Source organism: Pseudomonas sp. JL23 (genome assembly GCF_056933585.1).
In genome coordinates this window covers 2619810-2731673 of record NZ_CM167795.1, presented here as the reverse complement: position 1 = coordinate 2731673, position 111864 = coordinate 2619810, and the positions used below count along the sequence as shown (strand labels likewise).

Annotated in this window: 111 protein-coding genes and 2 pseudogenes (2 of these 113 running past the window's edge); 41 read left to right on the top strand and 72 right to left on the bottom strand. The window is 61.5% G+C overall.

What is annotated here, in order from left to right:
• Positions 1 to 73 carry the 3' portion of a methyl-accepting chemotaxis protein gene (locus AC1Z24_RS12830; protein WP_483746606.1) on the top strand. It extends 791 nt beyond the left edge of the window, so only the last 73 of its 864 coding nucleotides appear in the window; its start codon lies off the left edge, out of view; its stop codon occupies positions 71 to 73.
• 103 nt (positions 74 to 176) lie between these two features.
• On the opposite strand, the gene nhaA is transcribed toward AC1Z24_RS12830, so the two are convergent.
• Complete coding sequence (gene nhaA / locus AC1Z24_RS12825) at positions 177 to 1514, bottom strand: Na+/H+ antiporter NhaA (RefSeq protein WP_483745955.1); 1338 nt, start codon at positions 1512 to 1514, stop codon at positions 177 to 179.
• Between the two features lie 205 nt (positions 1515 to 1719).
• On the opposite strand from nhaA, the gene AC1Z24_RS12820 reads away from it, so the two are divergent.
• The gene (locus AC1Z24_RS12820; protein ID WP_483745954.1) at positions 1720 to 2184 is read left to right on the top strand and encodes a hypothetical protein; all 465 of its coding nucleotides are present in this window, start codon (positions 1720 to 1722) and stop codon (positions 2182 to 2184) included.
• Here the strand turns inward: AC1Z24_RS12820 and AC1Z24_RS12815 are convergent.
• Entirely contained in the window at positions 2170 to 2790 is a 621-nt protein-coding gene (locus AC1Z24_RS12815; RefSeq protein ID WP_483745953.1) for a GNAT family N-acetyltransferase, read from the bottom strand. The two genes, AC1Z24_RS12820 and AC1Z24_RS12815, sit on opposite strands and share 15 nt — an antisense overlap.
• A 132-nt stretch (positions 2791 to 2922) precedes the next feature.
• On the opposite strand from AC1Z24_RS12815, the gene AC1Z24_RS12810 reads away from it, so the two are divergent.
• Positions 2923 to 3666: an MBL fold metallo-hydrolase gene (locus AC1Z24_RS12810; RefSeq protein ID WP_483745952.1), complete on the top strand. Its 744-nt coding sequence runs from the start codon at positions 2923 to 2925 to the stop codon at positions 3664 to 3666.
• Between the two features lie 118 nt (positions 3667 to 3784).
• Here the strand turns inward: AC1Z24_RS12810 and AC1Z24_RS12805 are convergent, their stop codons facing one another.
• The 3 genes from AC1Z24_RS12805 to tauA form a co-directional block, all read right to left on the bottom strand.
• Positions 3785 to 4321 carry a BRO-N domain-containing protein gene (locus tag AC1Z24_RS12805; RefSeq protein ID WP_483745951.1) on the bottom strand — a complete coding sequence of 179 codons (537 nt, stop codon included), beginning with the start codon at positions 4319 to 4321 and terminating at the stop codon, positions 3785 to 3787.
• A gap of 472 nt (positions 4322 to 4793) precedes the next feature.
• The gene (gene tauD / locus AC1Z24_RS12800) at positions 4794 to 5642 is read right to left on the bottom strand and encodes a taurine dioxygenase (RefSeq protein WP_483745950.1); all 849 of its coding nucleotides are present in this window, start codon (positions 5640 to 5642) and stop codon (positions 4794 to 4796) included.
• A 2-nt stretch (positions 5643 to 5644) separates the two neighbouring features.
• Positions 5645 to 6631: a taurine ABC transporter substrate-binding protein gene (tauA, locus tag AC1Z24_RS12795; RefSeq protein WP_483745949.1), complete on the bottom strand. Its 987-nt coding sequence runs from the start codon at positions 6629 to 6631 to the stop codon at positions 5645 to 5647.
• A 275-nt stretch (positions 6632 to 6906) separates the two neighbouring features.
• On the opposite strand from tauA, the gene yghU reads away from it, so the two are divergent.
• Complete coding sequence (yghU, locus tag AC1Z24_RS12790; protein WP_483745948.1) at positions 6907 to 7746, top strand: glutathione-dependent disulfide-bond oxidoreductase; 840 nt, start codon at positions 6907 to 6909, stop codon at positions 7744 to 7746.
• Positions 7747 to 7872: 126 nt separating this feature from the next.
• Here yghU and AC1Z24_RS12785 read toward each other — a convergent pair whose 3' ends face one another.
• On the bottom strand, positions 7873 to 8772 hold the full coding sequence (locus AC1Z24_RS12785) for a polysaccharide deacetylase family protein (protein ID WP_483745947.1): 900 nt from the start codon (positions 8770 to 8772) through the stop codon (positions 7873 to 7875).
• 423 nt (positions 8773 to 9195) lie between these two features.
• Here AC1Z24_RS12785 and AC1Z24_RS12780 point away from each other — a divergent pair, with 423 nt between their 5' ends.
• Positions 9196 to 10899, top strand: coding sequence for an amidase (locus AC1Z24_RS12780; RefSeq protein ID WP_483745946.1), 1704 nt, complete (start codon positions 9196 to 9198; stop codon positions 10897 to 10899).
• 136 nt (positions 10900 to 11035) lie between these two features.
• Here the strand turns inward: AC1Z24_RS12780 and AC1Z24_RS12775 are convergent, their stop codons facing one another.
• Positions 11036 to 11899 (bottom strand): aldo/keto reductase family oxidoreductase, encoded by an 864-nt coding sequence (locus tag AC1Z24_RS12775; RefSeq protein ID WP_483745945.1) that lies wholly within the window; start codon positions 11897 to 11899, stop codon positions 11036 to 11038.
• Between the two features lie 100 nt (positions 11900 to 11999).
• Between AC1Z24_RS12775 and AC1Z24_RS12770 the strand changes: the two genes are divergently transcribed.
• Positions 12000 to 12911 (top strand): LysR family transcriptional regulator, encoded by a 912-nt coding sequence (locus AC1Z24_RS12770; protein WP_483745944.1) that lies wholly within the window; start codon positions 12000 to 12002, stop codon positions 12909 to 12911.
• A 133-nt stretch (positions 12912 to 13044) separates the two neighbouring features.
• On the opposite strand, the gene AC1Z24_RS12765 is transcribed toward AC1Z24_RS12770, so the two are convergent.
• Entirely contained in the window at positions 13045 to 13962 is a 918-nt protein-coding gene (locus AC1Z24_RS12765; RefSeq protein ID WP_483745943.1) for a LysR family transcriptional regulator, read from the bottom strand.
• A gap of 131 nt (positions 13963 to 14093) precedes the next feature.
• On the opposite strand from AC1Z24_RS12765, the gene AC1Z24_RS12760 reads away from it, so the two are divergent.
• Complete coding sequence (locus AC1Z24_RS12760; protein WP_483745942.1) at positions 14094 to 14498, top strand: RidA family protein; 405 nt, start codon at positions 14094 to 14096, stop codon at positions 14496 to 14498.
• 3 nt (positions 14499 to 14501) lie between these two features.
• Here AC1Z24_RS12760 and AC1Z24_RS12755 read toward each other — a convergent pair whose 3' ends face one another.
• Positions 14502 to 15395, bottom strand: coding sequence for a LysR family transcriptional regulator (locus AC1Z24_RS12755; protein ID WP_483745941.1), 894 nt, complete (start codon positions 15393 to 15395; stop codon positions 14502 to 14504).
• Between the two features lie 100 nt (positions 15396 to 15495).
• Here AC1Z24_RS12755 and AC1Z24_RS12750 point away from each other — a divergent pair, with 100 nt between their 5' ends.
• A complete protein-coding gene (locus AC1Z24_RS12750) occupies positions 15496 to 15936 on the top strand; it encodes a GFA family protein (protein WP_483745940.1) in 441 nt (146 codons plus the stop codon).
• Positions 15937 to 15959: 23 nt separating this feature from the next.
• Positions 15960 to 16412 (top strand): GFA family protein, encoded by a 453-nt coding sequence (locus AC1Z24_RS12745; RefSeq protein WP_483745939.1) that lies wholly within the window; start codon positions 15960 to 15962, stop codon positions 16410 to 16412.
• On the opposite strand, the gene AC1Z24_RS12740 is transcribed toward AC1Z24_RS12745, so the two are convergent.
• Together AC1Z24_RS12740 and AC1Z24_RS12735 are read right to left on the bottom strand one after the other, a co-directional pair.
• Positions 16404 to 16712, bottom strand: coding sequence for a DUF7693 family protein (locus AC1Z24_RS12740; RefSeq protein ID WP_483745938.1), 309 nt, complete (start codon positions 16710 to 16712; stop codon positions 16404 to 16406). The two genes, AC1Z24_RS12745 and AC1Z24_RS12740, sit on opposite strands and share 9 nt — an antisense overlap.
• Before the next feature lie 117 nt (positions 16713 to 16829).
• The gene (locus tag AC1Z24_RS12735) at positions 16830 to 17270 is read right to left on the bottom strand and encodes a hotdog fold domain-containing protein (protein ID WP_483745937.1); all 441 of its coding nucleotides are present in this window, start codon (positions 17268 to 17270) and stop codon (positions 16830 to 16832) included.
• 144 nt (positions 17271 to 17414) lie between these two features.
• Here AC1Z24_RS12735 and AC1Z24_RS12730 point away from each other — a divergent pair, with 144 nt between their 5' ends.
• Positions 17415 to 18032, top strand: a complete 618-nt coding sequence (locus AC1Z24_RS12730; protein ID WP_483745936.1) for a TetR/AcrR family transcriptional regulator — start codon at positions 17415 to 17417, stop codon at positions 18030 to 18032.
• Between the two features lie 29 nt (positions 18033 to 18061).
• On the opposite strand, the gene AC1Z24_RS12725 is transcribed toward AC1Z24_RS12730, so the two are convergent.
• The 7 genes from AC1Z24_RS12725 to AC1Z24_RS12695 form a co-directional block, all read right to left on the bottom strand.
• Positions 18062 to 19381, bottom strand: a complete 1320-nt coding sequence (locus AC1Z24_RS12725) for an OprD family porin (protein ID WP_483746605.1) — start codon at positions 19379 to 19381, stop codon at positions 18062 to 18064.
• A gap of 192 nt (positions 19382 to 19573) precedes the next feature.
• A complete protein-coding gene (locus tag AC1Z24_RS12720) occupies positions 19574 to 20407 on the bottom strand; it encodes a phosphodiesterase (RefSeq protein ID WP_483745935.1) in 834 nt (277 codons plus the stop codon).
• 25 nt (positions 20408 to 20432) lie between these two features.
• Positions 20433 to 21464: an ABC transporter ATP-binding protein gene (locus AC1Z24_RS12715; RefSeq protein WP_483745934.1), complete on the bottom strand. Its 1032-nt coding sequence runs from the start codon at positions 21462 to 21464 to the stop codon at positions 20433 to 20435.
• Positions 21461 to 22255 carry an ABC transporter permease gene (locus AC1Z24_RS12710; RefSeq protein ID WP_483745933.1) on the bottom strand — a complete coding sequence of 265 codons (795 nt, stop codon included), beginning with the start codon at positions 22253 to 22255 and terminating at the stop codon, positions 21461 to 21463. Before AC1Z24_RS12710 ends, AC1Z24_RS12715 begins: the two co-directional genes overlap by 4 nt.
• Positions 22252 to 23121, bottom strand: a complete 870-nt coding sequence (locus AC1Z24_RS12705) for an ABC transporter permease (RefSeq protein WP_483745932.1) — start codon at positions 23119 to 23121, stop codon at positions 22252 to 22254. Before AC1Z24_RS12705 ends, AC1Z24_RS12710 begins: the two co-directional genes overlap by 4 nt.
• Entirely contained in the window at positions 23122 to 24126 is a 1005-nt protein-coding gene (locus AC1Z24_RS12700; protein WP_483745931.1) for an ABC transporter substrate-binding protein, read from the bottom strand. It abuts the gene before it with no gap.
• Complete coding sequence (locus AC1Z24_RS12695; RefSeq protein ID WP_483745930.1) at positions 24110 to 25129, bottom strand: LacI family DNA-binding transcriptional regulator; 1020 nt, start codon at positions 25127 to 25129, stop codon at positions 24110 to 24112. Before AC1Z24_RS12695 ends, AC1Z24_RS12700 begins: the two co-directional genes overlap by 17 nt.
• A gap of 248 nt (positions 25130 to 25377) precedes the next feature.
• On the opposite strand from AC1Z24_RS12695, the gene AC1Z24_RS12690 reads away from it, so the two are divergent.
• The gene (locus AC1Z24_RS12690) at positions 25378 to 25860 is read left to right on the top strand and encodes an N-acetyltransferase family protein (protein WP_483745929.1); all 483 of its coding nucleotides are present in this window, start codon (positions 25378 to 25380) and stop codon (positions 25858 to 25860) included.
• A gap of 230 nt (positions 25861 to 26090) precedes the next feature.
• On the opposite strand, the gene AC1Z24_RS12685 is transcribed toward AC1Z24_RS12690, so the two are convergent.
• The 5 genes and pseudogenes from AC1Z24_RS12685 to AC1Z24_RS12665 all read right to left on the bottom strand — a co-directional run.
• Positions 26091 to 27164, bottom strand: coding sequence for an ArsO family NAD(P)H-dependent flavin-containing monooxygenase (locus AC1Z24_RS12685; RefSeq protein ID WP_483745928.1), 1074 nt, complete (start codon positions 27162 to 27164; stop codon positions 26091 to 26093).
• 35 nt (positions 27165 to 27199) lie between these two features.
• Positions 27200 to 27622, bottom strand: coding sequence for an arsenate reductase (glutaredoxin) (gene arsC / locus AC1Z24_RS12680; protein WP_483745927.1), 423 nt, complete (start codon positions 27620 to 27622; stop codon positions 27200 to 27202).
• A 27-nt stretch (positions 27623 to 27649) separates the two neighbouring features.
• Positions 27650 to 28363: an arsenical resistance protein ArsH gene (arsH, locus tag AC1Z24_RS12675; RefSeq protein ID WP_483745926.1), complete on the bottom strand. Its 714-nt coding sequence runs from the start codon at positions 28361 to 28363 to the stop codon at positions 27650 to 27652.
• 46 nt (positions 28364 to 28409) lie between these two features.
• The gene (locus AC1Z24_RS12670) at positions 28410 to 28880 is read right to left on the bottom strand and encodes an arsenate reductase ArsC (RefSeq protein WP_483745925.1); all 471 of its coding nucleotides are present in this window, start codon (positions 28878 to 28880) and stop codon (positions 28410 to 28412) included.
• A gap of 33 nt (positions 28881 to 28913) precedes the next feature.
• Positions 28914 to 29063: pseudogene (locus tag AC1Z24_RS12665) on the bottom strand (MFS transporter); the annotation flags it as partial.
• Between the two features lie 136 nt (positions 29064 to 29199).
• Here AC1Z24_RS12665 and AC1Z24_RS12660 point away from each other — a divergent pair.
• On the top strand, positions 29200 to 29697 hold the full coding sequence (locus tag AC1Z24_RS12660) for a MarR family winged helix-turn-helix transcriptional regulator (RefSeq protein WP_483745924.1): 498 nt from the start codon (positions 29200 to 29202) through the stop codon (positions 29695 to 29697).
• A gap of 49 nt (positions 29698 to 29746) precedes the next feature.
• Positions 29747 to 30304 carry an arsinothricin resistance N-acetyltransferase ArsN1 family A gene (locus AC1Z24_RS12655; RefSeq protein ID WP_483745923.1) on the top strand — a complete coding sequence of 186 codons (558 nt, stop codon included), beginning with the start codon at positions 29747 to 29749 and terminating at the stop codon, positions 30302 to 30304.
• Positions 30305 to 30605: 301 nt separating this feature from the next.
• Here the strand turns inward: AC1Z24_RS12655 and AC1Z24_RS12650 are convergent, their stop codons facing one another.
• Positions 30606 to 32042, bottom strand: coding sequence for an amidase (locus AC1Z24_RS12650; protein WP_483745922.1), 1437 nt, complete (start codon positions 32040 to 32042; stop codon positions 30606 to 30608).
• Between the two features lie 101 nt (positions 32043 to 32143).
• Between AC1Z24_RS12650 and AC1Z24_RS12645 the strand changes: the two genes are divergently transcribed.
• Positions 32144 to 32722 carry a TetR/AcrR family transcriptional regulator gene (locus tag AC1Z24_RS12645; protein WP_483745921.1) on the top strand — a complete coding sequence of 193 codons (579 nt, stop codon included), beginning with the start codon at positions 32144 to 32146 and terminating at the stop codon, positions 32720 to 32722.
• Positions 32723 to 32725: 3 nt separating this feature from the next.
• Here AC1Z24_RS12645 and AC1Z24_RS12640 read toward each other — a convergent pair whose 3' ends face one another.
• From AC1Z24_RS12640 to urtA, 11 genes are all read right to left on the bottom strand, one after another.
• The gene (locus tag AC1Z24_RS12640; protein ID WP_483745920.1) at positions 32726 to 33589 is read right to left on the bottom strand and encodes an urease accessory protein UreD; all 864 of its coding nucleotides are present in this window, start codon (positions 33587 to 33589) and stop codon (positions 32726 to 32728) included.
• Positions 33586 to 34239 (bottom strand): urease accessory protein UreG, encoded by a 654-nt coding sequence (gene ureG / locus AC1Z24_RS12635; RefSeq protein ID WP_483745919.1) that lies wholly within the window; start codon positions 34237 to 34239, stop codon positions 33586 to 33588. The genes AC1Z24_RS12640 and ureG overlap by 4 nt, the downstream gene beginning before the upstream one ends.
• A 24-nt stretch (positions 34240 to 34263) precedes the next feature.
• Positions 34264 to 35967 (bottom strand): urease subunit alpha, encoded by a 1704-nt coding sequence (gene ureC / locus AC1Z24_RS12630; protein ID WP_483745918.1) that lies wholly within the window; start codon positions 35965 to 35967, stop codon positions 34264 to 34266.
• A gap of 2 nt (positions 35968 to 35969) precedes the next feature.
• Positions 35970 to 36665, bottom strand: a complete 696-nt coding sequence (locus tag AC1Z24_RS12625) for an urease subunit beta (protein WP_483745917.1) — start codon at positions 36663 to 36665, stop codon at positions 35970 to 35972.
• 30 nt (positions 36666 to 36695) lie between these two features.
• Positions 36696 to 37421 (bottom strand): urease accessory protein UreF, encoded by a 726-nt coding sequence (locus tag AC1Z24_RS12620; RefSeq protein ID WP_483746604.1) that lies wholly within the window; start codon positions 37419 to 37421, stop codon positions 36696 to 36698.
• Positions 37415 to 37861: an urease accessory protein UreE gene (gene ureE / locus AC1Z24_RS12615; protein WP_483745916.1), complete on the bottom strand. Its 447-nt coding sequence runs from the start codon at positions 37859 to 37861 to the stop codon at positions 37415 to 37417. Before ureE ends, AC1Z24_RS12620 begins: the two co-directional genes overlap by 7 nt.
• A 10-nt stretch (positions 37862 to 37871) precedes the next feature.
• Positions 37872 to 38561, bottom strand: coding sequence for an urea ABC transporter ATP-binding subunit UrtE (gene urtE / locus AC1Z24_RS12610; protein WP_259108987.1), 690 nt, complete (start codon positions 38559 to 38561; stop codon positions 37872 to 37874).
• Between the two features lie 2 nt (positions 38562 to 38563).
• Positions 38564 to 39301, bottom strand: a complete 738-nt coding sequence (gene urtD / locus AC1Z24_RS12605; protein ID WP_483745915.1) for an urea ABC transporter ATP-binding protein UrtD — start codon at positions 39299 to 39301, stop codon at positions 38564 to 38566.
• On the bottom strand, positions 39298 to 40431 hold the full coding sequence (urtC, locus tag AC1Z24_RS12600; protein WP_483745914.1) for an urea ABC transporter permease subunit UrtC: 1134 nt from the start codon (positions 40429 to 40431) through the stop codon (positions 39298 to 39300). Before urtC ends, urtD begins: the two co-directional genes overlap by 4 nt.
• A 1-nt stretch (position 40432) precedes the next feature.
• Positions 40433 to 41335 (bottom strand): urea ABC transporter permease subunit UrtB, encoded by a 903-nt coding sequence (gene urtB / locus AC1Z24_RS12595; protein ID WP_483745913.1) that lies wholly within the window; start codon positions 41333 to 41335, stop codon positions 40433 to 40435.
• Between the two features lie 69 nt (positions 41336 to 41404).
• The gene (urtA, locus tag AC1Z24_RS12590; protein WP_259109000.1) at positions 41405 to 42583 is read right to left on the bottom strand and encodes an urea ABC transporter substrate-binding protein; all 1179 of its coding nucleotides are present in this window, start codon (positions 42581 to 42583) and stop codon (positions 41405 to 41407) included.
• A gap of 898 nt (positions 42584 to 43481) precedes the next feature.
• On the opposite strand from urtA, the gene AC1Z24_RS12585 reads away from it, so the two are divergent.
• The 4 genes from AC1Z24_RS12585 (at position 43482) to AC1Z24_RS12570 (ending at position 47614) form a co-directional block, all read left to right on the top strand.
• Positions 43482 to 44627 (top strand): transporter substrate-binding domain-containing protein, encoded by a 1146-nt coding sequence (locus AC1Z24_RS12585; RefSeq protein WP_483745912.1) that lies wholly within the window; start codon positions 43482 to 43484, stop codon positions 44625 to 44627.
• Complete coding sequence (locus AC1Z24_RS12580) at positions 44624 to 45253, top strand: ANTAR domain-containing response regulator (protein WP_483745911.1); 630 nt, start codon at positions 44624 to 44626, stop codon at positions 45251 to 45253. Before AC1Z24_RS12585 ends, AC1Z24_RS12580 begins: the two co-directional genes overlap by 4 nt.
• 183 nt (positions 45254 to 45436) lie before the next feature.
• A complete protein-coding gene (locus tag AC1Z24_RS12575; protein WP_483745910.1) occupies positions 45437 to 46975 on the top strand; it encodes an amidase in 1539 nt (512 codons plus the stop codon).
• A gap of 60 nt (positions 46976 to 47035) precedes the next feature.
• Positions 47036 to 47614 carry a HupE/UreJ family protein gene (locus AC1Z24_RS12570; protein WP_483745909.1) on the top strand — a complete coding sequence of 193 codons (579 nt, stop codon included), beginning with the start codon at positions 47036 to 47038 and terminating at the stop codon, positions 47612 to 47614.
• 137 nt (positions 47615 to 47751) lie between these two features.
• Here AC1Z24_RS12570 and AC1Z24_RS12565 read toward each other — a convergent pair whose 3' ends face one another.
• A complete protein-coding gene (locus AC1Z24_RS12565; RefSeq protein WP_483745908.1) occupies positions 47752 to 48447 on the bottom strand; it encodes a DUF4214 domain-containing protein in 696 nt (231 codons plus the stop codon).
• 185 nt (positions 48448 to 48632) lie between these two features.
• Here AC1Z24_RS12565 and AC1Z24_RS12560 point away from each other — a divergent pair, with 185 nt between their 5' ends.
• Positions 48633 to 49064, top strand: coding sequence for a GFA family protein (locus AC1Z24_RS12560; protein WP_483745907.1), 432 nt, complete (start codon positions 48633 to 48635; stop codon positions 49062 to 49064).
• 50 nt (positions 49065 to 49114) lie between these two features.
• A complete protein-coding gene (locus AC1Z24_RS12555; RefSeq protein ID WP_483745906.1) occupies positions 49115 to 49543 on the top strand; it encodes a DUF4214 domain-containing protein in 429 nt (142 codons plus the stop codon).
• Positions 49544 to 49597: 54 nt separating this feature from the next.
• Here the strand turns inward: AC1Z24_RS12555 and AC1Z24_RS12550 are convergent, their stop codons facing one another.
• Positions 49598 to 50461: a LysR family transcriptional regulator gene (locus AC1Z24_RS12550; protein ID WP_483745905.1), complete on the bottom strand. Its 864-nt coding sequence runs from the start codon at positions 50459 to 50461 to the stop codon at positions 49598 to 49600.
• A gap of 152 nt (positions 50462 to 50613) precedes the next feature.
• On the opposite strand from AC1Z24_RS12550, the gene AC1Z24_RS12545 reads away from it, so the two are divergent.
• Both AC1Z24_RS12545 and AC1Z24_RS12540 read left to right on the top strand, forming a co-directional pair.
• On the top strand, positions 50614 to 51609 hold the full coding sequence (locus AC1Z24_RS12545; protein WP_483745904.1) for a quinone oxidoreductase family protein: 996 nt from the start codon (positions 50614 to 50616) through the stop codon (positions 51607 to 51609).
• 289 nt (positions 51610 to 51898) lie between these two features.
• Complete coding sequence (locus AC1Z24_RS12540; RefSeq protein WP_483745903.1) at positions 51899 to 53278, top strand: NAD-dependent succinate-semialdehyde dehydrogenase; 1380 nt, start codon at positions 51899 to 51901, stop codon at positions 53276 to 53278.
• A gap of 12 nt (positions 53279 to 53290) precedes the next feature.
• Here AC1Z24_RS12540 and AC1Z24_RS12535 read toward each other — a convergent pair whose 3' ends face one another.
• Positions 53291 to 54196 carry a LysR family transcriptional regulator gene (locus AC1Z24_RS12535; RefSeq protein WP_483746603.1) on the bottom strand — a complete coding sequence of 302 codons (906 nt, stop codon included), beginning with the start codon at positions 54194 to 54196 and terminating at the stop codon, positions 53291 to 53293.
• Positions 54197 to 54726: 530 nt separating this feature from the next.
• Here AC1Z24_RS12535 and AC1Z24_RS12530 point away from each other — a divergent pair.
• From AC1Z24_RS12530 to AC1Z24_RS12515, 4 genes are all read left to right on the top strand, one after another.
• Entirely contained in the window at positions 54727 to 55728 is a 1002-nt protein-coding gene (locus AC1Z24_RS12530; RefSeq protein ID WP_483745902.1) for an aliphatic sulfonate ABC transporter substrate-binding protein, read from the top strand.
• Between the two features lie 5 nt (positions 55729 to 55733).
• On the top strand, positions 55734 to 56567 hold the full coding sequence (locus AC1Z24_RS12525; RefSeq protein WP_259109035.1) for an ABC transporter permease: 834 nt from the start codon (positions 55734 to 55736) through the stop codon (positions 56565 to 56567).
• Complete coding sequence (locus AC1Z24_RS12520) at positions 56564 to 57277, top strand: ABC transporter ATP-binding protein (RefSeq protein ID WP_483745901.1); 714 nt, start codon at positions 56564 to 56566, stop codon at positions 57275 to 57277. The genes AC1Z24_RS12525 and AC1Z24_RS12520 overlap by 4 nt, the downstream gene beginning before the upstream one ends.
• Before the next feature lie 357 nt (positions 57278 to 57634).
• A complete protein-coding gene (locus AC1Z24_RS12515) occupies positions 57635 to 57868 on the top strand; it encodes a DUF6124 family protein (protein WP_483745900.1) in 234 nt (77 codons plus the stop codon).
• Between the two features lie 111 nt (positions 57869 to 57979).
• On the opposite strand, the gene AC1Z24_RS12510 is transcribed toward AC1Z24_RS12515, so the two are convergent.
• The 6 genes from AC1Z24_RS12510 to AC1Z24_RS12485 all read right to left on the bottom strand — a co-directional run bounded on the left by AC1Z24_RS12510 (position 57980) and on the right by AC1Z24_RS12485 (position 65229).
• Positions 57980 to 58684, bottom strand: a complete 705-nt coding sequence (locus tag AC1Z24_RS12510; protein WP_483745899.1) for an alpha/beta fold hydrolase — start codon at positions 58682 to 58684, stop codon at positions 57980 to 57982.
• A gap of 198 nt (positions 58685 to 58882) precedes the next feature.
• Positions 58883 to 59503: a response regulator transcription factor gene (locus tag AC1Z24_RS12505; protein ID WP_483745898.1), complete on the bottom strand. Its 621-nt coding sequence runs from the start codon at positions 59501 to 59503 to the stop codon at positions 58883 to 58885.
• Entirely contained in the window at positions 59500 to 60567 is a 1068-nt protein-coding gene (locus AC1Z24_RS12500; protein ID WP_483746602.1) for a sensor histidine kinase, read from the bottom strand. Before AC1Z24_RS12500 ends, AC1Z24_RS12505 begins: the two co-directional genes overlap by 4 nt.
• Before the next feature lie 196 nt (positions 60568 to 60763).
• A complete protein-coding gene (locus AC1Z24_RS12495) occupies positions 60764 to 62068 on the bottom strand; it encodes an ABC transporter ATP-binding protein (RefSeq protein WP_483745897.1) in 1305 nt (434 codons plus the stop codon).
• A 24-nt stretch (positions 62069 to 62092) separates the two neighbouring features.
• Positions 62093 to 63694, bottom strand: coding sequence for an ABC transporter permease (locus AC1Z24_RS12490; protein WP_483746601.1), 1602 nt, complete (start codon positions 63692 to 63694; stop codon positions 62093 to 62095).
• A gap of 440 nt (positions 63695 to 64134) precedes the next feature.
• A complete protein-coding gene (locus AC1Z24_RS12485; RefSeq protein ID WP_483745896.1) occupies positions 64135 to 65229 on the bottom strand; it encodes a DUF1615 domain-containing protein in 1095 nt (364 codons plus the stop codon).
• A 531-nt stretch (positions 65230 to 65760) separates the two neighbouring features.
• Between AC1Z24_RS12485 and AC1Z24_RS12480 the strand changes: the two genes are divergently transcribed.
• The gene (locus tag AC1Z24_RS12480; protein WP_483745895.1) at positions 65761 to 66573 is read left to right on the top strand and encodes a formate/nitrite transporter family protein; all 813 of its coding nucleotides are present in this window, start codon (positions 65761 to 65763) and stop codon (positions 66571 to 66573) included.
• 21 nt (positions 66574 to 66594) lie between these two features.
• Positions 66595 to 67593: a GTP 3',8-cyclase MoaA gene (gene moaA, locus AC1Z24_RS12475; protein ID WP_483745894.1), complete on the top strand. Its 999-nt coding sequence runs from the start codon at positions 66595 to 66597 to the stop codon at positions 67591 to 67593.
• Positions 67594 to 67788: 195 nt separating this feature from the next.
• Here moaA and AC1Z24_RS12470 read toward each other — a convergent pair whose 3' ends face one another.
• Entirely contained in the window at positions 67789 to 69159 is a 1371-nt protein-coding gene (locus AC1Z24_RS12470; RefSeq protein WP_483745893.1) for an ATP-binding response regulator, read from the bottom strand.
• Positions 69143 to 70294 carry an alcohol dehydrogenase-like regulatory protein ErcA gene (ercA, locus tag AC1Z24_RS12465; RefSeq protein ID WP_483745892.1) on the bottom strand — a complete coding sequence of 384 codons (1152 nt, stop codon included), beginning with the start codon at positions 70292 to 70294 and terminating at the stop codon, positions 69143 to 69145. Before ercA ends, AC1Z24_RS12470 begins: the two co-directional genes overlap by 17 nt.
• 181 nt (positions 70295 to 70475) lie before the next feature.
• Here ercA and AC1Z24_RS12460 point away from each other — a divergent pair, with 181 nt between their 5' ends.
• Positions 70476 to 71141, top strand: a complete 666-nt coding sequence (locus tag AC1Z24_RS12460) for a response regulator (RefSeq protein WP_483745891.1) — start codon at positions 70476 to 70478, stop codon at positions 71139 to 71141.
• A 133-nt stretch (positions 71142 to 71274) separates the two neighbouring features.
• Here the strand turns inward: AC1Z24_RS12460 and AC1Z24_RS12455 are convergent, their stop codons facing one another.
• On the bottom strand, positions 71275 to 71616 hold the full coding sequence (locus AC1Z24_RS12455) for a thioredoxin family protein (RefSeq protein ID WP_483745890.1): 342 nt from the start codon (positions 71614 to 71616) through the stop codon (positions 71275 to 71277).
• 147 nt (positions 71617 to 71763) lie between these two features.
• Here AC1Z24_RS12455 and AC1Z24_RS12450 point away from each other — a divergent pair, with 147 nt between their 5' ends.
• The 4 genes from AC1Z24_RS12450 (at position 71764) to AC1Z24_RS12435 (ending at position 76623) form a co-directional block, all read left to right on the top strand.
• A complete protein-coding gene (locus tag AC1Z24_RS12450) occupies positions 71764 to 72312 on the top strand; it encodes a winged helix-turn-helix transcriptional regulator (protein WP_483745889.1) in 549 nt (182 codons plus the stop codon).
• Positions 72312 to 73454, top strand: a complete 1143-nt coding sequence (locus AC1Z24_RS12445) for an HlyD family secretion protein (RefSeq protein ID WP_483745888.1) — start codon at positions 72312 to 72314, stop codon at positions 73452 to 73454. The genes AC1Z24_RS12450 and AC1Z24_RS12445 overlap by 1 nt, the downstream gene beginning before the upstream one ends.
• A complete protein-coding gene (locus AC1Z24_RS12440) occupies positions 73451 to 75055 on the top strand; it encodes a DHA2 family efflux MFS transporter permease subunit (RefSeq protein ID WP_483745887.1) in 1605 nt (534 codons plus the stop codon). The genes AC1Z24_RS12445 and AC1Z24_RS12440 overlap by 4 nt, the downstream gene beginning before the upstream one ends.
• Before the next feature lie 107 nt (positions 75056 to 75162).
• Positions 75163 to 76623: an efflux transporter outer membrane subunit gene (locus AC1Z24_RS12435; RefSeq protein ID WP_483745886.1), complete on the top strand. Its 1461-nt coding sequence runs from the start codon at positions 75163 to 75165 to the stop codon at positions 76621 to 76623.
• Positions 76624 to 76722: 99 nt separating this feature from the next.
• On the opposite strand, the gene AC1Z24_RS12430 is transcribed toward AC1Z24_RS12435, so the two are convergent.
• On the bottom strand, positions 76723 to 77544 hold the full coding sequence (locus tag AC1Z24_RS12430; RefSeq protein WP_483745885.1) for an alpha/beta fold hydrolase: 822 nt from the start codon (positions 77542 to 77544) through the stop codon (positions 76723 to 76725).
• A 277-nt stretch (positions 77545 to 77821) separates the two neighbouring features.
• On the opposite strand from AC1Z24_RS12430, the gene AC1Z24_RS12425 reads away from it, so the two are divergent.
• The gene (locus AC1Z24_RS12425) at positions 77822 to 78388 is read left to right on the top strand and encodes a DUF4865 family protein (RefSeq protein WP_483745884.1); all 567 of its coding nucleotides are present in this window, start codon (positions 77822 to 77824) and stop codon (positions 78386 to 78388) included.
• Between the two features lie 84 nt (positions 78389 to 78472).
• On the opposite strand, the gene AC1Z24_RS12420 is transcribed toward AC1Z24_RS12425, so the two are convergent.
• The 6 genes from AC1Z24_RS12420 to AC1Z24_RS12395 all read right to left on the bottom strand — a co-directional run bounded on the left by AC1Z24_RS12420 (position 78473) and on the right by AC1Z24_RS12395 (position 83224).
• Complete coding sequence (locus AC1Z24_RS12420) at positions 78473 to 79324, bottom strand: LysR family transcriptional regulator (RefSeq protein WP_483745883.1); 852 nt, start codon at positions 79322 to 79324, stop codon at positions 78473 to 78475.
• Between the two features lie 63 nt (positions 79325 to 79387).
• Entirely contained in the window at positions 79388 to 80296 is a 909-nt protein-coding gene (glsB, locus tag AC1Z24_RS12415) for a glutaminase B (RefSeq protein WP_483745882.1), read from the bottom strand.
• Positions 80297 to 80444: 148 nt separating this feature from the next.
• Positions 80445 to 80933 (bottom strand): Lrp/AsnC family transcriptional regulator, encoded by a 489-nt coding sequence (locus AC1Z24_RS12410; protein ID WP_259109110.1) that lies wholly within the window; start codon positions 80931 to 80933, stop codon positions 80445 to 80447.
• Positions 80934 to 80985: 52 nt separating this feature from the next.
• Complete coding sequence (locus AC1Z24_RS12405; RefSeq protein WP_483745881.1) at positions 80986 to 81642, bottom strand: HAD family hydrolase; 657 nt, start codon at positions 81640 to 81642, stop codon at positions 80986 to 80988.
• Positions 81643 to 81717: 75 nt separating this feature from the next.
• A complete protein-coding gene (gene gabT / locus AC1Z24_RS12400) occupies positions 81718 to 83013 on the bottom strand; it encodes a 4-aminobutyrate--2-oxoglutarate transaminase (protein ID WP_483745880.1) in 1296 nt (431 codons plus the stop codon).
• Between the two features lie 64 nt (positions 83014 to 83077).
• Positions 83078 to 83224, bottom strand: coding sequence for a hypothetical protein (locus AC1Z24_RS12395; RefSeq protein ID WP_483745879.1), 147 nt, complete (start codon positions 83222 to 83224; stop codon positions 83078 to 83080).
• On the opposite strand from AC1Z24_RS12395, the gene AC1Z24_RS12390 reads away from it, so the two are divergent.
• A complete protein-coding gene (locus tag AC1Z24_RS12390) occupies positions 83223 to 84149 on the top strand; it encodes a 2-hydroxyacid dehydrogenase (protein WP_483745878.1) in 927 nt (308 codons plus the stop codon). The genes AC1Z24_RS12395 and AC1Z24_RS12390 overlap by 2 nt on opposite strands.
• A gap of 105 nt (positions 84150 to 84254) precedes the next feature.
• Here the strand turns inward: AC1Z24_RS12390 and AC1Z24_RS12385 are convergent.
• From AC1Z24_RS12385 to AC1Z24_RS12325, 13 genes and pseudogenes are all read right to left on the bottom strand, one after another.
• Positions 84255 to 85333 (bottom strand): annotated as a pseudogene (locus AC1Z24_RS12385) (tartrate dehydrogenase).
• A 29-nt stretch (positions 85334 to 85362) separates the two neighbouring features.
• Positions 85363 to 86820 carry an NAD-dependent succinate-semialdehyde dehydrogenase gene (locus AC1Z24_RS12380; protein WP_483745877.1) on the bottom strand — a complete coding sequence of 486 codons (1458 nt, stop codon included), beginning with the start codon at positions 86818 to 86820 and terminating at the stop codon, positions 85363 to 85365.
• 121 nt (positions 86821 to 86941) lie between these two features.
• Positions 86942 to 88099 (bottom strand): acetylornithine deacetylase, encoded by a 1158-nt coding sequence (gene argE, locus AC1Z24_RS12375; protein WP_483745876.1) that lies wholly within the window; start codon positions 88097 to 88099, stop codon positions 86942 to 86944.
• A complete protein-coding gene (locus tag AC1Z24_RS12370; protein WP_483745875.1) occupies positions 88096 to 89280 on the bottom strand; it encodes an NAD(P)/FAD-dependent oxidoreductase in 1185 nt (394 codons plus the stop codon). Before AC1Z24_RS12370 ends, argE begins: the two co-directional genes overlap by 4 nt.
• Complete coding sequence (locus AC1Z24_RS12365) at positions 89277 to 90653, bottom strand: FAD/NAD(P)-dependent oxidoreductase (RefSeq protein WP_483745874.1); 1377 nt, start codon at positions 90651 to 90653, stop codon at positions 89277 to 89279. The genes AC1Z24_RS12370 and AC1Z24_RS12365 overlap by 4 nt, the downstream gene beginning before the upstream one ends.
• Entirely contained in the window at positions 90635 to 90943 is a 309-nt protein-coding gene (locus tag AC1Z24_RS12360; protein ID WP_483745873.1) for a (2Fe-2S)-binding protein, read from the bottom strand. The genes AC1Z24_RS12365 and AC1Z24_RS12360 overlap by 19 nt, the downstream gene beginning before the upstream one ends.
• On the bottom strand, positions 90940 to 92781 hold the full coding sequence (locus AC1Z24_RS12355) for an ABC transporter ATP-binding protein (RefSeq protein WP_483745872.1): 1842 nt from the start codon (positions 92779 to 92781) through the stop codon (positions 90940 to 90942). Before AC1Z24_RS12355 ends, AC1Z24_RS12360 begins: the two co-directional genes overlap by 4 nt.
• A 1-nt stretch (position 92782) precedes the next feature.
• Positions 92783 to 93658, bottom strand: a complete 876-nt coding sequence (locus AC1Z24_RS12350) for an ABC transporter permease (protein WP_483745871.1) — start codon at positions 93656 to 93658, stop codon at positions 92783 to 92785.
• On the bottom strand, positions 93655 to 94611 hold the full coding sequence (locus tag AC1Z24_RS12345; RefSeq protein WP_259109129.1) for an ABC transporter permease: 957 nt from the start codon (positions 94609 to 94611) through the stop codon (positions 93655 to 93657). The genes AC1Z24_RS12350 and AC1Z24_RS12345 overlap by 4 nt, the downstream gene beginning before the upstream one ends.
• 34 nt (positions 94612 to 94645) lie before the next feature.
• On the bottom strand, positions 94646 to 96283 hold the full coding sequence (locus AC1Z24_RS12340; protein WP_483745870.1) for an ABC transporter substrate-binding protein: 1638 nt from the start codon (positions 96281 to 96283) through the stop codon (positions 94646 to 94648).
• Positions 96284 to 96365: 82 nt separating this feature from the next.
• Entirely contained in the window at positions 96366 to 97640 is a 1275-nt protein-coding gene (locus tag AC1Z24_RS12335) for an NAD(P)/FAD-dependent oxidoreductase (protein WP_483745869.1), read from the bottom strand.
• Positions 97641 to 97695: 55 nt separating this feature from the next.
• Positions 97696 to 98364 carry a haloacid dehalogenase type II gene (locus AC1Z24_RS12330; protein ID WP_483745868.1) on the bottom strand — a complete coding sequence of 223 codons (669 nt, stop codon included), beginning with the start codon at positions 98362 to 98364 and terminating at the stop codon, positions 97696 to 97698.
• 440 nt (positions 98365 to 98804) lie between these two features.
• Positions 98805 to 100277, bottom strand: coding sequence for an aldehyde dehydrogenase family protein (locus AC1Z24_RS12325; RefSeq protein WP_483745867.1), 1473 nt, complete (start codon positions 100275 to 100277; stop codon positions 98805 to 98807).
• Between the two features lie 228 nt (positions 100278 to 100505).
• Here AC1Z24_RS12325 and AC1Z24_RS12320 point away from each other — a divergent pair, with 228 nt between their 5' ends.
• Together AC1Z24_RS12320 and AC1Z24_RS12315 are read left to right on the top strand one after the other, a co-directional pair.
• Positions 100506 to 101363: a GNAT family N-acetyltransferase gene (locus AC1Z24_RS12320; RefSeq protein WP_483745866.1), complete on the top strand. Its 858-nt coding sequence runs from the start codon at positions 100506 to 100508 to the stop codon at positions 101361 to 101363.
• A 24-nt stretch (positions 101364 to 101387) separates the two neighbouring features.
• Positions 101388 to 102101, top strand: a complete 714-nt coding sequence (locus tag AC1Z24_RS12315) for a cupin domain-containing protein (protein ID WP_483745865.1) — start codon at positions 101388 to 101390, stop codon at positions 102099 to 102101.
• Positions 102102 to 102371: 270 nt separating this feature from the next.
• Here AC1Z24_RS12315 and AC1Z24_RS12310 read toward each other — a convergent pair whose 3' ends face one another.
• Positions 102372 to 103883, bottom strand: coding sequence for a sensor histidine kinase (locus AC1Z24_RS12310; protein ID WP_483745864.1), 1512 nt, complete (start codon positions 103881 to 103883; stop codon positions 102372 to 102374).
• Positions 103880 to 104596 carry a response regulator transcription factor gene (locus AC1Z24_RS12305; RefSeq protein ID WP_483745863.1) on the bottom strand — a complete coding sequence of 239 codons (717 nt, stop codon included), beginning with the start codon at positions 104594 to 104596 and terminating at the stop codon, positions 103880 to 103882. The genes AC1Z24_RS12310 and AC1Z24_RS12305 overlap by 4 nt, the downstream gene beginning before the upstream one ends.
• A 295-nt stretch (positions 104597 to 104891) precedes the next feature.
• On the opposite strand from AC1Z24_RS12305, the gene msrB reads away from it, so the two are divergent.
• Genes msrB through msrA form a run of 3 tightly spaced genes read left to right on the top strand, consistent with a single transcriptional unit; the run spans position 104892 to position 108069 of the window.
• Positions 104892 to 105407: a peptide-methionine (R)-S-oxide reductase MsrB gene (msrB, locus tag AC1Z24_RS12300; RefSeq protein ID WP_483745862.1), complete on the top strand. Its 516-nt coding sequence runs from the start codon at positions 104892 to 104894 to the stop codon at positions 105405 to 105407.
• Between the two features lie 37 nt (positions 105408 to 105444).
• Positions 105445 to 107283 (top strand): cytochrome c biogenesis protein DipZ, encoded by a 1839-nt coding sequence (locus AC1Z24_RS12295; protein WP_483745861.1) that lies wholly within the window; start codon positions 105445 to 105447, stop codon positions 107281 to 107283.
• Between the two features lie 60 nt (positions 107284 to 107343).
• Complete coding sequence (gene msrA, locus AC1Z24_RS12290) at positions 107344 to 108069, top strand: peptide-methionine (S)-S-oxide reductase MsrA (RefSeq protein WP_483745860.1); 726 nt, start codon at positions 107344 to 107346, stop codon at positions 108067 to 108069.
• 113 nt (positions 108070 to 108182) lie between these two features.
• Here msrA and AC1Z24_RS12285 read toward each other — a convergent pair whose 3' ends face one another.
• Together AC1Z24_RS12285 and AC1Z24_RS12280 are read right to left on the bottom strand one after the other, a co-directional pair.
• Entirely contained in the window at positions 108183 to 108482 is a 300-nt protein-coding gene (locus AC1Z24_RS12285; protein WP_483745859.1) for a hypothetical protein, read from the bottom strand.
• Between the two features lie 156 nt (positions 108483 to 108638).
• Positions 108639 to 109895 carry an Nramp family divalent metal transporter gene (locus AC1Z24_RS12280; RefSeq protein WP_483746600.1) on the bottom strand — a complete coding sequence of 419 codons (1257 nt, stop codon included), beginning with the start codon at positions 109893 to 109895 and terminating at the stop codon, positions 108639 to 108641.
• A gap of 473 nt (positions 109896 to 110368) precedes the next feature.
• Here AC1Z24_RS12280 and AC1Z24_RS12275 point away from each other — a divergent pair, with 473 nt between their 5' ends.
• On the top strand, positions 110369 to 111781 hold the full coding sequence (locus AC1Z24_RS12275; RefSeq protein WP_483745858.1) for an MFS transporter: 1413 nt from the start codon (positions 110369 to 110371) through the stop codon (positions 111779 to 111781).
• A gap of 3 nt (positions 111782 to 111784) precedes the next feature.
• Here the strand turns inward: AC1Z24_RS12275 and AC1Z24_RS12270 are convergent, their stop codons facing one another.
• Positions 111785 to 111864, bottom strand: partial view of a DUF6555 family protein gene (locus AC1Z24_RS12270; RefSeq protein WP_259109169.1) — the 3' end only. The gene runs 145 nt beyond the window's last position; only the last 80 of its 225 coding nucleotides appear in the window; its start codon lies off the right edge, out of view — the gene reads right to left on this strand; its stop codon occupies positions 111785 to 111787.

Below are 111864 nucleotides of genomic sequence, written 5' to 3'. Positions count from 1 at the left end.
CAACGCCTCGACCCAGGAGCTGTCTGGGCTGGCAGTGTCGTTCAATACTCTGGTGGCGCGGTTCAAGCTGTAGCAGTCATTTTTTGCAGAGTAAACAGAACCCTGTGGGAGCCGCAGTTGCTATCGCGAGCGCTTCGCACTCGATCGCCAGCGAGCCGGCTCCCACGATGTTGCGGCTATGCAGCCTTGCCAAACTTGATCTTGCCCCACGTCAACCCGATCACCGCCGCAATGGTCGAGGCCACCAGCACGCTGAGCTTGGCCGCTGCCAATAGCGCCGGGTCGGTGAACGCCAGGTTGGCAATGAAGATCGACATGGTAAAACCGATCCCGGCCAGCAGCCCGACCAGGCTCACGCCGGTCCAGGTCACACCGTCGGGCAACTGGCAAATATTGAGTTTGACCAGGGTCACGCTGGCCAGCATCACCCCCAGAGGCTTGCCGACGATCAGCGCCAGCATCACCCCCAGCATCACATGTTGGGACAATCCGTCGCCCAGGCTGACCCCATGCAGATTGACACCGGCATTGGCCAGGGCAAACAGCGGCATGATGCCGTAGGCCACCCACGGGTGCAGCGCCGCCTGCACGCGCTTGACCGGGGGCAGCATGTCACGTTGGGCATGGCGCAACTGCTTGAGGGGTTTGCTGACATCGTCAGCCTGGGAGAAGCGCTCCATCAGCTCATGAAACGTACGGCCAATGGTATCTAGCGGCCGCTCACGGGCGGGGCGTGAGGTTACTGGCGTCATCAGCCCGAGAATTACCCCGGCCAGGGTTGGGTGTACACCGGTTTTCAGCAGACCGAACCAGACAATTGCCCCCGGCAGAATAAAGGTCCAGGCCTTGCCGATGCCCATGCGCTGGAAAACCAGCACCAGTAACAAACCCATCGCAGCAATCACCAGCCCCAGATAATCCAGGCTGGCCGTGTAGCACACCGCAATGATCAGGATGGCGACGATATCGTCAATGATTGCCAAGGCCAGCAGCAGAATGCGTACACCGCCAGGAATCGACTTGCCCAACAGCGCCAGCACGCCGACGGCAAAGGCTATGTCCGTGGCGGTCGGCACGGCCCAGCCACTACCCGCCACGGTGCCATGATTGAAGAGGGTGTAAATGATCGCAGGCATCATTACCCCCCCTAACGCGGCGCCGAGGGGCAAGGTTGCCAGCTTGAGACTGGCCAGGGCACCGTCCTTGATCTCCTGACGAATCTCGGCCCCTACGACGAGGAAGAAGATCGTCATCAAGCCATCGTTGACCAGAAAATGCAGCGAACGGGACACACTGAAATCGCCAAGGCCGACAGTCACCTGGGTGTTCCAGAAGTGTTCGTAAGAATCCGCCGACGGGCTATTGGCCCAGGTCAGCGCAATCACGGCGGCAATCAGCAGGACAATGCCACTGACCGCTTCGATATGGGTGAACCGCTCCAGGGCGGCCAAAGCCTTCTCGGTCAGGACCTGCGGGCGGGGAACAGACGGGGACGCCGGGGTTTTCTCAGGCACAGTCGATCTCCGTTGGCGGCCCGACCAACGCTGAGATTTAACCTGCCCTGTTACAGATGTAACAACGCACCCGCTGCGATCATAAGGAGCGAGCGGGTGAGATGCAAATGGCCATCTAAATGCCGTACTGCTGGATTCCAGGTTACGCAGTTAAAGCTTTTTCAAAATGTGTCGATCCAGATACAAAGCCAATGGATTGAAAGTCATGATTAGCCTGCTGACCCAGAACGTCCCCCTCTCTGCCACTATCGCTATTGCGCCTTCGCTGAACAAAAGCGAAGCGTCCGCAGCCGATGCTGCGCCCGCGCCTGTCCCTAAAAGCCTGGAAGTCAGCCTCTCGCCGGAAGCGACGAAAAAAGCCGCCGACGAGAAAAAACGCAACGCTGATATCGATGCCTCCCCCCTTCCCGATGGCATCAAGGATTCGTTGAAAGCGATTCGCGAAATCCAGCAAAAAATCTCCGAAAAACTCGAGGAGCTGACCAAGTTGATGGCTGACAAGAGTCTGAATGCCGAGACCAGGGAAAAGCGCGCCAAGCAGCTACAGATCGAGATCGGCTCCCTGACCAGCGCCTTGTCGACCGCAGAATCGGCGCTCAATAAAGCCATGAGCGCGCAGAATCTTTCCGCCGATGATCGCAAACTGGCTCATGGACTAATCGGCAAATAACGACGCAGCTTTTGCCGTCAATTTGCTCTCCAGCTCTGCTTTCACCCGTGCCCATTCGTCATCGATGATGCTGAAACGCACCGAGTTGCGCTTGCGCCCGTCCGGCATGATGCGTTCATGACGAACGATGCCCTCTTGAGTGGCGCCGATACGCAGGATCGCCGCCCGGGATTTTTCGTTCAGTTCATCGGTGGTGAATTGCACGCGCACACAGTTCATCACTTCAAAGGCATAGGTCAGCAACAGCAGCTTGGCTTCGGTGTTGACCCCGGAACGTTGCGCCGACCTGGCCAGCCAGGTATGGCCGATTTCCAGCTTGCGGTTGACCCGGTCGATTTTCCAGAAACGGGTACTGCCCAGAGGCGTGCCGGTTTCGCGATGAATGATGACAAAGGGCATGACCGTACCGGCCTGGGCACCTTGCAGGGCGGTGGCCAGGTACTTGTCCACCGTAGTTGGCCCGGGAATCACCGTGACCGTCATGTCCCACAACTGGCCGTCAGCAGCGGCTGCCAGCAGCACCAGAGCGTCATCCGCGCGCAGAGGGCGCAATTCGATGGTCGGCCCGATCAGAGTCGGGGCGTCGAGGGGGGCTTTGTCTTGCATGATTCGTGGGTCCGGCAGAGGGGAAATCAGGTTAGAGCTGCCACCCTCGCACGGCAAGAGCCAATCCACCGATAAACTGGCCTGAATCACGCATGCCCTTGTCATCACAGACAGAGCCAATCAAGGTGCGCCATGCCCGCCATTCAACTGCCCTGGTACGAACAACGCGACGTCGGCGACGGCATCACGCAGTTTTCGCAGCCGTATATTCATCGCTACTTCGCCGCCAACTTCTTCCATCTGCGCGGGCGTGATGCGGACCTGATCATCGATTTCGGCATGGGCTTGCAGCCACTGCGGCCATTGCTCGATGTGCCGCCGGGCAAGCCCTTGATCGCCGTGGCCACGCATATCCATGCCGACCATATCGGCGCCTTTCATGAATTCGAAACCCGTCTTGGTCACCCCTTGGAAGCCGATGCCTTTGCCCGTATGAGCGACGAGGAAACCCTCGCGCAGGTCTTCCGTGAGCTGCCCAACGCGATAACCCAACCGCCCTGCCCCGGCTGGACGCCCGAGCACTACCGGATCACGCCCGCGCCCCTGACCCGGCAAGTGGGCGAAGGTGATGTGATTGACCTGGGGGATCGGCAACTGCACGTGCTGCATCTGCCCGGCCACTCCCATGGCTCCATCGCCCTGCTGGAGCAAGCGCGCGGCATTCTGTTCAGCGGTGACGTGATCTATCGCGGCGGGCTGGTGGACGACCTGGCGTGCTCGGACAAAGAGGTTTATCGCCGGTCCATGGAGCGCCTGTTGCGCCTGGAAATCCGCGTGGGCCATGGCGGGCATGGGCCGAGTATGGATCAGGCGCAGATGCGCGAGATTGCCCGGGGGTATCTGGAAGGCACGGTCGCGATGGCCTCCGCCGGGTAGTCCACACCAGTCCGTAGGAGCTGCCGAAGGCTGCGAATGGGTTACCTGATGCATCGTTTTCGCAGCCTCCCGCAGAACCTCATTCCAGATCAAATAATGGGGTTGGGTCCAACCGAATCTATATCAGCAAAAACCGCGAAGCCCGCTTCCACCACGGCCGCTGCCGTTCCAGGCTTTGGCGCGTCTCGTGCAGCAGCACATTAGGCATATCGCGCAGGCGGATCCAGGGTTCGTTCTGCCAGTGGAGCAGGTTCAGGGAGTCGCCAGCCCAGTCCAGCAGCCCCTGGGTCGGGCGTTCGCTATGGCCCAGGTGGTTGGCGTCGCGCAGGGTGGGTGCGACGTTCTGCGTCAGCCATTCACGCACCTGCCGGGTATGGGCACCGGCGTGATAGACCAGCAACGCATAGGCGCCGGATTCGCTGACCATCAGGCTGTCGCCCAGCTTTTGCAAGCGCACGACGCGGTGTTGGTCCGGGTCGAGCTTGCGCAGGCCGCGCTCGTCGAGGGGGTAGCCCATCAACCGGCCCAGATCACAGGCGCGCAGCCAGACGTCGTTTTCCAGCAAGAGGGCGTAAAGGCGGCGGTGGTTGTGGGTGAATACGGTGGGGGTATGGCAAGGATCGTCAGTGAATTGAGTAGTTATTTTCTTATTCATGAGTGAAACCAATCGGGGTGGATTTCAGCCATTCACTTGTCGCCAAACAAATAAGGTGGCAGCTATGCACAGGTTGGCGAACCGGTAACCCCGAACCCGGCAGACCCGAAGGTCTCCCGCGCATAGCTGCCATAAAAACGGGTAGTACATAATTATGCACCCGTTCGATATGGTCAGCATTGCGGGGTTACTGGATCGCCAAATCCAGAGCTGAATATTCAGCAGGCCGGGAGGTTAATGGTCGATTTTTCATGAGGCAAGCCAGGAAATGTAACCTTATGACTCGGTTGAAACAGGGCCTGATGGGGAGGACCTTTTTGCGGGCAAGCCTCGCTCCAACGAGACCACACGAACCCGTTGGAGCGAGGCTTGCCCGCGAATCCTATAGGTCGGGCGCAGGAGATGTAGCGGCAGTAATCAATTCTTCCCGGCTAAAGCCGGTCCCACATCAGGCGCGCAGCATAGTGCCTGTTCAGGCCGTTGCGTCGTACACCGGCACATCCCCAAGAATCGTTGCCCGATGCATCACCCGCCGCTGCGGTCGATAGTCATCCACCGCATAGTGCTGGGTAATGCGGTTATCCCAGAACGCCACATCGTTGGCCTGCCACTGCCAGCGGATGGTGAATTCAGGGCGGCTGATATGGTTGAACAGCAGCGCCAGGATCGTGTCGCTTTCCCGTGGGCTCAGTTCGTTGATGCGGGTGGTGAAGCCCTCGTTGACGAACAGGCCCTTGCGCCCGCTGACCGGATGGGTACGGATCACCGGATGGGACAGCGGCGGATGATCGGCCTTGGCCTTTTCATAGCGCAGTACCTCTTGCGGGGTGCTGGCGAAGCGGTCGATGGGGAACGACTTGACCAGCTCATGGGTCGCCGTCAGCCCTTGCAGCAGATTCTGCATGGCCGGGGACAAGGCCTCGAAAGCCGCCGAACTGCTCGACCACAAGGTATCGCCGCCATAGGCCGGCACCACTTTCGCCGCCAGAATGCTGCCCATGGCCGGGGCCGCGAGGAAGGTCACGTCAGTGTGCCAGATGGCGTTGTCGCGCAGGTCGGTCAGGGCCGTATCGATCAGCAGCAGATCCGGCGTCTCCTCGACACTCGGGTAGATCGGATGCCGGTGCAGGCCACCGAAGCGCGAGGCAAAGCCTACGTGCTCGGCCGGGGTCAGGTTCTGGTTACGGAAGAACAGCACCTGATGGGCCAGCAAGGCCTGTTCGATCGTCTGCTGATCGTGATCGATCAAAGGCTGGGTCAAGTCGATGCCGGTAATCTGTGCACCGAGCGCCGGGCTGACCGGCAAGACGTTGACAGTCATGCTTACTCCCCGATGAACTTGTCGCTGACGTAGGACGAATAATCCGGCAGGACGCTTTCGATCTTGCCCTGTTCCTTGAGGAATTCGCTGGTGTTGGCAATGGCCGTTACCGTGCCGCCACCCAGGAGCGCCGGGGACTTCTGCTCGGCGGCAGTCGGGAAGTGCGAACCGTCCAGCAACTCAGGCACATCGGCGGCATTGGCACCGGTAAAGCGCGCAATGGTTTTCACTGGCGCGGAATCGGCGGTCCATTCGCTGCGGTGAGCGGTGTAGTCGGCAATGGCGGCGAGGCTGACCTTGGCGAACTTGGCCACGACGTCAGGATGTTTCTCGGCGAAGTCCTTGCGCGCGACCCACACTTCAAAGGTCGGCGAACCCCAGTCGGACACCTGCCCGGCGTCGGTGAGAATCTTGCCGCTCTTGCGAATCTCGCCCAGGGCCGGTGACCAGGTGAAGGCGCCGTCGATATCTCCACGCTTCCACGCTGCGGTGATCTGCAGCGGCGTCAGGTTGACGATATTGACCTTGCGCGGGTCGATATTCCAATGCTTGAGGGCGCCCAACAGGCTGTAGTGGGAAGTGGACACAAACGGCACGGCGATCTTCTTGCCGATCAGATCCTGCGGGTTGACGATACCGCTGCCGTCACGCACCACCAGAGCTTCGGAACTGCGGATCTGCGAGGTCACGATGAACGCTACCAGCGGCATCTTGCGCGACGCGGCGGCAGCCAAGGGGCTGGAACCGAGGTTGCCGATCTGCACGTCACCCGATGCCATGGCCGCCAGGACTGCGGGGCCTGCATCAAACTGGCGCCAATCGATTTTCGTACCGATGGCCTTTTCGTACTCGCCGTCGGCAATGGCGCGTTTGACCGGGTCGATGCCGGTGATATAGCCGATGGTCAAATCAGCGGCCTGCGCAGCCAGGGAAAAAGCGACAAAGCCCAACGCGACGCTTACATGTGCAATCCAGTTCTTTTTAGTCATTTTCAAGAGATGCCTTGGCAGTCAGTACGCGGCAAATCGAGGTCGAGCCGCGCCAGAGAGCCAAGCATAAAGTTCTATCAATCCTACTTTAAATACCGTTTAGGAATTAGCTTAGGCTGCGCCGCACACTAGTCACCGAGCCCGAGAGTGGGCCATGATAGCGACCCTTTTGCGCCTGAATGGTCGGGTGGGCAATCGTCAATCGGCAGATAGTCCGAACTCAAAGCATCCCCCCGCGGTCCAGGATCCATAGAGCAGACAACGAGGTTCGCCCCATGAGCAATGCACCCTATGTTCCGCCCAAGGTCTGGAAGAACGAGGCGCCGTCCGGTGGTTCCTTTGCCAGCATCAACCGCCCCGTCGCCGGCCCTACCCATGAGAAAGTCCTGCCGGTCGGCAGGCAGCCGTTCCAGCTGTACTCCCTGGCCACGCCCAATGGCATCAAGGTCACCATTGTGCTGGAAGAGCTGCTGGCACTGGGTCACAGCGCAGCCGAGTACGATGCCTGGCTGATCCGTATCGGTGACGGCGATCAGTTCTCCAGCGGCTTCGTCGACATCAACCCCAACTCGAAGATCCCGGCCTTGCTGGATCGCAGCGTCGAGCCGCCGGTGCGGGTATTCGAATCCGGTTCGATCCTGCTGTACCTGGCGGAAAAATTCGGCGAACTCCTGCCCACCGACCCGGCCGGGCGCACCGAGACCCTGAACTGGCTGTTCTGGCAGATGGGCGCGGCGCCTTACCTGGGCGGCGGCTTCGGGCACTTCTATGCCTATGCGCCGGAAAAGATCGAGTACGCCATCAACCGTTTTGCCATGGAAGCCAAGCGTCAGCTGGACGTGCTGGAGCGTCGTCTCGGCGAGAGCAAGTACCTGGCGGGCGACAGCTACACCATCGCCGATATCGCGGTGTGGTCGTGGTATGGCCAACTGGCACTGGGCACCCTGTACTCGGCGGCCGAGTTCCTCGCGGTCGAGGAATACACCCACGTACAGCGCTGGGCCAAAGAAATCGCCGAGCGCCCGGCGGTGATTCGCGGCAAGCGGGTCAACCGTACCTGGGGCGATGAAGCGACCCAGGTGCCGGAGCGGCATTCGGCGGCGGATCTGGACTGACAATAAAACCCGTGGGACCGGCTTTAGCCGGGAAAGCGCAAGCATGACCGACACCTCTCTGACGTCTGCCATATTGCCTTCCCGGCTAAAGCCGGTCCCACCAGATCAAATCAAATCTGACACGGCTCAATGCGAATCCCCATCCCACCACCAGCCCCAGAAGCCCGGTAACTCCACAGGCTGGGCGCTGCTCTGCACCGTTCGCACCATGGCCGCGCGCAGCAGCGCGTCGCTGTCGTCATAGAACGGCTTGTCGGCGGTCTTCACCCCGGTCTCTCGCGCACTGTCCATGAGGATCTGCAGATACTCCTGCATATGCCGGGCGCTGTAGCGATTGAGATCGTGAAAGGTCACCACCACCGGAATCACCCCGTCGACCACCGGCATCTCCCCCGCCGCAATCCGTTCGCGCACTTCAGCCAGGTGCTTGAGCAGATTGGCCCGCCGTTGCGGACTGGCGTTGAAGCCCCAGATCTTGCCGTCATTGGCGCTCAGGTCGGTCAACAGTACGTGCATGCCATGGCGTTGATAAGCCGCGAACGTCGCCTTGTCGTAGTTCCAGAACGGCGGCCGCAGCAACACCGGCGGCGCTCCGGTAATGGCCGCAATATCGCCGCTGCCGTCGATCAGTGACTGCTCCAGCACTTGCGGGCTCAGCGAGCGATGATTGGTGTGCCAGGGCGTAGCGGTATGAAAGCCCAGGATATGGCCTTCGGCATGTTCACGCCGCATGACGCTGCGGCCGATATCGCTGTTGCCGGCCCTGGGCGCACGGGTCTGCACAAAGAATACGGCCTTGATTCCCGGCACTATCGGGTTATGGGCCAGGTCATCGAGCACCGACAGGGACGGGTTCCAGAAACTCGAAGCACTGGGGCCATCGTCAAAGGTCAGCAAGAAACGAATCGGCGGCTGCGCCTGCAGGCGTTGCGCAGTCTGTGGCGTCAGGGCCAATGGCGGCCCGATGCAACCGCTCAGGCTCGCGGCAAGGGCGAGCCCGGATAGAAAAGTCAGAATGGATTTCAAGGGTCTGGATAAGTCTGGAAGGGCAAAACAGGACCAAGATGAATTCAAGCCACCGGGCAACTGGCAGACGTTGAGTCAGCATCTCATCAATGGAGTGGCACTTGCTCCTTGCCCCTGCCGTTCAGCCGGGGACCACTGCGGCAGGGAATGTAACAGAAAGTTTCGACGATATCCCCGATTGCTTAGAAGCTGCCGAAGGTTGCCAAAGCGCTGAATCTGACAGGACCCTGCGCAGCCTTCGGCAGCTGCTGCCAACCGCAACCAATTTGAAAAACCACGTTAATTCGGATGGGGCTTGGTGTTAAATACACGCCTCAGACGACAAGACTAGGCTCTGTCGCATCATTGCCGTGCCACGAGAACCGCTATGAACCGCCATCTCAAGAACAGTGACGCCCTCCTCTCGCTGACAGGGGCAAACGCATGATCGAAGTCACCGAGGTATCCATTGCCCAATTGCGCGCGGCGCTGGAATCCGGCCAGACCACGGCGGTCGAGCTGGTCCAGGCCTATCAGGCACGGATCGCAGCCTACGATGACGCCAACACGCCTACAGCGTTGAATGCCCTCGTCGTCGCCAATCCCGAAGCGCTCAACGAAGCCCGCGCCTCCGATGCCCGCCGGGCCAGGGGCGAAACGCTGGGCCCACTCGACGGCATCCCCTATACGGCCAAGGACAGTTATCTGGTCAAGGGCCTGACCGCCGCTTCCGGCAGCCCGGCGTTTGTCAACCTCGTCGCCCATCGCGATGCCTTCACCATCGAACGCCTGCGCGGCGCCGGGGCGATCTGCCTGGGCAAGACCAATATGCCGCCCATGGCCAACGGCGGCATGCAGCGCGGCGTCTACGGCCGGGCCGAAAGCCCGTATAACGCCGACTACCTCACGGCGCCCTTCGCTTCCGGCTCGTCCAATGGCGCGGGTACGGCGACGGCGGCCAGCTTCGCCGCTTTCGGTCTGGCCGAGGAGACCTGGTCGAGCGGTCGCGGCCCGGCGTCGAACAACGGTTTGTGCGCCTACACGCCTTCGCGCGGTGTGATCTCGGTGCGCGGCAACTGGCCGCTGACCCCGACCATGGACGTGGTCGTGCCCTTCGCCCGGACCATGGCCGACCTGCTGGAAGTACTGGATGTCGTCGTCGCCGAAGACCCGGACACCCGTGGCGACCTGTGGCGCATGCAGCCCTGGGTGCCGATTCCCAGCGTCGCTTCGGTACGCCCGGAGTCCTACGCCTCACTTGCGGTGAGCGCCGAATCATTGGCCGGTAAACGCCTGGGCGTGCCACGCATGTATATCAATGCCGACTCCGATGCAGGCACCTCCGACAGCCCTGGCATCGGCGGGCCGACGGGCCAGCGCATCAATACTCGCCCATCGGTGATTGACCTGTGGAAAGCCGCACGCCAGGCCCTGGAAGCCGCGGGTGCCGAAGTGATCGAGGTGGATTTCCCCTTGGTCTCCAACTGCGAAGGCGATCGCCCCGGCGCACCGACCGTATTCAATCGCGGGCTGGTGTCCAAGGAGTTCCTGCATCATGAGCTATGGGACCTGACCGCTTGGGCCTTCGATGACTTCCTCCAGGCCAATGGCGACCCGGCCCTTAACCGCCTGGTCGACGTCGATGGCCCGCTGATTTTCCCCCACGACCCCGGCACACTGCCCAACCGCGAGGGTGACTTGGCTGCTGGCATGGACGAATACGTACGCATGGCCGAACGCGGCATTACGCCTTGGGATCAGATCAGCACAGTGCCCGACGGCCTGCGCGGTCTGGAGCAGACTCGGCGTATCGATCTGGAAGAATGGATGGACAGGCTGGGGCTCGATGCGGTGCTGTTCCCGACCGTCGCCGATGTTGGCCCGGCCAATAGCGATGTTGATCCGCAGTCAGCGGATATCGCCTGGAGCAACGGCGTCTGGGTGGCCAACGGCAACCTCGCCATCCGCCACCTGGGCGTACCCACCGTTACCGTGCCCATGGGCGTGATGGCCGATATCGGCATGCCGGTGGGCCTGACCTTTGCCGGGCGCGCCTATGACGACTCGACCCTGCTGCGCCTGGCCTCGGCCTTTGAAGCGACCGGATCGAAACGGCAGATTCCGCCGCGCACGCCGCCGTTGGCATAATCGCTGTTATCGCAATTGGCTTTTGTGGGACCTGCTTTAGCCGGGGAGAGATCAGTGAAATCGATATTTCTCTATCGTATGCACGGGCCCCTTCCCGGCTAAAGCCGGTCCCACCTATTCAAACCTCACGGGATATTTAAGCCAACGCATCCAGCTCAGCCAGCAACTCGGGTGCAATCACCAGCTCGCTGGCACTGAGGTTTTCCTGCAAATGCGCCACCGAGGAAGTCCCCGGAATCAGCAACATATTCGGTGCCCTTTGCAGCAGCCACGCCAATGCCACACGCAGCGTTGAGGCTCCCAACTGCGCCGCGACTTTGGACAGCACGTCCGATTGCAGCGGCGTAAAGCCACCCAGCGGAAAGAACGGTACATAGGCAATGCCCTGACGCCCCAGATCAGCGATCAGCGCTTCGTCTGCCCGGTGGGACAGGTTGTAGTGGTTCTGCACGCAGACGACTTCGGCAATGCCCTGGGCTTGCTTGACCTGGCCTGCGGTTACGTTGCTCACCCCAAGATGGCGGATCAGGCCTTGGCGCTGCAAATCGGCCAAGTGACTGAACGGCGCTTCGATGGACTCCTCGCCCGGCGCATGCATATTGCCCCACGCCCGGAAATTCACCACTTCCAGCACATCCAGGCCGAGATTGCGCAGGTTGTCATGCACGGCCTGGGTCAGTTCGGCCGGGCTGGATGCGGGGTTCCAGGAAGCATCAGCACCGCGTTTGGCACCGATCTTGGTCACGATCACCAGGTCATCCTGATACGGGTGCAGGGCTTCGCGGATCAACTGGTTGGTGACATGAGGGCCGTAGAAGTCGGAAGTGTCGATATGGTTAACCCCATTGGCCACCGCTTCACGCAGTACGGCAAGCGCGGCCTGAGCATCTTTCGGCGGCCCGAAGACACCGGGACCTGCCAGTTGCATGGCGCCGTAACCCATGCGATTGACGGTGCGACCGCCCAGTTGAAAAGTACCTGCCTGGCTGGCATTGCTCATTTGCTGTACCCCGATCAATGTGTGTGGGCCCCACTATAGGCCTTGACCATTGCCTTGATAATCGAGTGCAATCGGCACAGGTCGTACGGGAAATCGAACAATGGCGACAGATATTCAGGACTTGCTGGCCTTCGTGGCCGTGGTCAATGCCGGTGGTTTTCGCGAAGGCGCGCGCCTGAGCGGCAAATCAGCCTCCAGCCTCAGCGATGCTGTGCGGCGCATGGAAGCCCGGCTTGGCGTACGACTGCTCAACCGCACCACCCGCAGTGTTGCGCCTACGGAAGCCGGGGCGCGGCTGATGGAGCGTATTGTCCCGGCCCTGGGTGAAGTGGAGGCCGCACTGGATGTGGTCAACGATTTCCGCGATAGACCCTCGGGAACCCTCAGGCTGAACGTACCGGTCAGCGCGGCGCGACTGGTGCTGCCGTCGATCATCACACCCTTCCTCAACACGTACCCGGATATCCGCCTGGAAGTCGTTGCTGAAGAAAGCTTCGTCGACATGCTCGCCGCCGGTTGTGATGCAGGCATCCGCTACGACGATCGCCTTGAACAGGACATGATCGCCGTGCCCATCGGCCCGCGCGTGCAGCGTTTCACCACCGCCGCCTCCCCGGCCTACCTTAACGCCCACGGTCGCCCGCAACACCCCCGCGACCTGCTTCAACACGCCTGCCTGCGCGGCAAATTTCCCAGTGGCGCCATGCCGCTGTGGGAATATGAGCGAAATGGCGAGAGCATCCAGGTCGACCCGAGCGGCCCCCTGATCGTGCGCATCGGCGGCGCCATAGACCTGACGGTGCAAGCGGCAGTGGATGGTCTGGGAATTGTCTTTCTGTTCGAAGACTGGTTGCAGCCCTACCTCGATAACGGCGCCCTGGAAGCGGTGCTGCAACCCTGGCAACTGAGTTTCAGCGGGCCGTTTCTCTACTATCCGGGCCGCCGTTACCTGCCTTCGCCGTTGCGCGCGTTTATTGATTTCATCAAGGCCAATGAGAATAGCCCGCGGTAGGAAAGCAAATGTGGGACCGGCTTTAGCCGGGAAGACCATCTGCCAGGCGATAGCAACGTATCGTTCGTGCCTATGCCTTCCCGGCTAAAGCCGGTCCCACAAAGCCCCATTCCAATCAACTGGCCGGATGGTACTAAATCCCTGTCACCGGCCCATGCACCGCCATCAACCCGGCAACCCATTCAATAAACACCCGCAGCTTGAGGCTGATATGCCGATTGGGTGGAAACGCCACATACAGCGGCATCGACTCAAGTTGCCAGTCCTCGAACAACGCCACCAATTCACCCCGCGCCAGATGCTCCCGGGCCATGTAATCCGGCAGCCAGAGCACGCCCATCCCGGCCAGGCCGGCGGCCAGGTAGGCGTTGCCATCGTCCACCGCCAGTACGTGTCGCCCGTGGATATTCAGGCTTTCGCCATTGCGCTGCATGGCATAGGGCAGCGCCTTGCCGGTGCGGGCCCAGAGGTAGCCGACGATGCGGTGGTGGGAGTCTTCCAGTTCGCGAGGATGCAGAGGCGTACCGGCCCGTTCTAGATAACTCGGTGCGGCATACACGCCCAGTTGCAGGTCGCCGATGCGCCGGGCCATCAGTGACTGGTCGGTGATTTCCCCGCCGCGCACCACGCAATCGACGTTCTCGCCGATCAGATCGACCTTGCGGTCGCTGACGCCCATATCCAGTTGGATATCCGGGTAACGGGCATGAAATTCCGGCAGCGCCGGCATCAGGATCATCCGCGCCAGGGGGCTGGGTACATCGACTCGCAAACGGCCTCGAGGCAGCGCGGCGGCAGCGGACAGGCTGGTCTCGGCGTCGTCCAGATCGGCCATCAGCCGCACTACCCGCTCGTAGTAAACGGCACCATCGGCGGTGACATTGACCTTGCGCGTGGTGCGATTGAGCAGGCGCACCCGCAGGCGCGCTTCCAGTTGCTGCACCAGTTGCGTCACCGTGGTCTTGCTCATGTGCAGGGTGGCGGCGGCCTTGGTGAAACTGCCGGTCTCAACGACCCTGGCGAACGCCTGCATTGCATCAAAACGATCCATTCCGGCCTCGATTGTTTGGGATTTACAAACAGTGATGGCTACAGTTGCTCGTTTATCCCGTCCAGGCAAGCCCCTAAAGTTGCTCCATCGTTAATTGCGGACCGCAACCGGCCCGCCAATGGAGGCAGCACATGACTCATCGCGACGTGGTTTTTCCACCGGGGCGCCAGGCCTTGTACGAGCGCAATCGCTATTCACCGGCGATCCGCAGCAATGGCTTTCTGTTCGTATCCGGGCAAGTGGGCAGCCGCGAGGACGGCTCGCCGGAGCCGGATCTTAGCCGGCAGGTACGCCTGGCATTCAGCAACCTCAACGCCATCCTCGCCGAGGCCGGCGGCAGCTTTGATGACGTGATCGATGTCACGGTCTTTATCGTCGACCCGCAGACCCGCTTCGAGCAGATCTGGGCCGTGGTACAGGAGTTCTGGGGCGAGGCGCCACACCCCACCGTGACCGCGGTGGGCGTGACCTGGCTGTATGGCTTTGACTTCGAAATCAAGGTCATTGCCAAGTTACCGGAAGCCGATAAAGACTGATCATCAGGAGCCGCTGAGAAACCGGCTCAAGGACTGCGCCAGAGCATCGAACACCAGGGCGATACGGCGCACACGGCGCACGTCCTGATGCATCGCGATCCACACATCCACGGCAAAATCGACCTGATCCGGCAATACCCGGACCAGGTTATGAAGCTGCGCAAACTGCCTGGAACACACGCCAATCCCCAGCCCGGCCCGCAGCGCAGCGAACTGGGCCAGATGGTCGTCGGTGCGGATCAGCGTCTGCTGCGCCGCACAGGCGAACCCTTGCTGGCCAAGAAATTCGATCTCCTTGAGATTGCGGTCCGGGCCGATCAGCGGATAGCGGCGCAGGTCCTCGACATCCCCTGGCACGCCATAGTGCTCAAGCAAATCGGCGGTGGCGTACAGGCCCACCTGCAAATCGCCGAGATGACGTGCCACCACTGCGGCTTCGGTGGGGCGACGAATGCGTATCGCCACATCAGCCTCCTGCAATGCCAGAGCCTCGAGACGATTTGAAACGCTGAGTTCAAGGGCCAGTTTCGGGTGCTGGCGACGAATATCGCGCAACATCGACGGCAGCACTTCGATACCCATCAAGCGACCGCAGGTGATACGCACGGTGCCGCCCGGCACACTGGCCTCAGCCGACGCCGCGCGGGTAAAGGCCTCGGCGGCCAGGGCCATGGACTCGACATGGCTGATCAACTCCCGGGCCATATCGGTGGGCAGCAAACCGGCGGGCGAACGAATGAACAGGCTGACCCCGACACTCTGCTCCAGCGTCTCAATGCGGCGGCGGGCAGTCGCCTGGGCGATACCGAGCAGACGCGCCGCCCCGGAAAGGCTGCCGGTACGCAGCACGGCGAGAAACGCCCGCTGGGTTTCCCATTGCAATTGAGGGGGGGTCATACATTTCCTATGAGCCGGTAAGCTGTTTCAGGCAATTTTAATCCAACCGAAACTGTCCCATGCTTTGCCGCACTTGCACAGCCACCGAGGAATACTCGCCATGACATTGACCGGCACATGCCGTTGCGCCGCCATCACCTACAGCCTGAGCAGCGACGCTCCCATCGCGGTCTATGCCTGCCACTGCACTGACTGCCAGACATGGAGCGGCAGCAGCTTTGCCCTGCACAGCCTGCTGCCCGAAGGCGCCCTGACGCTCAGCGGCCCACTGACCGAATACGCCTATGAAGAAAACGGCCAGCACGCTCGCCATTACCTGTGCGGCACCTGCCATACGCGGATCTACAACACCACTTCGGCAGCGCCGGGCCTATGGGTGTTGCGCGCAGCTACGCTGGACAACAGCCCGCAACTGACGCCCATGGCGCATATCTGGACCCGGCACAAACAACCCTGGCTAAACCTGCCCCAGGATATTCCGAGCTGGCCGCAAAGCCCGACGCCGCAAGCCTTTATGCAGGCCCTGGCTGCCACCCGTTGAAATCCCGTTGAAATGAGGTGTTTATGAGCGACATAGCGACTATTCAGGGTACTTGCCGTTGCGGCCAGGTGACCTTTGCCCTCAGCGCCCGGCCGGTGGTGACCATGGCCTGCCATTGCGTGGGCTGCCAGAAAATGTCCGCCAGCGCCTTTTCCCTCAGCGCCCTGTTCCCCGCCGAGAACTTCAGGGTGACCCAAGGCGAGCCGGTAATCGGCGGACTGCACGGAGAGGCTCGCCACTACTTCTGCCCGCACTGCATGAGCTGGCTGTTTACCCGCCCTGCCGGCGTCGGTGCCTTCATCAATGTGCGCAGCACCCTGCTCGACCATCCGGAGCAATACGCACCGCTGATGGAGACCTGGAGCGCAGAGAAGCTGCCCTGGGTGACGACCGGAGCGACCCGCAGCTTCCCCGGCTTGCCTGACCCGCTGGATTATCCAGGGCTGATGGAAGAGTACGCCCGGCGCTCAGCGTGACAGCAGCAGCCGCTCCAGCTGCGCCCGTTCCCATACGCTTAGAAAGCTCAACGGATCGGTACCGAATCGCGGCCAGGCCTGCATCTGGCTCGCCACTCGCCCGTCGGCGGCCCGGCACTCGGTGCAGTGATCGAGGCCGCCGCCGTCAAGCCCCAGCAGCAACTGCCAGCCATCGATATTGATGCTCAATGTGCCGTTGCTGGTTGCGCTGCGGCTGCGTAATTGGCGCACGCCCAGGGCAAGTTCCTTGAGCAGTTGATAGACCTCGCGGGCGGTCAGGTCGGGTGGTGGGTTATTCATGGGTAGCGGCTTTCCTGTGGGACCGGCTTCAGCCGGGAAGACAATATGCCAAGCGCTGGAAATACGTCGATCATACCCGAGCCTTCCCGGCTGAAGCCGGTCCCACAACCCGCTCTATCACCCCAACTTCACATTCATGGTAATCCGCGCCGTAAACACCTTCACCCCGCCCTCATCGAAGATATCCACCGGCACCACCTGGTCGCCGCCGCTGGCCCAGTCGATCGCGCTGCCATCGGCCACAGCGCGGATATCGCTCTTGGCCTTGGCCAGGTATTCCACGGTCATGCCCTTGGGAATCCATTTGGCTGCGGCCGGGATCGACACGTCGGTCATCACCCCGCCCGCCAGTTCGGCAGCGTTGCACAGGGCAATCGCATGAACCGATGCCAGGTGGTTGGCGATCTCCTTGCGAAATGGCACCAGTACCACCGCATGCCCAGGGCTCAGCTCACTGATTTCGGGGTTGATGGTGCTGAAATACGGCGCCACCTGGCAGGCCATTTTGCTGAACGCTGCGGGACCTGCGCTGTTGAACAACTCAAGAAACTGACTCATGGGGATGCCCTCTTGTTTTGATGATTTCAATTTACAGAGTATTATTCTGTTACGGAACAATATTCTTTTTTCGAAAAAACTGTCAAGCTGCCCTGCCACGGTTTTTCCCCAACCGGTAAGATTTGCATTTTTTGGTCAGTGTCCATGCCCTCATCCGACCTGCTTGAACGCACCTATCCCGGAAGACGCAGCGAGCTCAAACGCAGCATCCTGCGTACGGCGCTGTCCTGCTTCAACGCAGCGGGCATCGAAGCCACCACCATCGAAGTCATCCGCGCCGAATGCGAGACCAGCGTGGGTGCCATCTACCATCATTTCGGCAACAAGGAAGGCCTGGTTGCCGCGCTGTTCTTCGCGGCACTGGACGATCAAGCGGCGCTGCGCAACAGCTACCTGGAACAGGCACAGAGCGCCGAAGCCGGGGTACTGGCGTTGGTGCACAGCTATGTCGATTGGGTCGACGGCCAGCCAGAGTGGGCGCGGTTCATCCTGCAAGGACGTTTCGCCGTGGCCAGCGGACCGTTCAAGGAAGAACTGGGCGAACGCAACAAACAGCGCAACAAGACACTGTTTGACTGGATGCGCGCAGAGGGGCGCAGCGAGCAGTTCAGCCATATTCCTGCCGAACTGCTGCTGTCGCTGATCATCGGCCAGGCGGAAAACTACTGCCGGGCGTGGCTGTCCCAGCGGGTCAAGAACAGCCCTGCGCACTATCGGGACATGTTGGGCAAGGCGGCGTGGCGTTCGATCAGCATGGACTGAGGTTACTTATCGAACGCAACATAAGCACCTTACATCAACGGAATTGTATAACTCACGATCAGGCGATTCTGGTCCTGGTCGCGGGCGATATCACTTCGCGACATCCCGTTGCGCCAGCCAAAACCGACGTTCTTCAATGCCCCGCTCTGGATCACATAGTCCAGAGCGATATCGCGCTCCCATTCGCCTGCGTCCTTGCCGCCGGCAGTCTGAATATTGTCGCCCTTGAGGTACATCACCGAGGCTTTCAGGCCTGGAACACCCAGGGCCGCGAAGTCGTAGGCATACTGGGCGAATGCGGTCCGCTCACCCGCCTGGATGAAGGTCTGAATGGTGCGGTCGGTGTAAAGATAGAGGCTGGCACCCGCCTCGCCTTTACCGACCAGGCCACCCTGATTGAGTTGCGCAAAGTTGCTGTCATCGGAGACGCGTTGATAACCAGCGGTAATTGCATGGCCACCCAACGAATAAATGAACGCAGCGCTCCAGGTATCGTTGTCGACTTCACCGCTACCACCTTTGGTGTACCCCCCGAACTTGTAACCCTCGGTGCGACCGGCCGCACTGCTGTTCTTGCCATCGGACGTGGTCTTGAAATAACGCAGATCGGTTTTCAACGAACCGTATTCACCGAGCGGCAACACATGCAGCAAACCGGCGAAGTGCTGCTGATAATAGTCTTCGAGATTGGCGTAGTAATACTGAACGGTCAGGTCCTTGCTCAGTTTGTAATCACCACCGGCAAAGGTAAATTTATTACTTTCCTGGGTGCCACCCGCAACGGCCAGCCCCGCGCGATCAGTGGAAGCACGCCCGGTGGCATGTTCAAGTTGGCCGGCAGTGATGGTCAAGTTATCGATTTCATTACTGGTAACTTGCCCGCCCTCGAAAATTTGAGGTAACAGACGACCATCATTGGCGACCAGAATCGGCAACTTCGGTTGTAAGGTGCCATAACGCAGTTCTGTCTTCGAGAAACGCATCTTGGCGGTCGCCCCCATACGAGCCGATTGGTCCGCAGCCTTGTCGCCGTCATTGGGGAACATGGAACCGCCGACATGGCGACCCGCGCCGCTGTCGAGCTTCAACCCCAGCAGGCCAATAGCATCCAGGCCAAATCCCACGGTGCCGTCGGTAAACCCGGATTGATAATTGAGCATAAACGCCTGCCCCCACTCTTCGGTCTTCGAAGGGACGGCGGCGCCGTCGCGGTTATCATTATTGAAGTAGAAGTTGCGCAGAGTCAGATTGGCTTTGCTGTCGTTAAGGAAATCAGCAGAGGCCAATGGACTCATGGCAATACTCAGACTACCGGTCAAAAAACTTAATACTTGAAACGTGGCTTTCATCGGGACGAACTCCAGCGCAGAACCTATGTTCCGGGCACTAAAAAAAGACAACAGGAAGCACTCGGCCAATCAGATGATTGACCAAGGCATTAACGGATATTCAATAAAACCTTCAACGCTATGCAACGAATACGATGGGTTAAAACCTCCGAAGAACTTCGTCAAAAAATGCCTTGAACAATCCGTGGGTCATCAGTCGATCAAGCCATGAGCATCGTAAAACGGATAGGGTCCGGGATACTCACCAAATACGGCGTTATGGGTCACCAGCCCCTGCTGCGCTTGCCAGCGATGCAGCAGATACCCGGCCGGTTCCAGATTGAAATGCGCCGGGGCGGTGTGTTGCAGATCCAGCACGATTTGATGTGAGGTACCGGGGCACACGCAACTCAAGCTGCCACCGAAACGGCGCTGCATCGGTCGGTGCAAATGCCCGCACAGCAAGCGTTCCACCTGGGGATGACGAGCGATGACTTGTTCCAGCGCCGATGCATTGATGAACGACTCGCGGTCCATATGACCGATACCGCTTATAAACGGCGGGTGATGCAGAACCAATAACGTCGGTACATCGGGACGATGCGCCAGTTGCTTATCGAGCCACAGCAATTGTCTGTCCAGCAACTGACCGCCGTGAGCGCCAGGGATGGTGGTATCCAGACCGATCAGGCGCACCGGATGCTCATCAACCACCCAATCCAGAGGTGCATCGGCCGAGATCGGCAGGTAAGCATGATCGGCAAATGCCGTCAGTAAATGCTGGCGATTGTCATGATTGCCGGGCACGAGGTAATAAGGCATGTGCAGACGCGCCAACTCAGGTTGCAGCACGGCATATTCATCGGGACGACCGAAGTCCACCAGGTCGCCACTGATGACCACGATGTCGGGACGCGGATGACTGGCATTCAAATGATCGACAGCACGGCGCAATGCACCCAGGGTGTCGACGACGCCATAAGTCAGTCTTTGACCGGCTTTAAGGTGCAGATCGCTGATCTGCGCAATGAGAAACGGAATGTCCAAAATAAGTTCTCTGAAAACAAACACATCACGACTGTAGGGTGAACAGCACTTGCGGCGCGATGGCCAGGGCAATCAGCGCGCCAGGCGCGTGAATGACGCCGTCGGTACTGTCTACCAACAGCGGCTGTTGGGCCCCCACATCCACCAACAGGCGACTTTGGGCGCCCTGAAAAAACTGCCCCACCAGACGCCCGCGCAGATGCCCCTGGTTGTCCATCACCCGCAGATGCTCAGGGCGGCAATACACTGTGGCGGGCAGCTCGGCGCCGCTCCACGGCAATTCGCCACCGCTGACTTTCAAGCCATGGGACGTGCGCTCGATCACCGGAAAAGCATTGAGATTGCCTACGAAACCGGCGACGAAAGCGTTGGCCGGCTGCTGATAAATTTCCCGCGGGCTGGCCAATTGCGCGACCTGCCCATGCTCCAGGACCAGGATGCGATCCCCCAGTGCCATGGCTTCGCCCTGATCGTGGGTGACGAACACGGCGGTGATTCCCAAACCACGCAGCAATTGATCCAGCTCGCTGCGCAAGCGTTCACGCAACTGAGCATCCAGCGCCGCCAAGGGTTCGTCGAGCAGTAAAACCCTGGGTCGAGGGGCCAGCGCACGAGCCAGTGCAACCCGCTGACGCTGACCGCCGGACAACTCGTGAATACTACGTTTGCCGTGCTCCTGGAGGCCGACCAGCTCCAACAACTCTGAGCAACGCTTGTTGCGTTCGGCGGGTGAAAGACCGCGAATCTTCAGGCCGTAAACAATGTTGCCGGCTACGTCCAGGTTCGGAAACAGTGCGTAATTCTGAAAGACCATGCCCACGTCGCGACGCTCAATGGGCAGGCGTGTGACGTCACTGTCGCCAAAGAATATCCGACCTGCGTCCGGGCGTTCCAGACCGGCGATCAGGCGCAAGGTGGTGGTTTTACCGCAACCGGACGGGCCGAGAATCGCCAGGGTTTCCCCGGCCTCGATGGTCAGGTTCAGATCATGTACCGCAACGGTGCCGTCAGAGAACGCCTTGCGGCATCCCTCCAGGCGAATGGTGGTGCCGGTCATCGACTCTCTCCACGGGAAAGACGGACGCTGATGGCCTGCAACGCAATGAGCAGTGGCACGATCATCAACAGGAATATGAGGGTGTAGGCGCTGGCAACTTCCAGCCTGGCCGAGGCATAACTGTCGGCCAAGCCTACCGGCAATGTCTTGGTCATCGGGGTGTGGAGCATCCAGGTCAGGTTGAACTCACCCAACGACAGGGTGACGACCATCAGCACTCCGGCGAGAATCCCTGCCCGGCAGTTGGGCACCACCACACTGAAGAACCGCCGGATCGGCCCGGCGCCAAGGCTGGCCGCCGCCTCTTCCAGTGTCGGCAGGTGCTGGCGTTGCATCACGGCCATCACCGGACGCACCAGAAATGGCAGCGTGAACAGCACATGGCCGACGAGGATGAATAACCAGCTGCTGCGAAACGCACCGAACTGACCATAGGTGAGCAGCAACGCCAAAGCGCTGGCCAGCCCTGGCATCGCCACGGGCAACACCATCAGCTCTTCAAACGCGCGGCTGAAGCGATTGTTCATCCGCACCAACGCGTAAGCCGCCGGTACGCCAATTACGCAGACACATAACGCACAAGCCGCGGCCAGTTGCAGGGACAGCCAGACGGTTGGCGAATAAGCCTGCCAAACCTGTATCAGCCAGTCGAATGTGAGCCCGCTGGACAGGCCCGTGAAGTAATTGCGCGTCAGCCCGGCCAGCAACGACATCAGCACGGGCACCAACATGAAAGCGCAAATCAGCAAGGTAAAAACCAGTTGCCCGACAAACAGCGTTGAGCGTTTCACAAGACAGTCCCCGAGTGTTTGACCAGCCGCCGGGCCAACAACAGCATGGCCCAGGTCACCGCCCCCAACACCACCGACAGCGCAGCAGCCACGGCGAAGTTGGCGTAATTGGTGAACACGTTGTAGATCGCCACTGGCGTCACATTCAGTCGGGTGCCCAAGGTGAAGGCCGTACCGAATGCGCCCATGGATGTGGCGAAACAGATCGCCCCACATGAGACCAATGCCGGCGCCAGGCCAGGTACGATGACATCGCAGACCACTCGCCAATGCCCCGCCCCCAGCGAGTGAGCGGCTTCTTCCAGACTCACGTCCAGGCTCTCGCAGGCGGCCATCACAGTGAGAATCACCCGCGGAATCGAGAAGTACAGATAACCGATGAACAATCCCGTCAGCGAGTAGGCAAAAACCCAGCGCTGCCCCGTCGGCTCAAGGCCAAGCCGGACGAACAAGCCCTGACGACCGGCCAGCAGAATCACCAGAAAACCGACCACCACACCGGGAAACGCCAACGGGAAGGTCAACAAGGCGACCAGTGCCGAGCGGCCGAAGAAGCGTTGACGAGCCAGAAATACGCCACTGATACCGCCCACCAGCAGTGCGGCAAGGGTCACCACGAGAGCAAGCATGCAAGTCTGCGCCAGACTGCCCAGGTATTGCGCGCTGCCCAGCACCTGCCAATAGCCGCTGTCGCTACCGTCGCGTCCTTGCCCACCCAGCAGGATCAGATGCGCCAGCGGTAATAGCCAGAATGCGAACAGCACCGCTGCTGCCGGCGCCAGCGCCCAGGCGGCAGTCGGCCGCAAGCGCGTTGCAATGGTTCGCCCCGAGCGGACTTGCCGAGCATTAACTACCGAGGCCGTCACTTACTTGACCTCACTCAGATAACGCGCGGAGAAGGCTTCCTGCACCGCAGCCATATGTTGGTAATCAACGACCCCGGCACGGGCATAGTCACTGTCCGGCAGGAATTGCGCGGCAACGTCAGCAGGCATCTTCATCGCCCGCACGGGGCGAAGGTACGCCTTGGCCCACAACGCCTGGCCTTGATCGGACAAAACGAAATCCAGCACCTTCTCGGCGTTGGCGCGATGCGGGGCGTTGCCGACCACGCTCATCACGTAAGGCACGCTGATACTGCCCTCCTTGGGAATCACGAACGCGACGTTAGCCTGGTCCTTGTAACGCGCCCGATAGGCGTTGAAGTCGTAATCGACCAGAATCGGCAACTCTCCGGACAGTACCCGCGCATAAGCCGTCTGCTTGGGCACGATGGGCGAGTTTTTCGCCAGTTTCTGGAAGTAATTGATGGCGGGTGAAAAGTTATCCAGGGTGCCACCCATCGCCTGATTGATGGCCACCGCAGAGACGTACCCCACGAAAGCGCTGGAGGGATCAAGATAACCGACCATGCCTTTATATTCGGGCTTGAGCAGGTCGGCCCAGCTTTGTGGAATCGGCAAGCCACCCAGCGCATCGACGTTAACCATGATGCCAAGGGTGCCGGAGTGAATCGCAAACCAGTGACCTTCAGGGTCCTTCAAGCCAGCTGGAATCTGGTCCCAGCCTTTGGGTTTATAAGTGCCGACCACCCCGGATTTTTGCGCCTGCAAACCGAACGTCACGCCGTAATACACCACGTCAGCCACCGGCGCGGCCTGCTCGGCCACCAACTGCGCCAATGACTGGCCGGAATTCTTGTTGTCCAGCGGGACCTGCACGCCGGTGGTGTCGGCAATCGCCTTGAGCTGCGTGCCCCAATCCGCCCACTCCGGCGGGCAGTTGTAGCAAATCGCCGTTTCGGCGGCGTGTGCCAGGCTGGCAAGGCCGCATAGCAGAAGCGCCGCCAGGGTTTTACTGAAGCGGATCATCAAGCATCTCCTCGTAGGGTTGGGTACTTTCGCCCGGCCGGATATGGCAAGGCAGAGAATGGGAAGCCGGTGCGGCGCCAGCGATCTGCGCCAGCAGTTGATCGATCACGGTGCTGGCCAGCGCCGCGATGGGTTGAACGACGCTGCACAGCGTCGGGTGCATTTGTGTACCAAGGGCGATGCCGTCAAAGCCAATGACCGAGAGTTGCCGTGGCACATTCCAGCCATTGCGCCGCAGTTCCGCGATCAGACTGATCGCCAGCAAGTCGTTGGAACAGACCAGCGCACTGGGTGCCTGTGGACTGTGCAATAACGGCTCGATTGCGGCGAAGTCTGCCTGGGTATGGGCGGGCATCTCGATCACCGGCAGACTCTCGAGGCCGGCCCCACGCATCGCGTCGCAATAACCGGCGTAACGCAGGCGAGAACGGTCTGATTGCAAGGCCGGACCGGCAACCATGCCGATCTTCGAGTGTCCCGCTTCCAGCAGATAACGGGTGGCAAGCTCCATGGCCGCGCGATTGTTCACCGACACGGCGCTGTAGCCCGGATTGTCGGGCTGGTGATAGGCCAGTACGAAAGGCGTGTCTTCGCTGGCAAGGCTTTGCAGCACGCGGCTGCTGTCGGCATCCGTCACGGTCAGAACCAGACCATCCACCCTCTGGCGCAACAGCTCCTCGACCACCGCGCTTTCACGCTCGCTGTTGTAATCAGTGGTTGCCAATAACAGGTTGTAACCGTGCACGCGTGCAGCCTGCTCCATCGCCTGAAATTGCTCGGCAAACACTGGGTTGAGCAGATTGGGCACCACCACACCGATCAGGTTGGTGGTTTGCAAGCGCAACTGGCGGCCGAGGCGATTAGGTCGGAAACCCAGCTCACGCGCAGCGGCGAATACTTGCTCCCGGGTGGCCGGACGCACAACTTCGGGGGAAGCAAACGTTCGCGCGGCGGTCGCCCGCGAAACACCTGCCAGCCGTGCAACCTCTTTCAAATCAGTCATGTTCACTCGCTTGAGATCGATCTCATTGGCGAGCACATTACTCAGCAGGCATGGCATTTCCGAGATGAATAGATGACGTTTAGATGTCAGAAACGACAGTTATAGCCTCAACAGCAGGGTTTATTCCGGAACTGCGTGCCTGACACCTGCTGCCGTCAGGGATGTCTGACTTCGACGGTAAAACCAAACTGGGAACCACCTGTCAGGCTCTCTATACTGGCCGCTCAGGATGCCAGTCAGAGCGAAATATGCCCGTCACCTCCAATCAAAACTCCCCTGTTGTTTTGGTCCCGGCTCAACAAAGCGACTTGGACAATCTTGTCGCCATTCGAATTGAGGCCATGCGCGAAAGTCTGGAGCGTGTTGGGCGATTTGATCCAGTGCGTGCGCGCGAGCGGTTTCTTAGCGGTTTTGAAGCCCACAACACACACTACATCGAGGTCGCTGGAGAGAGGGTTGGTTTTGTAGTGGTCAAGCATCACCGCAATGAGCTACTGCTCGACCACTTGTACGTGAGACCGAGCGCGCAAGGATCAGGAATAGGCTCTGCTGTTCTCACGCAGATTTGCGAAGAGGCAGACGCGGCTGCGCTGCCCATTAGAGTTGGCGCGCTCAAGGAAAGCGCTTCGAATCGCTTTTATAGTCGTCATGGCTTCCAATTCGTCGGAAGCAATGAGTTCGACAATTATTATGTTCGTCAGAACGTTCCGCCGGTTGGCCCGGCTGGTTAGTTGGGAAATTGCGCCCCACCTGACCAACTGATTGCCTTCGCACTGACATGGCATGCATAACGTCAAACCCATATCCCCAGTAATAAGCTTGAGCATTTTTTGTGCGTTGCTTGCGGGGCAAACTCTTCCCGCGCCGATGGCGACGCCACGCGTAGCAAGTTAGCGTTTTCTTCACTTCGGGTGCCGGTCAACTTTGTCGTCTTGTCGATGCTCATCTGGCGCCTTCATGCTCAAACCATCGAGGAAATATAGCCTTGAACCTGCTTGACCACATCACGAGCAGTTCGGGTTACGCCGATCAAGGTGGCCGAAGCAAGGCCCGTCCACTCCCCATATCCCACCAGCCACAGATTGGGCAATACAACACTCCGGTTTTCGGTTACCGCAACTTTGTTGTCCAGTCCCACGAGCCCTAGGCTGATCAGATGGTCAAGGGCCGCAGAGAATCCCGTGCACCAGATGACGGCATCCACCCTTGTCTCGTTGCCCGATGGCCACAACACACCTGCTGGCGTGAAACCTGTGAATGGGCGTACCGAGGTCAATTCCCCTCGCTCGCGCGCCTCTCTTACTGATGGCACCATAACGATGTCTCCCAGCCCGCCCTCCGGCTGAGGGGGTTCAAGGCCTTCTTGCTGAGCCTTCAACCGAGCGGTGGCTCGTTCGAACAGTGCACGGCCATCAACCTCGTCCGGAAGAAACCTGGGCGCTTCTTGAGTCACCCAAGTCGCCTGAGACACTTTTGAAACCTCAGCGTAAATTTGAGCACCCGAGTTGCCGCCGCCGACGACAAGTACGGTCTTTCCTTCGAAAGCATCCGGCCCAACGTAATGCGCGGAATGGATCTGCTGACCTTTAAACATCTCATGCCCTGGATAGGCTGGAATGAATGGGCGGCTCCAAGTGCCTGTTGCACTGACGACCGCTTTGGCGTCCCAGTAACTATCCCCAAAGACCACGCGCAATCCGCCTTCAATACTCTCGACACGAGTTACTCGCGTGGCGCGGATAATGGGGAAGTCATATCGACGCTCGTACTGAGTCAGATAGTCGACAACGTCGTCTCGCCCAGGTGTGCCTTCGGCTACAGCTGGCATCGGCCAGCCAGCAATTGAGCTCCAAGCAGACGGTGAGAAAAGCCGAAGCGAATCCCATCCGTGCTGCCAGGCGCCTCCTGGTGCGGACTCTGCATCCAGTAATACGTAGGACAGCCCCGATCGCTTCAGAAAGTACGCAACGGTAAGCGCGGATTGGCCACCGCCAATGACTACCACATCAACTTTCGAATTTTGGCTCACCGTCATGCCTCTTACATTTGCTGCGCAACGCCAGCGTGGACTCAGACTTTACGGCCATGCTCATCAACGACGATTTGCCCGTCCTCTTTAACGAAACTGCCGCGTTGCTCGTGTGGGAGCAAGTCGAGGACGACCTCAGAAGGGCGACACAGGCGTATCCCTAATGGAGTCACGACAATGGGACGGTTGATCAGGATGGGATGAGCCATCATGGCGTCGACGAGCCGCTCATCGGCGAGTGACGTATCGCCCAGCCCAAGCGCCTCATAGGGCGTGCCTTTGATACGAAGGAGAGCTCGTACCTCTATGCCCATATCCTTGATCAGCCTGACCAGGGTCGCGCGATCAGGCGGGGTTTTCAGGTACTCAATCACCGTTGGCTCTTCCCCGCTATTGCGGATCAATGCCAAGGTATTGCGGGAAGTACCGCAATCCGGGTTGTGATAAATCGTGATCTGGCTCATATCGAGATGTCTCGCTATTGGGATGCTTCAGATGGATCGCTGATTGACGCGCTTGGAAAGCTCTTCACCGGACTCTTTTCGCTCGGAGTAACGATCGACCAGATAGTCCTGGCGATCGCGCAATAGCAGCGTGAACTTCACCAGTTCCTCCATCACGTCGACCAGGCGGTCGTAATAGGCGGAAGGTTTCATCCGGTCTGCCGAGTCGAATTCTGTAAACGCCTTGGCTACCGAGGACTGGTTCGGGATGGTGAACATCCGCATCCATCGGCCTAGCACGCGCAATTGATTGACCACATTGAACGACTGCGAGCCGCCGCAGACCTGCATTGCAGCAAGGGTTTTTCCCTGGGTTGGCCGCACAGCACCCATCGCCAGCGGAACCCAGTCGATCTGAGCCTTGAACACCGCACTCATGGCGCCATGTCGCTCAGGGGAACACCACACTTGTCCTTCCGACCATTGCATGAGCTCGCGCAGTTCCGCGACTTTGGGATGGGTATCGGGAGCATCATCCGGCAGTGGTAGGCCCGAGGGGTCGAAGATCTTTATCTCAGCGCCGAACTGCTCCAGAAGGCGTGCAGCCTCCTGGGTTACCAACCGGCTAAAAGAACGCTCTCGTGTCGACCCATACAGAAGAAGAATTCGAGGTTTATGAAGAGAGGGCGTGCGAGGCGTCAGCTGCTCCAGTGAAGGAATGTCGATCAGATCGCTATGTACGTTCGGCAATGTGTCTTGCATAACAACTCCTACGAATGTGCCAGGTAGGCACATCCTTGATTGCACGTCAAAGCGAACCGATGCGGCTCAGTTCAGCTTTGAGCTGGTCGGCGCGCAGGTTTTTCAGTGGCAGCGCAAGAAGCGCGCTGACGCGCTCGCGAATCTTGGCGAGAGTGGCTTCAAAAGCCGCCGTGATCTCGGCCTCCGACCCGGAGGCTTCCGATGGATCAGCCAAACCCCAATGGGCCTTCAAGGCTGGCCCGAAAAAGATAGGGCACGCCTCACCGGCAGCCCGGTCACAAACGGTTATCACGATGTCTGGAGGTGAGCCTTCAAAAGCATCCGACGCTTTACTGCTCAACCCTGCTGTTGAAATGCCCGCAGCCTCCAGCGTTTTCAGTGCCTGCTGGTTCACCCGACCACTTGGAAAGCTTCCTGAGCTAACCGCTTCTACTCCCTCTGGGGCCAAGTGGTTGAACAACGCTTCGGAGAGGATGCTGCGGCAGCTGTTGTGGGTACACATGAACAAGACTTTCATCAGTAGATTCCTTAAATTCCGAAGCTAAGGCGCAATCGACCAGCCCGTGTCTCTTGCGATGGGTGCGGCGAGAACAGCAGGCAGGTAGTAGGTCGAACCCCAGGCAAGGATCTGAGTGATACCCATAGCGCAAACGAGCCTTTTGCGGTTGACCACGGGCAGTGACGACTCGGGAAGATTCACTTGCTGAACTCGTTTATAGTTGGTAGTAACAACAAATTAGCGCGATGAATTTCCTGCCGTCAACCAGCGCAGGGTTGCTTGACGATTTAGCACCGCCACGCTTACTGTTGCAGCTAACAACAAATTTGTGACGATTATGCCGAAGCAGAAAAAAAACCAGTTGGCTGAAGACGCTGAGGATTTGTACGAGGCGCTGAATCAACTCGTCCGCGTCTACCAGTTTCGAGACAGAGACCGAATTTGTTGCTACGACGTTTCAGTCACCCAATGCTACGCGGTCGAAACCCTGGTCAAGAAAGGAGCCCAACGGCTTCAGGTCTTGGCTGAAGAGATGTTTTTAGACAAAAGTACAACAAGCCGCGTGATCGATACGCTCGAACGTAAGGGATACGTGTCACGCGTTGAAGATGACGAAGATCGTCGTGCAGTGAAGATCCAGGCCACCGACGCTGGCAGGGAGCTGTACGAAAAAATTAGGGGCGACCTCATTGCCGAAGAGAGAGCAATGATCGAGAACCTTTCACCCGAGGCCCGGCAAGGGGCCTTAGCCCTGCTCAGACAGATCACACGAGCGACTCAAAAGCGCTGCGGTCTCATCAATGAGGCCTGCTCAGATACCACGCAGTCGAGTTAGAACTTTTTTTGATTAAAATGTTGTTAGTACCAACATATTGGAACCTATTATGCGCATCCGTCCCGCTGAGCCAATTGACGCAACCTCGATAGCCGCCATTTACAACCAAGGGATCGAAGAACGAAGCTCCACGTTCGAAACGACCCTACGCAATCCAGATGACATGCTTGAACGGCTCCAACCTGGTGGCCGTTACCCTGTACTGGTAATGCTTGATGAGAATGATCAGGTAGTCGGATGGGCGAGCCTTAGCGAGTATCGCAATCGAGCCTGCTATGACGGCATCGCTGACTTTTCGATTTACATGAGTCGTGAGGTTCGGGGCCAGGGGCTTGGTAAAAACCTGCTGCAAGCACTGCTCAAAGAGGCGGAAGCTCGCGGAGTCTGGAAAGTCCTTTCCCGCATATTCACCTCCAACCACGCCAGTCTCGCCCTGTGTGAAGCGTCCGGTTTCCGCCAAGTGGGGGTCTACGAGAAACATGCCTGTCTTGAGGGCCGCTGGATCGACTGCGCGATTGTCGAACGACTTTTCCCTGCGAACCAAATACCTGGCGTTACACCGATCACTACAATGAGGACTGAGAAAGGTGGACTCAGTGGTTGCTGAGGTACTTTGTCGCGCCTTACCCCTTGTTCATTTGGGCTAACTAGAGCAAATCGGCCACCCCCGGCCTTACTGGTCAAATCGAATGCAATTGACTGGTCAAATCCATGCAGTTACGCACTAGCTTGGTGTGATGCATCTCGACGTGCGTTTTAAACACTCGGTGACGGGCCCGGACAACCCAGTCCCGCCAAAACGTTCTTTCAGGGGCTCAACAGGCGTCGAACTGACGCCTTCGCGGGCGGCTCGCTCCTGCACATCATTCCATTACCGGCATGGACATCGCGCCTGAGAGCAAAACCCGTCAACCCCTCCCCGCCCACACTTGCGGGCGTCGCCCCGCCCAGGGCAAGGCACTTTCCAGCTGCGTGGCCAGGCTCAGCAACATTCCTTCGGCCCCGAACCCGCCCATGAACTGCATGCCGATTGGCAGCCCGCTCTGTGGATCCTGCGCCAGCGGTACGGACATGGCCGGGGCGCCAATTACATTGGCCAAGGCGGTAAAGGGCGACTGTTCGAAGACCCGGTTCATCCAGCCACGGCCATCCAGATGTTCCTGGCCTTCGTTGTAGACACCGATAAGCGGCGCCAGGCCTGGCAGGGTCGGTGACAGCAGCACGTCGTATTGCTCGCAGAACCGGCCCATGTGCCGGGTAACGATATTGCGTTCGAACAAGGCGCCCAACAGTTCGGTGGCGCGCAAGCTTTTGCCCTGGCGATACAGGGCCAGGGTGGCGGGTTCCAGATACTCGGTGTCGATACTGCGCCCCGTGGCAGCGGCAATGGCATCGATCCAGGCGGCGGTGTTGGAAGACCAGAAGCGCCCGTTCAACTCAACGAAGGCTTCCCAGCTCAGGCCGATGTCGGGCCGGACTTCCTCGACCCGATGCCCCAGTGCCTCCAATTGCCTGGCAGTGTGCTGCAAAGCCTGCTCCACCGCCGGGTGCAGGGCCTGGCCATTGAGCGGGCGGCTTTGCAGGGCGATGCGCAGGGAGCCCGGCGCGTGCGTCGCCGCAGCGGCAAAACTGCGCTCCGGCACGGCAATGCGGAATGGATCGCCGCTGGCCGGGCCATGGATGGCATCGAGCAAGGCGGCGCTGTCACGCACCGAGCGGGTCAGCACGCCATGCACCGCCAGACCGCTCCACACCTCGTCCACCTCTGGGCCCATGGGCACGCGGCCCCGGCTGGGCTTGAGGCCGAACAGCCCGCACAGCGACGCCGGCACACGGATCGAGCCGCCGCCATCGGTCGCATGGGCCACCGGTACCAGCCCCGCCGCCACCGCAGCACCCGAACCACCACTGGAGCCACCGGCGCTGCGCTGGGTATCCCAAGGGTTGCGGGTGGGTCCGCACAGACGGCTTTCGGTGGTGGTGCTGGCGGCGAACTCCGGGGTCGTGGTCCGGCCCAACGGCAGCAAGCCCACGCGGCGCAGGCGTGTCATCAGTTCCGAATCTGCTTCGGCTGTGCAACCTTGGGCCAAGGCGCTGCCCAGCTCGTTACGGCGTCCGGCTGCGCTGATCCCCAGGTCCTTGATCAACACCGGCACGCCCCGCAGCGGCCCTTGCGCCGCCGCTGGCTCATCCGCCCAGGTCTCGACCAGGGCATTGATCTGCGGGTTGATCGCCTCGATGGCCTGCAAGGCCGCGTTGCGCACCTCTGCCGAGCTGACCTGCTGCTCATGGATAAGACGGGCCAGGCCCACGGCGTCTTGCTCAGCGTATTCGGACAGGTACATGACAGTCTCCAAATCGGTATGATGAATACTCTTCGGTATCGAACGATACCGATAAGTACCATGCGATACTATACGGTATCACTGTCAAGTGGAGAGTGTTCATGCGTCCGGACCGGACCCCGCAATTGCCGCCCCGTGAGCGTATCGTCGACGCCGCCCAGGCGCTGTTTCTCGAACAGGGCATCAGCCGGGTGAGCGTCGATGCCATTGCCGCCCTGGCTGCCTCGACCAAGATGACCGTCTACCGGCACTTCGAAAACAAGGATGCGCTGGTGCTGGAATGGCTGGAGCGCCTGACCGAAAGCTACAGCGATGTGCTCGATCAGTTGGCGCAGCAGCACCCCGAGTCTCCCCGCGAGCAGTTGCTGGGCTTTCTCGGTTTTATCGTCGCTGATCTGCAGCGGTCGGGTTATCGCGGCTGCCCGTTCACCAATACCCTGGCCGAGCTGCCGGAGGCCGACCATCCGGCCCGGGCGCTGATCCAGGCCCACAAGCAGCGCCAGTTCGCCCGTCTGCATGACCTTTGCGCCAAACTGGGCCTGCACGCACCCGAGCAGGTGGCCGAAGAGCTGACCCTGCTGATGGAAGGCGCCCAGGTGGTGGCGCAGAACAAGGGTATCGAACAGGTCGGCGTGCGCCTGACGCGCATGGTCCGGCAGCGCCTGGATGCAACCGCCTGAGCGTTATTTGCGCCGGGGCCGTGGGCATATGCCGGTGGACCACTGACGCACGCTGGCCCAGCCCTGATGTAAGGCCTGGCGCAGGGCCACGGCGTCTTCGGCCAGTACCCGCAGGCCCACCCCGGCGTCATTGGGCAAGGCGCTGACACCGAGGTAGCAGCCGTTAAGCTCGTGAGTATCAGCGCGTAACCGCGTGACGATTTCCTCGACCGGCAGGCCCTGGCCGATCAGCATCAGGTTGCCCCAGGCCCGATAAGGCCCCGAGACGCCGAGCTGCCCGGCCTGCCACTGCCCTCCTTCGACCCTCAGGCGATCGGCGACCAGCACCTCGCCGTCCGCTGTCTGCACCCGGACATCGCTGCGGTACTCGCTGAATACGCCCTCGCGTCCACCGGGGGCATGGCTGCAAAAGGCATCGCACAGCAGCAGGCGGCCGCCCTCCTGCAAGGACGCGTCAACGCGGTTGTGCAATCGCGACCGGGGAAACAGGATGGTCGCCATGGGCAAGTATTCGAGCCAAGCGCCAGCCCCCACGGCAAGGCTGACCCGCTGCTGCGCCGACGCCTCATCCATGCTGTGGGCCACCGTCGCCGCGCCACTGGCGACGTGGGCCATGCAACCCGGCCCGGCGCTGATGCTCAGGTGCAGGCGCTCCCCGGCAAATACCCCGCCGGAGCAGGACTGCAGATAGGCCGCCGCCATTTGCACCGGATCATCCGGCAGGCGCAACTGCCGCCCCAAGTGAAAGGGATAACCGACCTGCTGCCGGGCGATATAGCTGCGCCCGTCCGGAGCACGCTGGAACGCCAGCAGTGCCTGCGGCTTGTCGTTGAGGTTCGCGGAGTCAATCGGGGCGATGGCGTTCATGGGCGGTCGAACAGCACGGCCTGGCTGATGGCGTCGACCACGGCATCGACGCCCTCCCCGGTGGCACAGTTGGTGAACAGCACCGGCCGGCCGCCGCGGGCCAGCGCCGACTCTTCGCGCATGCGCGCCAGATCGACGCCGACATGAGGCGCCAGGTCATATTTGTTGATCACCAGCAGGTCGCAACCGAGCACGCCGGGCCCGCGTTTACGTGGGATATCGTCGCCCCCCGCGACGTCGATCACGAAAATCCAGTAATCCACCAGGTCCAGGGAAAAGGTCGACGCCAGGTTGTCGCCGCCGGACTCGATCAGCACCAGGTCGAGGCGCTCGAAACGGCTCTCCAGTTCATCGGCCATTTGCAGGTTCAGGGTCGGGTCTTCGCGAATCGCCGTGTGAGGGCAGGCGCCGGTTTCCACGGCGCGTACCCGCTGCGGATCGATCAGGCCGCTGCGCTGGATGCGCTCGGCGTCCTCCCGGGTGGCCAGGTCATTGGTGATTACCGCCAGTTCGGTGCCACGGGCGATAAACCGCGGGATCAGTTGTTCCAGCAGGCGGGTCTTGCCCGAGCCCACCGGGCCGCCGATGCCGACCCGGGCGGCACCGGGATGTACGTCAGATACAGGGGTTGCCAGTGCGATTGCAGTCATGTCCGGTTCTCCAAAACAGGGGGTTCAGCGCAGCATGTAGCGCTGGGCCAGAGGCACTTCGCTGACCGAATCGCAGGTCAGCAGCTCACCGTCGGCGTAGACATCGAAAGTCTGGGCATCGACGCGGATATGCGGGCAGGCATCGTTGTGCAGCATGTCCGACTTGCGCAAAGTGCGGGTGCCGAAGGCCGGCAGCAGCGGTTTGTGCAGGCCCAGGGCCTTGCCGGTATCGGCTTCCACGGCCAGACGATTGACGAAGTTCACCGACAACGCCTGGGGCGCGCGGCCGAACGAGCCCCATTGCGGGCGCATCACCAGGGGTTCGCAGGTGTACAACGATGCGGCGGAATCGCCCATGGCGCCATGCACGATAAAACCGCCCTTGATCACCAGCTCCGGCTTGATACCGAAGAACGCCGGGCGCCACAGCACCAGGTCGGCCAGCTTGCCGGGCTCTATCGAGCCGATATAGCTGTCGATGCCGAACACCCGGGCGGCATTGATGGTGTACTTGGCGATATAGCGCTTGATCCGTTCGTTGTCGCCCAACGCCGTGCTTTCCTCCGGCAGGCGCCCACGCTGGTCCTTCATCTTCGACGCCAGTTGCCAGGTGCGGGCGATCACCTCGTTGATGCGGCCCATGCCCTGGCTGTCCGAGCCAAGAATCGAGATCGCCCCGGTGTCATGCAGAATGTCTTCGGCGGCAATGGTCTGGGGCCTGACCCGTGATTCGGCGAACGCCACATCCTCCGGCACGGCCGGGTTGAGGTGGTGGCAGGTCATGATCATGTCCAGGTGTTCGTCGAAGGTGTTGATCGTGTAGGGGTTGGTCGATGACGGAATGCAGTTGGCCTTGCCCGCCACGCTGATGATGTCCGGGGCATGGCCGCCGCCCGCGCCTTCGGTGTGGTACATGTGAATGGTCCGGTCGCCGATGGCGGCCAGGGTGTCTTCGAGAAAGCCCGACTCGTTGAGGGTGTCGGTGTGCAACTGGACCTGGAAGTCGTACTCGTCGGCGACCTTGAGGCAGGCATCGATCACGGCGGGCATGGCGCCCCAGTCCTCATGAATCTTCAGGCCCAGACAGCCGCCGCGCAGCTGGCCGATCATCGAATCCGGCTTGCTGGTATTGCCCCGTCCGAGAAAACCGAAGTTGACCGGCCAGGCTTCGGACGCCTGGAGCATCTTGCCGACGTTCCATTCGCCACCGCAGTCGATGCCCACGGTGATCGGCCCGAGGGAGCCGCCGATCAGGGTGGTCAGGCCCGCCGCCAGGGCATGCTCGCACAGCTGCGCCGAGTCGAAATGCACGTGCACATCGATGCCGCCGGGTGTGACGATCATGCCCTCGGCATCGCGCACCGTGGTGGCGACGCCGCAGATCAGCTGCGGGTGCACGCCGTCCATGACTTCGGGATTACCGGCCTTGCCGACGGCGACGATCTTGCCGTCCTTGATACCGATATCGCCTTTGATAATGCCGATCACCGGGTCGATGATCAGTGCGTTGCAGATCAGCATGTCCAGGGCGCCGTCAGCGCTGTCATGGCCGGGCATCAGGCCCATGCCGTCGCGCAGGGTCTTGCCGCCGCCGTGCAGGCATTCATCGCCGGGCACGGCATGGTCGAACTCGACCTCGGCCAGCAGCGAGGTGTCGCCGAGCCTGACCGCATCGCCCACGGTAGGGCCGAACATGGCCGCATAGTCTTGTCGCGTCATCGTCGCCATGTTCAGGCTCCCTTGAAGTGTTGGGCGCGGGCACGTTCCAGCGCCAGGGCCTTGCAGGCAGGATCGTGCAGGTTGCCGTTGGTCAAACCGCTGAAGCCGTGGATGTCGCCGCTGCCGCCGAACTGCACCAGGGCGACTTCGCGCATCTCCCCCGGCTCGAAGCGCACGGCCGTGCCGGCGGGGATATCCAGGTGCATGCCGAAGGCGATTTGCCGGGGAAATTCCAGGGCCTTGTTGACCTCGAAAAAGTGGTAGTGGCTGCCCACCTGAATCGGCCGGTCGCCGGTATTGACCGCGCGCAAAGTGGCCTGTGGGCGCCCGGCATTGAGGGCGATATCCCCCACCGGGCTGATGATTTCTCCCGGCGTCGGCATGGGTATCAGGGGCTGGCTGCCGGGGCGGATCGGCTGATGCACGGTGATCAGCTTGGTGCCATCGGGAAAGGTGCCCTCGACCTGCAGGATCGGCAGCAGATCGGCAACGCCGGGCATCACATCGTCGGTATTGAGCAGGGTCGAGCCGTAGCCGATCAGCTCGGCGACGCTGCGGCCTTCCCGGGCGCCTTCGAGCAGTTCGTCGGCGATCAGAGCGCAGGCTTCCGGATGATTCAGGCGCAGGCCCTTGGCCCGGCGCTTGCGCGACAGCTCGGCGGCGGTAAAGAGCGTCAGGCGCTCCAGTTCAGTGGGGGTCAACAGCATGGGCGATGTCCTCTGAGACGGGGCGTCGGTTCAGTTGGCGAACAGGCGCAGATCCTGGGTTTCGTGACGCATGACGGCGATCTCGGCCATGGGAATGAAACTGGCGGCCTGCTCCGGCTCGGGCGCTGCGGCGGCGAGCACTTCGCGCAACGCAGCTTGCAGCCCGGCCAGCACGCGCTGGCCATCGACATGGCCGAGTACGCCAAGGCGCAGAGCGGCGCTGACCAGGCCGGTACACAGGCCATGCACGGAGGCCGCTTCGGCGTGTTCCAGGGGCAACCCCAGATGGCGCCAGACCAACCCCTGAATCACCGGCACATGGGCTGGCGCCTGCCCGGCATTGACCCGGGCCAGATAGTCCCCGGCGGCAGCGGTGCCCAGTGCGGCATGCACGCCGAGCAAGGCCTGACCGATCCGCCGCGAGCCCTGGCGTGCCTCGGTCGCCAGGGTCAGGGCCTCGACTTCACGATCCAGCTGGTTGACCCGTTCAAGATCGTCAGTGGCCAGCCAGGCGCCGCGCAGAAAGGCCCGGTCGAAACTGGCCCAGCGATAACGCACCTGACCGTCGATAAAGGCCTGGACCTCATCGCCGCGGGGCTCCCTGACCCGCTCGCGACGTCGTCCAGCGGGTACCTGGGCGCCCAGCGCCGATTCATTGACCAGGGTCTCCAACCCCCAAGACCAGGCCACCGCGCCACTGGGAAAAAAACTGTCGGCCTGCTGCATGGCCAACAGGGTCGCGGCCAGACTCATGATTCGCTCCGGCGTACCCGGCCGTCCGCCAGCATCGGCGTCAACCGCTCCAAATAATCCTGCTCCGGGCCGTGCAGCTGGATCTGCAATTCATTGCCGGCAAAGCGCACTTTCCAATGCATGTTGCCAGCGAAATAGCCCAGCTCCAGGGCGGCGGCGCTATCCCGTGGCAGCAGGGCCAGCCAAGCCTGCTCCTGCATCTGCACAACCACGGCGCGACGGGCGTCGAGCATCAGCACCGCGCCATTGCGCAGTTGCTCGTGGCGCTCCAGGCGTATCGCATAGTCAGTGCCGCGATCACCCCGCACGCGCAGGCGGTGGCGCTGCATATCGGCACTGCCCAAGGTGACGGTTTCGACGCTGCCTGCGTGTTCCAGGCTGTGCAGCTGTTCGTGAATGGCCGGGTCGCTGGCCAGGCCGAGGATACGTTCGAGAATCAGCATGGCTCGGCCCTCAGATCGTCAGGTAGCGCAGGATGCGCTCGCGGTCGACGGTTTCGCGCACCTCGCTATGGACGAACTCGCCCTTCTCGATGATCAGGTAACGGTCGGCCACAGCCATGGCGAACGACAGCACCTGCTCGGAGACGATCAGGGAAAACCCGCGTTCCTTCTTCAGCTTGTTCAGGGCCTGGGCGATGTCCTTGATGATCGACGGCTGAATGCCTTCGGTGGGCTCGTCGAGAATCAGCACCTTGGGGTTGGAAACCAGTGCTCGGGCGATGGCCAGCTGTTGCTGCTGCCCGCCGGAGAGATTGCCGCCCTTGCGTCGGCGCATCTCGAACAGCACCGGAAAGTACTCGAAGATGTAGTCGGGAATGTTCGGCTCGGGGGTGTTCTCCATACCGGTGCGGATATTTTCTTCCACAGTCAGCAGCGGGAAGATCATCCGTCCCTGGGGCACGAAGCCGATCCCGGCGGCGACCCGCTGATAGCTCTTGCGCCCCAGCAGTTCCTCTCCCGCCAGCTGGATGCTGCCGCTGCGGGCCGGGAGCATGCCGACCAGGCTTTTGAGCAAGGTAGTCTTGCCCATGCCGTTGCGGCCCATGATCGCCAGGGATTCGGCAGGCGCCAGTTGCAGCGACAGGTTGCGCAGCACATGACTCTGCCCGTAGTACACGTTGAGTTCGTTGACGTTCAGCATGTTCAGTGCCCCAGGTAGACGTCGATGACTTGCGGATCGTTCTGCACCTGATCCATGGAACCGTAGGCCAGGGTCTTGCCCTGGTGCAGCACGGTGACCTTGTCGGCCACGGCCTTCACGAACTCCATGTCGTGCTCGATGATCACCATGGCCCGGCCCTGGGCGATGCGTTTGAGCAGGCCGGCGGTCTTTTCCCGCTCCCCGGCACTCATGCCCGCCACCGGCTCGTCGAGCAACAGCAGCTCGGGGCGCTGCATCAGCAGCATGCCGATCTCCAGCCACTGCTTCTGGCCGTGGGACAACAGCCCGGCCTTGAGGCCCAACTGGTCCTTGAGGAAGATCAGTTCGGCAGTACGTTCCACCTCCTCCTCCAGGGCTTTGTCCCGCCGGGAAAACAGGCAGGTAAACAGGCCGCGCTTGTCCGGCGAAGAAATGTCCAGGTTCTCGCGTACCGTGAGATCTTCGTACACCGACGGGTTCTGGAACTTGCGCCCGACCCCGGCGCGGGTGATCTGGTACTCGATCATCTGCGCCAGCTCCATGTCCTTGAAGCGGATGCTGCCGGCGCTGGGCCGGGTCTTGCCGCAGATCATGTCGAGCAGGGTGGTCTTGCCCGCGCCGTTGGGGCCGATCACCACATGGACCTGATTTTCCTCGACATAGAAGTTCAGGCTGTCCACTGCCTTGAAGCCGTCGAACGAAACGCTAAGGTCCTCGACCGCCAGTAGAATTGCACTCATGACCGCTCTCCCCGCTTGCTCAGGCGTTCCAGCAAACCCGCCAGGCCGGCCGGCAGGAACAGCACCACGCCCATGAACAGACCGCCCATGAAGTACTGCCAGAAGTTGACGAAGTTTTCCGAGAGGTAGCTCTTGGCAACGCCGATCAGCAGCGTGCCGTAAATGGCCCCGACCAGGGACAGCCGCCCGCCCAGCGCGGCATAAATCACGATCTCGGTCGATGGAATGATCCCCACCAGGGATGGCGAAGCCAGGCCCACCTGCAGGGTGAACATCACCCCGCCCAACGCCGAGATCAGCGCCGCCACGGCAAAGATAAAGGCCTTGAACAGCGCGGTGTTGTAGCCGGAAAAACGCACCCGGTCCTCGCGGTCACGGATGGCGACAATCACCTTGCCAACCCGGCCATGGATCACGAACTTGCACAGCAGCACACAGAGCAGCAACAGCACCGTGGTGATCAGGTACAGCACCATGGCGGCGGTCTGGCTTTGCAGGTCCAGGCCGAATACCGTCTTGAAATCGGTCAGGCCGTTGACCCCGCCGGTATAACCCTGCTGGCCGATGATGGTGATGGACATGATCGCCGCCAGGGACAGGGTGATGATCGAGAAATACACCCCGCCCACGCGCTTCTTGAAGTAGGCATAGCTGAAGCCGAACGCCAGCAACGCAGGCACCAGCAGGATCGCCAGCACGGTGAAGGTCGGTGACTGGAACGGCTTCCACCACCAGGGCAGCGCTTCGATGCTGTTCCAGATCATGAAGTCCGGCAGGTTCGAGCCGTAGAACGCCGCCAGGGCGCTGGCCGCTTCATCACTCGCTGTGGCTTCGAGCTTGAGGTACATGGCCATCATGTAGCTGCCCAGGCCGAAGAAGATCCCCTGCCCCAGGCTGAGGATGCCGCCATAGCCCCAGATCAGCACCATGCCCAGGGCACAGAACGCCAGGCTCAGGTATTTGCCCGCCAGGCCCAGGCGAAATGCGCCCAGGCACAGCGGCAGGACCACCAGCAGCAACACCGACAACCAGATCAGGCTGTGCCGTTCAACAAAGTACAGGATGCCCTGCCAGCGCTGCCGGTTGGGGTCGAACAGGGAGTCGGAGAGACTCAGGGTCTTGTCAGTCATATCAGCGTCTCACTTTCGCGGCGAACAGGCCGTTGGGACGGAAGAACAGCAACACGATGACCACCAGCAGGGTGATGGCCTTGGCCATCGAACCGGTGGTCAGGTACTCCAGGGACACCTGGGTCTGGCCGATGCCGAAGGCGGACAGGAAGGTACCCAGCAGGCTCTCGACACCGCCAAAGACGACCACGATGAAGGTGTCCACCAGGTACTGCTGGCCGGTGACCGGCCCGGTCGAGGCGAGCATGGTGAAGGAGCTGCCCGCGACCCCGGCGAGGCCGCAGCCCAGAGCAAAGGTCACCGCATCCACCCGCGCCGTATCGATGCCTGCGGCACCGGCCATGGCGCGGTTCTGGGTCACCGCGCGGATGCGCAGGCCCCAACGGCTGCGGTAGAGAAACAGGAACACCGCCCCGGCAATCAGTAAGGTCAGGCCGATGATGAAAATGCGGTTCAGTGGTAGCGACAGGCCTTCGGAAATCTTCCAGGCACCTTGCAGCCACTGCACCGTGGGCACGCTGACTTCCTTGGGGCCGAACACCTGGCGATAGACCTGCTGCAATACCAGCGACAGGCCCCAGGTGGCCAGCAGTGTGTCCAGCGGCCGGTTGTACATGAAGCGGATGAAGCAGCGCTCCAGCAGATAGCCGAAGGCAAAGGTCACAGCGAATGCGACAACGATGCCGACGATGAAATAGGCGCCCATCAACCCCGGCAACCAGCGTTCGAACACCAGTGCAGTGAGGTAGGTCATGTAGGCGCCCAGGGCCATCAGCTCGCCGTGGGCCATATTGATCACGCCCATCAGGCCGAAGACGATGGTCAGGCCGATGGCCATGAGCACCAGCACGGAGAACAGCGAGAATCCGCTGAACACCTGCATTATCAGAATATCGAAAGTCATAGCGCTACCTGTGATGGCTTGGCTGTCGTCGCTTGGCACGCCAGGCCCGCTGCCGGGCCCGGCAGGCCGTTACAGTTTCGGGAACGGGTTGGGCTCGATGGGCGCCGACTCGTAGATCACGTCGACCTGGCCCTGAGCGTTGATGCTGCCGATGCGGGCCTGCTTCCACAGGTGATGGTTGTCCTTATGGATCTTCACCGGACCTTCCGGGGCGTCCCAGGTCAGTTCCGAAGACGCTGCGATGACCTTCGGCACGTCGAAGCTGCCGGCTTTTTCAGCTGCGGCTTTCCACAGGTAGACGCCGGTGTACGCGGCCTCCATCGGATCGCCAATCACCCGGTTCTGCCCGTAACGGGCCTTGAAGGCGGCGACGAACTTGTCGTTCTGCGGGTTCTTCAGGCTCTGGAAATAACTCATGCAGGTGAGAAAACCGGTGAGGTTTTCGGCGCCGATGCCGGTGACTTCTTCTTCGGTGACGGCCAGGGCCATGAGGGTCTGATTGGAGCTGTCGATACCGGCAGCCTTGAGCTGCTTATAGAACGCCACGTTGGAGCCGCCGACGATGGTGGACAGGATAATGTCAGGCTTGGCCGCCTTGATCTTGTTGATCACCGAAGAGAACTCGATATGCCCCAGAGGCAGGTAGTCCTCACCGACAATCGAGCCGCCCTTCTTGCTGATCGAAGCCCGGGCCAGCTTGTTGGTGGTGCGCGGCCAGATATAGTCCGAGCCGACCAGATAGACGCTCTTGCCCTTGTTCTGCATCAGCCAGTCGACCGCAGCCAGGGTCTGTTGCGAGGCTTCCTGGCCGGTGTACATGATGTTCGGCGACTTCTCCAGGCCCTCGTAGAAGGTCGGGTAGTACAACAGGCCCTTGTCCCGTTCGAACACCGGCAGCACTGCCTTGCGTGACGCCGAGGTATAGGCGCCGAACACCGTGGCGACGTGGTCCTGTTCCAGCAGCTTGCGGGCTTTTTCGGCGAAGGTCGGCCAGTCACTGGCACCGTCTTCGACTATCGGCTCGATGGTCTTGCCCAGAACGCCGCCCGAGGCGTTGATCTCATCAATGGCCAGCTTCTCGGCGTCCACCACCGAGGCCTCGCTCATGGCCATGGTCCCGGTCAACGAATGGATAATACCGACCTTGACCGTGTCCGCACTGGCATAGCTGGCCATGGCCAGCGGCATCAGGGTCATGGCACTGAACAACAGTGCGCGCTTCAGCAAACTGCGTGGATCATCGCTCATTACTTTTCTCCAGAAATAAAAAAAGCCCGACCGCCCGTGATTTAAAAAAAACGGGGTGTCAGGCTTCTTGTGCCGAATCTGGCGGGACAACTTTGTCCGATCCAGTCATTCGCCGGGGCATTCCCTACTTGCCAAGTGGGCGTAGGGCAATGGTGCGGCGTTCGAGTGTTGCAGGAAGAAACTTAGCAAGGGCAGTGCCAAGTTCGTACGCAGCACTTTGTCAGGGGCCTTACAACAAGTTGTCCGAAGGGACAGATAGGCACTCGATGGTTTGTCCTGGGAGGCGGTATATCGAGGTATCGCCACAATTTTTGCTTTACCTGGCAACTAATCCCTGGGCGTCGCGGGGCGTGTTTCCTGCTTTAGTTGCCATATTTATTTTGGCCTGATTATCCGGTCTGATTCGCCGCGCAGGAGGGATTGAGCAGCTGCACCATTGCGAGGCTCGATGCACCGAAGCCGGGCAGAAGTATCTGCGGGAGCGAGGCTTGCCCGCGAAAAAGTTAATGCGGTGTATCAGGTGTGTCGCGTCGAGGCCTTCGCGGGCAAGCCTCGCTCCCACAAGGACCAAGTCGGTCAGCCAACGGCTATTTGTCCCCCGGGCTTATACTGCGCATGCGCCACTTGGCCCGCAAAATGCTTCCACTGCTGGCATATCCCCGCAGGATGTCTTGCCCTACGCCCTTCTCCGGCAGGTAGGGAAGATCCTCGCAAGACTGGCCGCGACAGCGTTGTCGTTCCAGACCAGGCGCAAACAGCCTCGATTGCCCTCGACCCGACGGCATGGCCCCATCCATTACTCCCGACCTGCGGCACAGCGGCCTCTTGCTGCGGTGCGCGGTACGGTATTGGCGACAGCGCAAGACGCAGTTCGGCCGATTTGCATAAGGCTCAAGGTATGGCTAATCAAGCAATCAGAATTGGTGGACTGTTTTCCGACTCCGGTATTACCGCCGCCTCGGAACGCTCAATGTTACGCGGAACACAATTTGCCATTGAGCAAGTCAATGCCGAGGGCGGCGTCAATGGCCGGCCCTTTGAATTGATCGTGCGTAATACCGAATCCACGCCTGCGCTCTATGCCATGCATGTCGAATCACTGATCCGTGAGCAAGGCCTGAAGTTCTTCCTCGGTTGCTATACCTCCAGTACCCGCAAGGCGGCGATTCCGGTATTGGAGCGCTATGACGCCCTGTTGTTGTACCCGGTGTTCTACGAAGGCTTCGAATATTCGCGCAATGTGATTTATACCGGCGGTACGCAAAACCATAACACCGTGCCATTGGCGCGCTACATGCTGGAACATTACGGCAACCGGGTGCTGATGATCGGCTCGGAATATGTCTACCCCTATGAAACCAACCGCCTGATGAGCGACCTGCTGTACGAGCACGGCGGCACCAAGCTGGGCGAGTATTACCTGCCCCTGAGCGCCGGCCCCCATGACTTTGACAAGTTGATCGAAAAGGCCCGCCAGCTGCAGCCTTCGTTCATTTTCGCCACCGTGGTCGGGCGCAGCATGAATCACCTTTACCGCGCCTACGCCGAGGCCGATCTGGACCCGGCACGCATGCCGATTGCCAGCCTGGTCACCACGGAAACCGATATCCAGGAGATGGGGCCGGAGCTGGCCATGGGACATATTTCCGCAGCCAGTTATTTCCAGTCGGTGGACACCCCCCTCAACCGCCGGGTCATTGCCGAGTATCGCGAGCGCTTCGGCCAGCATCAGGTCACCGACCGCTGCTGGGAGTCGGCCTATTTCCAGGTCCATCTGTTGGCCAAGGCTCTGCGCCAGGCCCAGGGCGAGGATGTCGAAGATGTCCTGCAGGCCATGCGCGGGCTGGAGCTGGATGCCCCGCAAGGGCGCGTGCGGGTCGATCCGGACAATCATCACACCGCACTGTTTTCCCGTATCGGCCGGGTCAACCGCGACGGCCAGTTCGACCTGCTGCGTGAAAGCCGCCAGGCCATCAAGCCCGACCCTTATGCCATCGCTCCTGGCCTGAACGACTGGTCCAGCGCGCCGGAGAGCCAGCCATGACCCTGCGTGCCGCGAAGAAGCGCTATCGCCCGGAGAGCAGCGGCGGCATCAAGGACCTGCGCGAGATCAGCGTGCTGGTCCTGCATCCCGATGACGAAGACGGGCGTAACCTGATCGCCCAGCTCAAGCGCATCGGCTGCCAGGTGCGGGTGCAGTGGCCAATTCCCGAGCGCCTGCCCGGCGAGGTCGAGGTCATCGTTCTGGCGGTCTCGCCGGAAAGCCTGGCGACCAACACACCCTGGCTGTTCCAGAACGGCACGCCGCCGATCATCCCGGTGATTGCCTATGAGAACCCGATCATTGTCGAAGCCCTGTTGCAGCTCAATGCCAGCGCAGTGATCCCCTCGCCGGTCAAGTCATTCGGCCTGCTGGCGGCTCTGGCGATCACCCTGAACCAGTCGCGCAAGGCCCGGGACCGGGAAAAACACGTCAAGCGCCTGGAAGGCCGGATGGCGGTGATGCGTACAGTGCAACAGGCGAAAATCATCCTGATCGAAACCAAGGGCATGTCCGAAATAGACGCCTATAACGCCCTGCGTGACCAGGCCATGGCCAAGCGCGAACCAGTGGAGAAAATCGCCGAGGCCCTGGTCAAGGCCCATGAACTGTTCCAGCAAACCAGTTAACGACAGCCTGTGCGCTGTCGCCTGAAGGGCGGCAGCCTTTCTGCGCGGAAGTTGCCATACGCCCGTCTTCGGCAGGTATGGAGCACCGCGTAGCGACCGGCGTGGACAACGGCGTCCTCCGGAAAACGACAACGCCCTCCCCTTTGTTGGGCGCCCGTCATCATTTTCTAACGGAGAAACACCATGTCCATTCCACGTCCCGTCAAAACCGACATCCTGCTGGCGGCCCAAGACCACGGCTACACCCTGGATGACGCTCAGGTCGAAGCCTTCCTGCGCCTGTCTGACGGTGCCTTGAACAGCTATGAAAGCGTTGACGCGCTGTACCAGAGCCATATCGCCAAAGCGGCGCCGCAGCGGGAGTTTTCCCGCCCCGAAGCCAAGGACAACAGCCACCGCGCCTGGTACGTGCAGACCCAAATCAAAGGCAGCGGTCAGGGTCCCCTGGCGGGCAAGACCGTGGTCATCAAGGACAACGTCTCGGTCGCCGGCGTACCCATGGCCAACGGCTCCATGAGCATCGACGGCTATGTACCCAGCGAAGACGCCACGGTGGTCAAGCGCCTGCTGGCGGCGGGCGCGACCATTGTCGGCAAATCCGTATGTGAAGACCTGTGCTTCTCCGGCGCCAGTTTCACTTCGACGTCCGGCGCAGTGCTCAACCCCTGGGACAAGACCCGCAATGCCGGGGGGTCCTCCAGTGGCAGCGCGGTGCTGGTAGCCACGGGCGAAGCCGACCTGGCCATAGGCGGCGACCAGGGTGGTTCAATCCGCATGCCCTCGGCCTGGAGCGGCATTGTCGGGCACAAGCCGACCTACAGCCTGGTGCCCTACACCGGCGGTTTCCCCATCGAACGCACCATTGACCACCTCGGGCCCATGGGCCGCAGCGTGAAAGAAGTGGCGGTGATGCTCGACGTGCTGGCCGGTGCCGATGGCCTGGACCCACGGCAGAAAAAAGTCCCGGAACACACCGACACCGTCTCGACCCTGCACCTGGGCGTGGCCGGCCTGAAAATCGGCCTGCTCAAGGAAGGCTTCAACGTGCCCGGCGTCTCCCAGGAAGCGGTGGACGCACTGGTCAAGGCCGGGGCGGCGAAACTTGAAAGCCTGGGCGCCAGCGTCGGCGAAGCCAGCGCACCCTGGCACAGCGGCGTGGCCATGGACCTGTGGAATGTCATCGCCACGGACGGTGCCGCCTACCAGATGCTGCAAGGCAACGGCTACGGCATGAACTTCGACGGCTACTACGATCCGGACATCATGGCCTGGTTCGGCAAAAACCGGATCAAGCATGCCAACCAGCTCTCCGCCACCGTGCGCTCGGTGGCCCTGACCGGTCACTACAGCCTGAAGAACCTCTACGGAGCCTACTACGCCAAGGCGCGCATGCTGGTGGCCGAGCTGACTCGCCAGTACGACGAAGCGCTCAAGCAATACGACGTGCTGATCATGCCGACCATCCCCTTCGTCGCCACGCCCCTGACCGCCGCTGATGCACCTATCGAAGAATACTTCGCCAGCGCCCTGGACATGCTCAGCAACACCGCGCCGTTCGACCTCTCCGGCCACCCGGCGACATCGGTACCGGCAGGCCTCGCCGACGGCCTGCCGGTAGGGCTGATGATTGTCGCTGCGCGCTTCAACGATGCGCTGGGCCTGCGCGTTGCCGCTGCCTTTGAGCAAGTGCGTGGCCCGTTTGGTTTGCCCAAGCAAGGCTGATTGAACAGTGGGGTATCGACGGGATGCCCCACTCCACCACACCATTGAAGGAGTACCCGAATGCAACAAAGACTCTGGAAAGTCGGCCTGAGCGCCACGCTGTGCATATTACCCGGCATTGCCCTGGCCCACCCCGGCCACGATGAATCAGGCCTGCTCGCGGGGATCAGCCACCCGGTCAGCGGCCTCGATCACCTGTTGGCGATGGTTGCCGTGGGCCTGTGGGCGGCCCAGCAACACGGTGCCCGCCGCTGGCAACTGCCCCTGACATTTCTCGCCAGCATGCTGCTGGGGGGCCTGCTGGGATTTGCCGGTTGGTCATTGCCTTGGGTCGAGTCGGGCATCGCCGCCTCGGTCCTGGCGTTTGGCCTGATCGTGATGATCGGCGCGCGCCTGCCCGCCCTTGTGGCCTTGGGTACTACCGCAGTGTTCGGTATCTGCCATGGCATCGCCCACGGTATGGAACTGCCTGAGATGAACAGCCCGTGGGCCTACGCCGCAGGCTTTCTGCTGGCAACTGCCGCCCTGCATGGCGCAGGTTATGCCGTGCTGCGCCTGTTGCCGAAAAGCAGCGTGCCGATCGCTCGTTGGTCGGGTGGAGTCTGTGCACTGTTCGGGGCCGGGTTGCTGGTGGGTTGAGGCAGTGAATTCTGTGGGAGGGAGCGAATTCATTCGCGACGACGGCGTTCCAGGCAATGAAAATAGAGTGACTGTACTAGCCTCTTCGCGGATGAATCCGCTCCCACAGTTCTCTCCCACAGCGTTATCTGGCTCGCTTACAGAATCAAACCACCATTTGCCGCCGTGGCAGTCGACAGATCCTGCGCCCCCGCCACTTGCACTGCCGAGTCATCAAAGGCAGTGAAAGTGCCACCGCTGTCCTGCACGGCATCCGTCAGGATGAAGGTCTGACCCGGTGCGGTAGCGGTATGGGTCACCGCCGCAACGGTATTGGCCAGAGCCGCCGCGCCTGTTGCTGTGGCCAGTGACGCAGGCGTGGCATCCACGCTGCTGAGGAAGGTACGCGCGGCAGCCGCCGCCGTCGCACCCGAGTAACCGGCGATCTCGGCACTGGTGTCCAGTTGCGCAGTAAAGGCCTTGGCCGCTGTCAGTTTGTTGGCCACTGCCGTGGCATCGCCAGCGCCGGCCGAGCTCTGAATCTGATAGGCCGCCTGGGCCTGAGTCACCGCGCCAGCATCGATCTGCGCCACCCAGAAAGCCAATCCGGCGGACTCAGGACTGCGGTTGAACAACGACAGATAAATCGACGACACTTTCTGCGCCGTGGTGGTGCCGGCAAACAACACCTGCGATTCAGCCGATGCGGAAAACCCGGCGACGATTCCGGCCACGCTGCCACCGGAGGCATCGATATTGGCCGCCCAATAGGCCAGGCCTACCGGGTCGGCCGGACGACCGAAATAGGCGATATAGAGTTGCTGGACCTGATCGAAATACGTCGAAGCCGCCATCGGTTGAGCACTCCACTCTACGGACCCATTGCTTGAAAAAAATGCGCTGCCCCGCTGGCAACAGGCTAGCAATGGCAGATTAGCACAGCGCCCACAGGGCCCAAACGCTGAACGCTGAACGCTGAACGCTGAACGGACAGGCTGTTCATAAAAACGTTGGGACTGAACTGATCATGAGGCCAGAAATGAACAAAGACATCAGCGAAATCGACGGCAGTTGCCACTGCGGTGGCGTGCGCTTTCATGTACGCTTGGCCGACGGTCTGCACAGCGCCCGCCGCTGTGACTGCTCCTACTGCCGCATACGCGGCGCGGTGGTGGTCAGTGCGCGACTCGAAGACTTTCAGATTACCGCCGGGGCCGAGCTGCTGACCCTGTATGAATTTCATACCCACACGGCCAAACACTATTTCTGCTCACGCTGCGGGATCTACACGCACCATCAACGGCGCTCCGACCCACAACTCTACGGGATCAATGCGGCGTGCCTGGCGGGGGTCAGTCCGTTTGATTTTGCCGAAGTGCCGGTGAATGACGGGACGGTGCACCCTTCTGACCATCCGGACCGCAAAGGGGATGGGGTGATTGGGGTATTGAGGTTTGTGCCAAAGGCTTGATCAGCCGCTGAGAATCGTAGGAGCATGCGTGCCGGCTCCTACAAGTCCTCATGCCAAATCAGCTGACTGCACCCTGTTTCAGGTTATCAATCAGGTTCGCTATTCAAGCTGCCAACACCCAGCAGACCGCAATCGCCACCCTGTATCAGAACATCCTCGGTCGCCAACCCGACCTGACCGGGTTCGAATACTGGGACAATCAGGTCAATGGCGGACAAAACCTGGGCCAGGTCGCCATTACCATGACCCGCTCCACCGAGTCCGGTAATACCCTGTTCAATGGCAACACCAGCCATGACCTGGACACCCTGTATAACGTCATCCTGCACCGCGCCACCGACCCGGTCGGCAAGGCCTATTGGAGCGCGCAGATCGATCAGGGCCATCAGACCATTGATCAGGTGGCCCAGGGCTTCGTCACCTCCAATGAGCTGGTCGCAGCTTATGTGCCGCAAACCCAGTGGGATTTTCTCGGGTAATCCTGACCAGAGGCATTTGCTGGCTACATGGTGGGAGCTGCCCGTGTGCACCAGTCAATAGCGCAGCAGGGGCTCCTGCTGCACGCACTCCACCAGAAAATCCATCACCGCCTTCACCGAGGGCGAGCGGCGCAGGTCCGGGTAGGCCGTCAGCCAGATATCCCTGACCGGTGCTTCGCTGTCCACCGGCAGGCGCTGCAATGCCGGGTCGTTATCACCGACAAGTGTCGGCAACACCACAGCTCCTACGCCGAACCGCGCAGCCATCTGTTGCGAGGGGATATCGCCTGCGCAAAACACCACCGGCCGATGCCGTCTGATCTGATGCAGCCACTGCTGTTGCGGCAAGTGATCGCGGCCTTCGTCGTAGCCGATGAAGGTCCACTGCTCGGCAGGACGCTCCTTGAATGCTTCGCTCCCATACAAGGCAAAGCGCACGGCGCCGATCTTCCTGCGCACCAGAGCGTCTTCCTCGGGGCGCAGGGTGCGCAGGGCGATGTCGGCTTCGCCTTTGTCCAGCGATGCCAGGGACAGCGACGGCAACAGGACTACATTCAACTTGGGATGCTGCTCGCGCAAGGCGCTGATACGCGGGGCGATGCAATGGATGGCCATGGACGGCGGCGCACTGACCCGCACGGTACCGGCCACCTCGATGGACGCGAGGCGCGACATCTGTGCGATCTCCGTAGAGATCCCCGCCATGGCCCCGGCGATCCGCGCCAGTGCCCGGCCGTCCGCCGTCAGGGGCCGGCTGCGCGGCAAGCGGTCGACCAGGCGCAGGCCAAGGGATTTTTCCAGCGCGTCGAGGCGACGGCCCACCGTGGCGTGCTCGACCTGTAGTTCCCTGGCAGCAGCCGACAGGGACTGGGTGCGGGCCAGCACGGTAAAGAAATACAGATCCTGCCAGTCGAACATCGGGTTATTTCCGATCAGATAAAGGGAATTTTTCGGGAGTTCTCGAACCGTACGCCAGGTTTTACCATGAATGACACTGCGGCAGGCCACAGCGCCGCCTCTCTGAGCATCCCGCCCTTTGTTCTGAACCAGCCTATGAGAGCCATTACCCCATGAAAGCCATCACCATCCACACCTACGGCGGCCCGGAGGTCGTGCAGATTCGCACCGACATGCCCATGCCCACCGTCAGTCCCGGCCATGTACTGGTCAAAGTCGCCTATGCCGGGATCAACTTCATGGATGTGCACACCCGTCAGGGCAAGTACGCCAGCTCCGTCACCTACCCGGTGGGCCTGCCCTGTACCCTGGGCATGGAAGGCTCCGGTGAGGTCGTCGCAGTCGGTGCAGGCGTCGGGCAACTGGCTCTTGGCGACCGGGTCGCCTGGTGCATCGCCTGGGGCAGTTACGCCGAATACGCCAGTATCCCGGCGGCGCGGGTGGCAAAGATCCCCGACGCCATCCCTTTCGACATGGCTGCGGCAGCCATCTTCCAGGGCGCCACGGCACACTATCTGGTCGAGGATATCGCCCGCCTGCACGAAGGCAGCACCTGCCTGGTTCACGCCGCTTCCGGGAGCATTGGTCAGTTACTGGTACAGATGGCCAAACGCCGTGGCGCCAGGGTCTTCGCCACCGGCAGCACTGCAGAGAAATGTGCGATTGCCCGGCAACGCGGCGCCGATCAGGCCATGTCTTATGACGGCTTTGCCGAACGTATTCGCGAGGCCACCCAGGGCGTGGGCGTCGATGTGGTATTCGACTCCGTCGGCAAAAGCACCCTGCGCGAAAGTTTGCGCGCCTGTCGTACCCGTGGCCTGATCGTCAACTACGGCAACGTCTCAGGTTCCATCACCGACCTGGACCCCATCGAGCTGGGCGAAGCCGGTTCACTGTTTCTCACCCGCCCGCGCCTGGCCGATCACATGAACGACGGTCCCACCGTACAGCGCCGCGCCGATGCGGTGTTTGCGGCGATTCTTGAAGGCTCCCTGAGCATCGAGATCGAAGGGCATTACACGATGGACGAGGTGCAGGACATCCATGCCCGCATCGAAGCCCGGCAACAGATCGGCAAATCGGTGATGCGCATCGGCACCACTGACTGACGCCTCCACCGGCAGTACATCCGGCACCACAGACAACCACAGGCACTCGTCTCTGGCGGCGCTTGTATACGCGTGCGTGGTTGTGATGCCTGGGACAGACAGACCCGTGTAGGAGCGCCTTTAGCCACGAGGCCTCCTCTCGGCTAAAGCCGGTCCTACATCTGCAACCTCATCGGATTAGGCAAGCCCCCCAGATAAACCGGCATTCGCCGCAATGACCATCGGCCTTACCTTGAATGCACCCGGCGCGAGCCCTTCGCGCCAAGGTTCATCCTCTGGAGATCACGCCATGCTCATTGTCTACAATCCCGCCGATGGCAGCGAAGTGGGTCGTGTTGCGCAAAGCGATGCCAACGCCGTACGCAACGCCGTGGAACGCACCTGTGCGGCCTTCCCTGAATGGTCAGGGAAACTGGCCAAGGAACGCAGTGACATCCTTCGCCGCTGGCACGACAGCGTCAAGGCCGACAAGGAAGCCTTCGCCGAACTCATGGTCAAGGAAAACGGCAAATGCCTGACCGAAGCCCGTGGCGAAATAGACTATGGTCTGGGCTTTATCGAGTGGTACGCCGAAGAAGCCAAGCGCGTCTACGGCGACACCATCCCGACCCACGACAAGAATGCCCAGGTCATGGTCACCAAGGAGCCCATCGGCCCGGTGGCAGCGATCACGCCGTGGAACTTCCCGTTCATGATGATCACCCGCAAGGTCGCCACGGCCCTGGCGGCGGGTTGCACCATGATCATCAAACCCGCCGAAGACACGCCGCTGACCGCCTTCAAACTGCTGGAGCATGCCCGAAAAGCCGGCATTCCCGAAGGCGTACTGGAAATGCTGGTCGGCGATCCAAAAGAGATCGGCGTGATCCTCACCGCCGAGCCGCGCATCCGCAAAATCTCCTTCACCGGCTCGACCAACGTCGGCAAGTTGCTGGCCGCCCAATGCGCCCAGACCATTAAGAAAATGACCATGGAACTGGGCGGCAACGCGCCCTTTATCGTGTTCGACGATGCCAATCTGGATGAAGCGGTCAAGGGCCTGGTCGGCGCCAAACTGCGCAATTCCGGGCAGGTGTGTATCTCGCCGAATCGCATCTTTGTGCAGCAGGGCATCCTCGAACCCTTCCTCGCCAAGGTGAAGGCCGCCGTCGAAGCCATCGATGTCGATCAGGGCCTGCGCGCCGATTTCGTGGTCGGGCCGATGGTGAACAAGATGGGCTTCGACAAGGTTGTGAGCCTGGTGGAACAGGCCAAGGCAGCCGGGGCCAAAGTGCTGCTGGGCGGCAAGCCCCACGCCAAGGGCGGGCTGTTCTACGAGCCGACGATTCTGACTGGCCTGAGCGACGATTCGCCCCTGGCGCAGAACGAAATCTTCGGCCCGGTGTTCGCCATCTACCCCTTCGCCAGCGAAGAGGAGGCCATCGAACGCGCCAACCAGACCGAGTTCGGCCTTGTCGCCTATGCCTATACCAGCGCCCTGGGACGCTCATTGCGCCTGTCCAGGCAGTTGGAAGCAGGCATGGTGATTCTCAACTCGGGCTCGGTCGGTACTGTGTCGATTCCCTTTGGCGGCATCAAGCAGTCCGGCTACGGGCGCGAGGGCAGCTACTACGGCATCGAGGAGTATGTGCATGTGAAATACGTGCTGCTGGCAGGGGCGCAGTTGTAGCGCGGGCTGTTTTCAGCCCTGCGGGAAACATTCCTGAATCGCCGCCTTGGCCTCGATCATCGGGGCCTCGGTCAGCTCCTGGGTGCGCCAGCCCAGTTCGATGGGATAACGGCGCATCTGCAGCGGACAGGCCAGCACCTGCAGGCCGCTGATCCGGGCGATGGCTTCGGCGGCATGATCGGGAATGGTGGCAATGGCGCGGGTGCCCTTGAGCAAATAGGGCAATGCGGCAAAGTGAGTGGTCGAGGCCACCACTTTGCGCTTGAGGCCCAAGGGCGCCAGCGCCTCATCGACCATGCCGATAAAGCCGCCGGAAGACACCAGTATCTGATCGTGCTCGACGAATTGGCCTACATCGAAAGTCGCCGGGTCCAATTGCAATTGCTCGGGATCGACCAGGCAACTGTAGCCCCCCTCCCCCAGCAACTCGCGGCTCAGGGTACGACTGGAAAGGCCGCCGGAAGACACCGCCAGGTCGATACTGCGACTGAGCAACGCTTCGCCGATGATCTGGCTATGACTCTGGCGAAAGATCACCCGCAGTTGCGGCGCACGCCGGGCGATGGCATCGAGCAAGCGGCGGCCGATGGCAATCTCAAAATCATCCGACAGGCCGATGGTCACCGAACGCCCGTAGAAACTGGTGGGCATGGGCGAGGCCATGCTCAGGGTCTGCCGACATTTATCCAGGGCTTCGGAGACCACCGGCTTGAGCTGATTGGCCAGCAAGGTCGGGGTCAGGCCTCGGCCGGTGCGCAGGAACAACTGATCGTCATACAGCACCCGCAACCGCGCCAGCGCCGCACTTACCGCCGACTGCGTTACGCCCAACAGAATCGCCGCACGGCTGGCGCTGCCCTCATCGTGCAACGCCTCGAAGACCTTGAGCAGATTGAGGTCGGTGTTGGCGATATTCATGGGCTTCATATCCGGGGAGGCGATGTGAGGCTGGGTACTATAGCGAAATGGCTGAGTGCAGATCATCTGCGCCCAGGCTTTCCTCGGCTGCGCGGCGCTATCGTCAGGTGTTCTTGCAATACAGGCTTCCTCGAATTCGCGCAGGGTCGCGTCATCAATCGCTCCGACGTCCCGCAGCGCCCGGGCGGGCTCGTATACGGATTGCAGTACTTGGCTTTTGAATTTCTCACTCATGAGTGATCTCCAAAAAATTTACCCATCTACATTTCTCTGATCTCGTGCAAGGCAGTAAGAGCAACCCGGCGGCGTTCCTGACACACCGCATCAACCCTGCTCGCCAACCACTTGGCTCCTGCCGCACCGCGTCGAGCCGTGCCGTTCATCAACCGCATATTTTAAACCGCCGCGAAGCTCAATCAGGCATACCCTAATACCTAAAGGTTATTTATTTCCTTCTAGTTAGATCATTTAGCCTGCACCTCTTACCTGATCTTTCGACATAGCCGATAAAAAAACCAAGGAACGCCTGCATGCACGCCCATCCATTATTGCTGTTGCTCAAGCGCTGGACCCGCCCTCTGATCACTGCGACCCTGCTTTCGGGCGCCTTGGCCAGCGCGACTCAAGTGCAGGCGGCGGATCCGGCCGAAGTCCATCTGGACTACGCCTATTACTCCCCCACCAGCCTGGTGCTCAAGCACTTTGGCTGGCTGGAACAGGCCCTGCCCCAGACCAAGGTCAGCTGGGTATTGAGCCAGGGCAGTAATCGCTCGCTGGAATACCTCAACAGTTCCAGTATCGACTTCGCTTCGACCGCCGGGCTTGCGGCCGTGCTGAGCCGCGCCAACGGCAGCCCGATCAAGACGGTGTATATCGCCAGCCGCCCGGAATGGACCGCGCTTGCCGTCGCCAAGGACTCGCCGATCAAGACAGTGGCCGACCTCAAGGGCAAGAAAATTGCCGCCACCAAAGGCACTGATCCTTACCTATTCACCCTGCGCGCCCTGCAACAGGCCGGTTTGACCAAAGATGACGTCGAACTGGTGCACCTGCAGCATCCTGATGGTCGCGTCGCGCTGGAGAAAGGCGATGTCGACGCCTGGGCCGGGCTCGACCCGCACCTGGCCGCCAGTCAGGTGCAAGCCGGTTCGCGCCTGCTGTACCGCAATGTCGATTTCAACAGCTATGGCGTGCTGAGCGTCACCGAGGCCTATGCCAAGGCCCAGCCACACACCATCGAGACCGTGCTCAAGGCCTACGAGAAAGCCCGAGCGTGGGCACGCCAGAACCCGGACGAGTTGGCCAAACTGCTCGCCACTGAATCGGGCCTGCCCCTGGAAGTGGCCAAGTTGCAATTGTCGCGCACCGATTTCAGCAATGCTCAACCGGGCGCCGAACACATTGCCGCACTGAAAGCTGCCGCGCCGATTCTCGTGTCCGAGGGGCTGGTGCGCAAAGGCGTGGACGTCAACCAGGTGGTTGATCAGTTGATCGATCCGCAGTTCAGCGCTGCCGTTATCGGGAAAAACTGAAGGTCATGGCCGTGCCGAGCAAATCCCTGTCCGACACCTCGCCCCGGCGACTCAGGACGCCACGCCTGCAGTGGGCTGCAAGACTGAAAGGTTGGGCATTACCCCTGCTGATCATCGCAGTCCTTGAAATCACCGCGCGGGCGGGCGTGCTGCCCACCTACCAGATGCCCGCCCCCAGCGACGTGGCGCTGACCCTGTTGGAACTGGGTCACGGCGCGCTGGGCAAACATGTGCTGGCCAGCGTGCTGCGGGTACTGGGCGGATTTGCCATCGGTGCGAGCCTGGCGCTGCTGTTCGCCGCCTGGGTCGGCCTGAGCCGGGAAGCCGAGGCCTGGCTGGAGCCGACCTTCGCCGGGCTGCGGGCCATCCCCAGCCTGGCCTGGGTGCCCCTGCTGCTGCTCTGGCTGGGCATCGACGAAACCTCCAAGATCGTGTTGATCGCCATCGGGGCGTTTTTCCCGGTGTACGTCAATGGCGTGGCGGCCATCCGTGATGTCGACCGGCGCCTGGTGGAAGTCGGCCAGATGTACGGTTTCAGCCGACGCCGCCTGATCTGGCGAATACTCTTGCCCGCCTCGATGCCCGGCCTGTTTACCGGATTGCGCAGCGGCCTGAGCATGGCCTGGATGTTTGTCGTGGCAGCGGAACTGATCGCCGCCACCCGGGGTTTGGGTTACTTGCTCAGCGACGGCCGTGAAACGTCGCGGCCGGACATCGTCCTGGCCGCGATTATCGTCCTCGCGGTCCTGGGCAAACTCAGCGATGGCCTGCTCGCCGCGCTGGAGCGTCGCTGGCTGCACTGGCGCGACACCTTTACTGGCCAGGGAGACGACGCATGAGCGAGGCACTGCTGGATATACAGGTCAACCGCAAGGACTTCGGCCAGACCCGCGTACTGCAGAACGTCAAGGTGCGCCTGCATCCCGGTGAAGTGGTCAGCCTGCTGGGCCCCAGCGGCTGCGGCAAAAGCACGCTGTTGCGGATCATCGCCGGGCTTGAACAGGACTACAGCGGCGAACTGCAGCAAAGCACCGATCAGGTGGCGTTCGTCTTTCAGGAACCGCGCTTGATGCCCTGGCTGAGCGTGGAGCGCAACGTCGGCTTTCATGATGACACGGCATTCGATGCGGCCTGGGTCGCCCAGTTACTCGACGAAGTCGGCCTGAACGGCTTTGCCCTGGCCCTGCCCAAGCAACTGTCCGGCGGCATGGCCCAGCGCGTGGCGATTGCCCGTGGCTTGTATTCGCGCCCTCGTGTGCTGCTGCTCGATGAGCCTTTCAGTGCGGTGGACGCCTTTACCCGCATGAAGCTGCAAGACCTGTTGCTCGACCTGGCACAGCGGCATGACATCGCCCTGCTGATGGTCACCCACGATATCGACGAGGCGCTGTACCTGAGCGATCGCGTGTTGATCATGGGTAATCGCCCCAGCCATGTGCGCCTGGAGCTGGCGGTGGAGCTTGCCCATCCCCGTGATCGCCGGGACCCGCTTCTGGCAACCCTGAAGGCAGAGTCCCTGACCGAATTGCATCAGGCCCAGGTGTTCTGAATAACGGCGAGCGGCCACACAAATGGCAATACTTGTCAGGCGTTAAACCGCTCTGCTGTAGGACTCTTCTGAAGTTTTTGGCTATGCTGCTCAATCGCTTGAAGATGCTTGAAGAGGCGACTAATTTGCCGCCTGTCGCTGACTGCAGCGACGGGGTTTAGTCGCCCATTTCTTAAGTTGCATAGTGCTTCAGCCATTGCCGGAATCATCGATTCCGGTAGTGCTTTATGGCGGCTGTGTACGGGGCACCTCAGGGTGCGCCGGGTACTTGAGACCGGTCGACTAACCCGTATACAGCCGCCACCTTCATTTAGTCGTGATGTGTGGGGGCCAGGTTATCTCAAGTAAGGATTTGCCATGAACACACCGATACCCAATCTCTTCATCCTCAACCCCGATATCCCCACCGAAGAGCTGTTGATATTCGCCAGCGAATACCTCGACAGCACCGCCGCCATCGTCTACGAAACCGCCGACAATATTTCCCCCGAGTACCGGCCCCTGGCCCGGGCGGCGGTGCAGCAGATGGATGTACTACGGACGATGTTCGATGCGGTGACGGTAAGAGTGCAGGGGCACGCCGACCTCTGAGTGGGAATATCATGAGGTGGGACCGGCTTTAGCCGGGAAGGCATCGGTACAGACGATACATATTCACCGCCCGGAACATCGCCTTCCCGGCTAAAGCCGGTCCCACAGCCCTCATTTCAATTCAGACAGATCGCCCAACCAATTCTGGAGCAATTCCAGCGTCCGCTCAGGATGCTCCAGCGGCGGCAAATGCCCGCATTGCGCAATCACCACCAGGGTCGAACCGGCAATGCTGCGGTGCATCAGTTCGGACTCTTCCCGCGGCGTCACCCCATCCTCGGCCCCGACCACGATCAGGGTCGGCACCTTCACTTGTTGCAGCACCGGCATATAGTCCTGGCGGTCGATAATGGCTTGCTGCTGACGGATGAAACCGTCCTTGCCGATGGTCTCGGCCATATCCAGAACGATCTGTGCGGCAGGCGTGCCCAGGCTGCGGGCGTGCATCAGGCGGGGCAGCAGTTGCGGGGTGACGCCCTTGAACTTGCCCAGTTCCGCCAGGTTGAGCATGCCCCGTCTCACCTTGGCGCGAGCCTCGCTATCGGGCCGGGCCATGGTGTCGAACAGGGCCAGTTTGAGCACCCGCTGCGGCGCCAGACGCAGGATTTCCATGGCGACATAACCGCCCATGGACAGCGCTGCCAGGGCGAATTGCTCAGGTGCCTGATCGAGAACCCGACGGGCCATGGTTTCGAGGCTGGGGTCCTGGGTCAGGTCCGGGATCAATACCGGCCGCGAGGCTGCCAGGGCCGGTTGCTGGTGCTGCCAGAGGCGATGGTCATTGAGCAGACCAGGAAGCAGGACGAGGGGAATCAAAAAACAGGTTCTCCGAGAGGAAGTGAATGCGCACTTAGCAACACAACACAACACAACTATTGGAAATGGAATGAGGGGTGGGACCAAGCTTGCTTGCAAAGGAACCCGTTCAGCCTGCACATTTTTCGGCGGCCGACAGATGGCTTTCGCAAGCAAGCTTGCTCCCACACAACCTGCACCGATATTACAGCACTGCCCTCACCCACCCACCTTCAGCCGCTCGGAAATCTTCACCAGTTCAGCCAGGGAGTCGGCGTTCATCTTGCGCATCAGCGCGCCGCGCCGCACTTTCACCGTGACCTCGCTGACCTCCAGGCGCGCCGCCACCTGTTTGTTGAGCAGGCCGGTCACCACCAGTTCCATGACCTGGCGCTCGCCTTCGGTGAGGCTGGCGTGGCGCCTGAGCAGTTCACTGTGCACCGAAGCAGTTGCCCGGCGTTCACGGTCGCGCTCCAGGCCCTGATGAATGGCGTCGAGCAGGTCCTGTTCGCGGAACGGCTTGGTCAGGAACTCCAGGGCCCCGGCTTTCATGGCACGCACCGACATGGGGATATCGCCATGGGCCGTGATGAAGATCACCGGCAGCAGGATGCCGTCGCTCGCCATGCGGTCGATAAAATCCAGGCCGCTCACGCCGGGCATGCGCACATCGAGTATCAGGCAGCCCGGCGCATCCGCCCGCTCGGCCGCGAGGAACGCCTGAACCGAGGCGAACAGCCGGGCATTCAAGCCGATGGACGCCAGCAGGTCTTCCAGCGAGGCACGGATCGAGGCATCGTCATCGACGACATAGACAATGGCTTCAGCATCGGCAGTCATGTGGGCTCCATGGCATTGCCAGGCAGAGTGAAATGAAAGATCGCCCCGCCGCCGGGGTTGGCGCTGGCCCAGATACGTCCGCCATGGGCTTCGATGATCGAGCGACTGACCGCCAGGCCAATGCCCATGCCCTCGGCCTTGGTGGTGTAGAAGGCTTCGAACAGGCGCTCGGCAGAATCTGTATCGAGGCCGATGCCCGTGTCGCAGACCGCGAAGCCAAGTTGCCCGGACGGTTGCTGATCGACACGAATTTCCAGCTCACGACGCTCATCCCTGGCCGCATTGATGGCTTCACTGGCGTTGAGGATCAGGTTCAGCAGCACCTGCTGGACCTGCACACGGTCAGCCAGCAACGGCGGCAGCCCCTCGGCGATCTGCAGGTTGAGCTGCACCCGCTGTTGCTCCAGCTCGCTGTGCACCAGAGCCAGAATACCGGTAATGGTATCGGCGACGTTCAGCCATTCCTTGTGCGGCGGCGCACGTTTGGCCAAGGCGCGGACCCGGGCGATCACTTCGCTGGCGCGGTGGGCATCGCTGATGATGCGCTCCACTGCCTGACGCGCCTTGGGCAGGTTGGCCTGTTCCCCTGCCAGCCAGCGCAGGCAGGCATTGCCACTGGTAGCAATGGCCGCCAGCGGCTGATTCACTTCGTGGGCAATTGAGGCCGTCAGTTCGCCGAGCATGTTGACCCGGCCGATCTGCGCCAGATGCGCCCGCGCCTCATGCTCTGCACGCGTGGCCATGGCCATGCGCAGGCTCAGGTAAGTGGCGGCAATGATTGCTGCCAGGCTGATCAGGCAATTGATCAGCCCCGAACCGTGGTCGCCGGATTTGGTGGCCAGGAAACTGATGACCGTCAGGATCAGGCACAGCACGGCAATCCGCGCCACACCCTTGGGCGACAGGAAGCTCATGGCCAACAGGACGACGGCGACGTGAAACACTCCCACCGCGATCTCCATATCGGTCAGGGTATCGACCACGGCAATGCCGAACGCCAGCGCCAGCAAGGCGCTCAAGCGCAATGCCCCACGCGCCCTGCTGTAGTTTTCCTTCTCGCCCATGGCGCAGATTCTCTCGATCAAGACAGATATGTCTTACAGCGGGTGGAGGATAAGCGCTGGCAGTGTCCTGCGCCACACACGATGATTGTGGGACCGGCTTCAGCCGGGAAGGCGTCCTGTGATCCAGAATATGCATCGGTTGTACCGCCCCATTCCCGGCTGAAGCCGGTCCCACATTGCTTCTCACACCTGTTGCTCAGGACGGATTATCCAGGCTGAACAAATCCGTCACTTCATCATAGGCAAACAGCTCGGCATAGCGGCCCCATTGGGTCACCACATCCAGGGTCTGGGCGGCATCGTTTTCCGACATGGAGTCTTCCAGCTCATCGCGAAAACGCCGGGCCGGGGCGCTGCGGCTGGAGCGGTCGTCGAGGACGCGGCGCACGTGTGCCACCAGCGGCACAAAGTTCATCAACTGCTGGGCGAACAGTTGTTTGCGTTCATCAACGTCGGATAACGCATAGCGTTCGGCGGCCGGGAGCAGACGGATGTCGCCGCCCTTGAGCTCGGCCAGACGCAGCAGTTGCAGCACCTCAGCAATCGGGAACAGCTCGTCGGCGGTGTAGTGCAGCTCGCTGGCCAGCTCCGGCAGGTCGGCCTTGCCACCGTAGGCCGGGGCATGAATGGCTTCGATCAGCCCGGCCAGGGTGTTAGTCGACACCTGAGGCAGGACCATGCCCAGGCCGGTACCGGGAAACGCGCCCGGACGCATGACGCCGACCGCATCGTCGCCGGTCATCTTCACGTAGATTTCTTCCACCAGCGCACGGAATGCCGGGTCGTGGCGGTTGCGCGGCTGCGGCAGATCGACTTTGATCTCGCTGATCACCCGCCCCGGATTGGCCGAGAACAGCATGATGCGGTCGCACATCAGCACCGCTTCGGCGATGTTGTGGGTGACCATCAGGATCGATTTGATCGGCATGCGCCCTTCGCCCCACAGATCGAGCAAATCGGTACGCAGGGTTTCTGCGGTCAACACGTCCAGGGCGGAGAACGGCTCGTCCATCAGCAGCACGTCCGGGTCCACCACCAGGGCGCGGGCCAGGCCCACCCGCTGGCGCATGCCGCCGGACAACTCCTTGGGATAGGCGCTTTCAAAGCCGTCGAGGCCGATCAGGTCGATGGCCGCCAACGCGCGCTTGCGACGGATCTCGGCGGGCACGTTGCGCGCTTCCAGGCCGATTTCGACGTTCTCCAGCACGGTCAGCCAGGGAAACAGGGCGAAGCTCTGGAACACCATGCTGACATGGCTGGGCAGGCCGTCGGCGCCAGGCGGGAAGTCCACCACGCCACTGGTAGGCTGGACCAGGCCGGCTATGGAGCGCAACAACGTCGACTTGCCGGAACCGGAGCGCCCCAGCAGGCCGACGATTTCGTTGTCGTAAAGGCTCAGGCCGACGTTATCCAGCACCAGACGTTCACTGCCGCCGGGTGTGCCATAGACATGCTGAACCTGACGGACATCGACCAGGCAACGTTTTTCGAGAGTGATCATGGCTACTGTCCTCAATAAAGACGTTCAATCAAGACGCAGGCGTCGTTCGGCGAATACGTACAGCGGGCGCCAGAGCAGGCGGTTGAACGCCATGACGAAGATCGACATGACCGCGATACCCAGGGCGACCTGGTGGTAGTCACCGGCTTCGGTGGCATGGGCGATATACGACCCCAGACCTGTGGCCTGCAGGTGCTCGTCGCCCCAGGACACCGCCTCGGCGACGATACTGGCGTTCCAGGAACCACCGGCGGCAGTCAGGGCGCCGGTCACGTAGTAGGGGAAAATCCCCGGCAAGGCCACCCGCCGCCACCACTGCCAGCCACGGATACGGAACATCTGTGCGGCCTCGCGCAGGTCGGTGGGCAAAGCCGAGGCCCCGGCGATAACGTTGAACAGGATGTACCACTGAGTGCCCAGCACCATCAGCGGCGACAGCCAGATATCCGGGTTCAGGTGCAGGCCGACGATGGCGATCACCGCAAACGGGAACAGGATATTGGCCGGGAACGCCGCCAGCAGTTGAGCCACCGGTTGCAGGCGCTCGGTCCAGGCCGGACGCAGGCCGATCCAAACGCCGACGGGCACCCAGATCAGACTGGCGATGGCGATCAGGATCACTACCCGCAAGAGCGTCGCCAGGCCCAGACCAAAGGTGTGCAACACATCGCTCAGGGCCTGGGTTTCACCAATAAAGCGCACCAGCCAGACCGTAGCCAGCACACAGGCCAGTAGTACGGCAGCCAGCCACAGCCGATCCAGAGCCAGGCTCAAGCGTGGACGCGGCCGCAGCGCCCGGACTTTCGGCCAGCGAACCATGGCCAGCAGCTCACCGGGCCAGGCCAGCACAGCCAGTATGCCGGGCACCAGGCGGGTATTGCGCACCAGGTCGTAGACCCAGGAACGCGGGCGTTTCTGCGAAGCGGTCTGCTCGAAACGAAACTTGTCGGCCCAGGCCACCACCGGACGGAACAGCAGTTGGTCGTAGAGCAGGATCACCACCGCCATGGCCAATACCGCCCAGGCAATCGCCGCGAGGTTTTTCTGGGCGATGGCCAGGGCCAGCCAGGAGCCGATACCGGGCAGATCGATGGTGGTATTGCCCACGGTGATGGCTTCCGACGCGACGACAAAGAACCAGCCGCCGGACATCGACATCATCATGTTCCACACCAGGCCTGGCGTTGCGAACGGCAACTCCAGGCGTACAAAGCGCCGCCATGGCGATAGGCCGAACTGTTGGCTGACGTCGTTCAAGTCTTTAGGCACGGTGCGCAGGGACTGATAGAAGCTGAAGGTCATGTTCCAGGCCTGGCTGGTAAAAATCGCGAAGATCGCCGCGCACTCAACCCCCAGTTGTCGACCGGGAAACAGGCCCATGAAAAAGGTCACGGTAAAGGTCAGGAAACCCAGTACCGGCACCGATTGCAGGATATCCAGGGCCGGCACGATGACCATTTCGGCCTTGCGACTCTTGGCGGCCAGCGTGGCAACAACCAGGGTAAACAGCAGCGACGCGCCGAGGGCAACGAACATGCGCAGGGTGGTACGCAGCGCGTATTCCGGCAGGCGCCATGGCGACAGCTCGACAGGCTGCGCATCGAGCACGGTGAGGGACTGACTCATCTGCTCGGCGCCATAAATGACCAGCACCGCCGCCACCGCCAGCAGCAGGAAAAACACGATATCGGCGCCATAACGCGAGCCACGCCCCGCAGTGGCTGTGGGGACAACCGTTTTGCCGATGAAAGTATCGAAGGAGGAACGCATGGCTCACCTCGCATAACGTCGCATCGCACTGACGGTTCAGGGCAAAGCGAAGGGCTTGAAATATGCTGAGAAGGTTAAGCGGCGAGGTGTCACGGGGCCATGGATATAAAGGACGGCTGGCTATACCAAGGTATATCTGCGGATTGGATGCAGACCCGTGGGAGCTAGTTATGTAGGAGCCAATTCATTCGCGAAGAGGCCGATACACTTAATCCATGTCGACTGTTGAAATATTGCCTTCGCGGATGAATCCGCTCCCACAGGCTTTTGCACCACTTCACAACAGCGACGCTTGCTCACTCCCCACCACCGCGCTGCACACACCGCGCCCGGCGCTCATCCACGCGCTCGGCAAACCAGGCGGTGGTCAACTTGCGGGTGATTTTCGGGCTTTGCAGGGTGATGCCCGGCAGGATCGCCCGGGGCAGTGGTTTGCCGGTTTTCTGCTCGGCCATGGCGAAGATCCTTTGGTATAGGTCGCCCTCTTCGAAGGCCAGGGTTTCACCCTGTTTGAGCTGATTCCAGATCGCCGAATTGCTCATGCCCAGTTTTGGCCCCAGGGAGCGCACGGCCAGTTCCGTGGCGCCGGGCGACGTCGAGTCATACAGGATCAGGTCACCGTCCAGGGCCAGTTGGCTGCCGGTCAACAGATTGACCGCACTCTGGAAGGCGGCATTGCGGCTGGCATACCAACCGGCGTTGAAATCGGCAAAGCGGTACAGCGTCTGCGGATAGTTGGCCGGGTAGCCGAGCAGGTGCAAAGTTCCGAAATACACCCCGCCACGGCGGCTGAATACCTCGTTGCGCAGGCTGCCCGGCACGGGATACGGATAGTCCTTGGCCTGCTGTTGCGCGAACTCGACGCTGACCTGCATGGGGCCGGCGGTATGCACCGGGTTGAAACGGCCGAACAGGGTCTGGCCCAAGGGCACGCGGTCGATAAAGTCGTCGAAGATCGCGCTCAGCTCCTGTTCACTGCGCGCGCTGTCCAGGCGTTGGCCGTAGCTTTTGCCGGTGCTGGAGGGCAGTTTCAGTGCGGTATTGATCAAGGCATCGGGGATATACAGCTTGCTCGCCCGACGATTGATTTCGTCCCGGGCGATACGGCCCAGGCCTGGCACACCGGGGTCGCTCTGGAAAGTGGACTCCTGCTCGATCACGGCCATGACCGCGCAGAGATTTTCGGTGGTGGCCGCCAGTTTCTGCGCGGTGAAGGCGCCCTGAATATCCCGGGCCCAGCCTTCGCGATCCTGAACCTTGGCCGGTATCAGCCGAGCGATTTGCGCTTGGATTTGCGCCGGAGTCAGTTCGGGCGCCTGCGGTGTTTGTTGGGCGCAGCCGCTCAACAGGATTACCACGAGGGTCAGAATGGAGCGAAAAGATGAATGCACGCGCGCGTCTTCCTTGTGATCGGCGATCAATAGACCTGTTATGTAGGAGCAGGCTTGCTGGCGATCGAGTGCGCAGCACTCGCATCTGTGACTAATCTGACGACATCGCCAGCAAGCCGACTCCCACGAGATATCATTCAATACGGACAAGCACAGCAGTTAGCAAAAATATTTGCGGTGCAGTTACCCAAAACCGACCTCCACGTAGTCCGCGCCAATACTGGCCCGCAGTGCCATCATTGAGCCGGTCGATCAATCCATTGGAACAAGCGATTGGACTGCGACATTTCGACTCAGTAGCTTGCTTGCTAATTCAGCCAGTGAGCTGATCGTTTGCCGCCCCTCTTGCCTGGGGCCTTTGTCTCCTGCCGCTGTACAGGGAATCGCTGACTTGTCGCTTGAGATCAAAACAAGCACAAGCTGCGCCTCAAGACCGGATTCTTGAAACCCATTTTTTTCCAGGTGCCCCAGTCGGGGTCAGGTGCCCGTGCGCGCTGAAAACGACTGGAACCGTGCGCGAGTGCCTTGCCAATGTCCATCAATACCCCACAACAAATCGCTGAAATCGCCATCGAAGCGGGCGCGAAGAAGGCGCATCTGCCATTGCTGTCGATTCTGGTCCTGGGCTTTCTGGCCGGGGCGTTCATCTCTCTTGGCTTTCTGCTGGATATCCATGTCAGCACCATGATTCCCCCAGCCTGGGCTTCGCTGGGCAACCTGCTCGGCGCGGCGGTGTTCCCCATCGGCCTGATCCTGGTAATCCTGGCCGGCGGCGAGCTGCTCACCGGCAATATGATGAGCTTGCCCATGGCCCTGTTCGCCGGGCGTATCGGCGCGTACGCCGTGGTCCGTAACTGGGTGCTGGTGACCATCGCCAACCTGCTCGGCGGCCTGTTCGTTGCCTATTTCTTCGGCCACCTGCTGGGCATGACCGAAGGGCCGTTTCTGGCCAAGACTCTGGCGATTGCCAATGCCAAGGTCAGCGCCGACTTCGCCCACGTATTCATTTCCGGAATCGGCTGCAACTGGCTGGTCTGCCTGGGTGTGTGGTTGTCCTATGCAAGCAAGGATGTGGTGGGCAAGATCGTCGGCATCTGGTTCCCGGTGATGTCCTTCGTTGCCATCGGCTTTCAGCACGTCGTGGCCAACATGTTCCTGATCCCGGCGGCGATTTTCGCCGGTGCCTTGAGCTGGTCCCAGTACGTCGACAACTTCGTCGCGGTGTTCCTGGGCAATGCGGTGGGTGGCGCGGTGTTCGTCGGCCTGGCGTACTATGTGTCGTATAACCGGACAGCCACTGTCCAGCCGTTGCCAGTGGAAACCGGTGCGGTGCAAAAAGCCTGAAAAACAGGGTGAGAAGCCAAGATGTCTGATCGTGTGCTGATGGATGGTTATGCCCGCAAGGTGGATTACCTGCGGATGTCGGTGACCGACCGCTGCGATTTTCGCTGCGTGTACTGCATGGCCGAGGAAATGACCTTCCTGCCGCGCCAGCAGATCCTGTCACTGGAGGAAATCCATCAGATCGCCGAACGCTTCGTCGCCCTGGGCACCCGCAAGATTCGCCTGACCGGCGGTGAGCCGCTGGTGCGGGCCGGGATTGTCGGCCTGTGCGAGAAAATTGCCGCCCTGCCCGGCCTGCGCGAGCTGTGCATGACCACTAATGGTTCGCAACTGGGCAAGCTGGCCAGGCCGCTGTTCGATGCCGGGGTCAAGCGCCTCAATATCAGCCTCGACAGCCTCGACGCCCAACGCTTTCGCGAGCTGACCCGCACCGGTGATCTCGCTCAGGTGATTGCCGGCATCGATGCCGCCAACGCGGCAGGGTTCGTCCATACCAAGCTCAATTGCGTGGTGATGCAGGGCCGCAATGATCACGAGATCAACGACCTGATCGCCTTCGCCATAGAGCGCGGCCTGGATATCAGCTTTATCGAAGAAATGCCGCTGGGCATCATCAGCGAGCACAGCCGCGCCGAATCGTTCTTCTCCAGCGAACAGGTGCGCGAACGCATTGCCGAGCGCTATACCCTGCTGCCGTCCACCGACTCGACCCAGGGGCCGTCGCGCTATTGGCGCCTGGCCGAAGCGCCGGATATCCGCGTCGGCTTTATCTCGCCCCACAGCCATAACTTTTGCGGCACCTGCAATCGCGTGCGCCTGACCGTCGAAGGCCGTCTGCTGCTATGTCTGGGCAACGAGCATTCCGCCGACCTCAAGAGCGTCCTGCGAGCCAACCCCGGTCAGCCAGAGAAACTGGAAAAGGCCATTATCGAGGCGATGAAGCTAAAGCCCTACCGGCATGACTTTCAGCTCAATGATGAGGTGCAGGTGGTGCGGTTCATGAATATGACGGGGGGTTGAGCAATTCACCCCGCGACTTGGAATGGATTTTTGTAGACCTGGCAAACATAGAGTCAATGTGGGACCGGCTTTAGCCGGGAAGGCTTCGCCAGGATCGATACATTTCTATCGTCTGCCATATCCTCTTCCCGGCTAAAGCCGGTCCCACCGAGAACAACATCAATTCGGTTGGTCAGACGAGGTGTGACAGGTGGCCTACCCCAACAACTGACTCAACACCGCTCGCAACTTGCCCGGCCTCACCGGCTTGTTCAACAACGGCGCGCCGAGCTTGCGCAAGGCGTGACGGCATTGTTCGCTGCGGTCGGCGGTGATCATCACCGCAGGAATGCGCAGGTTGAAATGCCGCCGCAGGTCGTTGACCACTTCACAGCCGGTCACGCCGTGGTCCAGGTGGAAGTCGGCAAGGATCAATTCCGGTGCCGAGCCCTGCAATACGCTGCAGGCGCTGCCCAGGTCGCTGGCGGTCAGGACCTCGCAGCCCCACTGCTCCAACAGCGCGGCCATGCTTTCGCGGATGCTCTGTTCGTTGTCCAGCACCAACAGGCGACGCCCCGGCAGCGGATTGCCGGTGCCGGGTTGGTGCAGCAGCAGGCTGACCGGCGCGGGCACCTCATGGGACAGCGGCACATCAATGCTGAAACACGAGCCACGCCCCGGCTGCGAGCGGACCTGCACCGGGTAATCGAGAATCCGCGCGATACGCTCGACAATCGCCAGGCCCAGGCCGACACCCTTGCGGTCGGCAGCGCGGCCGACATCCAGTTGGTTGAATTCGAGGAAGATCGATTCCAGGCTGTCCTCGGCAATACCCCGGCCGGTGTCCCAGACCTCCAGGCGCAGGCAATCGCCACGCCGCCGCGCCCCCAGCAGAATGCGGCCGTTGTCGGTGTAGCGGCAGGCATTGCTGAGGAAGTTGCGCAAAATTCGGCTGAGCAGGCGCGAGTCGGTGCGAACGGCGAAATGGCCCATGCGTACCCGTAAAGTGAGGCCCGACGCCTCGGCCACCGACTGGAATTCAGAAGCCAAAGGCGTAAGCAGTTCGTCCAGGCGATAAAGGCCGATATCCGGTTTGACCGCTGCCTGATCGAGCCGGGAAATATCCAGCAGGTCATTGAGCAAATCTTCGGCGCTTTCCAGGGCCAGGTGGCTGCGCTCCACCAGCGTGCGCTCGCTCTCGGGCAGGCTGCGCTCACGCAACGTGGAGATCAGCAGGCGCGCGGCGTTGAGCGGTTGCAGCAAGTCGTGGCTGGCGGCGGCCAGGTACTTGTCCTTGCTGCGATTGGCAGCCTGGGCGGCGTCCCGGGCGTCACGCAGGTCCTGCTCGATGCGCTCGCGCTGGATGATTTGCTGTTGCAGGTTGTGATTGGCTTCGAGCAATTCATCGGTGCGCGCGGCGACCCGCTGCTCCAGTTCGTCGTTGAGCTGTTGCAGGCGTTGTTGCGCCAGCTCCAGCTCTTCCAGACGCATGGTCAGTTCCGGGTAGTGACTCTTGCGCGTCGAGTGATTGCCCAGCCCCAACAGCGCATCCAGTGCCCGCTTACGCTCGTCAGAGGGCCTCGCCATAAACGACCTCGACATCGCGCTGATTGGACTCGCGCGGATTGGTGAGGATGCACGGATCGCCCATGGCATGGCGCGACAGGAACGGAATGTCTGCCATGCGCACGCCATGCCCACCGAGGGTTTCATGGAAACCCACGGCCTGCTTGAAGGCAGTCAAGTGTTCGATCAGGCGTTTGGCGATCTGCACCTGATTCAAGCCACGGCAATCAATGCCCAGGGTCTCGGCAATGACCTTGAAGCGATCCGGTGCCGACTGATAATTGAACGCCACCACGTGCTCGATCAATACCGCGTTGCACAGGCCATGGGGCAGGTCGAGAAAACCGCCCAGGCTATGGGACATGGCATGTACCGCACCAAGAATCGCATTGGAGAACGCCAGGCCCGCCTGCATGCTGCCGAGCATGATCTTCTCGCGCAGGGCCAGGTCCGTGGGGTTGTGGATCATCTGCACCAGGTTGCCGTTGATCAGGCGCATGGCTTCCAGGGCATGGGGATCGGTCAACGGGCCGTGGCCGGTGGAGACAAATGCCTCGATGGCATGCACCAGGGCATCGACACCTGTGCAGGCGGCGAGGAACGGGTCCATGCTCAGGGTCGTCTCCGGGTCGATCAACGCCACGTCAGGCACCGCTGCCTTGCTGACGATGGAGAACTTCATGCGCTCCTGCTGGTTGGAGATGATCACGAATTGCGACACGTCCGCCGAGGTGCCTGCGGTGGTCGGGATCAGGATCAGTGGCGGGCTGGGCACGCGAATCATGTCCACGCCCTCGAATTCGAGAATGCTGCGGCCATGGGCGACGACAATGCCAATGGCCTTGCCGCAGTCCATCGGGCTGCCACCGCCAACGGCGACAATCACGTCGCAATGCTGCTCGCGATAGACTTCGGCGCCGCGCATCACCTCCTCGACCCGGGGATTGGGCGACACCGCGCTGTAGATGCAGTAATCGATATCCAGGGCCTGCAGGCTGGCCTCGATATCGGCGACCCAGCCACAGGCGATCACACCGGGGTCGGTGACCAGCAGCACCTTGCGGGCGCCGAAGGTTTTCGCGTAATTGCCGACGCTATGGCGGCTACCGGCGCCGAAAATGATTTCCGGGGAAACGAACTTGCGCAGCTGGCTCATGGGAGGCTGTCTTTTTATGGTCGGCTAAAGCGGCTAATGGGCGCCAGCCTAGAGCATCCGACGCGGGATGCAACGGTACCTATCTACTACTTTGGTACTGGTTTTCCTTGCTAATGTCCTATTCCCAAAGAATCAGCCATGGCCTGTAATGCACGCCATAACAAGAAACAGGTAACGCCCCATGTACAAGATCCTGATTGCCGATGACCACCCGCTGTTCCGCGAGGCGATTCACAACGTCATCAGCGACGGCTTTCCTGGCAGTGAGGTGATGGAAACCGAAGACCTCGACAGCACCGTGCAGATGACCCGCCAGCACGACGACCTGGACCTCATCCTGCTCGACCTCAACATGCCCGGCATGCACGGCCTCAACGGCCTGATCAATCTGCGCAACGAAGCGCCGACCATTCCGGTGGTGATCGTTTCCGCCGAGCAGGACAAGCACATCGTGCTGCAAGCCATTACCTACGGCGCCGTCGGCTTCATCACCAAATCCTCGCCGCGCCTGCAGATGACCCAGGCCATCGAGCAGATCCTCAACGGCAACGTCTACCTGCCCTCGGACATCATTCGCTCGCAGAAAACCAGTGTGCGCCGCACCTTCAGCGAACCGTCAGGCCTGGCCCCGGAACTGCTCCAGGCCCTGACCCGCAAGCAGCTGCTGGTGCTGGAACGCATGACCAAGGGCGACTCGAACAAACAGATCGCCTACACCCTGGAAATCGCCGAGACCACGGTCAAGGCCCATGTCTCGGCGATCCTGCGCAAGCTCAGTGTACACAACCGCGTACAGGCGATTCTCAGTGCCGGGGATATCGATTTTTCGGCCTACCTGCGGCGCTGAAAATCCCTGGCGAACGCAATGCCAGGGGGTGGGAGCGAGGCTTGCCCGCGAAGAGGCCGGCACATCCACAGAATATTCCTGGCCCTATAAACCGCCTTCGCGGGCAAGCCTCGCTCCTACAAGATTTATGTGCTTACAACCCCTTTTTTTCCTGCCCCAACCACTTGTCGAAAACCTCGGCAATCTGCCCCCCTGTGGTCGGCCTTACCAGCCGATCAACCTCCTGCCCGTCAGTCAGAAAAATCATCGTCGGCCACAGCTTGACGCCATAACTGCGCCCCAACCGCCGGCCGCTGCCGTCTTCGACACGGATATGCCGCACACCGGGAAAGCCGCTGATGACCTGTTCCAGCAACGGCTGCGCCGCCTTGCAATGGCCGCACCAGTTGGTGCCGAACTCGATCAGCGTGGGCCCGGACAAGGCATCGACTTCTTCCCGGCTCGGGGCGGCTTCGACATAGGGCAGCAGACTCATGGATGGCTCTCCGTTTTGATGTGATTTGCATCATGCCATCTTTTTGCCCTACGACCGACGGCTGGAAAAGTGACTTGCATGATGGAAGTCACTCCATTAGATTATGATCATAATTTAATGACAGCAGGACCTCCGAGGGCCTCGTCCATGAAGCACAAAAGCTTTGAACACATGAATTGCCCCGTGGCCTTGAGCCTTGAGCACGTGGGTGAATGGTGGAATATCCTGATCCTGCGTGACGCCTTCTATGGCCTCAGCCGCTTCGACGAATTCCAGAACAGCCTGGGCATCGCGCCGAATACCCTGACCCGCCGCCTCAACGAACTGGTCGAAGCCGGTGTGCTGGAGCGTCGCGCCTATAACGATAAACCCCTGCGTTACGACTACCTGCTCACGCCCCGTGGTCGTGAGTTCCGCCCGGTGGTGCTGATGATGATGGCCTGGGGCGGCAAGCATTTCGCCAATGGTCAGCCAGCGATTCAACTGGTCGACGATCAGAGCGGCGAGCCCGTTGAACTGATCCTCACCGATGCCCGGACCGGCAAGCCGATCAGCTTCACCACCCACAGCCTGCGCTCCCTGCCCCACGCCAGCGAACAGAACCGCTGGCGCATGGAAACCGGCCGGGAGCGCCGCCAGGCCTATCGCAATGCCCTTCTCAATGCCCCCACCCCGTCTTCCACAGGTAAACCGTGATGAACAGCTCTCTTTCGGCCGCCGACATGGCCCCTGCCAGCACCCCTGAAAAGCCGAAACCACCGCTGCTCAAACGCCTGGTGCTGGCGCTTGTGGTCATTGCAGCCCTGATCGCCGCAGTATTTTACGGTCTGCACTGGTGGACCACCGGACGGTTTATCGAATCCACCGACGACGCCTATATCGGCGGCGATGTCACAGTGATCGGGCCCAAGGTTTCGGGCTATATCACCGAACTCAAGGTGATCGACAACCAGTTCGTGCACGCCGGTGACCTGCTGGTGAAGATCGACGATCGCGACTACCTCGCCACCCTGCATAAAGCTGAAGGTGCCATCGCTGCCGAAGAAGCACTGCTGGCCAATCTGCAGGCCACCGAGCAACTGCAACAGGCAGTGATCGGCCAGGCCAAGGCCGGCATCGATGCCACCAGTGCGGAAACCGTGCGTTCCCGTGACGACAACGTGCGCTACAAGGAACTGGCCAGCCGCTCGGCGGTGTCCCTGGAAAGCGCCCAGCGCGCCGACGCCACCTTCAAGACCGCCCAGGCCAATGGCGCCAAGGCCCAGGCCTCGCTGCTTGCCGCACAACGCCAACTGGACGTGATCGCCACCCAGAAACAACAGGCCCGTGCAGCGCTGATGCAGGCCAAAGCCGAGCGTGACCTGGCGCAACTGAATGTCGGCTACACCGAACTGCGTGCGCCCATCGATGGCGTGATCGGCAATCGCCGGGCCAGGGTCGGCGCCTTTGCCGGGGCCGGCACTCAGTTGCTGGCGGTGGTTCCGGCCAGCGGCCTGTGGGTCGATGCCAACTTCAAGGAGGACCAGTTGGCCGAGATGCTGCCCGGCCAACCGGTGAGCATTCATGCCGATGTGCTGCCGGGTCGGGTCTTCCATGGTCATCTGGACAGCCTGGCCCCGGCCACCGGCGCGCAATTCAGCGTATTGCCGCCGGAGAACGCCACCGGTAACTTCACCAAAATCGTCCAGCGCGTGCCGGTGCGGGTACGTCTCGATGCGGCCGATAATACTCTGGGCAAATTGCGGCCGGGCCTGTCGGTGACAGCCGAGGTTGATACCAAGGCCGGCTCCGTGGACGACCACTCCGTCGCCGCCGCCAACGCCAGCAAACTGCAATGAGTAGCGTCAGCGCCACTGCGGGCCGCCCTGCCCCGGCACATTTCGACGCGGCCTCAATGCCCACCGCGCAGAAGGTATTTGCCTTCGCCACCATGTGCATCGGCATGTTCATCGCCCTGCTGGATATCCAGATTGTCTCCGCGTCGCTGCGTGACATCGGTGGCGGCTTGTCGGCGGGCGCTGACGAAACCGCCTGGGTACAGACCAGTTACCTGATCGCCGAAATCGTCGTCATCCCCCTGTCGGGCTGGCTGTCCCGGGTGTTCTCCACCCGCTGGCTGTTCTGCCTGTCCGCCGTGGGTTTCACCCTGACCAGCATGCTCTGCGGCGCGGCCTGGAATATCCAGAGCATGATCGCCTTTCGCGCCCTGCAAGGGTTTCTCGGCGGCTCGATGATCCCCATGGTATTCACTTCCGCCTTCATGTTCTTCACCGGTAAACAGAAGGTCATCGCGGCGGCAACCATCGGCGCCATCGCCTCCCTGGCCCCGACCCTGGGCCCGGTGATCGGCGGCTGGATCACCGAAGTGTCGTCCTGGCACTGGCTGTTCTATATCAATCTGGTGCCGGGCGTGTTCGTTGCCGTTGTCGTGCCGATCCTGGTGCGTATCGACGAGCCGGATCTGTCGCTGCTCAAGGGCGCCGACTACCTGAGCATGGTGTTCATGGCACTGTTCCTCGGCTGCCTGGAATACACCCTGGAAGAAGGCCCGCGCTGGAACTGGTTCAGCGACCAGGTCATCCTGACGACCGCCTGGGTGTCCGGGATCTCGGCCCTGGCCTTCATCAGCCGCACGCTGATGGTCAAGAACCCCATCGTCGACCTGCGCGCCCTGGGCGAGCGCAACTTTGCCCTGGGCTGTTTCTTCTCTTTCGTTACCGGCATCGGCCTGTTCGCCACCATCTATCTGACGCCGCTGTTCCTCGGCCGGGTGCGCGGCTACAGCGCCCTGGATATCGGCCTGGCGGTATTTTCCACCGGGGTATTCCAGCTGTTGTCGATCCCGGTCTACGCGATGCTCGCCAACCGCATCGACCTGCGCTGGATCATGATGTTCGGTCTGTCGTTGTTCGCGCTGTCGATGTGGGACTTTTCACCGATCACCCATGACTGGGGCGGCAAGGAACTGATGCTGCCCCAGGCCCTGCGCGGTATTGCCCAGCAGATGGCGGTGCCACCGGCCGTGACCCTGACCCTGGGCGGCCTGGCCATGTCCCGGCTCAAGCAGGCCTCGGGGCTGTTCAACCTGATGCGCAACCTCGGCGGCGCCATCGGCATCGCCGCCTGCGCGACCATTCTCAATGACCGCACCAACCTGCACTTCACTCGCATGGCCGAACACCTGAACAGCAGCAACGAGGCCATGAACCAGTGGCTCAGTCAGGTCGGCAGCAACCTCGCAGCCATGGGCCAGACCGGCAGCGAAGGCAGCACCGCCGCCCTGCACCAACTGTGGTTACTGACCCTGCGCGAAGCCCAGACCCAGACCTACTCCGATGCGTTTCTGGCGATCATGGTCTGCTTCATCGTCGCCACGCTGATGGTGCCATTGATGCACAAGGTCACACCGCCTGCGGCGCCTTCGGCAGATGCGCATTGAAAACCCGTGGAAATTCCTGTGGGACCGGCTTTAGCCGGGAATACGCTTTCCCGGCTAAAGCCGGTCCCACGATCAGATGGTTATGTTTTGTTGACGAGAGTGCCGCCATGTTCCTGTCCAGCTTTCATCGCTTCGCCCTGAGTACCCTGCTCCTCGCCATCACTGGCTGCACCGTCGGCCCGGACTATCAGGCACCCGGCAATACCCTGACCGCGCAATACGCCAACCAGGCCCGACTGCAGCAGCGCGTCGGCGAAACTCCGGCTCCAGCTCTGGACACCTGGTGGAGCGGCTTTGCCGACCCGCAGCTGAGTCGTATCGTCGACCGCGTCCTGGCGCAGAACCTTGACCTGCAAGTGTCTCTGGCAAGGGTCGAACAGGCCCGTGCCGTGGCCCGGCATGCCGGTGCCGAGCGCCTGCCCCAGGGCGCCCTGGATGCCCAGGCCGTGCGCCAGCGCCAATCACTGAACAGCCCGCTGGGTGAGATCGGCAGCGCCTTCCCCGGCTACAAACGCAACCAGACTCTGGAGAATCTAGGCGCTGGAGCCAGTTGGGAGGCCGATCTGGCCGGTGGTCTCAAGCGCGGCGAAGAAGCCGCCAGCGCTGAAGCCGAGGCGGCCGAAGCCAGTCATGCCGGGGTGCGTATTTCGGTCGCGGCCGAAGCTGCCGATGCCTATTTCCGCATTCGTGGTGCGCAGCAGCGCATCGCTCTGGCCGAGGAGCAAATCAAGACCGAGTCGGGCCTGCTGGCCCTGGTCAATGATCGTTTTCGCAGTGGCCTGGCCACTCAACGCGAGCAGGCCCAGGCCCAGGCATTGGTGTCCCAGGCCCGCGCCACCCTGCCGCCGCTGCGCACCGAACAGGCCCTGCAACTCAACCGTCTGGACGTATTGATGGGCGCGCAACCTGGCACCTACGCCAAGGAACTGCTGGCCACGGCCCAGACCTACAAGGTGCCGACCATCAGCGACAGCGAAGGCCCGGCCAGCCTGCTGCGCCGCCGCCCCGACGTGATCGCCGCCGAACGCCGCCTGGCCGCCAGTAATGCGCGCATAGGCGAATCCATTGCCGAGTACTACCCGAAAGTCTCGCTTTCCGGCCTGCTGGGCTTTGAAAGCCTGCATAGCGGCTCGCTGATCGGCTCTTCCTCCTTCCAGCCACAGGCGGCGATTGGCTTGCATTGGCGGCTGTTCGATTTCGGCCGCGTCGACGCTGAAGTCGCCCAGGCCAAGGGCGCCAATGCCCAGGCCCTGGCCGAATACCGCCAGGCGATGCTCAAGGCCACCGAAGACGTGGAAAACGCCATCGTCACCCTGACCGAACTGGAAGCCCAGCGCCTGGATGTGAATCAGGAAGTCGAAGCCCACCAGGTCGCCCGCACCGCTGCTGAAGACGCCTACAAGGGTGGTGCCATCAGCCTGGTGGAAGTGCTCGACGAGGATCGCCTGCTGCTCACCTCACGGGATCAACTGGCGCAACTGCACGCCAACGATGCCAGGGCGGCGGTATCGACGTTCAGGGCATTGGGAGGGGGTTGGCCGCAGGCTGTGCAAGCGGCTGGCCGATGACAAACTGTGGGAGCCGGCTTGTTGGCGATGGGGCAGGTACTGCCCCTATTGCGGGCGCTTCGCACCTGATCGCCAGCAAGCCGGCTCCCACTTAGGCAATCAGCCCTTGATAAAGCCCAGCAGAATCTCGTTGATCTCATCAGCCATCACAGTGCACATACCGTGGGAACCACCGGCTACGATCTTCAGGGTCGAACCGCTGATCAACTTGGCGGATTTCTTCCCGGATGCATCGATCGGCACGATCTGATCGTCATCACCATGCAGGACCAAAGTCGGCACGTCGATTTTCTTCAGGTCTTCAGTGAAGTCGGTTTCCGAGAACGCCTTGATGCAGTCCAGCTCGCCCTTGATCGAACCGAGCATGCCCATGCGCCAGAAATCGTCGATCACACCTTGAGAAGTCTTGGCGCCTTCACGGTTGTAGCCATAGAACGGCACCGGCAGATCCTTGAAGAACTGTGAACGATCCGCCTTTACACCGGCACGAATGCCATCGAACACTTCAATCGGCAAACCTTCGGGGTTACTCGCACTCTTGAGCATGACCGGTGGCACAGCGCCGATCAGTACGGCCTTGGCCACGCGGGAAGTGCCATGACGACCGATATAACGCGCCACTTCACCACCACCGGTGGAGTGGCCGATCATGATTGCGTCTTTCAGATCCAGCGCGTTGAACAGTTCAGCCAGGTCGTCGGCGTAGGTGTCCATCTCGTTACCTTCCCACGACTGCCCCGAACGGCCATGGCCGCGACGGTCATGGGCGATGACCCGATACCCCTGCTGGCCGAGGAACACCATCTGCGCATCCCAGGCATCGCCATCCAGCGGCCAGCCATGGGAAAACACGATCGGCTGCCCGGTGCCCCAGTCCTTGTAGTAGATCTCGGTGCCATCTTTGACCTTCAGCGTCGCCATGGGTGCGTCCTCTTTATGGTTGAACGGGGTGAGGGGATAAAGACTAGACCTGGTCTCCAAGGGCGCCTTGAATGCTTGTGCTGTTTAAGACCGGAGGTCGAAAGGGCAACGGTCGTCAAGAGCGCTTTGCACGCGATCGGCACCGAGGCTCCCACAATGACGGTGCATGCTCACTCATCATTTCCAAAACCCATCACACCTATGCCCGCAGCGGTCTGTTACTCCAACCGGTCGCACCGCACTCTGGCTCCTGTCATCCATTCACAGGAGCTTGACCATGCTGACCATGCAGTATTCCCATCGCCTGCCCGCCGACTACGACCTGCAACTGATCCGCCGCCGGGCGGCCGACCGCGGGCCGCTGTGGGACGATCGCCAGGGCCTGGCCTGCAAAGCCTTCGTCGCCACCGAGAAAAACCGCCACGGCGCCAACGGCAACCTGTATGCCTCGGTCTATCTGTGGCGCGACACATCCGCCGCGACGGCCTTTCTGACCGGTGAGAGTTTTCAGGGCGTGATTGATTCGTTTGGTCGTCCTCAGGTGCACGCCTGGCTGACCCTCGACGCCCACCTCGGCCCGGCGCGCAAGGCCTTGGTCCTGTACAAGGAAGTCGTGCCCCTGGCCGCCTCGGCAGATCGCCAGCAAGTGCTGAACCTGGAGATCGAGCGCAACCGGCTCTTGGCCGACAGCAGTGACACGGTAGTGGCCTGGACTGCACTGGATCCGGATGCCTGGCAACTGCTGCGTTTTCGCCTGTCAGCAACGACGGCGCAAACGCTCGAAGGCCAGAGTGTCTATGAAGTGCTGTATCTGGCCCAACCCGAGCTGGAGCAGTTGCGATGAACGCAGAACTGCGCGCTCATCTATTGGGTTTGCTGGCCGGTGCGGCGCTGATCATCGGCCTGACCCTGCTGCTGGTGCTGCTGATCAGGCATTAGCCGTCGAACGCACCGCCGACGCCAGGGTCTGCAGGACACCGCGAACCTGTGGCGTCGAGGCGCTGGAATAGAGGATCACTTCGCGGCTCGGTAGGGGCGGCAAGCCCAGTTTCGCGCCAACATCCACCAATCCGGCCGGGGCCACACGTCGCGCCAGAGCCGCCACCGCCAATCCGGCGCTGACCGCTGCGGCGATGGTGCTCATGCCGCCGCCGACAAACACTTCGTTCCAGACAATTCCCGCTTCGTCCAGCAGCGAAGTGGCCATCGCCCGCATGCTGCACGGCGCAGGCTGCGTGGCCAGACGCAGGGGCTCACCGGGGCGATGGTCGAAGTCATCAGCAGCCATCCAGGCAAACTGCTCCTTGAATATCACCTCACCGTCCTGACGGCGATTGTCGTAGCCCAGCACCAGGGCACCGCCGAGCAGGCCGCGATCGAAGGCATCGCGGATATCCCGGGAGGTGCCGATATGCAGTTCGATCTGCAGATTGGGCTGTGCGGCCTTGAGGTGCTTGAGCAGTAGCGGCAGTTCAGCGCCGATGATGTGATGGCTGATGCCCACCACCAAGCGCTGTTGCGGCTGTTCGAATGAACCGATGGCGCCTTGATAAGCCACCAGCAGGTTGCGCGCGGCGGCGAGGAAGGTACTGCCCTCGGCGGACAGCCTGACCTTGCGTGGCGTGCGCTCCAGCAGGCGACGACCGAGGGCGTCCTCCAGGCGTTTGATTTTCAGGCTGACCGCCGACTGAGTGGTGTCGATGATCTCTGCCGCCCGGGTGAAACTCTTGAGGTCGGCCACCAGCACAAAGGCCTGTACCGCATCGATATCCAGCGCCATGATTGATAATCCCTGGAAATGACTGAGCCATCCAAAGATATGATTCTGTCATGACTGAGCGAATCAGAACACCGACCAGTTGATCCGCGCACTCAGTTTTTCCAGGGCGGCCATACCCACCAGGGAATTGCCCGCAGCATTCAGCTCCGGCGACCAGACGCACACCGAAAACTGCCCCGGCACCACTGCGACGATACCGCCGCCTACGCCGCTCTTGCCCGGCAAGCCGACGCGATAGGCAAAGTTACCGGCCTCGTCGTACAGCCCGCTGGTGGCCATGATCGAGTTGAGCTGGGTGGTCTGGCGCGGCGTGAGGATCTGCTCGCCGCTATGGACGCAGAAGCCTTCGTGGGCCAGGAAACTGAAAGCCTTGGCCAGGTCGATACAGCTCATGCTCAAGGCACAGTGATGGAAATAGCTGCGCAGCACCGCTTCGACATCGCCGTGGAAATTATCGAAGGACTTCATCAGGTAGGCCGCCGCCGCGTTGCGCGAGCGGTGCTGATACTCGGACTCGGCCACCAGCGCATCGGAGACGATCTTCGGGTTGCTGCACAGGCGCCGGACGAAATCGCGCATCGATAGCGATGGCGCGGCAAAGCGCGACTGGTTGATATCGCAGATCACCAAAGCCCCGGCGTTGATGAACGGATTGCGGGGCCGCCCGCGTTCGAACTCCAGTTGCACCAGGGAATTGAACGGCTGGCCGGAAGGCTCATGGCCCAGACGCTGCCAGATGTCCTCGCCGCTGTGGCCGATGGCCTGGACGAGGCTGAACACCTTGGAAATACTCTGGATCGAGAACAGCGTGCCAGCATCGCCGGCGTGATACAGCTCGCCATCGTTGCTGTACACGGCAATGCCCAGTTGATTCGGTTTGACGCCGCCCAGGGCCGGAATATAGTTGGCGACCTTGCCCTGACCGATCAGCGGACGTACTTCGTCGAGGATTTCGTTCAACAGCGACTGCATGGATGACCCCGGTGTTTTTGGGGCAGCATCAGACCCTATTGCGCAACGCGCGGCAAGAGCAAAGTGCATTCCTGAGGCGACCTGTGGGACCGGCTTTAGCCGGGAATACGCCTTCCCGGCTGAAGCCGGTCCCACAGAGCAGCAGGTATCAATGCCGCAACAACTTGCGCAACGGCACCCCGTCCTTCATCACCGGCGACTTGATCACGATATAACTGAAGTACTTGGAGATACCGATATTCTTGTCCAGCAGCTCCTCCACCACTTCCTGATAGTGCTGAATGCTGCGGGTCATGAAGCGCACGAGGTAGTCGTAGCCGCCGCTGATCAGGTGACATTCGAGCACTTCGTCGACCAGGCGGATATTGGCTTCGAATTTGGCGAAATCTTCGCGCTTGTGGTCGCTCAGGGAGACTTCGGTGAAGACCGTTACCGAGTCGGTGATCTTCGCCAGGTTGAGGTGAGCCTTGTAGCTGGAAATGTAGCCCGCCGACTCCAGGCGCTTGACACGTTGCAGACAAGGGCTGGCCGACAGACCCACGGCATCCGCGAGGCTGACGTTGGTCATGCGGCCGTCTTTTTGCAGTTCGACCAGGATATTGATATCAATCCGGTCCAGTTTGACCAACCCTTCCATCACGCGCCTCTTGCTTGGTAACTATTCAGTACAGAAGTACCTTCTAACAAAATCAGCACCTTAAAGACAACTGATGCTGTCGCACGAGGTCCGCCATGCTGTTGATACAGAAGTCTGCCGGGCAGGTTTTGCGGTGCTCGGCGGCTCCCCGGCGGATCAGGCACAGGCCGCCTTCACCCAATGCCTGGGCCGGTGGCCGCGACAGCAGCAGGGTGTCGGCAGGGTCGACGTCCAGTTCTGCCAGCCAGTCGCCGCCATCCAGCGGATTGTCGGCCAGAGACAGCAAGTGCTCGGGCAACAGCCCCAGGCGCTCGCACAAGACACCACGATCCTCCACATCACGGTCGGCGTATACCCGCAGGTGATAAAACTTGCGCAGGTACAGCATCGCCCCCGGTACATCCTCGAACAGGGTCCAGCCCGGTACCGAGCGGGCGAAGCTCATGCCCTCCTCCCAACTGGACTTGATCGCCAGCAGCTCGGCCATCTGCCGATGGGCAAAGCACAGCATGCCGCTGAAGCCAAGTTCCGCGTAGCGCGGATACAGCGAGCGAATCACGTCCTTGTACTGGGCCAGAATCTGCCCCTTGTCCGGCGCCTCAAGGCGGTTTTCCAGCAGCGGCTGCAAGGCCGCCCAGACGCCCGAATCCCGATCCACCAGTACTTCGTCGCAGTCGATCAGCAATGCGCGGTATTCAGTCAGCCCCATGGCAGATACAACCTCCAGTTCATCCCGGTATGCCCGCTGGCCGATCCTTGTTGAACCGGCCAGCGATGCCAGTGGTCAGGCGATCAAGATACGTGCCAGCGCACCGTCGAGAATCTCCAGGGCTTCGTCGATCTGCGCTTCGCTGGTCACCAGCGGCGCAAGGAAACGCATGACGTTGCGATACACCCCGCACTTGATCACCAACAGACCGCCGACCCGGGCCTGATCGATCAGTTGCTGGGTCAGGTCGGCATCCGGGCTGCGTTCGGCGTCGTCCTTGATCAGCTCAATGGCTACCATGAAACCGGTGGCACGGACGTCGCCAATACGCGGGTAGCGCGCCTGCAATTTGAGCAGGCCGTCGCGCAGGCGATCGCCCAGCACCTGGCCGCGCTCGACAAGTTTTTCTTCGGCATAGGTGTCGATCACCGCCAGAGCCGCCGCGCAAGCCAGGGCATTACCGCCGTAGGTGCCACCCAGGCCGCCAGGCAAGGGAGCGTCCATGATCTCGGCACGGCCGACCACGCCCGACAGCGGGAAACCACCGGCCAGGCTTTTGGCCACGGTAACCAGGTCCGGCTGGATGCCTGCGTGCTGAAAGCCGAACATCTTACCGGTGCGACCGAAGCCCGTCTGGATCTCATCGAGGATCAGCACAATGCCGTGCTGCTCGGTGAGCTTGCGCAGGGCCTTGAGGAACTCGACCGGCGCGGCGAGGAAACCACCGTCGCCCTGTACCGGTTCGATGATGATGGCGGCGACGCGATCGGCAGCAACCTGGGTCGCCAACAGTTCATTCAGCGCAGCCAGGGCCATGTCGCTGCTGAAGCCGCGGTACTCGTTCGGGTAAGGGGTATGGAAGATCTCCGGGGCGAACGGACCGAAATTCTGTTTGTAGGGCTGGCTCATGCCGGTCAGGGTGGTGCCCAGCAAGGTGCGGCCGTGGAAGCCGCCACGGAAGGCAATGACTGCCGAACGATTGGCGTGGGCGCGGGCGATCTTGATGGCGTTTTCCACCGCCTCGGCACCGGAGGTAAACAGCACGGCCTTGTGCGCCACCTCACCACCGACCATCTGCGACAGCCGCTTGGCCAGTTCGATATAGGGCTGGTAGGCCGCCACCTGGAAACAGGCGTGGGTGATCTTGCTCAGTTGGCCCTGCACGGCCTTGACCACATTAGGGTGGTTGTGACCGATGTTGAGCACGCCGATACCGCCGACGAAATCCAGATAACGCTTGCCATCCACGTCCCACAGTTCCGAACCCTGGGCGCGATCGATGACCAGTGGGTGCGCATTGACGATACCGCGCGGTACGAACTGATCACGCTGACGCAGTAAATGGTGTGCTTCGTCGACTTTGCTGTTCATGGTGGTTCCTGTAGGTAATGAGCCGCGCATTGAGCCCGGCAGCGGCAAGTGGTTGCGATGCTGTTCAGGTTAATCGTTCGGCGAAATGATCTACGCCGAACTTGCCGCCCGAGATGCCCGGATCCACTGTTTTGCCCCGTGCTTTCAACAGATCATGCTCCGCCGTTGCGGCATCATGGACGCCCCTCTTCTTTACCCAGGAAATGCCCATGGCGCTGCTCTATAAAGCTGACCCTGCGCGCGGCGAACAATGGCAGGCGCTGTTTGCCGAACACGCCCCGGATATCCAATGGCGCGCCTGGCCGGACGTTGGCGATGGCGCGCAAGTCGAGTACCTGGCTGCCTGGCAGGCACCGGACGATCTCGAGAACGTGCTGCCCAATCTCAAGGTGTTGTTCGCCTTGTCGGCGGGAGTGGATCAACTGGACCTGAGCCGCATTCCCCTGAGCCTGCCAGTGGTGCGCCTGCTTGATCCTGGCATCAGCCAGGGCATGTGCGAGTACGCCAATTGGGCGGTGCTCAGCCTGCACCGCGACATGCTGCGCTACCGTCAGCAGCAGGTCGCCGGTCACTGGCAGGCTCATCGACTGCTGCCCGCGAGCAAGCGCCGGATCGGGGTCATGGGCCTGGGGCTGCAGGCACAGCATATTCTGGCGAGCCTGAAACCGTTCGGCTTTGCCCTCTCGGGCTGGGCCCGCAATCAGCATCAGATTGAGGGTGTGACCTGTCATGCCGGGGTCGAACAACTGCCGGCCTTTCTCGCCCAGTGCGACATTCTGCTCTGCGTGTTACCCCTGACCGAACAGACCGAAGGCATCCTCAATAAGGCGTTGTTCGCGCAACTGCCCAAGGGTGCGGCGCTGATCAATATGGGCCGTGGAGGGCATCTGCGTGAGGACGACCTGCTCCAGGCCCTGGACAGCGGCCAGTTGAGCGCGGCGATACTGGACGTGCTGCTACAAGAACCGGCAGCAATGGATCATCCATTCTGGAAGCATCCGCAGATCATGCTGACGCCGCATATTGCCGCCATGACCCAACCGGAAAGCGCCTTTGCCGGTTTGCTGGAGAATATTCGCCGGTTCGAGCGCGGGGAGAAGATGCTCGGGCAAGTGGATCGCGGGCAGGGTTACTAGCACCTCAGCCCCGTTGGAGCGAGGCTCGCCCGCGAAGGTCTGGACGCGGTATGCCTGATACTCCGCGCCGTTTTTTTCGCGGGCAAGCCTCGCTCCAACGCGTCTTTATAGTGTCGCAGCAATCGCCTCCCCCACCGACTGCGTCGATCCGGTCCCGCCCAGGTCCGGGGTTTTCGGCCCTTGGGCAATGGTCCGTTCGATAGCCTCAATGATCCCGTCATGGGCCGCGCGGTAGCGTTCGTCGCCGTTACCGAGGAAGTCCAGCATCAGCGCCGCCGACCAGATCATCGCAATAGGGTTGGCGATGTTGCGGCCGAAGATATCCGGGGCCGAGCCGTGCACCGGTTCGAACAGAGACGGGAAGCGCCGCCGCGGATCGAGGTTGGCCGAAGGGGCGATACCGATGGTGCCGGCGCAGGCCGGGCCAAGGTCGGAAAGGATATCGCCGAACAGATTTGGCGCCACCACCACATCGAAACGGTCCGGCTGCAGGACAAAGCGCGCGCAAAGAATGTCGATATGCTGCTTGTCCCATTTGATCTCGGGATAGTTCCGCGCCATCAATGCCGTGCGCTCGTCCCAATACGGCATGCTGATGGAAATACCATTGGATTTGGTTGCCGCAGTCAGCACCTTGCGTGGCCGGGTCTGAGCCAGGTCGAAAGCGAACTTGAGAATGCGGTCGACGCCTCGGCGGGTGAACACCGACTCCTGCAGCACGAACTCATGCTAGGTGCCTTCGAACATCTTGCCGCCCACCGAGGAGTACTCGCCTTCGGTGTTTTCCCGCACCACGACAAAATCGATATCCCCCGGCTTGCGCCCGGCCAATGGGCACGGCACGCCGGGGAACAGGCGCACCGGGCGGATATTCACGTACTGGTCGAAGTCGCGGCGAAACTTGAGCAACGAACCCCACAGGGAAATGTGATCCGGCACCTTTTCGGGCCAACCCACGGCACCGAAGAAGATCGCATCGAAACCCTTGGCTGGTCGAACCAGTCGTCGGGCATCATCTTGCCGTGTTGCAGGTAATAGTCGCAGTTGGCCCACTCGAAGACTTCTACCTCAAGTTCCACCTGCCATTTCTGCGCGGCCTTTTGCAGAACGCGCAACCCTTAAGGCATGACTTCCTGACCGATACCGTCGCCGGCAATCGCGGCAATCCTGAATGTTTTACCCATGAATCCGTGCTCCCCTGTGCAATCGCTGATTAAAGGCCGCCGACATGAAAGGCCTTTACTTCCAGGTATTCGTCCAGCCCGTAGCTCGAACCTTCGCGGCCCAGACCCGACTGTTTGACACCGCCGAACGGCGCCACTTCCATGGAGATGATCCCGGTATTGAGGCCGACCATGCCGAACTCCAGAGCCTCGCCGAAACGCCACGAACGACGCAGGTCCTGGGTGAAGTAATAGGCGCCCAGGCCGTAGGGCGTGGCATTGGCCAGGGCCAGCGCCTGGGCTTCATCAGTAAAGCGCATCAGCGGCGCAACGGGGCCGAAGGTCTCTTCGTTGGCCAGCAACATACCGGCATGGGTATCGCCCAATACCGTGGGCTGAACGAACTGGCTGTCGCCTGTAGGAATGCCGCCGCACAACAGCGTCGCGCCCTGGCTCAAGGCATCGTCGATATGCCGGGCGACCTTGCTCACCGCTGCCGCGTTGATCAGCGGGCCGATGGTCACGCCGTCGTCCATGCCGTTGCCGACCTTGAGCTTGGCCACCTCCTCGACCAGGCGTTTGGCGAAGCGCTCGTAGATGCCGTCCTGCACGAGGATGCGGTTGGCGCAGACGCAGGTCTGCCCGGCATTGCGGAATTTGCTCAGCATGATCCCGGCGATGGCCTGCTCCAGGTCGGCATCATCGAAAACGATAAACGGCGCATTGCCGCCCAGCTCCAGGCTCAAACGCTTGATGTGCTCGGCGCTCTGGCGCATCAGCAGACGGCCCACGGGAGTGGAACCGGTAAAGGAGATCTTGCGCACCGCCGGGTTGCCGGTCAGCTCTTCACCGATGCCCACCGGCATGCCGGTGATGACGTTGAAGACCCCGGCCGGAATCCCGACGCGCTCGGCCAGCACCGCCAACGCCAGGGCCGACAGCGGCGTCAGGTCCGAGGGTTTGACGATGATCGGGCAACCCGCCGCCAGGGCCGGCGCACATTTGCGGGTGATCATCGCGTTGGGGAAATTCCACGGCGTAATGGCCGCACACACACCCACCGGCTGCTTGAGGGTCATCAGTCGGCGGTCAGCGCTGGGGGCCGGAATGGTCTCGCCATAGCAACGACGGGCCTCTTCGGCGAACCATTTGACGAAGCTGGCGCCATAGCGAATCTCGCCCTTGGCTTCGTTGAGCGGCTTGCCCTGCTCCAGGGTCATGATCAGGCCGAGGTCGTCGACGTTATCGAGCATGGCCTGATACCAACGCTCCAGCAGTGCCGCACGTTCAGCCGCCGGGCGCGCACGCCAGGCCGGCCAGGCGCGTTCAGCGGCTTCGATGGCGCGGCGGGTTTCCGTGCCTTGCAGGGCTGGAACCCGGGCCAGCAACTCACCCGTTGCCGGGTTGTTCACGTCGAGGGTGGCACCGTCATCGGCACCGAGCCACTGGCCGTCGATGTAGGCAAGTTCGACTAGAAGGCTGGGGTCCTGCAATTGATGTTTGAGCATGCTCGAGTCCTGATCCGGAGTATGTGTCAGTCGCCAGTCTAAGCAGGCGCTCCGGAGCAGGATGCTGAAAGCGCCGCGGCAGCAGCGTCGGCTGCTGAATTTCGCGGCGCCACGGCAGGCTCTACTGCTTAAGCGAAGCGAGCAGGCTGTGCAGAAAGCGCTCGCCGGCGAGCATCTGGCTGTCATCGATAAACTCGTCGGGCTTGTGCGCCTGCTCGATGGAGCCTGGCCCGCAAACCACCACCGGTACATTGAGGCGGTTGGCGAACAACCCGCCTTCGGTGCCGAAGGACACCTTGATATGTTCGGTGCCGGCAGCAGCAAAATTGTGCAGCAGGCGCACGGCCTCGACGCTTGGGTGGGTGTCCAGCGCCGGGTATTCGTTCATCACTTCGATCTCGATATCAGCCACGCCGGAGACCTGCCGTGCCTCTCGCACCAGGGCTTCGGCACGCTCGCGCAGTTCGCTCAACAGCAGATCCGGATCGTCCTGGGGCAGGTTGCGGAATTCGAATTCAAGGGTGCACAGGTTGGGCACGATATTCAGCGCCTTGCCGCCGTCGATACGACCGATATGCACGGTACTGTAGGGAATGTCATAGCCCTCGTCGCGCTGGCCCTGTTGTTCGACGCGCTTTTGACTGTCGCGCAATACCGAGATGAAATCGCTGGCCAGATGGATCGCATTGATCGCCCGTGGTGCCAGGGACGAATGGGCTTCCTGGCCAAGGCAATAGGTGCGGTACGAACTCTTGCCCTTGTGGCCGACAGCGAACTGCATCTGGGTCGGCTCGCCGATGACGCAGAGAAACGGCCGCAGGGTAGCCATGTCCAGCACATCGATCAGGCGCCGCACACCGACGCAGCCAATCTCCTCGTCATAGGACAGCGCCAGTTGCAGCGGGCGGGTCAGATTCAGCTCGGCAGCATCGAGCATGGCGTCGATGGCCAGGGCGATAAACCCCTTCATGTCGCAAGTGCCACGGCCATAGACGCGACCGTCCTTCACCGTGGCTTCGAACGGCGGCACGGTCCAGGCCTGCCCCGCCACCGGCACCACGTCGGTGTGGCCCGAGAGCAGGATGCCCTGCTGTTCCTTCGGCCCGGTGCTGGCGAACAGATTGGCTTTGCGCCCGGTCTCGTCCTTGACTATCAGCGACTCGATGCCCTTGCTCGCCAGCAGTTCACGCACGTATTCGATCAGCGCCAGGTTGGATTCGGATGAGACCGTGTCGAAACCGATCAGGCGCTTGAGGATATCCAGTACACGGGGTTTCATAAGACTTTGCTCGTCAGTTGAAGGCTCGGCGATTCAGCCGATGACAGGGTCGGCGCCGGGCTGAAGCGGCGGATATCAAAGGGTGCGATATGGGTGCTGGTCTGGCCGGTGCTGATCAGTTCCGCCATGACATCGCCCACCCCCGGACCGAGCTGGAAGCCATGACCGCAGAAGCCAAAGGCATAGAACAGCCCGTCGACCTTGCCGCTGGCGCCGATGACCGGGAGGGAGTCCGGGGTGTAGCTTTCGATACCGCTCCAGACCCGGATGATGTTCAGGTTGACCGCTGCCGGCAGCAGGCGGCGCATCTGCTGGATCTGATTGAGGGTGCTGCGCGGCTCGACATGAGCGCGGCGCGTGAGCATGTCCGGGCGGCTGCGATAACCGCCACCGATGACGACATTGCCGCGCTCGATCTGGCGGAAATAAATCACTTCCTCCGGGACCTTGGTATAGACGCCAATCACCGTCGGCAGGGAGTACGGCACCGGCTCGGTGACCGCCATCTGCGGGCCGTGGGTTTCCAGCGGGACCGCTTCGCCGAACTGTTCGGACAACTTTGAGCCCCAGGCACCCGCCGTAATCAACAGGTTGGCGGCAGTGAACAAGCGACCATCGGCCGTGGTGACCTGAAACTCGTCACCAACCTTCTGCACGTCCAGCACCTCTACACCCTCCTCGACCCTGGCCCCGGCGCGCACGGCGGCACGGGCAAAAGCAGGGGCGGCCAGACGCGGGTTGGCGTGGCCATCGTGAGGGGCGTAGGAGCCGCCCTTGACCTCAGGCCCGAGGAAAGGGAAGCGCTCGTGCAAAGCCTTGCCCGCGATCACTTCAAGGTCCAGTTCACGAGCCTCGGGCGCGGCGGCATAGGCGTGCAGATCGTCGATAAGCGCCTCGTCGTAGCACACCCGCATATGGCCGCTGGGCAGGAACTCCAGATCTTCGCCAATCAACTGCGGCAGGCGTTTCCACAAGGCCCAGGAGCGGTTGGCCAGGTCCAGCTGGGCCAGGTGACGGCCCTGGCGGCGGACATTGCCGAAGTTGACGCCACTGGCGTACTGGCCAATCTGATCCCGCTCCAGCAGGGTCACCGAGTGACCGCGCTGGCGCAGGAAGAACGCCGACGCGCTGCCCATGAAGCCGCCGCCGACAATCAACACATCGCTTTTTTGCGCGGTCATGAAATCACCTCTTCCATCTGCATCGACAGCGGCTTGACCGGCGCCTGACCGCGCTGGCGACCGACCTCCACCACCGGTATGCCGATTTCGGCGGCAATCACCTCGGCACCGCCCTGAGAGCAATATCGTCCCTGACAACGGCCCATGCCGACCCGGCTGAAGGCTTTGGCACGGTTGACCTCGCAGGCGCCCTTTTGCCGGACCACGCCGCGCAGTTCACCGGCGGTAATCATCTCGCAACGGCAGACAATCGCCTCATCGGGCAATGCTTTGGCCTGGGCCGCAGGCCATGGAAAGGCTTCGGACAAACCGACCCGAAAACGCTCCATCACCGCCAGAGACGTCTTGTGCTGCTGACGCACGGCGGCATCCACCGGCAACTGCCGGTCAGCCAGCAACGCCATGGCCGCCAGGCGCCCGGCCTGTTCGGCGGCATCGGCGCCACGAATCCGCGCGCCGTCGCCGGCGGCATAGACACCACGCACTGAAGTACGGCCTTCGTCGTCAACGGCCAGCAGCCACTGGCCGGATAGATCGTCGAACTGCAATTGGCAGCCCGCCAGATCAGCCAGCTGGGTTTCCGGACGCAGGTGATAACCCAATGCCACGGCATCGGCCTCTATCTGCATCACACTGCCGCTGCCGGTCTTGAAACTCACACCGCTGACGCCGCTGTACTCATCACCCAGCACTTGCAGGGGCTGCACCCCGAGATGCACCTTGACCCCGGCCAGGTACAAACGCGCCAGCAGCTTCATGCCGGTCAACAGCAACGCCGGGCGGGCCAGCAACTTGGGCAGCGCGCCGATGCGCTTGCGCAGCGGCGAGGTGTCGAGCACCGCCGCCACCCTGGCCCCGGCCTTCACATATTGGCTGGCGACCAGGTACAACAACGGCCCGCTGCCCATGAACACCACACTGTGGCCGATGGACACCGACTGCGCCTTGAGGGCGATCTGCGAACCGCCGAGGCTGTAGGTCCCCGCCAACTGCCAGCCCTTGAGCGGCATCAGTCGGTCGGTGGCGCCGGTGCAGAGGATCAGCGCGTCGTATTCGATGGTCGAATGACGGCCCTGGCTGACACAGAACAACTGGCCCTCGGCGATATTCCACACCAGGGTATCGGGGCGGTAATCGATCTGACTGCGCAGGCGGTCGAAAGTCTGATGCAGAGCGCGAGCCTTGTCCGCTTCGCTGCCGTACAGGGTGGCGTAGTCGCGCTTGAAGCCTTCCGGCTGACGGCGATAGATCTGCCCGCCATCGCGGCGGTTTTCGTCGATCAGGATTGGCTTAATACCGGCGCCGAGCAGGGTTTTGGCGCAACGCGTGCCGGCCGGGCCCGCGCCGACTATGACTACCCGTGGAGTGGCCATTTCGCCTCCGGTTGTGTAGTGACAATGTCCAGCCCGTCGCGCACTTCATTGGAGCAGGCGCGCAGGCGTTCGCCGCTGCGGGTCCAGACCCAGCAGTCCTGGCAGGCACCCATCAGGCAAAAACCGGCACGGCGTCCGGAGTCGAACTCCGATTGGCGCAGCGCAGTCCCCTGGGTCAGCAACGCGACCATCAAGGTGTCGCCCTGCAAGGCGCTGATGGGCGCGCCATCGACCAGCAGGCTGACCGTAGGTCGCCCGCGCTCGCCCAGTCTTACGAAACGCCCTTTCATGCGTAGGCTCCCACAATCATGTTGTTCGAATGGACCTGGCTGCGCTCAAGCTCGGGGCTGTCCAGGTGGCAGAGGATTTCACTGTTACCGCTGATGACCCGGCGGCCTGGCGCGGTCTTGTTGCACAAACCGTCGACCCGAACCGGGCAGCGATTGAGAAAGGTGCACAGTTCCAAGGTGTTGCTCGATGCACCGATCGGCGGCAGCCTGCCGCTGGTACTGCCGCAGCTTTCCAGCCAACCCTGGCGCAGCTCCGGCACCGAGCTGACCAGCAAGTCGGTGTAGGGGTGGAACGGCGCACGGCTGAAGGCCTCCTGGCTGCCCTCCTCGACCTTGTGGCCGCTGTACATCACCACGATGTCGTCGCACAGAGCGCGCACCGTGGAAATGTCGTGGCTGATAAACAGATACGACACGCCCAGTTCACGACGCAGGTCGCGCAACAGTTCGAGAATCGCCGCGCCGACCACGGTATCCAGGGCCGAAGTCACTTCGTCGCAGAGAATCAGGTCGGGCTTGGCCGCCAGGGCCCGGGCCAGGTTGATCCGCTGCTTCTGCCCGCCGGACAGTTCGTTGGGGCGACGTTCGGCCAGGTTGCGCGGCAGGCGCACCAGATCCATCAATTCGTCGATGCGTTGGCGCAGGGCCTCGCCCTTGAGGCCGAAATACATCTTCAATGGCCGCGACAGAATGGTGCTGACGCTGTGCATCGGGTTCAGTGCCGTATCGGCATTCTGAAAGACCATCTGGATGCGCCGGAACTGATCCGCCGTGCGCCCGGCCAGGGTGCCGGACAACGGCTTGCCGTCGAACAGCAACTCGCCCTTGGCTGGATCAAGCAGACCGGCAACCACCCGGGCCAGGGTCGACTTGCCCGAGCCCGACTCACCGATCACCCCGATGGCCTGGCCCCGGCGCACCGTCAGGTCGATGTCTTCGAGCACGCGTATCATCGGCATGCCCTGCAGGCTCTTCTTGCCGTACCCTGCGGTCATGCCCTTGATGGTCAGCAGCGTCACGTCTTGGGCCACTTCGCTGGCCGGGGACAGCTTGGCGTCCGGGCGGGCCGCAGCCAGCAGGCTGCGGGTGTACTCCTCGGCCGGTCCGCGCAACAAGGCTGCGGTGCCGCTCTGTTCGATGACCTGGCCGCCATTGAGCACAACGATCTGGTCGGCCATCTGCGCCACTACCGCCAGGTCGTGAGAGACATACACCGCCGTAGCGCCGCGCTCCTGCACCACACGCTTGAAGGCGCGCAGCACGTCGATCTGGGTGGTGACGTCCAGGGCCGTAGTGGGTTCGTCCAGTACCACCAGCAGCGGATCGCTGATCAATGCCATGGCCGCCATGACCCGCTGCAACTGGCCACCGGAAACCTGATGGGGATAGCGCTCGCCGATCTTGTCCGGGTTGGGCAGGGAGAGGTCACGAAACAGGCCGATGGCCTTGGCGGTCAGCGCACTACGGGTGCCCAGACCGTGTATCAGAGCGCCTTCGATGACCTGATCGATCAGCTTTTTCGCCGGGTTGAACGCCGCTGCGGCGCTCTGGGCGATATAGGACACCCGATTGCCACGCAGGCGCTGCAACTGGCCTTCTTCCAGGGCGAGCATATTGTGCTCGCCGACCTGAACCACACCGCTGGCCAACCGGCAGCCACGCCGGGCATAGCCCAACAACGCAAGGGCAATGGTGGTCTTGCCCGAACCGGACTCGCCGATCAACGCCAGCACTTCACCTTTCTCCAGGGAAAAGCTCACGCCCTTGACGATTTCGCTCTCGCCACGCTCGCCCGAGGCGACGACGCGCAGGTCTTGGACCCGAATCAATTGCGTCATCTCAATGCCCTCCCGAACGGCGACTGCGACGTGAGGAAATCCGGTCGATGAACAGGTTGACGCCAATGGTCAGGGTGCCGATGGCCAGGGCCGGAATCACCAGAGCCGGAGCGCCCTGATTGAGACCGCCGATATTTTCCCGTACCAGCGAACCAAGGTCGGCGTCCGGCGGTTGTACGCCCAGACCGAGGAAACTCATGCCGCTGAGCAGCAGAACAATGAAACCAAAACGCAGGCCCAGGTCGGTGAGCACCGGGTTGATCATGTTCGGCAGGATTTCCACGCAGGCGATATACAGGCGCCGCTCACCACGGGTGCGGGCGACCTGCACGTACTCCAGGGCCTCGATGTTGACCGCCAGGCTGCGCGCGATGCGGAAGGCGCCGGGCATGAAACTCAGCACCGCCGTACAGATCAGCAGCACCACCGAGGAGCCGAAGGCGGAGACCATGATCAGTGCAAGCATCTTGCTCGGAATCGAGATAAAGGCGTCCATGAATCGGCTGATGGCTTCGTCCAGCCATTTCGGCGCCATCACCGACAGCAGCGCACAGGTGGTCCCCAGACCACTGGCGAGGACGGCGGAAATCAGCGCCAGGCCAACGGTGAATCGGGCGCCGACCAGCACCCGGCTGAGCATGTCGCGGCCCAGGTAATCGGTGCCGAACGGGTGGGCCAGGCTAAGCACGTCAAAGACGTTGTCCGACACCACTTCGCCCACCGGATGGGGCGCCAGCGAGGGGCCGAACAGCGCCACCAGCAGCCAGAAGAAACACATGACGGCGCCCAGCAGGCCGAGCCATGACGGGCCGTGGGAGATCTTGCCTGAGGCCAGGTCGGGAGTCGCTGGCGTCGATGTCACAATGAGTTTGTTCATTGGGTTCGCAGCCTCGGGTTGGAAAGAATGGCGCACAGGTCGGCCAGCAGTACCAGACCCAGGTAGGCCGTGCAGAACAGCATGGTACAGGCCTGAACCAGGGCGATATCACGGTTGGTCACGGCATCGACCATCAAACTGGCGATGCCGGGATAATTGAAAATGGTCTCGACGATCACCACTCCGCCCAGCAGGTAGGACAGGCTCAACGCCACGGCGTTGGCTATCGGTCCGATGGCATTGGGCAAGGCATGGCGCAGGACAATCCGCACGGGGCTGACGCCCTTCAGTCGAGCCATTTCCACGTAGGGGCTGTCCAGTTGGTCGATCACCGCGGCACGGGTCATGCGCGCCATCTGCGCGACGATGACGAAACACAGGGTCATCACCGGCAGTGCGTAGGTGCGCAGGAATTGCCAGGGCGAATGAATGTCGGCGGCATAGGACAGGGCTGACAGCCAGCCCAGATTGACCGCGAATACCAGCACCGCAAGAGTCGCCACCAGAAACTCCGGCACCGCGACCAGGGCCAGGGTGATGAAGCTCAGGATGCTGTCGATGCGCCCGCCCCGGCCCATGGCCGAACCTATGCCCAGGGTCAGGGCCACCGGCACCGAAACCAGCGCGGTGACCGCAGCCAGCATCATGGTGTTGGGCACGCGGCCCGCCATCAGTTCGCTGACCGGCATGTCACTGGACACCGAATTGCCCAGGTCGCCGCTGAGCAGGCCCAGCAACCAATGCAGGTAACGCATCACACCCGGCTGATCCAGGCCCATCTTCACACGCAGTGCCGCCACCTGTTCGGGGGTCGAGAACTGCCCGAGGGCCTGCTGCGCCGCGTCTCCGGGGAGTACGGCAGTGATGGCGAAGACCACCATCGACACGATCAACAAGGTCACGATCGCCGCGCCGAAGCGCCTGCCGATCAGCCACAGTGTGTTGCTATTCATAGTCCTGCTCCGCATCACTCGGTTCGTGGCGCAATCACGCGTCCAGCCAGACCTGCTCGCTGAACATGTACCCCATGAAACCGCCCAGGGGGTTGCTGCTGTAGCCCTTGATACGCTGGTCGACACCGTCGATGTTGCTGATGAAAACCGGGATGCCGATGCCGCAGTTGTCGCTGACCAGAGTCTGCATGTCGGCGTACATCTTCGCGCGCTTGGCGTCATCGGTTTCGCCACGGGCCAGCATCAGCAACTGGTCGAACTGCTCGTTCTTCCAGCCCGACTCATTCCACGGTGCGGTGGACTGGAAAAATTGCGAAAAGATCACGTCGGCATTGGGACGTGGATTAATGTTGCCGAAGCTCAGCGGATGCTTCATCCAGTGGTTGGACCAGTAGCCGTCGCTGGGCACGCGGTTGACGTTGAGGTTAAGGCCCACGGACTTGGCCGATTGCTGCAACAGCACGGCGATGTCCACGGAACCGGTCGCGGCCGGAGAACAGACCACCGGCATGCTGATCTTTTCCATACCGGCTTTCTTGAGCAGGAATTTGGCTTTTTCCGGATCGTAGGCGCGTTGCGGCAGGTCGGCGTTGTGATAGCGCGAGCCCGGTGCAATCGGATGATCATTACCGACCACCGCGTAGCCACGGAACACGGCCGACTTGACCTGTTCGCGGTCCAGCAGGTACTTCATGGCCTGGGTGAAGTCGGCGTTCTGTCCTGGCAACTGGTCCTGGCGGATGATCAGGTCGGTGTAGTTGCCCGACGGCGCATCAACCACCCGGTGCCCGGCACTGGCGGAAATACGCTGGGTCGAACGCGGGTTGACCTCGTTGATCATGTGCACGTCGCCGGACAGCAAAGCGTTGACCCGGGACGGCTCGTCGCCGATGGCGATGAATTCGATCTCGTCCAGGTACGGCAGGCCCGGCTTCCAGTAGCCCGGGTTGCGCACGCTGACCGAGCGCACGCCCGGCTTGAATTCCTTGACCTTGAACGGCCCGGTGCCGACGCCCGGATTGAAGTCAGTGGTGCCTTCGGGAACGATCAACAGGTGCGACACGGCAAGGATCGACGGCAGCTCGGCATTGGGTGCTGTCAGGGTGATCTGCACTTCCAGCGGGCCGGTGGCCTTGACCTCGGCAAACTGAGCCATCAGCGGCATGACTTTCGAGCCGGTGGCCGGGTCCTTGTGGCGATTGAGGGAGAACACCACGTCGGCGGCGCTCAGGCCCTTGCCGTTGTGGAAAGTGATGTCCTTGCGCAGGGTGATGGTCCAGACCGTAGCCTTATCGTTATCGATGCGCTCGGCCAGCTCCAGTTGCGGGACCAGGTGGCTGTCAAAACGGGTCAGGCCGTTGTAGAACATGAAGTGCCGCACGTAGTCGGTGGACAGCGCGCCCTTGGCCGGGTCCAGGGTGTCGGCGGTGGAGCTGGACATGCCCGCGACCCGAATGCGCCCGCCCGGCTTGCCCTTGAGCGGGGTGGCCGCGTCATCGGCAAAGACTTTGCCGGCGGCCCCAAACAGGCTGCCCGCGCCCGCCGCAGCGACCCCGGCAACCCCCAACATACGCAACGCATCGCGGCGCGACAGGCCACGATTGAGTCCTTCAAACACGCGCAGGCTTTCTTCGCCTGAAATCAGTTGGGGTTCGACTTTCTTGTCAGCCATATCAGTTCTACCTGTCGAAAATGGAGATGCCCGGTTGACCGGAGTGTCCTTGAAGCGCAAACGACAACGGTGAAGCAAAAAATCAGTAACGGCTGTCCTGGTAGCGGTAGTAGGCGCCGACCAGAGGCAGGAACCACGGTGTGCCGAAATGGCCGGGGACCGCAGGCCAGTCCAGTTCGCGCCAGGGATTGGCGTGGGTGTTGCCGTCCATGACGTCGGCCATGACCTTGCCCATGTGCACTGACATCTGCACACCATGACCGCTGTAACCCATCGAGTAGAAAATCCCGTCGTGCTCACCGGCACGGGGCAGGCGGTCGGACGTCATGTCTACCAGGCCGCCCCAGCAGTAGTCGATGCGGGTATTGGCCAGTTGCGGGAACATCTGGCTCATGGCCGCCTGCAACACTGCGCCGCTCTTGGTATCGGAGCTGCCGCCGGACATGGCGAAACGGGCGCGACCGCCGAACAGCAGGCGGTTGTCCGGGGTCAGGCGGAAGTAGTTGCCGATCAGGCGACTGGTGACATAGGAACGTTGCCGGGTGAACAGTTGCTCGGTCAGCGCTTCGGGCAATACCTCGGTGGCGACCACGAAACTGCCTACCGGCACGATGCGGCGGCGATACCAGCCGGGACCGCCGTGCTGGCAGGCGCCGGTGGCCAGCAGAATCTGCTTCGCCTGGATCGAGCCCCTGGCGGTGTTGACCTGATAACCGCCTTTAATGGCTTTCCAGTCTTTCACCGCGGCGTTCTCGTAGATCAGCGCACCATGCCGCACAGCAGCGTCAGCCAGGCCGACGCCGAAGCGACCGACGTGGATCTGAACACCGTTGCGTTGCAGCAAACCGCCATGGAACTCATTGGAGCCGACTTCGGCACGGGCCTGGGCTGCCGTCAGCAACTCGACGTCGGCGTCCACTTCCCGACGAATCAGCTCGCAGGTTCGGGCCATACCCTCGTAGTGCATCGGTTTCGCCGCCAGCTTGAGCTTGCCGTTGCGCTTGAGATCGCAGGCAATGCCTTCTTCCTCGACCAGGCTGACCACGCTCTGCACCGCACTCTCGTAGGCCCGATAAAATTCCCGGGCCTTGTCCGGCCCCAGGCTGGCGCTGAGTGCCGAATAATCCTGGGCGACCCCGGTATTGCACTGTCCGCCATTGCGCCCGGAGGCTTCACCTATTACCCGTCCGGCTTCCAGTACCGCCACACTGGCACCCTTGAGGGCCAAAGCGCGCGCCGCCGCGAGCCCGGTAAAGCCGCCACCGACGATCACGACGTCCACCTGCCCGGCTACCGCGCCCGCCTGGGCGCCGGTAAAGACCGGTGCGGTATCAAGCCAGTAGGATTCATTGCGCATTTCGTTCCCCTTCGTTGCTCAGTCATGCGGGCCTGGAAAGTGACGGATGGGTTGCTTACAGGCCGACCAGCGCCGCCAGGCCGCCGATGTCCGGAATCTGCCGGTAGCCGTAGAACTCGTTGGCCGGCACTTCATGGCCACGGGCGACGAAGGCCTTGTTCTTGATCTTCATGTCGTGGGCCGAGAACAGGTCGTAGCGGAAGCTCGACGACACATGAAGGATGTCTTCAGGGCCGCAACCGAGGTTGTCGAGCATGAACTCAAACGCGGCCAGGCGTGGCTTGTAGGCTTGAGCCTGTTCTGCGGTGAAAACCTTGTGGAAAGGCGCGCCGAGCTTGTCGACGTTGGACATGATCTGACTGTCGCTGGCGTTGGAGAAAATCACCAGGGGGATCTTGTCGGCGATCTTCGACAGACCTGCCGGTACGTCGGCATGAGGGCCCCAGGTCGGCACAGCGTCGTAGTAGAGCTGGCCTTCTTCGCGGTATTCGACGCCCCAGCGCTTGCAGGTACGGGCCAGGGCGGTCTTGAGGATCTCGTCATAAGGCATCCAGTCACCCATGACCTGATCCAGACGATACGCCGAGAAATCCTTGACGAACTGGTCCATCTGCTCGACAGGCACACGGTCGGCGAACAGCTCGCGGGTCATGGTGCCCATATGGAAGTTGGTCAGCGTACCGTAGCAGTCGAACGTAATGAATTTAGGTCGAAGAAAGCTCATTTTGTGCGGTCCTGAAAGTATGTTTGGGTCATGGTCCGGCGGGCTGCCGGAGCCGTGATTGCAACGCTGCAACACACCTTCATTACAACACCGTGAAATCAGCAGATGGCGTTAAAAGCGCGGGCTGGTTGGTAGAAACAGCCGTTTTGCAGGCCGCCCTCAGCAGACTTTGCGGGGCGCTCCAGCCTTGGGCAAAGCCCTTATTCATGCGCTTTTATGGATCCTTTCGCGGGTTTTTCGCTCAAGGACCGGGGTTTGCGCCGCAGAACCTGCTCCGGCGCGCAATAAAAAACGGGCGCCATCCAGAGGAGGCGCCCGTCGTGTTCAGAAGACTGTCGTTACCGCGAGGCTTGCCCGCGTAAGCCATCGCCCAGATTCAAAAATATATCGGCTGCCCCTGCCCCTTAGCGAGCAAGCCGCGCTGCGACAATGCGACGCTGTCAGGCACCGATATCGATCAGCACGCTCTTGAAGCGCAGGTTGGCCTCGAACGCTTCGCGCCCCAGATCCTTGCCGATGCCCGAGCGCTTGTAGCCGCCGGTGGGCAGGATGTAGTCGTTGCTGCGACCATAGCGGTTGACCCACACCGTGCCCGCTTCCAGCCGGCGAATCAGGCGCAGGGCGCGGTTGAGGTCGGCGGTATGCACGCCTGCGGCCAGGCCATAGGTGTCGTGCCCGGCCAGTTCCAGGGCCTGTTCTTCGTCATCAAAGGCCTGGATGGTCAGTACCGGACCGAAGATTTCTTCCCGCACAGCCGGGTTTTGGCTGTCCACGCCTGTCAACAGGGTTGGTTGGTAATAGGCCCCGCCGAGACCCTCGAACAGCCGGCCACCGGCCAGCACTTCGGCACCGGCCTGGCGTGAGCGCTGAACAATGCCGTCGATGCGACTGGCCTGCAGGCGGGAAATGATCGGCGGCAACGTGCTATCCGGCGCCCAGGTCGGGCCGGGCTTGAGGGCATTGAAGAAGCCCTGCAAGTGCTCGATGAACGGAGCCATAATCGACCGCTGGATAATCAGTCGCGAGCCCGACACGCAGACCTGCCCGGCATTACCGGTAATGGCCAGGGCCACCGTGCGCGCGGTTTTGGCCAGGTCCGGCACATCGGCGAATACCAGCTGCGGGCTCTTGCCACCCAGCTCCAGCGTCACCGGTTTCGGGCCGATCAGCGCACAGGTCGACATGATGCTCGAGCCGGTGGCAGTGGAACCGGTAAAGGTCACTTTCGCCACACGCGGATGACGGCACAAGGCATCGCCAGTCACCCGGCCATCGCCCTGCACCACGTTGAAGATCCCGGCCGGCATGCCCGCCTGCACGGCCAGCTCGGCAAAGCGCAGGCTGGAAAATGGCGTCAGCTCAGACGGTTTGAGCACCACGGCGTTACCCGCCGCCAGGGCCGGAGCGACTTTCCATGAGGCCATGCTCAGGGGGAAATTCCACGGTGCTATGGCGGCGATGACACCGTAGGGTTCAGCGATCTGCATGCCCAGGCGGTCGCTCTGGGTCGCGGCCACTTCGCCACCATGCTTGTCCGCCAGTTCGGCGAAGAAACGAATGCCTTCGGCGACATAAGGAATGTCCCAGGCCAGCACATCCTTGTGCGGTCGCGTCGAGCCCACGGCTTCCAGCGGTGCCAGAACCTGGCCGTCGGCTTCGATCAGGTCAGCCCAGCGGCGCATCACCCGAGCGCGCTCGCGCGGTGGTCGACTGGCCCAGTCACTGGTCCTGAAGGCCTGCCAGGCGTTGCTCACGGCCTCGTCCACCAGGTCGGCATCGGCGATCGGCAGTCCGGCATAGACCTGGCCATCGGATGGCCGCGAGACCTCCATGGCAGCTTGAGCATCCCGGTATTTCCCGGCAATGAAATGAGCGCCGCGCACCGCGACAAGACGAGGATCGAAGCTATCCATGAAGGACTCCAGCCAGTGAAAAGCGAGGCCTCCATGCTAGAAAAAATCCCCAAGCATTTGCTGCCGACCTTGCCGGGAAATTAAGCAGTTACTGTGGTCGTGGCAGCGGTGAATTGGCGAATCTACCGAATCGCTGCGCGCCCCTTGCCAGCCTTTTCAGCAGGTGGGATACAGCACTCCAGTGCAAGAACCTTAAAGCCTGTGCATGCCTTTGAATGGAGACCCGCCATGTCGGTTTCGCAACCTCCCGCTTATGTCTATCGCCCCATGACTGCTGATGACGTCGGCAACGCTCACGGCCTTTCGGTGGCCCTGAAATGGCCGCACCGCCTGGAAGACTGGGCCATGCTGCAACGCGTCGCCCAAGGCTTCGTCGCTGAAGACAATGGCAGACTGATCGGCAGCTCGTTCGCCTGTCATCAGGGTGAGTTCTCCACCATCGGCCTGGTCATCGTCAGCGATGACTATCAAGGCAAAGGTATCGGCCGTCGCTTGATGGATCTGGCGTTGGCTACCGTTGCGCCAGGGACCGCCATTCTCAATGCCACCCAGGCCGGTGCGCCGCTCTACGAGAAGATGGGCTTCAAGGCCTTCGGTGAAATCCAGCAGCGCCAGGGCCAGGCACCCTCGCTGCTGCCCCTGCCACTGAAAGCAGGCAACCATTGCCGCAACCTGACCGACGCCGACAGCGCGCGTCTGATCGAACTCGCCAATGCCGGCAGTGGCCTGGATCGCAGCAATGTCCTTGCCGATGTCCTGCCGGGCATCGAGCGCGGTATCGGTATCGAGCGCGATGGCCTGCTGCGCGCCTTTGCCCTGCTGCGCCCGTTTGGTCGTGGCCTGTGCATCGGCCCCGTACTGGCCGAGAACGCCGATCAGGCCCGGCACATGATCGAAGAACTGTTGAGCAAGGTGCCCTACGCCTTTGTCCGCATCGATATTCCGGCTGACTGCGGCCTGGCGCACTGGCTGGAAGACATCGGCCTCAAGCGCGTCGACAGCGTCACCCCGATGAGCCTTGGCCCAGTGCCTGCGGCCGCAGATGGCGTGCAGCAGTTTGCCCTGGTCACCCAGGCCATCGGCTGATTCATTTTTCCGGAGAGATTGCCCATGTCCCAAGCCACCGTCCTGCTGCTGGCCCGTGCCGATAACAGCCCCGTAGACACCCCGTTCAGCCAGGGCCGTCTGAGTGCCCGCGATCCATTCGCCGAGCAGCGCCAAACCGCCTTTATCGACGATCAGGGCATCGCTGCCGGGATCGTCCGGACCAGCGGTGCATTGACGCTCAAGGATTACCCCTATACCGAGATGCTGGTGGTGCACCGTGGCCTGGTCACCCTGACCACTGCCGAGCGCAGCATCAGCCTCGAACCGGGCCAGAGCGCGGTGATCGGTCGCGGCACCGCCGTGCAGCTCAATGCCCAGCACGACAGCCTGTGGGCATTCTGCGCCGCGACCCAGGCCAGCGGCCCGGACAAATCCGCCGTCGCTCTGATCGATCATCGCGCCGTCCTGGCGCCCTCGGCCGCACCGGAAGAGGCGATCCTGATCGGCCCGACGCCGCAGTGCCGCGCCAATAATATTTTCGAAGACACCGCCAGCCCGCTGCGCATCGGCGTCTGGGACTCTACGCCCTACGCGCGCCACGCCCGGGCGCACAAGGTCCACGAACTGATGCACCTGCTCGAAGGTGAAGTCGAGCTGAGCGTGAACAATGCCCCAAGCCTGCTGGTCAAGCCCGGCGACACGGTGTTCCTGCCCCAGGGCACACCGTGCGCCTGGACCAGCAAGGTGTATGTACGCAAGTACTACGTGGTCAATTGAGCGAAGGGCTGATCAGAAAACGATCACCCCTGCCCAGACCTTGCTCCCTGTGCCCTGCATAAAGTTATCCACAGACATGTCCACGTATTTCGTGGACAACCTTGGATGATAACCTGCTGAATTGCTGTGGTTTATGGGGCAGCATCGCAATATTGAATACACGCTGCCTGTGGGACCGGCTTTAGCCGGGAAGGCGTATCAAGGTCAGGGATATGAATCGAATGTACCGACCTCTTCCCGGCTAAAGCCGGTCCCACAACAATCAACAACTCATTTCAAATTCTGCACCAGGGTATTGGCCAACGCCTCCTCCACCGGCAAGGCAAACTGAAAGGTCGCGCCCTGCCCTTCGATATCCAGCAGCTCAATCTTCAGGCCGTGCAGTTGCAGAATGCGGTGGCAGATGCGCAAGCCCAGCCCGCCATCACGGCGCGCGCCACCGATATTGAACGGGCGCAGGAATACGCTTTCGCGCAATTGCGGAGCGATGCCGGGGCCGCTGTCGCTGACCGTGACGTCAACGTAACGCCCCTGGAGCGCCAGGGCCACGCGCACGTCACCGCCCACCGGGGTATGGCGCAGGGCGTTGTCCAGCAGGTTGGTCAGCACTCGCTCGATGAGGCCGAGGTCGGCGAACACCCCCGGCACCGAGGGTGCGAACAGCGGGGTGAGGCTTATGGAGCGGGCTTCGGCGGTCAGTTCGAATTTCTGGAACACGTCCTGAACCAGATCGGTCAGGAAAAACCGTTCCAGCACCGGCTCGACGAATCCATGCTCCAGACGCACCAGCTCCAGCAGCGACTGAGCCAGACCACCGACCTTGCGGCTCTGATCCAGGGCAATGCCCAAATAGCGGCGGCGCTCTTCGGCGGTCAGGGAAGCGTCCTTCATCGACAGTACTTCCAGATAGCCGTGCAACGAGGCCAGGGGCGTGCGCAGGTCGTGGGAAATATTGGCCACCAGTTCGCGGCGTTCCTGATCCTGGCGGGTCAGGCTGCGCCACTGCTCGTTTAAGCGGCCCTGCATCTGGCGGAAGGCACCATCGAGCACGGCGATTTCATCCTGACTGGCGTCCTTGGCCACGGGCTCCGTACGGCTCGGTGGCGCTGTCGGCGCGGGTGCGGGAACGCCATCGATATCGAAGGCTGCGACCGATTCGGTCAGGCGCCGCAGTGGCCGGGTGATCAGGCGAAAGGCCGTGAGGCCGGCGACCAGACAGAGCAAGGCAATCAAGGCGATGGACCATAGCGCCGTGTTCAGCGCCTCACTGGTGGCGCCGCGTTCGGCCAGTCGGTCATGGGCTTCCCCCAGCAGCACCACGTAGAGGAAGCCTGCCGGTTGCCCGGCGACCATCAGCGGCGCGGCGCTGAACACCTTGCGCGCCGTGGCGCTGCGCGGGTCATCGCCAAGGATCGGCAATGGCTCGTCGGCAAACAGACGCCGTAGCGGCGCCAGGTCAACCCGGTCGCGGAGCAGACGATCCTTGGGGGCGGCATCACCGACGATGCGCCCTTCCTTGTCGAGCAGATACACCTCGACGCTGGGGTTGACGAGCATCAACTGACTGAACAGCTCGCGCACGGCGTCGGGCTTCAGACCGTTGGCGTCCATCAGCTGAGTATCCCGGGCGATATGCCGGGCCAGGTCCCGAGACAGGCCCTGCACCACTTCCAGCTCATGCATGCGGCTGGAACGCACCTGCAACCACACCGAGGTGCCGCAGCACACCAGCAGCAACAGGGCGAAGACTACGGACAGGCGTTGGCTCAGGGTCAGGCTCACGAGGTCTCTCCCACCATGGCGAACTTGTAGCCCCGACCCCAGACCGTGAGGATACGCAGGGGCTGCGCAGGATCGGCCTCGATCTTGGCACGCAGGCGATTGATATGGGTGTTGACCGTGTGCTCATAACCTTCGTGGTTGTAGCCCCAGACCGAGTTGAGCAGGTCCAGGCGCGAGAACACCTTGCCCGGTTCACGGGCGAAGAAATACAGCAGGTCGAATTCCCGTGGCGTGAGCTCAAGCAGGCGGCCGTCGAGCTTGACCTCACGGGTCACCGGATTGATGAACAGCCCGTCGTGGGCCAGGCTGCCGTTATCCAGATGCAGGTTGCGGCTCATGGCATCGACCCGGCGCAGCAACGCCTTGACCCGCGCCACCAGTTCCATCATCGAGAAGGGTTTGGCCAGGTAATCGTCGGCGCCCAGCTCCAGGCCCAGGATGCGGTGCATCTCGCTGGAACGGGCACTGGTGATGATGATCGGCGTATAGCGCGTCATGGCCCGGGCCCGACGGCAGATCTCCAGGCCGTCGACGCCTGGCAGCATCAGATCGAGGATCAACGCATCCCAACCGCCCTGCTCCAAAAGCCGCAGGCCTTCGTTGCCGTCGGCGCTGTGGACCACCTCGAAGTGCTCGTCACGCAGATGCAGCACGATCAGGTCGGCGATATGTCGGTCGTCTTCGACGACGAGGACGCGTTTGGGGGAATCCATTTGTCATTTACCTCTTGGTCGATCACTTCACGGCCTGATTGAAACCGGATCGTGTGGGAGCGAGGCTTGCCCGCGAAGAGGCCGGTACATCCGATAGATATTTCGGGGTTGAAGTATCGTATTCGCGGGCAAGCCTCGCTTCCACCTGCTCAGTGGTGGCTTTTTCGATGACGCATTGTGCGGCCTTTCCCACCACCGAGTTATCACGAATTGTTTAACTCTGCGTGAGGATTTGACGATCCGCCAGCCCTTAACCTGCCCTCATTGAAGTTGAGCAGGCAAAGCGGAGGTCGGCATGCTTTCACGTAGACAATTTATCTGGATCGGCGGCAGCGTCGGGGTTGCGGCGCTGGCGGGCAGTCTGCTGCCGTCCCTGGCCAACAGCGCAAGCCAGGTGCCGCAGGATTCGGGCGTGGGCACCTTCGAAGTGAGCCACGATGATGCCCAGTGGCGCGGGCTGCTCAGCGCCGATCAGTATCAAGTGCTGCGCCATGAAAATACCGAGCGTCCTTACAGCAGCCCGCTGAATGCCGAGCACCGCGATGGCACCTTTGCCTGCGCCGGTTGCCAGCTGCAGCTGTTTTCCTCCGCGACCAAGTTCGACAGTCATACCGGCTGGCCGAGCTTCTGGCAGCCGCTGGATCAGGCGGTGGCCGTGCGCACCGACACCTCCTTTGGCGTGTTGCGCAAGGAAGTCCACTGCCGTCGTTGCGGCGGGCATCTGGGCCATGTGTTCACCGACGGCCCGAAACCCACCGGCCTGCGCTATTGCATGAACGGCGTCGCCATGAACTTTGACCCGGCGGCCTGATCGCCTTCCTCTCTGACCTTTTCCCAGGACGAGTCCTATGTTGCTGCTGATCCTTGCTTATCTGGGCGGTGTGCTGACCATCGTCAGCCCCTGCATCCTGCCGGTCTTGCCGTTTGTCTTTGCCCGTACCGGGCAGCCCTTCGTGCGCAGCGGCCTGCCGTTGCTGGCGGGCATGGCCCTGACCTTCGCCCTGGTCGCCTCCCTGGCGGCGGTGGGTGGTGGTTGGGTGGTGCAGCTCAATCAATACGGTCGCGGCCTGGCCCTGGTGTTCGTCGCGTTGTTCGGCCTGACCCTGCTGCTGCCGAAACTGGCCGAACGCCTGACCCGGCCCCTGGTTGCCGCAGGCAGTCGCCTGTCGGAAGCGGCAGGCAACGATGCCCGGCCACGTCCTGGCGCCTCGTTCCTGATCGGCGTCGCCACGGGCCTGTTGTGGGCGCCGTGCGCCGGGCCGATTCTGGGTCTGGTACTGACTGGCGCTGCCCTGCAGGGTGCCAGCATCGGCACGACCCTGTTGCTGCTGGCGTATGCCGCAGGTGCCGCGACGTCCCTGGCCGTCGCCCTGCTGCTGGGTGGCAAAGTCTTCGCCGCGATGAAACGCTCCATCGGCGCCGGTGAGTGGATGCGCCGGGTGCTTGGCGGCGCCATGCTCGCCGGGGTTGCGGCCATCGCCCTGGGTCTGGATACGGGCATTCTGGCGCGCTTTTCCAGCGGCTCTACGGGCAGTCTGGAGCAGGCGCTGGTGGGCAAACTGGCTGGGGACAAGCGTGGCGACGCGATGATGGCGCAGAACAGTGGAGCCATGATGGCGCAAGATTCCGCGGCCATGAAAGCTCAAGACAATGCCTCCGGCGCAATGGTGGCGTCGTCGGCCATGATGATGAAAGCGGTGGACAAACAACCGGCCAGTCTGCCCGTGGAAGGTCAGTTGCCCTCCCTCGACGGTGCCGTGCAATGGCTGAACTCCGCGCCCCTGAGCGCCGCCCAGCTCAAGGGCAAAGTGGTGCTGGTGGATTTCTGGACCTACTCCTGCATCAACTGCCTGCGCACCCTGCCCTACGTCAAGACCTGGGCCGAGAAGTATCACGATCAGGGCCTGGTGGTGATTGGCGTGCATGCGCCGGAATTTGCCTTCGAGCGTGACGTCAACAACGTCACCAAGGCGATGCGCGACCTGGGCATCAATTACCCGGTCGCCCTGGACAATGACTACAAGATCTGGCGCTCCTTCGATAATCAGTACTGGCCCGCCCACTATTTCGCCGACGCCCAGGGCCGCATCCGCTATCACCACTTCGGCGAAGGCGCCTATGCCGAGTCCGAGCAGGTCATCCAGCAACTGTTGCGCGAAGCCGGCGCTGGCAAGGTGGTCAGTGATGTGATCGATATCAACGGCCAGGGCGTGCAACAGGCCGCCGACCTGCGCGATGTACGTTCGCCGGAAACCTATGTCGGCTACGAGCGTGCCGCCCAGTTCGCCTCCCCTGGCGGCGCCCGGCCGGATCAATTGGCACCGTACCAGTTGCCGGGCAAACCGGCGTTGAACGACTGGGGTCTGGAAGGCCAATGGAATATCGGCTCGGAACAGGCGTCTCTCAACAGCGCGACCGGCAAGATTGCCTATCGCTTCCACGCCCGTGATCTGCACCTGGTACTGGGACCGGCTGCGGACGGCAAGCCGGTGCGCTTCATGGTCACGGTCGACGGCAAGGCGCCCGGCGCCGCCCACGGCATGGACGTGGCGCCTGATGGCAGCGGCCAGGTCAAGGAACAACGGCTGTATCAACTGCTGCGCCAACCCGGCGACGTCGCCGATCATACCTTCACCATTGAATTCCTCGATGCTGGTGTCGCGGCCTACGCCTTTACTTTCGGCTGATCGAAGCCAATCATCGGCACCTGAAAGACGGGTGCCGCTTTGCAGATTCAGGAGACTTCCATGAACCACGACACGACTGTTTCCCCCTTCAACTGGCGCCGCGGCCTGCTGAGCATCGGCACTGGTCTGCTCTTGCTGCAAACCGCCGCCTGTTCCTTTGCCGGCTCCGAAGATGCCGTCGTCATTGCCCCGCCCGTGCAGGATGAAGTGGTCAGCAACGGCGGCGAAGAGACAGCGGTGTTTGCCGGTGGCTGTTTCTGGGGTGTGCAGGGCGTGTTCCAACACGTCAAGGGCGTGAAGAATGCGGTGTCCGGCTATACCGGGGGGGCGGCCACTACCGCGCAGTACGAGCAGGTCGGCGACGGCAATAGCGGCCATGCCGAATCGGTACAGGTGACCTTCGACCCGAGCCAGGTCAGCTACGGCAAGCTGTTGCAGATCTTCTTCTCGGTGGCCCACAACCCTACCGAACTGAATCGTCAGGGCCCGGACAGCGGCACGCAATACCGCTCGGCGCTATTCCCGCAAAGCCCGGCCCAGGAGAAAGTCGCCCAGGCTTATATCGCCCAGCTCGACGCCGCGCACTCGTTCAGCCAGCCGATCGTGACCAGGGTGGAAACCGGCAAGAGTTTCTACCCGGCCGAGTCCTACCACCAGAACTTCCTGACCCTGCACCCGAACCATCCGTACATCGTGGTCAACGACCTGCCCAAGGTCGACCAGTTGCACAAACTGTTTGACGGGCAGTACAGCAATGAGCCGGTGTTGGTGAAAAACACGTTGTAAACGATAAACGCAACTGTTCGGTGGGACCGGCTTTAGCCGGGAAGACGATCTTCGAGGTCCTGGACAGGCATCGAATGTACTGTGACCTCTTCCCGGCTAAAGCCGGTCCCACATTAAGCCCGTGTTTGTTTGTATACACGCTGGTCAAGACACTGAGCCTTGTTCAGCATCGCGATGTTGTCGTCCAGTGCCGCCTGGCGCCGGGCGATTTCCGCCCGTGCCGCTTCGATCCGCAGGCGGCCGTGCTCGATGGCCTGCTCCCGTGAGGCGAACAGGCAATCAGGCAGATACCACTTTCCCTTGACGGTACGCTCGTGTTGCCCGGAGCCCGTGGTGCCCACCAGCTCCACCTTGACCACGGCGAAGGTGCGGGTCAGCAACCAGGCGGTGTAGGGGTAAATACGCCCTGACATATCGGGCCTCCCAGTCGTTGCGTGAACAGTCGGCGGCCGCTGCCAGCGGCGCCGTCGAGGTCTCCATGATAACTATCGCTATATACAAAACAATATAGCGATGACCGAAAGATGCTCTGGCCCGCTGGCCGGGCCGTAGAAACAACGATTGAAAGGTCAGCTAATCCAGAAGAACAGCAACGCCAGGTTCGCCGCCGAAATCAGCCCGAACAGGCTCCAGGCCAGGATCCGCACCCAGGCGCTATTGACGAATGGCCCCATCAGTTCGCGGTCGCTGGTAAAGCGGATCAGCGGCCAAAGTGCGAACGGCAGCTGCAGGCTGAGCACCACCTGGCTGAGGACCAGCATCTTGCCCACCGCGCCATCGCCGAGCCAGATCACCCCGATCAGCGCCGGAATCAGGGCCAGGGCGCGAGTAATCAAGCGGCGTTGCCAGCACGGTATCCTGGCGTGGAGGAAACCCTCGAGCACCACCTGCCCGGCGATGGTTCCGGTAAAGGTCGAGCTCTGCCCCGCCGCCAGCAATGCCACGCCGAACAGCACACTGGCCAGGGTCCCGCCTACCAGTGGGTCGAGCAGATGGTAAGCGTCTTCGATTTCCACCACGTCGGCATGGCCACTGTGATGGAAAGCCGCAGCCGCAAGGATCAGGATCGCCGCGTTGATCAACAGGGCAATGCTCAGCGAGCCCAGGGTGTCGAAACGGGCGAAGCGGATGGCGCTGGCCTTGCTCGCCTGATCGCTGCCATTGACCCGGGTCTGCACCACCGAGGAATGCAGGTACAGGTTATGGGGCATGACCGTGGCGCCGAGGATGCCGATGGCGATATACAGCGGCTCCTGCTGGCTGAGCACGTCCCAGCTGGGTTTAAGGCCAGCGGCGACGTCCGGCCAGAACGGCTTGATCAGGATCAGCTCCACCGTGAAACACGATGCGATGGTGACAATCAGGCCGAGAATAATGGCTTCCAGACGGCGGAAATTGGCGCCCTGCAAAGCCAGCACAATGATGGTATCGAAGGCGGTCAGGGCCACGCCCACCGGAATGGACACTCCCAGCAACAAGTGAAAGGCCAGGGCTGCGCCGAGGACTTCGGCAAGGTCCGTGGCAAGGATCGACAGCTCCGCCAACAACCATTGTCCCTTGGCCACTTGCGGGCTGTAGCGCGATGCCGACAGTTGCGCCAGATCGCGCCCGGTTGCAATGCCCAGGCGCGAACAGAGATTCTGCAAAACCATGCCCGACAGGCTGGCCAACACCACCACAAACAACAACGAATAGCCGAACCGTGAACCGGCCTCAATGGCCGTCGCCCAGTTGCCGGGGTCCATATAGCCGATGGAAACCATCAGGCCAGGGCCAATAAACAACAGCATTTTGCGCAGCAACGACGCGTTGGCCGGAATGGCAATGCTGTCGGTGACGGCGGAGGGGCAGAACGGCGCGGTAGCGGTGGTGGGCAGTTTGTACTTCACGGGAACCCGGCGGGCAGAGGATTAAAGGAAGCATCTTAAAGATTCGTGACATGCCTTGATACATCATTGATTTCGAAGGAGGTCACTGATCATCCATGAGCAGGCCCTCTACCTCTTATCAACCACAACGCAATTTCCTAACGTGGAATGACTTGTGGGAGCAGGCTTGCCTGCGAAGAAGCCCCTTCAGACACTAAAGATGCGTCGTCCAAGCCGACGCATTCGCAGGCAAGCCTGCTCCTACATTCAGCTGCCGCTGTCCAGGGCATGAGCAGCAGATAATTTCTATAAATTATTTCTTAGGGCAATAAATCATCGAGATTCCCGTTACATCAGCCCAATCCAGCAATTGCGACAAAATGTAAAAAAGCTACCATAGAGCCATCCCCACGGTTCTGGAACATCTCCCCATGGTTTCGCTCTCTCCCGCTGCCGACGGCATTGACCTTTCGCGTGCGGCCCAGGTTTCGGCGCGCATCGACCGCCTGCCTGCGGTCGCGACTCTGTGGCGCCTGGTGGCGCTGTTGTCCATTGGCGGCTTTTTCGAGCTGTATGACCTGTTCCAGACCGCCTATATCAGCCCCGGCCTGATTCGCGACGGCATTTTTGCCACCGGCAACCTAGGGGTGTTCGGTTTCTCCGATCAAGCCGCTTTCGCCTCGGCCACCTTCCTTGGCCTGTTTCTCGGCGCCAGCCTGCTCAGCCCGATTGCCGACAGCTTCGGCCGCCGCGCGATCTTCACCTTTGCCCTGATCTGGTACACCGTCGCCACGGTATTGATGGGCGTACAGAGTTCAGCCCTGGGCATTATCTGCATGCGCTTTCTGGTCGGCATTGGCCTTGGCATCGAGCTGGTGACCATTGACACCTACCTGTCGGAACTGGTGCCCAAACGCATGCGCAGTTCGGCTTTTGCCTTTGCCTTTTTCGTGCAATTTCTTTCCGTACCCGCCGTCGCGCTGATGTCCTGGTGGCTGGTACCTCAGGCGCCGTTCGGCTATTCCGGATGGCGTTGGGTGGTGATTGCCAGTGCGGTATTCGCCCTGTTTGTCTGGTGGTTACGTGCGCGTCTGCCAGAGTCGCCACGCTGGCTGGCGCAGCAGGGACGCTTCGCCGAGGCCGAGGGCATTCTCGACCGGCTTGAAGCCCGCTGCGTAAAAGAGCACGGCCAAGCCCTGGAAACCCCGGTGCCGGAAGCCGTGAGCGTCGAAGGCCAAGGCCGCTTCGCTGATATCTGGCAAGCGCCCTATCGCCGCCGCGCCTTGATGCTGATCGTGTTCCATGTTTTCCAGGCCATCGGTTTCTTTGGCTTTGGTAACTGGCTGCCCGCCCTGCTTTCGGGTCAGGGTGTCAGCGTCACCCACAGCCTGGGCTATGCCTTCGTGATTACTCTGGCGTACCCCTTGGGGCCGTTGCTGTTCGTGCGTTATGCCAACCGTTTCGAAAACAAATGGCAGATCGTCGGGTCGGCGCTGGGCACCATGATTTTCGGCAGCCTGTTTGCCTTTCAGACCACCGCCACGGGCCTGATCGTCTGCGGGGTGATGATCACGTTCTGCAACGCCTGGTTGAGCTTTGCCTATCACTCGTACCAGAGCGAGCTGTTCCCGACCAATATCCGTGCCCGTGCGGTGGGTTTCTGTTACTCGTTCAGCCGTCTTTCAACCGTGTTCAGCAGTCTGCTGATTGGCTTTTTCCTTGACCATTTCGGAACGCCGGGGGTGCTGACGTTTATCGTCTGCAGCATGTTGATCGTGATGATCACCATCGGCCGCTTCGGCCCCCGCACGCGCAATCTGGCCCTGGAAAATATCGCTCACTAAGCCTCAGGCCTGAGTCCATTCAACATTGGTTACGCCGAAATGTTCGGCATAAGGTTTAGTGACACGGGGCACTTTCTCGGTGC

Excerpts from the sequence above, each read along its gene's own strand:
- AC1Z24_RS12430 (WP_483745885.1), bottom strand. The coding sequence starts at position 77,544 with ATGGCGACGCTGAAGGTCAAAGATGGCACCGAGATCTACTACAAGGAC.
- AC1Z24_RS12275 (WP_483745858.1), top strand. The coding sequence starts at position 110,369 with ATGGTTTCGCTCTCTCCCGCTGCCGACGGCATTGACCTTTCGCGTGCG.
- AC1Z24_RS12685 (WP_483745928.1), bottom strand. The coding sequence starts at position 27,164 with ATGACGGTGAGCCAAAATTCGAAAGTTGATGTGGTAGTCATTGGCGGT.
- urtB (WP_483745913.1), bottom strand. The coding sequence starts at position 41,335 with ATGACTTTCGATATTCTGATAATGCAGGTGTTCAGCGGATTCTCGCTG.
- urtE (WP_259108987.1), bottom strand. The coding sequence starts at position 38,561 with ATGCTGAACGTCAACGAACTCAACGTGTACTACGGGCAGAGTCATGTG.
- AC1Z24_RS12395 (WP_483745879.1), bottom strand. The coding sequence starts at position 83,224 with ATGGGCATTTCCTGGGTAAAGAAGAGGGGCGTCCATGATGCCGCAACG.
- AC1Z24_RS12565 (WP_483745908.1), bottom strand. The coding sequence starts at position 48,447 with ATGGCGGCTTCGACGTATTTCGATCAGGTCCAGCAACTCTATATCGCC.
- AC1Z24_RS12455 (WP_483745890.1), bottom strand. The coding sequence starts at position 71,616 with ATGAGTCTGCTGCCCTATGTCGAAGCCGCCCCGAGCCGGGAAGAAGTC.
- AC1Z24_RS12345 (WP_259109129.1), bottom strand. The coding sequence starts at position 94,611 with ATGAATAGCAACACACTGTGGCTGATCGGCAGGCGCTTCGGCGCGGCG.
- AC1Z24_RS12445 (WP_483745888.1), top strand. The coding sequence starts at position 72,312 with ATGAACAGCTCTCTTTCGGCCGCCGACATGGCCCCTGCCAGCACCCCT.
- AC1Z24_RS12390 (WP_483745878.1), top strand. The coding sequence starts at position 83,223 with ATGGCGCTGCTCTATAAAGCTGACCCTGCGCGCGGCGAACAATGGCAG.
- AC1Z24_RS12585 (WP_483745912.1), top strand. The coding sequence starts at position 43,482 with ATGGCTAATCAAGCAATCAGAATTGGTGGACTGTTTTCCGACTCCGGT.
- urtA (WP_259109000.1), bottom strand. The coding sequence starts at position 42,583 with ATGAGCGATGATCCACGCAGTTTGCTGAAGCGCGCACTGTTGTTCAGT.
- AC1Z24_RS12550 (WP_483745905.1), bottom strand. The coding sequence starts at position 50,461 with ATGTTCGACTGGCAGGATCTGTATTTCTTTACCGTGCTGGCCCGCACC.
- AC1Z24_RS12765 (WP_483745943.1), bottom strand. The coding sequence starts at position 13,962 with ATGGATCGTTTTGATGCAATGCAGGCGTTCGCCAGGGTCGTTGAGACC.
- AC1Z24_RS12330 (WP_483745868.1), bottom strand. The coding sequence starts at position 98,364 with ATGAGCTTTCTTCGACCTAAATTCATTACGTTCGACTGCTACGGTACG.
- AC1Z24_RS12715 (WP_483745934.1), bottom strand. The coding sequence starts at position 21,464 with ATGACCGGCACCACCATTCGCCTGGAGGGATGCCGCAAGGCGTTCTCT.
- AC1Z24_RS12725 (WP_483746605.1), bottom strand. The coding sequence starts at position 19,381 with ATGAAAGCCACGTTTCAAGTATTAAGTTTTTTGACCGGTAGTCTGAGT.
- urtC (WP_483745914.1), bottom strand. The coding sequence starts at position 40,431 with ATGACTGACAAGACCCTGAGTCTCTCCGACTCCCTGTTCGACCCCAAC.
- AC1Z24_RS12780 (WP_483745946.1), top strand. The coding sequence starts at position 9,196 with ATGATCGAAGTCACCGAGGTATCCATTGCCCAATTGCGCGCGGCGCTG.
- AC1Z24_RS12435 (WP_483745886.1), top strand. The coding sequence starts at position 75,163 with ATGTTCCTGTCCAGCTTTCATCGCTTCGCCCTGAGTACCCTGCTCCTC.
- argE (WP_483745876.1), bottom strand. The coding sequence starts at position 88,099 with ATGAAACCCCGTGTACTGGATATCCTCAAGCGCCTGATCGGTTTCGAC.
- AC1Z24_RS12350 (WP_483745871.1), bottom strand. The coding sequence starts at position 93,658 with ATGAACAAACTCATTGTGACATCGACGCCAGCGACTCCCGACCTGGCC.
- gabT (WP_483745880.1), bottom strand. The coding sequence starts at position 83,013 with ATGAACAGCAAAGTCGACGAAGCACACCATTTACTGCGTCAGCGTGAT.
- AC1Z24_RS12575 (WP_483745910.1), top strand. The coding sequence starts at position 45,437 with ATGTCCATTCCACGTCCCGTCAAAACCGACATCCTGCTGGCGGCCCAA.
- AC1Z24_RS12555 (WP_483745906.1), top strand. The coding sequence starts at position 49,115 with ATGCCAAATCAGCTGACTGCACCCTGTTTCAGGTTATCAATCAGGTTC.
- AC1Z24_RS12540 (WP_483745903.1), top strand. The coding sequence starts at position 51,899 with ATGCTCATTGTCTACAATCCCGCCGATGGCAGCGAAGTGGGTCGTGTT.
- AC1Z24_RS12755 (WP_483745941.1), bottom strand. The coding sequence starts at position 15,395 with ATGACCCCCCCTCAATTGCAATGGGAAACCCAGCGGGCGTTTCTCGCC.
- urtD (WP_483745915.1), bottom strand. The coding sequence starts at position 39,301 with ATGAGTGCAATTCTACTGGCGGTCGAGGACCTTAGCGTTTCGTTCGAC.
- AC1Z24_RS12640 (WP_483745920.1), bottom strand. The coding sequence starts at position 33,589 with ATGAACGCCATCGCCCCGATTGACTCCGCGAACCTCAACGACAAGCCG.
- AC1Z24_RS12505 (WP_483745898.1), bottom strand. The coding sequence starts at position 59,503 with ATGACTGCCGATGCTGAAGCCATTGTCTATGTCGTCGATGACGATGCC.
- AC1Z24_RS12690 (WP_483745929.1), top strand. The coding sequence starts at position 25,378 with ATGCCCGTCACCTCCAATCAAAACTCCCCTGTTGTTTTGGTCCCGGCT.
- AC1Z24_RS12545 (WP_483745904.1), top strand. The coding sequence starts at position 50,614 with ATGAAAGCCATCACCATCCACACCTACGGCGGCCCGGAGGTCGTGCAG.
- AC1Z24_RS12815 (WP_483745953.1), bottom strand. The coding sequence starts at position 2,790 with ATGCAAGACAAAGCCCCCCTCGACGCCCCGACTCTGATCGGGCCGACC.
- AC1Z24_RS12810 (WP_483745952.1), top strand. The coding sequence starts at position 2,923 with ATGCCCGCCATTCAACTGCCCTGGTACGAACAACGCGACGTCGGCGAC.
- AC1Z24_RS12660 (WP_483745924.1), top strand. The coding sequence starts at position 29,200 with ATGCCGAAGCAGAAAAAAAACCAGTTGGCTGAAGACGCTGAGGATTTG.
- tauA (WP_483745949.1), bottom strand. The coding sequence starts at position 6,631 with ATGACTAAAAAGAACTGGATTGCACATGTAAGCGTCGCGTTGGGCTTT.
- AC1Z24_RS12535 (WP_483746603.1), bottom strand. The coding sequence starts at position 54,196 with ATGAATATCGCCAACACCGACCTCAATCTGCTCAAGGTCTTCGAGGCG.
- AC1Z24_RS12450 (WP_483745889.1), top strand. The coding sequence starts at position 71,764 with ATGAAGCACAAAAGCTTTGAACACATGAATTGCCCCGTGGCCTTGAGC.
- AC1Z24_RS12355 (WP_483745872.1), bottom strand. The coding sequence starts at position 92,781 with ATGACGCAATTGATTCGGGTCCAAGACCTGCGCGTCGTCGCCTCGGGC.
- AC1Z24_RS12490 (WP_483746601.1), bottom strand. The coding sequence starts at position 63,694 with ATGAGTCAGTCCCTCACCGTGCTCGATGCGCAGCCTGTCGAGCTGTCG.
- AC1Z24_RS12420 (WP_483745883.1), bottom strand. The coding sequence starts at position 79,324 with ATGGCGCTGGATATCGATGCGGTACAGGCCTTTGTGCTGGTGGCCGAC.
- AC1Z24_RS12695 (WP_483745930.1), bottom strand. The coding sequence starts at position 25,129 with ATGACTGATTTGAAAGAGGTTGCACGGCTGGCAGGTGTTTCGCGGGCG.
- AC1Z24_RS12515 (WP_483745900.1), top strand. The coding sequence starts at position 57,635 with ATGAACACACCGATACCCAATCTCTTCATCCTCAACCCCGATATCCCC.
- AC1Z24_RS12340 (WP_483745870.1), bottom strand. The coding sequence starts at position 96,283 with ATGGCTGACAAGAAAGTCGAACCCCAACTGATTTCAGGCGAAGAAAGC.
- AC1Z24_RS12365 (WP_483745874.1), bottom strand. The coding sequence starts at position 90,653 with ATGGCCACTCCACGGGTAGTCATAGTCGGCGCGGGCCCGGCCGGCACG.
- AC1Z24_RS12805 (WP_483745951.1), bottom strand. The coding sequence starts at position 4,321 with ATGAATAAGAAAATAACTACTCAATTCACTGACGATCCTTGCCATACC.
- AC1Z24_RS12305 (WP_483745863.1), bottom strand. The coding sequence starts at position 104,596 with ATGGATTCCCCCAAACGCGTCCTCGTCGTCGAAGACGACCGACATATC.
- AC1Z24_RS12325 (WP_483745867.1), bottom strand. The coding sequence starts at position 100,277 with ATGGATAGCTTCGATCCTCGTCTTGTCGCGGTGCGCGGCGCTCATTTC.
- arsC (WP_483745927.1), bottom strand. The coding sequence starts at position 27,622 with ATGAGCCAGATCACGATTTATCACAACCCGGATTGCGGTACTTCCCGC.
- AC1Z24_RS12500 (WP_483746602.1), bottom strand. The coding sequence starts at position 60,567 with ATGGGCGAGAAGGAAAACTACAGCAGGGCGCGTGGGGCATTGCGCTTG.
- AC1Z24_RS12625 (WP_483745917.1), bottom strand. The coding sequence starts at position 36,665 with ATGCTGTTGACCCCCACTGAACTGGAGCGCCTGACGCTCTTTACCGCC.
- ercA (WP_483745892.1), bottom strand. The coding sequence starts at position 70,294 with ATGAGCCAGCTGCGCAAGTTCGTTTCCCCGGAAATCATTTTCGGCGCC.
- moaA (WP_483745894.1), top strand. The coding sequence starts at position 66,595 with ATGTCTGATCGTGTGCTGATGGATGGTTATGCCCGCAAGGTGGATTAC.
- AC1Z24_RS12700 (WP_483745931.1), bottom strand. The coding sequence starts at position 24,126 with ATGATCCGCTTCAGTAAAACCCTGGCGGCGCTTCTGCTATGCGGCCTT.
- AC1Z24_RS12360 (WP_483745873.1), bottom strand. The coding sequence starts at position 90,943 with ATGAAAGGGCGTTTCGTAAGACTGGGCGAGCGCGGGCGACCTACGGTC.
- AC1Z24_RS12655 (WP_483745923.1), top strand. The coding sequence starts at position 29,747 with ATGCGCATCCGTCCCGCTGAGCCAATTGACGCAACCTCGATAGCCGCC.
- tauD (WP_483745950.1), bottom strand. The coding sequence starts at position 5,642 with ATGACTGTCAACGTCTTGCCGGTCAGCCCGGCGCTCGGTGCACAGATT.
- AC1Z24_RS12410 (WP_259109110.1), bottom strand. The coding sequence starts at position 80,933 with ATGGAAGGGTTGGTCAAACTGGACCGGATTGATATCAATATCCTGGTC.
- AC1Z24_RS12495 (WP_483745897.1), bottom strand. The coding sequence starts at position 62,068 with ATGATCACTCTCGAAAAACGTTGCCTGGTCGATGTCCGTCAGGTTCAG.
- ureC (WP_483745918.1), bottom strand. The coding sequence starts at position 35,967 with ATGGCGACGATGACGCGACAAGACTATGCGGCCATGTTCGGCCCTACC.
- AC1Z24_RS12295 (WP_483745861.1), top strand. The coding sequence starts at position 105,445 with ATGTTGCTGCTGATCCTTGCTTATCTGGGCGGTGTGCTGACCATCGTC.
- AC1Z24_RS12285 (WP_483745859.1), bottom strand. The coding sequence starts at position 108,482 with ATGTCAGGGCGTATTTACCCCTACACCGCCTGGTTGCTGACCCGCACC.
- AC1Z24_RS12670 (WP_483745925.1), bottom strand. The coding sequence starts at position 28,880 with ATGAAAGTCTTGTTCATGTGTACCCACAACAGCTGCCGCAGCATCCTC.
- AC1Z24_RS12370 (WP_483745875.1), bottom strand. The coding sequence starts at position 89,280 with ATGACCGCGCAAAAAAGCGATGTGTTGATTGTCGGCGGCGGCTTCATG.
- AC1Z24_RS12470 (WP_483745893.1), bottom strand. The coding sequence starts at position 69,159 with ATGGCGAGGCCCTCTGACGAGCGTAAGCGGGCACTGGATGCGCTGTTG.
- AC1Z24_RS12315 (WP_483745865.1), top strand. The coding sequence starts at position 101,388 with ATGTCCCAAGCCACCGTCCTGCTGCTGGCCCGTGCCGATAACAGCCCC.
- AC1Z24_RS12650 (WP_483745922.1), bottom strand. The coding sequence starts at position 32,042 with ATGTACCTGTCCGAATACGCTGAGCAAGACGCCGTGGGCCTGGCCCGT.
- AC1Z24_RS12770 (WP_483745944.1), top strand. The coding sequence starts at position 12,000 with ATGGCGACAGATATTCAGGACTTGCTGGCCTTCGTGGCCGTGGTCAAT.
- ureG (WP_483745919.1), bottom strand. The coding sequence starts at position 34,239 with ATGACTGCAATCGCACTGGCAACCCCTGTATCTGACGTACATCCCGGT.
- AC1Z24_RS12750 (WP_483745940.1), top strand. The coding sequence starts at position 15,496 with ATGACATTGACCGGCACATGCCGTTGCGCCGCCATCACCTACAGCCTG.
- AC1Z24_RS12320 (WP_483745866.1), top strand. The coding sequence starts at position 100,506 with ATGTCGGTTTCGCAACCTCCCGCTTATGTCTATCGCCCCATGACTGCT.
- ureE (WP_483745916.1), bottom strand. The coding sequence starts at position 37,861 with ATGCTGATTCTCGAACGTATCCTCGGCCTGGCCAGCGACCCGGCCATT.
- AC1Z24_RS12745 (WP_483745939.1), top strand. The coding sequence starts at position 15,960 with ATGAGCGACATAGCGACTATTCAGGGTACTTGCCGTTGCGGCCAGGTG.
- AC1Z24_RS12570 (WP_483745909.1), top strand. The coding sequence starts at position 47,036 with ATGCAACAAAGACTCTGGAAAGTCGGCCTGAGCGCCACGCTGTGCATA.
- AC1Z24_RS12580 (WP_483745911.1), top strand. The coding sequence starts at position 44,624 with ATGACCCTGCGTGCCGCGAAGAAGCGCTATCGCCCGGAGAGCAGCGGC.
- AC1Z24_RS12760 (WP_483745942.1), top strand. The coding sequence starts at position 14,094 with ATGACTCATCGCGACGTGGTTTTTCCACCGGGGCGCCAGGCCTTGTAC.
- AC1Z24_RS12530 (WP_483745902.1), top strand. The coding sequence starts at position 54,727 with ATGCACGCCCATCCATTATTGCTGTTGCTCAAGCGCTGGACCCGCCCT.
- AC1Z24_RS12560 (WP_483745907.1), top strand. The coding sequence starts at position 48,633 with ATGAACAAAGACATCAGCGAAATCGACGGCAGTTGCCACTGCGGTGGC.
- AC1Z24_RS12380 (WP_483745877.1), bottom strand. The coding sequence starts at position 86,820 with ATGCTCAAACATCAATTGCAGGACCCCAGCCTTCTAGTCGAACTTGCC.
- AC1Z24_RS12740 (WP_483745938.1), bottom strand. The coding sequence starts at position 16,712 with ATGAATAACCCACCACCCGACCTGACCGCCCGCGAGGTCTATCAACTG.
- AC1Z24_RS12460 (WP_483745891.1), top strand. The coding sequence starts at position 70,476 with ATGTACAAGATCCTGATTGCCGATGACCACCCGCTGTTCCGCGAGGCG.
- AC1Z24_RS12735 (WP_483745937.1), bottom strand. The coding sequence starts at position 17,270 with ATGAGTCAGTTTCTTGAGTTGTTCAACAGCGCAGGTCCCGCAGCGTTC.
- AC1Z24_RS12440 (WP_483745887.1), top strand. The coding sequence starts at position 73,451 with ATGAGTAGCGTCAGCGCCACTGCGGGCCGCCCTGCCCCGGCACATTTC.
- AC1Z24_RS12645 (WP_483745921.1), top strand. The coding sequence starts at position 32,144 with ATGCGTCCGGACCGGACCCCGCAATTGCCGCCCCGTGAGCGTATCGTC.
- AC1Z24_RS12425 (WP_483745884.1), top strand. The coding sequence starts at position 77,822 with ATGCTGACCATGCAGTATTCCCATCGCCTGCCCGCCGACTACGACCTG.
- msrB (WP_483745862.1), top strand. The coding sequence starts at position 104,892 with ATGCTTTCACGTAGACAATTTATCTGGATCGGCGGCAGCGTCGGGGTT.
- glsB (WP_483745882.1), bottom strand. The coding sequence starts at position 80,296 with ATGCAGTCGCTGTTGAACGAAATCCTCGACGAAGTACGTCCGCTGATC.
- AC1Z24_RS12335 (WP_483745869.1), bottom strand. The coding sequence starts at position 97,640 with ATGCGCAATGAATCCTACTGGCTTGATACCGCACCGGTCTTTACCGGC.
- yghU (WP_483745948.1), top strand. The coding sequence starts at position 6,907 with ATGAGCAATGCACCCTATGTTCCGCCCAAGGTCTGGAAGAACGAGGCG.
- AC1Z24_RS12820 (WP_483745954.1), top strand. The coding sequence starts at position 1,720 with ATGATTAGCCTGCTGACCCAGAACGTCCCCCTCTCTGCCACTATCGCT.
- AC1Z24_RS12730 (WP_483745936.1), top strand. The coding sequence starts at position 17,415 with ATGCCCTCATCCGACCTGCTTGAACGCACCTATCCCGGAAGACGCAGC.
- AC1Z24_RS12480 (WP_483745895.1), top strand. The coding sequence starts at position 65,761 with ATGTCCATCAATACCCCACAACAAATCGCTGAAATCGCCATCGAAGCG.
- AC1Z24_RS12525 (WP_259109035.1), top strand. The coding sequence starts at position 55,734 with ATGGCCGTGCCGAGCAAATCCCTGTCCGACACCTCGCCCCGGCGACTC.
- AC1Z24_RS12405 (WP_483745881.1), bottom strand. The coding sequence starts at position 81,642 with ATGGGGCTGACTGAATACCGCGCATTGCTGATCGACTGCGACGAAGTA.
- AC1Z24_RS12775 (WP_483745945.1), bottom strand. The coding sequence starts at position 11,899 with ATGAGCAATGCCAGCCAGGCAGGTACTTTTCAACTGGGCGGTCGCACC.
- msrA (WP_483745860.1), top strand. The coding sequence starts at position 107,344 with ATGAACCACGACACGACTGTTTCCCCCTTCAACTGGCGCCGCGGCCTG.
- arsH (WP_483745926.1), bottom strand. The coding sequence starts at position 28,363 with ATGCAAGACACATTGCCGAACGTACATAGCGATCTGATCGACATTCCT.
- AC1Z24_RS12520 (WP_483745901.1), top strand. The coding sequence starts at position 56,564 with ATGAGCGAGGCACTGCTGGATATACAGGTCAACCGCAAGGACTTCGGC.